The organism is Streptomyces sp. NPDC001714 (assembly GCF_042892755.1).
In the GTDB taxonomy this organism is placed as follows: domain Bacteria; phylum Actinomycetota; class Actinomycetes; order Streptomycetales; family Streptomycetaceae; genus Streptomyces.
Genome location: NZ_JBIAUL010000001.1, coordinates 626446 through 741281 on the forward strand (window position 1 = coordinate 626446; position 114836 = coordinate 741281).

Sequence of the window (114836 nt, forward strand, 5' to 3'; positions counted from 1 at the left end):
GAGCGGGGTGCTGTCGTGTGCCTGGTGCGCCGGGCGGTCAGTCGTGTGCGGCGCCGTGGTGGCTGGTCGCGCGGTTCCCCGCGCCCCTTTGGGGCGCTGCAGTTCAGGGCGATGCCGAGCGGGGTGCTGTCGTGTGCCTGGTGCGCCGGGCGGTCAGTCGTGTGCGGCGCCGTGGTGGCTGGTCGCGCGGTTCCCCGCGCCCCTTTGGGGCGTTGTAGTTCAGGGTGCTGTTGCGTGCCTGGTGCGCCAGGTCTGCTTCTTGGCCTGGTTGCCGCAGGTCTCCATCGAGCACCAGCGGCGGTTGCCCGGACGGGACGTGTCGAGGAACCAGGCGGCGCAGTGCGGTCCCGAGCAGGCCCGGAGCCGGTCGAGGGCGGGCGAGGTCGCCAGCGCGAGCGCGTCGCGCGCGATGTCGGCGAGGACCGCGCCCACCGGGTCCGCGGCGCTCCAGGTCACCGTGCCGTCCGCGGCGAGCACCGGAACCGGGGGAGCCGCGGCGGCGGCCCGGTTCAGCAGCTCCCGCTCCCCGGGCGGGCAGCCGGCCGGGCCGGCGGACGAGCGGGCCGCGGTCAGCAGCGCGTACACCGCCTCCCGTACCGCCCGCGCCTCGTGGAGCACGTCCGGTGCCGGGGCCGGGACGGCTGTGCCGTCGGGATAGGGGCCCAGCTGGGTGACCCAGGCGGCCAGGGCCTCGGGGGTGTCCAGCTCCTCGGTGGCGCCGTCCATGCCGCGCAGCCGGAATGTGCGCATGAAGTCCAGGCAGATCCGGCCCGCGCCGCTGCGGAAGCGGGGGGCCGTGGACGCGGGTGTGTCGGGCATGCGAACCACCCTACTGCGGAACCGGTTTTACTGGTACCGTCGAGGAACCGGTTAAAACGGTTCTCGGCGGAGCCCCCGAACTCCCGGCTCTGCCCCTCTTCCCTGTCTCTGTCCCCTTCCTCGCCAGAGGTGTGTCGTGTCCGCTGGGCCTCCCACCCCCTCGTCGCCGACGCTGAGCCGGCGCCTGATCCTGCTGCTCTCCGTCGCCTGTGGCGTCGCGGTGGCCAACATCTACTTCCCGCAGGCGATCAGCCCGCTCATCGCCGACGACCTGCACGTCTCCCCGGAGTCCGCGGCCGTCGTGGTCACCTGCGCCCAGCTCGGCTACGCGGCCGGCATCTTCCTGCTGGTCCCGCTCGGCGACCGGCTGCGCCACCGCGGCCTGGTCACCACCCTGCTGCTGGTGACCTGCGCGGGGCTGGTGCTCGCGGGCACCGCCACCACCCTGCCCGTCCTCGCCGTCGCCAGCGCGCTGGTCGGTCTGACCACCGTGGTCCCGCAGATCCTCATCCCGATGGCGGCCGGCCTGACCGCGCCCGAGCGCCGCGGCGCGGTCACCGGCACCCTGCTGTCGGGCCTGATCGGCGGCATCCTGCTGGCCCGTACCTTCTCCGGCACCCTGGGCGAGTGGCTGGGCTGGCGGGCCCCCTACCTGGTCGCCGCCGGTCTGGTCCTCGTCCTCACCCTGGCCCTGGCCGCCGCACTGCCCACCACCACACCGAGCACGGACCAGCGCTACCCGGCGCTGCTCGCGGCCCCCGTGCGCCTGCTGCGCACCGAGCCGCTGCTGCGCCGCTCCGCCCTCAACCAGGTGCTGGTGTTCGCCGCCTTCAGCGCCGCGTGGACCGCCCTCGCGCTGTACATCACCGGCCCCGCCTACCACCTGGGCACCCCGGCCGTCGGCGTGCTCGCCCTGGTGGGCGCGGCCAGCATGTTCGCCACCCCGATCGCCGGGCGCCGCACCGACCGGCAGGGCCCCGACGCCGTCAACCTGGTCTGCATGGTGGGCGCCATCGCCGCCGGCGCGCTGCTGCTGACCGGTCACTTCGGCGGTGCCGTCGGCCTGGTCGGCCTGGGCGCCGGCATGCTCCTGCTCGACGTGGCCATGCAGTCCGGCCAGGTCGCCAACCAGGCGCGCATCTTCGCGCTCCGCCCCGAGGCCCGCGCCCGGCTCAACACCGCGTACATGACCTGCGCGTTCCTCGGCGGCAGCGCCGGTTCCTGGCTGGGCGTGCGGGCGTACTCCGCCTTCGGCTGGAACGGCGTCTGCGGCCTGGTCGTGCTCCTGGCCGGCCTCGCCCTCCTCCGGCACGTCCTGCGCGCCCGCCCGGCCACGGCCCCGGCGGCAGAGCAGGTCACCGCCTCCACCTCCGCCCCCGCGGCCCGCTGACGCACCGCCCGCCCGGTCACCCAGCAGTCACCCGGTCACCCAGAACCCACCGCACACACGAAGGAGCTGTCATGGCCGATACCCTCCGCCGGAAAAGCACCACCTGGGGCCTGACCACGCCCCCGGCCGGCACCGCCCAGCGCCGAGAGGCGGTCGCCCGGTGAGCGGGTGGGACTACGTCATCGTCGGGGCCGGCTCCGCCGGCTGCGTGCTCGCCGACCGGCTCAGCGCGGACGGCACCGCCCGGGTGCTCCTCGTCGAGGCCGGCCCGGGGACCGCCGGGACCCGCCCCGAGGTGCAGGTGCCGATCCTCTTCCCGCGCCTGTTCGGCGGCGACCTGGACTGGAACTTCAGCACCGTGCCCCAGGCCGGCCTGGCCGACCGCGCGATACCGATCCCGCGCGGGAAGGCGGTCGGCGGCTCCTCGGTGATCAACGCCCAGTTGTGGACCCGCGGTCACCGCGCGGACTACGACGGCTGGGCGCGGGCGGGCCTGGACGGCTGGGGCCACGACGACCTGCAGCCCTACTTCGACCGCGCCGAGCAGCGGATCAGCCTGTCCGGACTGCGCTATCCGCTGCCCGTGACCCCGGCGTTCGTCGACGCCTGCGCACGCCTCGGGTACACCCCGGCCGCCGAGGTCCAGGAGGGCTACGCCCTGGCCCGCGCGACCCACCGCGACGGCCTGCGGCACAGCTCCGCCGACGCCTATCTGACGCCGGCCCGGGAGCGGTCCAACCTGACCGTCCTCGCGGACACGCTGGTGCGCCGGGTGCTGTTCGAGGGCACGCGGGCCGTCGGGATCGAGGTCGAGGGGGAGTCGGGCACCGAGACCCTGCGCGCCGAACGCGACGTCATCCTGTCGGCCGGCGCCGTCGGCAGCCCGCACCTGCTGCTGCGGTCCGGCGTGGGCCCCGCGGCGGAACTCGCCGGGCACGGCATCCCGGTGGTGCGGGACCTGCCGGGAGTGGGCCGCGACCTGACGGACCATCTGCTCGTGCCGCTGGCCTTCGAGGCACAGGGTTTCTGGTCGCCAGGTTCGGGCACCTCGCCCGAACAGATCGACCAGTACCTGCGCGACCGCCACGGCTCCCTGGACTCGATCATCTCCGAGGCGCTGCTGTTCCTGCGCACCCGGGAGGAGCTGGCCGCCCCCGACATCGAGATCGTCCACCTGGTGGTGCCGCTGGGCGAGCACCAGCGGCCCGCGGCGCACGGCATGGCCCTGGGCGTCATCCTCATGCGCCCGCACAGCCGCGGCACCGTCACCCTGCGCAGCGCCGACCCGCACGACGCCCCGCTGATCGACCCCGGCTACCTGACCGACGAGGCGGGGGAGGACCTGGGGACCCTGGTGGCCGGGGTGCGCGCGGCCCAGGGGATCCTGCGCCAGCCGGACCTCGCGCAGTGGCTGGGCAAGCCGCTCACGGACGGCGCGCTCTCCGAGGACCTCGACGACATCACCGCGTACATCCGCTCCACCGGCGGCAGCATCCACCACCTGGTGAGCACCTGCCGGATGGGCACGGACGAACACGCCGTCGTCGACCCGTCGTTCGCGGTGCGGGGCGTGAACGGGCTGCGGGTGGTGGACGCCGCCGCGATGCCGAGCCTGGTACGGGCCCACACCCACGCCCCCGTCACGATGCTCGCCGAGCGGGCCGCGGACGTACTCCTGGGCGAGCGCTGAGGAAGGGGCCGTCCAGCGACCCCGGCCGGTGATTCCCCCGCCCGGCCGGGGTTCCGCGCGCCCGGTCCGGGGCCGCGCGGGCCGGTGCTGCCGGGGCGGCGCTGACAGCCCGGTGCGGGGCCGTTCCTGGCCTCCGTACAGCCTTCTCATGCATCTCTTATTTGGGCCTTATCGAGCCATCACGGTGCGTCCCTAACGTGCGGTCATGTTCTTCACCTACCTGAGGCGCGAACTGCGCCGCCGCAGAAAGGCGGCTCTCGTCGTCGCCTCCGGCCTCGCGCTGGGCATCGCACTGGTCATCGTGGTCAACTCCGTGTCCAACGGCATGGGGAAGGCACAGGACAAGGTCCTCCAGTCGCTGTACGGCCTGGGTACGGACATGACGGTCACCAAGGCCGCGTCGGCGTCCACGAGCGCCTCCCAGCGACCCCGCTTCAACTTCGACGCGCAGAACAACGGATCGTCGACGACGCAGAGCAGTGACCGCGTCATGGTGCAGGGCTTCACCACCCTCGCCTCCACCACCGTCACCAAGGTCGGCGACCAGAAGGGCGTCGCGACCGCGGTCGGCGGGCTGAACCTCAACGTGGTAAAGATCAGCGGGCAGTTCACGCGGGGTCAGTTCCAGCAGAACCAGGGCTCCGGCGGCAACGGCGGCGGCTTCGGCGGCGGTGGCAACGGCCAGCCGCAGGGTGAGGTCCAGGGCGGCGGTGCCAACTTCGACGTCAACTCGTACACGGTGTACGGCACCGACGTCACCCAGACCGAGGTCGGCCCGCTGACCTCGTCGAAGATCACCAGCGGCCGCACCTTCAAGACCACCGAGACGAACGCCAAGGTGCTGGTCGCCGACTCGGCGTACGCCAAGGAGAAGAAGTACAAGGTCGGTTCGACCGTCACCATCAACAAGGTCAAGTTCACGATCATCGGTATCGCGACGGCCGACAGCGGTGACGCGGCGGCCAACCTGTACATGCCGCTGAAGCAGGCGCAGACGCTCGCCGATGAGAAGAACAAGGTCACCACGATCTACGTCAAGGCGACCGACTCCAAGCAGATCTCCTCGGTCAAGAAGACCATCCAGAGCAACGTCTCGGGTACGACGGTCACCACCTCCGCCGACCTCGCGGACACCGTCTCCGGCTCGCTGTCCACGGCGTCCTCGCTCGCCACCAACGTCGGCAAGTGGCTGTCCATCGCGGTGCTCGTGGCCGCGTTCCTGGTCGCCGGCCTGCTCACCTCCTCGGCGGTCTCCCGCCGCGTCCGTGAGTTCGGCACGCTGAAGGCGCTGGGCTGGAAGTCCGGCCGGGTCACCCGGCAGGTCATCGGCGAGGCCATGGTCAACGGCCTGGTCGGCGGTGCGCTCGGGATCGGGCTCGGTCTGGCCGGCGCGTACGTGGTCACCGCGATCAGCCCGACGCTGGACGCCTCCGTCGGCAGCGGCGGTGGTGGCGGCAACGGTGGTGGCGGCTTCGGCGGCGGTGGGGGCGGCGGCTTCGGCGGCGGTCCCGGCCGGCAGGCCGCGAAGACCCTGGAGGTCGCCCTCACGGCCCCGGTCAGCGTGACGACGATCGCGCTGGCGGTGGGCCTGGCGGTGGCCGGCGGCCTGATCGCGGGCGCGTTCGGCGGCTGGCGCGCGTCGCGACTCCGTCCTGCGGATGCGCTGCGGCGGGTCGAGTAGCTGACGTCGGCTGTGGCTGGGGTGGGGACGCTCACCGGCGCTTGCCGGGCGCCGCTGCGCCCACCCGGGCCGCCCTGCGGCACGACTGCCCGCAGCTATGAAGCTGACGCGACTGCAGCGCCCCTTTAGGGGCGCTGGGGGTACCCCCGGCCGAAGGCTGGGGGAGGAACTGCGCGACCAGCCCCCACCACCCGCGGCCGACAACGCACCGTCCCACCCCGAAAACCCTCCAGGAGCCACCATGTACGAACTCAGAAACGTCACCAAGCTGTACACACGAGGCAAGGACACCGTCCGCGCCCTCGACGGCATCGATCTCACCATCGCCGACGGCGACCGCCTGGTCATCCAGGGCCCCACCGGCGGCGGCAAGTCCACCCTCCTTCAGATGCTGGGGGGACTCGACCGCCCCACCTCCGGCGAAGTCGTTCTCGACGGGACCGACTTGGCCAAGCTCTCCGAAACGAAGCTCACGTCGGTCCGCAGCGCAAGCATCGGCTTCGTCTTCCAGTCGTTCAACCTCATCCCGACGCTCACCGCCCAGGAGAACGTCGAGACCGCCCTCGTCCCGCTCGGCGTCAAGACCAGGGAACGGCGCGAACGCGCCGCCGAGGCACTGACGTCGGTCGGTCTCGGGGAGCGCCTCGGCCACCTGCCCGGCGAGATGTCCGGCGGCCAGCAGCAGCGCGTCGCCATCGCCCGGGCCCTGGTCAAGCAGCCCAAGGTGCTGCTCGCCGACGAGCCCACCGGCAACCTCGACGAGGGCATGCGCGACGAGATCATGGACGTACTGGAGCGCATGTGGAAGGAGCACGGGCTGACCTTCATCATGGTCACCCACGACTCCGCGATCGCGAAGAAGGCCCCGCGCCTCGCCACCATCCGCAAGGGCAAGATCACCGTCAAGGAGAACGCCGGCGCGTAACACCGGCGCGCCGCGCGGAACCGCGCGGTTGTGTAACGGTGTTCACCCCGGCGCGTAACAGTTGTCCCGCACTCTTCTCACCGGTCTCTCAACTATTGAGCCCGCTGATCACCCCCCGGCATACTCCGTATTCCGGGGGGTTGACGTATGTGTGTACGGGACTACCCCCGGCCGGGTGAACGGGGAATTCGCCCGGTACACCGTCTCCTGGGGGAGTCTTGCGCAGACAAGTGAAAAGAGCTGCCGCGGCCACGGTGGCCACGGCAGCGGCCGTCGCGCTCGCCGCGGGCATGACCAGCCCGGCATCGGCGAAGCCGGAATCGCGCGCCGCCTCGGCAGCGGCCGCCTCTTCGCTCACCGCCAAGCACCACGTCACTCTGATCACCGGCGACCGGGTCGCCCTCGACGCCAAGGGCCGGGTCGTCGGCCTGGAGCGGGCCAAGGGGCGCCAGCACATACCCTTCCGCATCAGCAAGGTCGACGGGCACACTCTCGTCGTCCCCGGTGACGCCGTCCAGCTGGTGGCCTCCGGCAAGCTGGACCAACGGCTGTTCGACGTCACCGAGTTGAACAAGGCCGCGACCCGTAGGGCGCAGAAGAACGGCCTCAAGGTCATCGTCGGCTACAGCGGCGCCGCCACCGCCACCAAGGCCGACGTGCGGGACGCGGGCACCCTGCGGCACAGCCTGAAGACGCTGAACGCGGACGCCGTGCAGACCCCGGCCAAGGAAACGCCCGAGCTGTGGGACGCGGTCACCAACGGCGACAAGGCGGCCTCCGGCATCGCGCACGTCTGGCTCGACGGCGTCCGCAGGGCCAGCCTGGACAAGTCCGTGCCGCAGATCGGCGCGCCCGTGGCGTGGAAGGCCGGTTACAACGGCAAGGGCGTCAAGATCGCCGTCCTGGACACCGGTGTCGACACGAGCCACCCGGACCTCAAGGACCAGGTGATCGAGTCCAAGAACTTCAGCGGGGCCGCCGACGCCTCCGACCACTTCGGTCACGGCACGCACGTCGCGTCCATCGCGGCCGGCACCGGCGCCAAGTCGCACGGCAAGTACACGGGTGTCGCGCCCGGCGCGAAGATCCTCAACGGCAAGGTCCTGGACGACACCGGCTCCGGTGACGACTCCGGCATCCTCGCCGGCATGGAGTGGGCGGCGGCCGAGGGCGCCGACGTCGTCAACCTCAGCCTCGGCGGCTACGACACCCCGGGGATCGACCCGCTCGAAGCCGAGGTCAACAAGCTCTCCGAGCAGAAGGGCATCCTGTTCGCGATCGCCGCGGGCAACGAGGGCCCCGAGTCGATCGGTTCGCCGGGCAGCGCCGCCGACGCGCTCACCGTCGGCGCCGTCGACGGCAAGGACAAGCTGGCCGACTTCTCCTCCACCGGCCCCGCCGCCGACGGCTCCATCAAGCCGGACGTCACGGCGCCCGGCGTCGACATCACCGCGGCCGCGGCCAAGGGCAGCGTCATCGACCAGGAGGTCGGCGAGAACCCGCCCGGCTACCTGACCATCTCCGGTACGTCGATGGCGACCCCGCACGTCGCGGGCGCCGCCGCGATCCTCAAGCAGGAGCACCCCGACTGGGGCTTCCAGGAGCTGAAGGCGGCCCTGGCCGGCTCGGCCAAGGGCGGCAAGTACACGCCGTTCGAGCAGGGTGCGGGCCGGATCGCCGTCGACAAGGCCATCAAGCAGACCGTGCTCGCCGACCCGGTGTCGGTGAACTTCGGTGTGCAGCAGTGGCCGCACACCGACGACACCCCGGTCACCAAGCAGCTGACGTACCGCAACCTCGGCACGACCGACGTGACGCTCACGCTGAAGTCGTCCGCCACCGACCCCAAGGGCGCGGCGGCTCCGGCCGGCTTCTTCAAGCTCGGCGCGACCCAGGTGACCGTCCCGGCGGGCGGCAAGGCCTCCGTCGACGTCACCGTCAACACCAAGCTGGGCGGCACCCTCGACGGCGCCTACTCGGCCTACGTGACGGCGACCGGCGGCGGCCAGACCATCCGCACGGCGGCCGCGGTCCAGCGTGAGGTGCAGTCGTACAACGTCACCGTCAAGCACATCGGACGCGACGGCAACCCGACCGGTGTCTACAGCACCGACCTCGTGAACTACTCGGGCCTCGGCGACGGCCGCGACTACGTCGTGCCGGCCGACAACTCCGGGACCGCCACCCTCCGGGTGCCCAAGGGCACGTACCTGCTCGACGCCTGGATCGCCAAGGACTTCACCACCTTCGACGGCGGTCTCGACTGGCTGGTCAACCCGAAGCTGAGCGTCACCAAGGACCTCACGCTCACCATCGACGCCCGCACCACCAAGGCCGCCGACATCACGGTGCCGGACGCGCAGGCCACCCCGCACTCGGCGACCGTCGACTACATGTACGACCCGGCCGGCATCGGGTTCGGGGTCGGCTTCGACACCTTCGACAAGATCCGGCTCGCCCCGCTGGGCGGTGAGGTCAGCGGTCTGACCCAGACCTGGAGCGGCCAGTTCACCAGGGGCGCCGGCGAGGAGTACGACGTCGCCACCAGCGCCCAGGTCAAGAAGGTCCAGGGCGACAAGGTCCGGCACTTCAAGACCGGTGAGCTCGCCACGGTCAGGAACGCTGTCGGTGCCTCCGCGCCGAACAAGACCGGCTCGGTCAGCCCGTGGGGCGTGGTCGGCGAGGACTTCGTAGCGGGCGACGCGGTGGAGCAGAAGCTGCCCACCACCCGCACCTTCCACGTCTCCACCGTGGACCACGCCCAGTGGGCCTTCGACGTCACGCAGTTCTCCGGCCACGACGCCCAGGGCGTGCCGATCGCCGACGCCTTCTACACGCTGGGCGACCCGAAGACCTACAAGGCCGGCCAGACCTACCGCAACACGTTCAACAGGGCCGTCTTCGGCCCGCACCTGAGCCGCGAGTACGGCCTGTTCCGCGACGGCAATCAGATCTTCGGCGTGGTCCCGCTGTTCTCCGACAGCGCCAGGCACGCCGGGTCCTCCGACTTCCTGTCGGTGAACACCACCCTGTACCGCAACGGCACCAAGGTGGGCTCCAACAAGGACCCGCTGTTCGGCGACGGCGTGTTCACGGTGCCGTCCGGTGACGCCGCCTACAAGCTGACCACCTCGGTCGTCCGGTCGGCCAAGGTCGCCGCCGCCTCCACCCGGATCGACGCGAGCTGGACCTTCCGTTCGAAGAAGCCGGGCAGCAACACCCCGCTGGCCCAGCTCCCGGCCTCCACCGTGCACTTCGGTGCCGCCACCGGCGCGGACAGCCGCGTCGCGGCGGGCGAGAAGGCCACCTTCCCGGTCACCGTCGAGGGTGCGGCCGCCGGCCGCAACCTGAAGTCCCTCACGGTCTACGTGTCCTACGACCACGGCCGGAACTGGCGGAAGGTGACGGTCAGCCACGGCAAGATCACCGTCAAGAACCCGGCCAAGGGCAAGGCCGTCTCGTTCCGCGCCACGATCGCCGACAAGAAGGGCAACAAGTCGTCGATCTCGATCTACGACGCGTACTACGGCAAGTGAGCCGTGACCGCTGAGTAGCACCCCAGCGAGCGGCCCGTCGGAAGCGCGGCTTCCGGCGGGCCGTTCTCCATGCCGTCCCTCAGGGCGCGGGGGCGACCCGGGTGGCGTCCGTGCCCCAGCTGGCCAGCAGGCGCAGCGCCTCGGCCGACGCCGAGCCCGGCTCCGCGTGGTAGGTGACCAGGGCCTGGTCCTGGTCGCCCGGCATGCGGAACGACTCGTAGTTCAGGGACAGCTCACCCACCAGCGGGTGGCGCATCCGCTTCACCCCGTACGACTTCTCCTTGACGTCGTGGGTCGCCCACAGCCGGCGGAACTCCTCGCTCTTGACCGAGAGTTCGCCGACCAGCGCGGAGAGCCGGGGGTCGTCCGGGTAGCAGCCCGCGTCCATCCGGAGCTGGCACACGATGTCGATCGCCTTCTGCTCCCACTCGACGAAGAGCTCACGGTAGTCGGGCCGCAGGAACGTCAGCCGGGCCCAGTTGCGCTCCGCCGCCGGCAGCTCCGCCCAGTCACCGAAGAGCGCCGCCGCCAACGGGTTCCACGCCAGGATCTCCGAGCGCCGCCCCACGATGTACGCCGGGACGCCCTCCATCGACGCCAGCAGCTGCCCCAGCGACGCCCGTACCTGCTGCGGCCGCGCCGGCGCCTTCTTCTTGTGCTGCTTGCCCTTGGCGAGGTGGATGAGGTGCGCGTGCTCGGCGTCGGTGAGCCGCAGCGCGCGGGCGATCGAGTCCAGGACCTCCGCCGACACGTTCCGCCCGTTGCCCTGTTCCAGGCGCGTGTAGTACGCCACCGACACCCCGGCCAGCTGCGCCAGTTCCTCGCGCCGCAGCCCCGGCACCCTGCGGTGCCGCCCGAAGTCCGGCAGCCCCACGTCGGAGGGGCGCAGCCGGGCCCGCCGGGTGCGCAGGAACTCGCTGAGCTCGGCACGCCGGTCGAGGGACGGGGAGGCGGGGGTGGCGGCGGGCAGGGGCTGGTCTTCCATACATCCAGTATTCACGGTCGTACGCACCCGAGCCTGATCCCGCCAGTGGTAGGCACGGCAGACGTACGCAGAGGCGGGGGCTGGGTGGCGGACGTAGCGTGGAGGAGCCTGGAAACGTGCCCGGGAGGAAGACAGGCAACCGGGTGCGAAGACACCTCTAGGAGAACCCCCCTCATGACCACTGTTGCTGCTTACGCCGCGCCCGCCGCCAAGGCCCCGCTGGAGCGGACCACGATCGAGCGGCGCGCGGTCGGCGAGCACGACGTCCTCATCGACATCGAGTTCGCCGGTATCTGCCACTCCGACATCCACCAGGCCCGCGAGGGCTGGGGTACGGCGATCTTCCCGATGGTGCCCGGTCACGAGATCGCGGGCGTCGTCTCGGAGGTCGGCCCGGGGGTCACGAAGTACGCGGTGGGGGACCGGGTGGGCGTCGGCTGCATGGTCGACTCCTGCCGTGAGTGCGACAACTGCAGGGCCGGTCTCCAGCAGTACTGCACCGGCGGCGGCCCGACCTGGACGTACAACGCCGTCGGCAAGGACGGGCAGCCCACCTACGGCGGCTACTCGCAGAAGGTCGTCGTCGACGAGAACTACGTCGTCCGCATTCCCGACGGCCTCTCCCTCGACGTGGCGGCCCCCCTCCTGTGCGCCGGCATCACCACGTACTCGCCGCTCAAGCACTGGAACGCCGGTCCCGGCAAGAAGGTCGCGGTCGTCGGCCTCGGCGGTCTGGGCCACATGGGCGTGAAGATCGCCGCCGCCCTGGGCGCGGAGGTCACCGTCCTCTCCCAGTCCCTCCGCAAGAAGGACGACGGCCTGAAGCTGGGCGCCACGCACTACTACGCGACCAGCGACCCGAAGACCTTCCAGGACCTCAAGGGCACCTTCGACATCATCCTCAACACGGTGTCCGCCCCGCTCGACTTCGACTCCTACCTGTCGCTGCTGAAGACCGACGGCGCCATGGTGAACGTCGGCATCCCCGAGGAGCCGGTGCACATCCTGCTCTCCTCCGTCTTCGGCCACCGCCGCAGCCTGAGCAGCTCCGGCATCGGCGGTATCCCGGAGACCCAGGAGATGCTCGACTTCTGCGCCGAGCACAAGCTGGGCGCCGAGATCGAGCTGATCAGCGCCGACCAGATCAACGAGGCGTACGACCGGGTCGTGAACAGCGACGTCCGCTACCGCTTCGTGATCGACACGGCGACGATCTGAGTCACTTCCGACTGCCGAGCAGATACAGCGGACAGGGGCCGCCGACCAGGGAGGTCAGCGCACCCACCGGGATCTCCAGCGGAGGGACCGGGGTGCGCGCCGCCAGGTCGGCGGCCGCCCGTGCGAGCGCGCCCGTCAGTGCCGAGCAGACCAGCGGCAGCTGGGGGGTGCGGGTGAGCCGCCGGGCCGGCTGCGGTTCCGAGGGCGGTGAGACCGAACCCGATCAATTACTAAGGTTAGCCTTACCTTATCTATTGTCGGGAGTACGTTGGACGGGAGGAGGTCCCACGATGACCGTGAACCTGAACCACACCATCGTCGCCGCACACGACAAGCACGCGTCGGCCCGGTTCCTCGCCGACATCCTCGGCCTTCAAGTCAGCCCGGACTACGGCCCGTTCGCCCCGGTCGCGCTGCCCAACGGCGTCACCCTCGACTTCATGGACACCCCGGGGGACATCCCGCCGCAGCACTACGCGTTCCTGGTCTCCGAGGACGACTTCGACGAGATCTTCACCCGCGTCCGGGCGGCGGGCCTGAGCTACTGGGCCGACCCGTCCCACAGCCGCCCCGGCGAGATCAACACCAACGACGGCGGCCGTGGCACCTACTTCGACGACCCCGACGGCCACCGCCTGGAGATTCTCACCCGCCCCTACGGCAGTGGCGGCTGACCCCCCGGGCGCCGGTCAGGCCCGCAGCCCCTTGAGGCCGTCCTGCGCGGCCATGACCAGCTCGATGCCCCGGTTGTCGGCGGCGGGTTCGCGCATCTGGTTCGTCACGTACGCCATCGCCAGCCGCTCGTCGGGGTCGACCCAGACCAGCGCGCCGCCCCAGCCGCCCCAGCCGAGGGCGCTGCCGAAGAGGCCGTAGCCGAGGCCGTACCGGGCCGACATGCCGAGGACGCGGTCCTCGCCGTCGAACTGGAGCTCCCGGGCCCGCTCGCAGCCCTCGGGGGACAGCACCCGCACCCCGCCGACGGTTCCGCCGCAGGCGAGCAGGGACTGGACGAGGGCGACCGAGCGGGCGTTGCCGTAGCCGCCGGCCGCGGGGATCTGCGCGCGGCGCCAGGCGATGCTGTTGCCGTCGCGGACGCGGAGGGCGGTGGCGGTGGTGGGGGTCGCGTCGCGGCCCGGGGCGCTGGCCGTGTAGTCCTCGTCCCTGCCCGGCGGCGGCACGGTCAGCGCCACCCGTGGATCGTGCTCGGGGCCGAGGCCGATGTGGAAGTCCGCGCCGAGCGGCCCGGCCACCTCCGCGGCGAAGAACTCGCCCACGCTCCGCCCGGTGATCCGGCGCAGCACCTCACCCACGAGAAACCCCTGGGTGAGTGAGTGGTACCCGGCCGCGGTCCCCGGCTCCCACTGCGGGGCCTGCCCGGCGAGCCGGGCCGTGGCGGTCGTCCAGTCGTACAGCTCCTCGACCGGCCCCTCCCAGTCGGGCAGTCCGGCGGTGTGCGACAGCAGCTGCCCTACCAGGACGTTCTGCTTGCCGGCCGCGGCGAACTCGGGCCAGTACCGGGCGACCGGCGCGTCCGGATCGAGCTCGCCCCGGTCGATCAGGACGAGCGCGCACAGCGCGGTCATCGTCTTGGTCACGGAGAACACGTTGACGATCGTGTCCCGCTCCCACGCCCGGGTCCGGCCGGCGTCGGCGAACCCGGCCCACACGTCCACCACGGGCTTCCCGTCCACGAAGACGGCCACGGCACCGCCCACGTCGCCGTCGTCGATCAGTCCGGCGAGCGCGGCGGGCACGGCGGTGAACAGCTCGTCGTACGAGCCCTGGATGTCGGCCATGCACGCCATTGAGCCCGTCCGAGCGCGCCCCGGCAACCGAATATCAGCGCATCGGCCGGTGCACCAACCCGACGAACATCGTCCGGTGCAGGGTCTCCACGTGGCGGCGTGCGATGTCGGCCGCCTCGCCGGCGTCACCCGTGCGGAGCGCCGCCACCAGGGCCCGGTGCTCGTCGTTGGACTCGCGCAGGGCGGCCAGCGGGTAGGGCAGGTAGTACGCGTAGAGCCGGCGCAGCACGGCCCCGTAGGTCTGCACGCTCGCGTCGAGGCCGGTGGCGCGGGCCACGGCGAGGTGGAACCGCTCGTCGCAGGAGTGGAACTCCGCCCAGCTCTCCGCCCGGTCCATCGCCGCGACCAGCAGGTCCAGCTCGTCGAGGGCCGCGGCGGACACGGTGCGGGTCGCGAGATGGGCGATCCCGCACTCCAGGACGGTCCGCTCGTCGATCAGACGGTGCACCTCGGCGGTCTGCCCGTGGTACGCCTCGGCCGCGTCGACGACCCCCCGGGTCGGCTGCTCGGCGACGAGCGTGCCACCGTTGCGCCCCCGCCTGCGCTCCAGGACGCCGTCCGCGCACAGGGAGCTGAGCGCGCGGCGCACGGTGATCTCGCCGACCCCGAGCGCCTCGGCTATGGCGTCGGTCTGGGGCAGCCGCTCGCCGGGGGAGAGCAGCCCGAGGTCGACCGCCATGGCGATCCGGGCGCGCACCGTGTCCAGCGCGGTCAGCCGGCGGATCCCGTTCAGCTTGGGCGAGTTGAGGGCGAGGACGGTCCCCTCGGAGTGCGCCTCGGGGTGCGCCGGTGCGGATCCGTTCGGGGTGCCGGTCATGCCCTCAATGTAGCGGTCGGTAAAACTGCTCATAATGAGACCATTGTATAAGAGCTCATATTGAGTTAATTTCCTGGCCATGTCCCGACCCCTCCCCGTAGCGCTGGTCCAGGCCGCTCCCCGCCTGGCCACCGACCCGCTGTCCGGCTTCGCCGAGGACGTCGGGGGAGTGCTGGCGCGCTTCCCGCAGACCCGCCTCGTCGCCTACCCGGAGCTGCACCTGTGCGGCACCGACGGCCCGCCCGGCGAGTCGGAGAGCCGGCTGCAGGCCGCGGCGGAACCGCTCGACGGCCCCCGGGTGCGGCAGCTCGCCGAGCTCGCGGGCGACCTGGGCGTATGGCTGTTCCCGGGCACCGTGGTCGAGCGCGGCCCGGCCGGCGAGCTCTTCAACACCGCCCTCGCCTTCTCCCCGCAGGGACGGCTCGCCGCCCACTACCGCAAGGTCTTCCCGTGGCGGCCCTTCGAGCCCTACGCCTGCGGCGACCGCTTCGTCGTCCTGGACCTCCCGGACACCGGCCGCGTCGGCTTCGCCATCTGCTACGACGCCTGGTTCCCGGAGGTGGCCAGGCACCTGGCCTGGATGGGCGCCGAGGTCATCGTCAACCCGGTCATGACCACCTCGGCCGACCGCGCCCAGGAACTCGTCCTCGCCCGGGCCAACGCCATCGTCAACCAGGTCCACGTCGTCAGCGTCAACACCGCGGGCCCCCTCGGCACCGGGCGCAGCCTGGTGGTCGACCCGGAGGGACGCGTCCGCGTCCAGGCCGCCGACTCCGCGCCGACCGTGCTGACCGACGTCCTCGACCTGGACGACGTGACCCGCGTACGGACCTTCGGCACCGCAGGCCTGAACCGCATGTGGGACCAGTTCACCGAGGCCGACGCCCCCATCGACCTGCCGCTCTACGACGGCCGCCTGGACCCCCGCCGCTGGCGGCCGGCCGGCGACTGACCGCCTTCCTCCCCAGCATCCCGTCCCCTCGCCCCAAGGAACGCCATGTCCGCTCCCGCCGCTCCGCCCACCCTGACCCGCAGCCTGACCCTCAGATCCGTCGTGCTCTTCGGGCTGGCCTACATGGCGCCGATCATCGTGCTGGGCACCTACGGCGTCGTCGCCGAGAGCACCCACGGCTCGGTCCCGACGGCCTATCTGCTGGCCCTCGGCGCCATGCTCTTCACCGCGCACAGCTACGGGAAGATGGCCGCGGCCCACCCTGTCGCCGGGTCCGCCTACACCTACGTGCGGCGCTCCATAGACTCCCGGATCGGCTTCCTCGTCGGCTGGGCCACCCTGCTGGACTACTTCTTCCTGCCCATGGTCATCTGGCTCATCGGCGGGGCCTACCTGCAGGCGGAGTTCCCCTCGGTGCCGTTCTGGGTGTGGATCATCGGGTTCATCACCGTGACCACCGCGCTCAACATCCGGGGCATCAAGACCGCGGAACGGGTGAACGACCTGCTGATGGTCTTCCAGGTCCTGGTCGTGGCGTTCTTCGCGCTGCTGTGTCTGCGGCACGTCCTCCAGCACCAGGGAGCGGCCGCGATCGTCAGCACCACACCGTTCGCGAACCACGCGACCAGCCTCGCGGGCATCTCCGCGGGCGCCGCCATCGCCGCGTACTCCTTCCTCGGGTTCGACGCGGTCACCACGCTGACCGAGGAGACCGTCGAGCCGCAGCGCACCATCCCCCGGGCCATCCTGCTGACCGCGCTGCTCGGCGGCGGCATCTTCGTCGTCGTCGCCTACGCCACCCAGCTGGCCCACCCCGGGTACGCGTTCACCGACTCCAGCTCGGCCGCGTTCGAGATCGCCAAGGCGGTCGGCGGCGACCTGTTCTCCTCCGTGTTCCTGGCCGGCCTGATCGTCGCCCAGTTCGCCTCCGGGATCGCGGCCCAGGCCAGCACGTCACGGCTGCTCTACGCGATGGGCCGCGACTCCGTGCTCCCCCGGAAGGTGTTCGGCAGCATCCACCCCAAGTACCACACCCCCGCCCTGAACATCCTCCTCGCCGGCGCGGTGGGCCTGATCGCGCTGCGCCTGAACGTCGCCACCTCCACCTCCTTCATCAACTTCGGCGCCTTCACCGCCTTCACCTTCGTCAACCTCTCCGTCGTCGCCACCTACGTCCGCGAGCGCCGTGCGGGCCGCCCTCCCGCCGTGTGGTCGTACGTCCTGCTGCCGGCGGTAGGCGCCGTCGTCGACGTGTGGCTGCTGTGCCACCTCGACGACAAGGCCCGCATGCTCGGCCTGATCTGGCTGGCCCTCGGCGTCTGCTATCTCGGCTACCTCACCAGGGGCTTCCGCAAGGCCCCGCCGGAGATGACCTTCGACGAGGACCCGGCCCCGGCGACGGCGGCGGACCAGGCACGGGGCACGGAATCGCCAGGAACCCTCACGCGTTGAGCAGGGTGGACATCGGACGCCGCCGGTGTGCGAGCCGAGGAGCCCGGGCGACCGGGCCGACGAGTATTGGAGGGGCCGCGATGACTGTGCAGACACAGAGGGCCGTGCTGGCAGGCGGATGTTTCTGGGGCATGCAGGACCTGATCCGCAAGCAGCCGGGGGTGACGGCGACCCGGGTCGGCTACACCGGGGGTGACGTGGCGAACGCGACGTACCGCAACCACGGCACGCACGCGGAGGCCATCGAGATCCTCTTCGACCCCGAGAAGACCGACTACCGCACTCTCCTGGAGTTCTTCTTCCAGATCCACGACCCGAGCACCAGGAACCGCCAGGGCAACGACATCGGTCTCAGCTACCGCTCGGCGATCTACTACGTGGACGACGAGCAGAAGCGGATCGCCGAGGACACCATCGCGGACGTGGACGCCTCCGGGCTGTGGCCGGGCAAGGTCGTCACCGAGGTGGAGCCGGTCGGCCCCTTCTGGGAGGCCGAGCCCGAGCACCAGGACTACCTGGAGCGCTACCCGGACGGCTACACCTGCCACTTCCCGCGCCCGGGCTGGAAGCTGCCCGTCCGCGCGGAGGGCTGAGCACGAGACGGCCCGGCACCACGTGGAAGCCCCCTGCCCGGGGTTCCGCGGCCGGGCCGTGTCATGACGCGGACAGCCGGACGAGGTCGTCGACGCGGGGGAGGCGGCCGGCACGATCACCGGCGGATGCGGGCCGCGGTGTCCTGCGCAGTGGTCAGGACTTGCGGCCGGGAGCCGTACCGACCCAGCGGTGGTAGGCGTCCAGGTCGACGTTGCTGCCGCACACGATGGTGACCACGTGCCGGCCGGCGAAGCGGTCACGGTCCTCGAGGATCGCCGCGACGCCGAGCGCGGCCGACGGCTCCACGACGAGGCCGGCGTGGTGGAGCAGCATCCGCATACCGGCGATGATCGACTCCTCCCGGACCAGGACGGCGTCGTCGACGACCAGGAGAAGGTCGTCCAGGACGGCCGGGAGGGGATACCGGCCGGCGACGCCGTCGGCGATGGTGTCGGCCGATTCGGTGGTGACGACGCGCCGCCCGCGCCACGAGTGTGTCATCGCCGGCGCGCCCAGCGGCTGCACGCAGATCACCTCGACCCCGGGCGCCGCGGCCTTCACCACATGACCCACACCGGTGGCCAGCGCCCCGCCGCCGAGAGCGATCAGGACGGTGTCGAACGACCGCGCGGTGTCGACCAGTTCCAGGCCGATGGTCGCCGCGCCCTCGCAGGTCTCGATGTCCAGGCTGTCCTCGACCAGCCGGATGCCGTCGCGGCGCGCGATGGCCGCCGCCCGCTCGCGGGCCATCTCGTGATCGCCGTCCACCAGTTCGAGCCCGGCGCCCAGCGCGCGGATCCGATCGAGCTTGGCCACGGTCGCGAAGCGCGAGGCCACGACGGTCACGTCGAGCCCGCGGCCGCGACCGGACCAGGCGAGGGCCTGACCCAGATTGCCCGCGCTCGCGCACACCACGGCCGGCGACCCGTGCTCGGCGAGCAGGCTCGCGACCACCTCGGTGCCGCGGGCCTTGAAGCTGCGGACCGGGTTCGCCGTTTCGAGCTTGATGCTCACCGCGCACCCGAGGCCGGGCTCCAGCGCCTCGCAGCGGTACAGCGGAGTGTCCAGGAAAACCGGGTCGATCATCCGGCGGGCCGCCCGGATCCGAGCAGTGTCGAGGCGCGTCCCCTGCATGACACCGCAGCGTAGCGCCGCCGGCCCGGCCGGAGATGCCGGGGCGTCACATGTCCCGGCAGGCCCTGGCCTTGAACCGGGCCACGGGGACGACGACTGCGGATTCGTCGCCGTCGTCCGAGACGTTGTCGTACAGGACTTCCCCCGGAGCGAGCCGGTCCCGGTCGGTCAGGGTGAAGGAGACGTTGCTCGCCGACCAGGAGTTGTCCTTGGTCCAGCCGTACAGGGCATAGGTGGTCCTGGCGGTGAGCGGAGTGAGAGCACGGGTCGTTCTCCAGCCGGCGGCAGGAGAATCGAGGGGCCAGGTGACGAGACCGGCCTTGAGGGGGCGGTCGGACGTCCATGAACCGACCGTCACCGTCTTGTCGGTGTCGGCGCTGTCCACGTAGAGGGTCGCGCCGTCGATCTGATGCCCGCAGATCATCATGACGCCGAGCAGATGCCCGTCGCTGGTCACGGAGATACCGGCGACGGCGTCGATGGGGACCGTGCAACCGGAGGTCGCGGCCAGGGCCACCCCGGCCACGAGAGCACCGGCAAGGCGCCGGAACACCGGCCGTGAAGTGGTCGGCCGCATGGCTCCCCCCTGCCCGGAGGTCGCGCGCGGGCCCCCTGTCCCCGGATGGTAGGGGCGAGCGTCGTCGGGTGGCAGCGCCGCCACCCACCCGATGCACGCTCGTTGCCGCCCCGTGGCCGCCCGGCCGCGCCGGCCCGGCACGGTGCCGACCGCCCTACGCCTGAACCCCGGTCACCGCCCGGCGGCGATCTCCTCGCAGCCAGCGGCAAGGCGCTCGAAGGCATCCCGGACCTGTCCGGTTCGCGGCGATTTACCTTGATCGGGTAAGGGGTTGTTGCCAAGCCTTGGGCACTCAACTCCAGCGAGGACGTCGTGCATCAAGAGCTCCCGCTTCCCGGTCCTCGGCGCTCACGTGTCAGGGGATTCGTCCGCGCTGTCGCGGCCGTCGCCCTCGTGACCATGACCGCCGCGACGAGTCCCCTCGCCGCGGACGCCCGGACCGCGGCGGACCCGGCAGCCGTGGGCCGTGAGTGGAACGCCGTCGCCACCGACACGATCAAGACCAACCTCGGCCCACGCCCCCACCCGCACGGCGGACGTGGCCGGCTCCCGGGCCGGCACCCACGTGGCCGCCTGGGCGCTGGACCACTACGTCCGGCCGGTCGCCAGGAACGGCACCCAGCCGTCCTCGCCGCCGGCCCGGCGGTGGCAGCCGCTCCAGGGACGGTCCTCGCGGGCAGCGGGCAGGCCGATCGCCGGTGTCATGCGGGCGGCAGAGGCTGCTCCGTCCAGACCGTCTTGCCGTCGTGGGTGTAGCGCGTGCCCCATCGATCCGTCAGCTGCGCGACCAGGAAGAGCCCGCGTCCGCCCTCGTCCGTGCTGAGCGCCCGCCGGAGGTGCGGCGAAGTGTGGCTGGTGTCGGACACCTCGCAGATCAGGGAGTGCGTACGGATGAGGCGCAGGGTGGCGGGGCCGGCCGCGTACCGGTAGGCGTTGGTGACGAGCTCGCTGGCGACCAGCTCGGTGGTGAAGGTCAGTTCCGGCAGCCCCCATTCGGTCAGCTGCGCCGTGGTCAGCTCCCGGGCACGGGCGGCGGAGGTCGCTTCCAGGGGCAGCTGCCACGAGGCGACGTTCTGCGGTTGCAGCACCCGGGTGCGGGCGATGAGCAGCGCGATGTCGTCGATGGGCCGGTGGCCCTTGGGCAGCAGCGCTTCGACCACGGTGTGGCAGATCTGGTCCAGGGGCTCGGCGACGTGGGTGAGACACGTGTGCAGGTCCTTCAGCGCGGCGTCCACGTCGCCGTTGCGCGCCTCCAGCAGACCGTCGGTGTAGAGCGTGAGCAGGCTGCCCTCGGGGAGGTCGAGTTCGTACGTCTCGAACGGCAGTCCGCCCAGGCCCAGCGGCGGACCCGCGGGCAGATCGAGCACGCGCACCTCGCCGTCCGGGGTGGACACCACCGGCGCCGGGTGGCCGGCGCGGGCCAGGGAGCAGCGCTGGGAGACCGGATCGTAGACCGCGTAGAGACAGCTGGCGCCGAGCGCCTGTTCGATCGTCGACTGGTTGCCTTCGGCGTTCGCCTCCACCTCGGCGGCCAGCAGGCTGACCAGGTCGTCGAGCCGCGCCACCACCTCGTCCGGTTCCAGGTCGAGGCTGGCCAGGGTACGCGCGGCGGCCCGCAGGCGGCCCATCGAGGCCGCGGCGTGGATGCCGTGACCGACCACGTCACCCACGACGAGGGCGACCCGGGCCCCCGACAACGGGATCACGTCGAACCAGTCGCCGCCGATGCCCGGCTCACCGCTGGCGGGGAGGTACCGGCAGGCCACCTCCACGGCCGGCAGGTCGGACGCCACGCTCGGCAGCAGACTGCGCTGAAGGGTCAGAGCGGCGCTCTGCTGCTGGGTGAAGCGGCGCGCGTTGTCGATGCAGACGGCCGCCCGCGAGGAAAGCTCCTGGGCCACCGCGGCGTCGTCGTCCTCGAAAGGCTCCGAATGGCGCGACCGCCACAGGCTCACCACGCCCAGGACGAGGCCGCGCGCGACCAGGGGCACCGCGATCAGCGAATGGACACCGAGACCCGAGGCGATCTCGATCCGCCGCCGGTCCATGGCGTACCACTCGGGGCGCAGGGACAGCAGCCCCTCGAGGACGGGGCGACGCTCGGCCAGGCACCGCGCCTGCGCGGAATCCGGGAGCAGCGGGACCACATCGCCCTCCTGGAACGGGGCGCGGTGTTCCGGCGGCGCGAGCGCGGCCCGGAGCAGCGGACCTACCGCACCGGGCGCGGGTTCGTCACCGAGCGTCACCGGTTCGAGGAGGTCCACCGAGCAGTAGTCGGCCAGGCCGCGGACGGCCACCCCGGCCATCTCCCGGGCGGTCTGTGCCACGTCCAGCGAGGTTCCGATCAGGCCGCTCGCCTCGTTCAGCAGGGCGAGTCTGCGTTGCGCCCGGTGGCGGTCGGTCACGTCCTGGATCGTCTCCGCCACGCCGAGCACCCGGCCCGAGGGGTCTTCCATCCGGAACGCCGAGACGGACACGACCCGCTCCCGGCCGGGGTCGTGCCGTGCCCGGGCGGACTGCTCGGTGAAGATCAACGGCTCGCCGGTCTCCAGGACGTGCCGTACCCGTTCATCGGTCGGGCCCGCGTCCTCGTCGACCATGAACTCGCGGGGGTGGTGGCCCACCGGCGCCTCGGCCGGGACGCCGCTCGCCTTCTCGACCGCGCGGTTGACCCGGATCACCGTCCTGTCCGGGCCGTAGGTGACCAGACCGATCGGGGAGCGGCGGTACAGGCCGTCCAGCAGCGCACGGTCCCGTTGCCAGGCGATGACCTCCGCGGCCGGGGCACCGACCAGCACCCACTCCTGACCGCCCCCCTCGCGGGTGATCGCACGGGCCCGGAAACCCATGTCCACACGGTGTCCGTCACGGTGCCGGACGGGCAGCACACCGAACCAGCCCCCCGCCTTCACGGCGTCCACGACGACGGACCGCACGACCGGCAGGTCACCGGCGTCGACCAGGAGGTCCTGCCAGGCCCCGCCGAGCACTTTTCCGGGCGGGTAGCCCAGCAGTTCCTGTGCGCGTGCGCTCCAGCCGACCACGACGCCTTGCTCGTCGAGCACGGCCGCGGCGGCCCGCCCGAGGGCGAACGGATCCTCAGGACTCTCGCTGAAATGCGTCGACGGCGTCCCCATAGCCACCACCTTGCCTCCGTGCCTTCGATGGTCCTCCCGGTGGTCTCCGTCCGCGACTCTCTCCCGGCCGCCCGGGCCGGACACCCCGGTCCGTCCCCGACGGGCCGCTCGGCTCGGCCCCGTCCCGCCGAGCCCGCGGCAGCCCGCCCGGTTCTCACCGAGGTACTGCTGGCGACTGAGGGTGCCCGCAAGGTTGCCGAGTCCTACGGCGTCCCGTATCCGCTCCGACCGCCGGCAGGCGTGGCATCGCCCCTCTATCGCGCGGCGGTGCCGTCCTCGCCGTCGATCTCGTAGATCCGTCCTCGAAGCCGTTCACCGGCCCGGTCCAGCCCGACGCCCAGGTCGAACCAGTGCCGATCCTTGCGGACCTCGGGCGCGGAGAGGTTCACCGCCGCCCAGGAGAACACCCCGAGGAACGGGGTCGGGACGCCGCGCCTCCTGTTAGCGTCCTGCGGTGATCTCTCTGGGGGAACCCGCGTTCTTCACCCGCCTGCGCGACGCGCGACGGGTGCTCGTCGCCGGTGCGGGCGGCGGTTTCGACGTGTACGCCGGGCTGCCGCTCGCACTCGCGTTGCGGTCGGCGGGCAAGGAGGTGCACCTCGCCAACCTGTCCTTCGCCGACCTGTACGGCCTGGACCTCGACGTGTGGGTGGACCAGGACGTCGCGGCCGTCGGGCCCGACACCCCCCTGCGCGGCGACTACTTCCCCGAACGGACCCTCGCCCGGTGGCTCGCGACGCAGGATCTGCCGTCGACCGTGTACGCGTTCCCGAGCATCGGGGTCGCTCCGCTGCGGGCGGCCTACCGGACGCTGATCACGCATCTCGGCGGTGTCGACGCGGTCGTGCTGGTGGACGGCGGGACCGACATCCTGATGCGCGGCGACGAGCACGGTCTCGGCACCCCGGAGGAGGACATGGCGAGCCTGGCCGCCGTGAGCGGGCTCGACGAGGTCCCGGACCGGCTGGTGGCCTGCCTCGGCTTCGGGGTGGACGCGTATCACGGCGTGAACCACTCGCTCGTACTGGAGAACCTGGCCGCCCTGGACCGGGACGGCGCCTATCTCGGGGCGTTCTCGCTGCTCGGGGCGGCGCGGGAGGGCGCGCTCTATCTCGACGCGGTGGCGCACGCCCAGCGCCACACCGCGAGCCACCCGAGCATCGTGAACGGATCCGTCGCCGCCGCCGTGCGCGGCGACTTCGGCGACGTCCGGTTCACGGACAGGACCAAGGACGGCGAGTTGTTCGTCAACCCGCTGATGGCCCTGTACTTCTGTGTGGACCTGCCCGGACTGGCCCGCCGCAACCTCTACCTCGGTCTGCTGGAACGGACTTCGCTGATGCGGCAGGTGAGCTCCGTGATCGAGGAGTTCCGCACCACACTGCCCCGCCAGCGTCCGCCGCGGGCATTCCCGCACTGAGCCTTCCCCGGCAGACCACAGCGCGGACAGCCGGTCCCTACCGAGGCCGCTGCGCATCCCGCCGCCTCCGCGACGCCGATCGGGCGGGTGCCGCAGGTCCCGGCGAACCTCGGCTGCCATGGGGCCCGTCGGCCGCGGGTTGCCGTGGATCCCACTGCAGGCGAGCGGGCGCACGCTTCAATTGACGCTGCCAGGTGGCTCGATCGGGGTGCACCCCGCGGACATGGCTCGACAGACACGCGTGGCGCAGCGCCCACTCGAAGCCGTCCCGGCTGATCTCGACAGCGAGAACGGTCTCCTGCCCCACCTTGGTATCCCAGCCGCAGCGGTACATCATCCACAGGAACGACGGCTTGATCCATGTCATCCTGTCGTGCTTCCACACGCCGGGGAGACGGCCCTCACGGGCAGTGGGCAGGCCGATCTGTGGTGAGTACGCCTGTTAGGCGGTGATCGTGGGCTCGTCGTAGGCCGCACGGATCACACGTAGCGGTTCTTCGAGGTCAGAGCCGGCTGTACTTGTCGATGTCCTCGGTGAACTCCTCGATCGTGTGCGGGGTGAGAGTCGGCCGGGTGTCACCGATGGCGGTCATGTAGTCCTCGGTGGTGGCCGCTCGCCCCTCGCGATGCGTGACCTCGTACTCGAACGCCGCCTGTGCACCCTTGCGGGCGGCGAATTCGATGTCGGCGGGGGTGAACAGCTCGCTGGCCTCGACCAGTTGGCCGAGATCCACCGAGTCGCCCGAGGCCTTGAGATAGCGGGCCCAGATCGCCGCGCGGGCGGTGGGGTCCGGCGGGCCGATGGGGATGACGTGGTCGAACCGGCCCGGCCGCAGGAACGCCGCGTCGAGGGAGCGCACCGAGTTGGTGGCGCAGGCCAGCAGTCGCGCGTCGTGCTCGCGGAAGACGGGGATGAGCTTGAGCAGTTCGTTGGTCACTCCGTGCCCGGGGTCGACCGCCTTCCCGGAGCGCACGCCGGCGATCTCCTCGACCTCGTCGATGAAGAGCAGCACGGAGTCCAGTTCCGCCAAGTCCGCAAAGGCCTCCCGCAGCGCCACGGCCAGTCCCTCGCTCGTGTCGGCCGCGAGCCGGGAGGGGAAGAGTTCCACGAACGGCCAGCCGAGCCGCGAGGCCACCGCCTTGGCAAAACTGGTCTTCCCGGTGCCGGGCGGGCCGAACAGGATGATCGACTTGGGCGGTACGACACCGTAGCGGTCGGCCAGTGCCGGCTCGGTCAGCGGCAGTACGACACGGCGCTCGACGATCTGCTTCTCCCGCTCCATGCCGGCCATGGCGTCCCAGAGGCCCTCGGGCAGCACGCGGCCGCCCAGCGCGGCGAGGACGTCGGCGTTGGCGGTGCCGGGCGGTTCCAGCTTCTCGTAGTAGGTCAGGTCGGTCCGGGACTGGTAGCCGGAGTTCTCCAGAGCCTTCGTCCCCGCGGCACCGGCCGGCAGCAGGGCACTGACGTGGCGCACGCCCAGTGCCCGCAGGCGCCGTTCCAGCTCGGTGAGGAGCGCGCTGCCGATCCCGCGCTCGCGCCATCGTGAGGCGAGTGCCACCAGCAGGATCCAGCCCCGCTTGTCGTGGGCCTGCGCCACGGCCATGCCCACCAGTTGGCCACCGACCACCGCGACCACCGCCGTCTGACCGGCCTTGGCCGCGGCCATCACCTCGGAGACCGGAAACACCCGGTGTTCGTCGGCCTGGCGGCTCTGGTCCCAGATCTGGATGGCCTGGTCGAGATCGTCGTCGTGATAGTCACGCAGATGCCAAGCGGGCATCGCCATCACCTCACCCGGCGCGGAATTCCCATTGTCCCCTATGGGGTGCTTTATGGCGAATGTGGGTGACGCTCGGCCCGACGGGCGGCTACAGGCCGACGAGACCCGCGCAGCGCCGGCGAGCGCGCGGTCAGAACCAGTGCAGGCAGTGCGGTGCGCGGTCGGAGCGGAGCAGGGAGTCGGCGAGGGCGACCGCGCCCGGGTGGTGGGCCTGGATGTGTCCGGCACGTACGAGCGTGCTCGGGGCGGTGCCGCCGAGGTAGACGGAACCAGGTCGCGCACGCCCAGGGACAGGTCGGGCTGCCGGTCCGTGGGGACGCAGTCGGCCTTGCCGTCCCGGACGGTCAGCAGGTGACGGCCGTGTTCGCCGAGGAACGGATCGTCGACGTCGAGGACGATCTCGCCGTCCGTGAACCAGCCGCGCGCTGTCAGAGCGCGAGGGACGTCCAGCAGCCGCACCCAGAGCCAGTCGGTGTCGCCGCTCACCTCGCCGGCGCGGAAGTCCGCGAACTGCCAGCGCAGCGGGTGCCCGGGCGGGACGTGTTTGAACACGACCTTGGAGACCGGGTCGTGTCCGAGTACGGACCGGGCCAGTGCGGCGAAGACGGCGTCGTCGGTGACGACGGTCTCATCGACGGTCAGGGTGCCGGACTCGACCGAGTAGCTGGCGTACCCGTCCGGAACGCCTTCGGCGTCCCGGTGGACGGCGACGTAGCGCGACGCCGGCGAGATCGGGGGCTGCCCCGCGCGCAAGGCCCACCAGCGGTGCGGCCGGGACAGCGCGCCGGGCTGGGCGTGGCGGTACCGGTCGTAGACCTCTTCCAGAATCTCGCCGCAGCCGGCACGGGGCAGTACCTCGACCGAGCCGTCGTCCGAGCCGGTCGCCGGCGCTTCGGCCGCTGCGCGCGCCCGGGGAACGGCGAGGGCGGCCTGGTGGCGTGGCACCGTCAGCCGCGCCGTGTAGGTCGCCGGTCCGTAGCCGAACCTGCCGTAAGTTGCACGAGACCGCCGTTCATCTCAACTGGTCCACCACGTGATCGGGAATCCGTCGGCCGATCGGCCGGACGGGACAGGGAGACCACGCGGGGCCGCGGCCCACGGTCCGTCCTCGAGCCCGGCGTGATCCCGGTCCGCCTCCACGTCACCGACCCTGTCCAGGCAGCTGGCAGCCGAGAAGTGCTCCGACGTGACCTTGCTGGTCAACAACGCCGACGTCCTGACCGGCGACCCCCTGCCGACCGCGCCCGCCCCGGACGCCGCCCGTGCGGAGTCGGAGGTCAACTACTTCGGCACGTGCGCCATGTGCCGTGCCTTCGCCCGCCGCTCATAGGCAACGCGCCCGGCGCCATCGTCAGCGTGCTGTCCGTCGCGAGCTGGTTCACCAACCCCGCGATGGGCTCCTGCGGCTTCCGGGCGGGCGGTCGTCGATCACCGAGTCGACGATGGCAACGAGCGGACTTTTCAAGGCGACTTTCGGTTGCCAGGCAACCTGCGTCGACTTCTTACCCTTTTCACAGATGGCACACAAGCACCTTCTCCCGTGCCTGCAAGACGTGCACGACTCGTCCCGACCAGACGCAGAAAGAGCACCTATGACCAAGCACCACCCCAACGCCTTACGGCGTTCGGCGATCATCGCCGCTGCCGCCCTCACCGTCGGCGCCGCCGCAACCCTCGCCGCGCCCGGCGCGGGAGCGGCGACACCGGCGGGCACGCCGAAGCTCGAACTGATCGCCGCCACCCCCGCGGTGACCGTCGACCGATGGGAAGGCGAGCCGGGCATCTACCTGGACCTCGGCACCTACATCACGGTGGACGGGGGACCGTTCGAGCTTCGGGTGACGCGCAAGTCCTACAACGACCCTGTCGTCGCGTCGCAGGTGATCCGCTCCGGCGGCCGGACGGTGACCAAGACCCTGCCGAAGGGCCTGGTGAAGGACTTCTCGGGCCTGCCGGGCTTCCTCAAGGTCAGCATCAGCGACGAGTCGGGCGCGAAGAAGCTCGACACCACGCAGTCGTTCTGCCCGAACAACCGGGCGGGCCGGATCCGGCCGGATGCCCCGGCCACCTCGAAGTACCCCGACGGTTGCTCCGACAACGCGTTCGCGCTCGGAGGGGTGTGGGGTGTCGAGAAGGGCTGGGCGGCCGCCACATCCCAGGGCTTCCGTGGGGACAACCCGATCGACCTGCCGGCCGGCGTCTACACCGCGAAGGTGTCGGTGGCGAAGAAGTATCGCGACCTGTTCGGGATACCGGACAAGACGCAGACCATCAAGGTGACGGTCCGCCAGCAGGACTCCGGCGGAGGCCAGGGTCTGACCGGCGCCAAGCACGGGCAGAAGAGCGCGTCGAAGATCGCGAAGCCGGCCGCCAAACGCCCGGTCGGCAAGGCGGCCGTCGCCGCCGACATGCCCAAGCCCGACCTGCGCGCCCTTCCCGCGTACGGCATCGCGATCACCGACGGGGGCGAGGGCGGAGCGGGTGCCGTCGCCGGCAAGGACTACCTCGCCTTCAGCGCCACCGTCTGGAACGGCGGCCCCTCGCCGCTGGTCGTGGACGGGTTCCGCAAGCCCGGCGCGGAGAAGATGGACGCGTACCAGTACTTCTACGACGCCAAGGGCAAGCAGGTCGGGTACACACCCACCGGCACCATGGAGTGGGACCCGCGGGAGGGCCACCAGCACTGGCACTTCAGCGACTTCGCCAGCTACCGGCTGCTCGGCGCGGACAAGAAGGAGATCGTCCGCAGCGGCAAGGAGGCGTTCTGCCTGGCCAACACCGACGCCATCGACTACACGGTGAAGAACGCCAACTGGCACCCGTACAACACCGACCTCGCCACCGCCTGCGGTGAGGAAACCGCCGTCTCGGTGCGCGAGGTGCTCGACGTCGGCAACGGCGACACCTACAGCCAGTACCGGCCCGGTCAGTCCTTCGACGTCTCGGACCTGCCGAACGGCACCTACTACATCCAGGTCATCGCCAACCCCGACAACCGGCTCAAGGAGCAGAGCACGACCAACAACGTCACGTACCGCAAGGTCGTCCTCGGCGGCACGCCGGGCGCCCGCACGGTGACCGTGCCGAAGTACGGCCTCATCGACGCTCCCTGATCACCTGGCGGGCGGGGGCAGACGCCTCCGCCCGCTCCGGCGGGGCGCCGGACGCCGGTCGTACGGCACGACGCGTGTCCGCCGCTCCGCCACGGACCCGTTCTGCCCCGAACCCTTGAGTCCGAGCCCCCGCAGAGCAGGGGCAATCTGTGCGCGCATGATGGAGGCGAACACCTCCTGTGGCGCCCGTCCTTGGTGCGGAACCCCACACCTGGCGTGCCGGACGCGCCACGTTGCGTTGAGTCGCCCTGCCGATGGACTCGGCATGTTGGCGCCACCTAAGAATTTCATGGCGCCGATCATGGAACTCGGTTCGGTCCCCTCATCCTCCGGATGTCCAGCCGTCGTGGACTGAGCTGTGCGTCGCTCCGGCTGTTGCCTCAGAGGCCGGCCGGGTTGCCGGGCAGCCAGGCGCGGTGGGTGTCGCGTAGGCGGTCTCGTTCTTCGGGGCTCGTTGCGATGACGTCTGCGCCGCCGTCGTATGGATGGTGGATTCGGCTGAGTCCGGTGTCGGTGATGATCACTCCGCTGAGTACGTCGTCTGCCACTTCGCGGAGGATGTCGTCGACCGTGCCTGGCCGCCAGGGGCGGCGGTCGGCGTAGAGGTGCGTGTAGCTGTGGAGCTCGGGGTCGGGATCGTCGTCGTACGCGAGTGTCGTCCAACGGGCGCCTTGGGGGTGCACCCGGTGCCGCTCTGGCGGGAGCTCCGGTCCGCCCGGTTCCCAGGACCAGGCCACCGTGATGACGTAGACGTCGGTGCCTGCGAAGAGTTCGTCCAGGACCGTGTTGTACCGGTGGAGGGCGATGGCGTACTCGTTCCCGGTCTCCGGGTAGCGCTTCGAGCCCGGGAGGCTGTGGAAGCGCACCCAACGGTCGCTGTATGCAGTGCGCAGTTCGTGGGCGATGGGAGGCCCCTTGGGGAACCGGTGCTGCCACAGTGCGGACAGACGGATCAGGCCGTCATCCCCGTATATGGGCAAGGAACGCGTCTTCAACGGGATAGGGGTGTTCCTGGGGCAGCAGCCGGGCCGCGGAGGTCAGGTCGCCACCGTTGACGAGGGCGTGGATCTCGTGGGCGAGTGGTGTGACGTCCCGGATGGCGACCGTCCACTCGTCCGCGTAGCGTCGTGCGGCCTCACCGGAAAGGCCGAGTTGCAGAGATCGGTACGCCAGGGGCTGCAGGTGCAGATCCCGCTCGGGATCCCACTGCACGCGAGTGGGCGCCCGCTTCAACTGACGCTGCCAGGTGGCACGGTCGGCATGCACCCCGCGGGCATGGCTCGACAGACACGCGTGGCGCAGCGCCCATTCGAAGCCGTCACGGCTGATCTCGACGGCGAGAACGGTCTCCTGTCCCGCCTTGGTACCCCAGCCGCAGCGGTACATCATCCACAGGAACGACGGCTTGATCCACGTCATCCTGTCGCGCTTCCACACGGCGGGAAAACGGCCCTCGCGTACGGCGGGCAGGCCGATTTCCGGGGCGTACGCCTGATAGACGGTGATCGTGGATGCCGTGTGCAGTGCACGGATCCTGTGTTGCGGTTCGTCCATGACGTACAGGGTGCGGCCCCCCGATCCCTGCCAGCCATTCATTTTCGAACGCGGCCGTTGCCGTGCATGACGCCCTCAGGGCTTGAGAGTTCAGCATGATCTAGCAAGGAACCCCGGCCCCTTTAAGGGCTCGGGAGGAATTGCTTCTCAAGATAGGGGTGACCCGCGCTGGAGCACGGGTCCGCGCTGTTGGCCTCAGCCGGGACGCTTCTGGTTCTCGAACCGCGTCCTGATCAGCTCCAGGTGTTCCCTGAAGCTGAACTCACCAGCGCGACGATCACCGAACACGGCCACCGGCAAGCGGTCAGTCATCCGTGGGAGCCGGAGCGAGCCCCGTCGGGCACGAGGCGCCCCAGTCGGTCCTGAACGGGGTACTCAGCTTGGCCCCGGTTCCGCCCGACCCGCGTCTTCCTGGCGGAGCGGGGCGGTGGCTTGTGTCGGTGGCAGGGACGACGTGGTGGATCCCGTCTGGATTCCGGCCGCGCCCGTGGCCGGGTCAGGCCGGCTGCGGGGTCGGTGGCAGCAGTGCCCTCAGCGGGCCGGTGTCGGGGTGGTCGCCCAGCGCGGCAGCCACCGCGGCGCGGAGCGCGGCCTCCGTGCCCGCCTCGCCGTCGAGGTCGGACGCGGAACCGGGCAGCCGTACCACCGCCGGACGTGACCAGGAGAACTCCCAGTGCAGCAGCGACCGCGCGCTGAACTCGGCCAGCACCATGCTCTGCAGTGCGTCCCGCAGCACCGGCCGTACGGACTCCCGGAACGCCGGATCCTGCGCCGGCACCGGCTGTCCGGACTGTGGCAGCCGCTGCGCCAGCTGCCACAGCTGGCCGTCGTCGATCACCCTGAGCAGCGCGGGCAGCGTCGGCCGGTCCTCGGTGTGGGAGGCGAGCGCCCGGTGCAGCGGGGTGTCCAGCGAGGCCAGCCCCGCGGCCATCGACGAGCTCAGCAACTGCTCCCACTCCCCGGCCCGCTCGAACTGCCGTACCTCGTCGGTCAGCACGGCGTCCTCCAGCGCGGCCAGGGTCCGGGCCGGGTCGGCGAGCAGGGCCAGGGGCGGGCCGCCGTCCTCCGCGCCGCGCCCGTCGGTGGGCAGTTCCTCGATCCGCCGCACCCGGTCGGCGATCGGCGGATGCGAGTCGTACGGCGATCCGGGCTCCGACGGCAGTTCCTTCCGCAGCCCCGCCAGTTCCGCCTCACGCGCCGTCAGCATCCGGCCGAATCCGCCGAAGAACTGCCCGCGCGGCGGCAGTTGGCGGGCCGGCAGGCCGAGTGTCGCGTACGCGTCGAGGTAGAAGTCGTGGGCGGCGGAGAGGACCGGGATCTCACGGAGCGCCGACGCCGTCGCGTCCCGGCCGGCGATCCGCGCGGCGGCCAGGTCGGCGGCGTACTCCTGCGCGCGGGCCGTCGACAGCGTGGCCCGCATGTAGAGCCTCGCGTACGCCGTGTAGAGCGCCGCCATCAGCCGGTACGTGATTCCGGCCCCGGCGGTGTCGATCTCCTTGGCCTGCCTGCCTTTCGCGGTGCGCCTGGCGGCGGCCTTCTCCTGCCGGGCGCGCTCGGCGGCCTCCTTGCTGTCCGCCCGCGCGTGGAAGTGCCCGACGGTCCGCGCGATCTGCACCCGGCCGCGCACGGCGAGCGCCGACAGCCGGGTGTCACCGCCGGTGAAGTGGCCGTACTCATGGGCGAGTACGGCCTTCAGCCGCGCCTCGGTCAACCCGGTCAGCAGCGGCACACCCAGGTAGAGACGGCGTGGTCCGGGGCGGAGGCCGAGCAGCCGGGGTTCCTCGCTGACCGCCGCGTTGACGTCACCGGTGAGCACGACGGCGTCCGGCGCGCGCGTGCCCGTGGCCGCCGCCAGCTCCCGCACCAGCGCCCACAGCCGGGGCTCGTCGGCCTCCGTGACCAGGAGGCCGGGCGGGTCCTCGCCCTTGGGGGTGCGCAGCATGAACATGCCCCTGACGACCGGGATCGCCAGCAGCAGGGAGACGATCACGATCTTCCCGGCGAAGGCGTCGGGCGCCCACTGCACCGCCGCCACGTCGAGGACGGCCGCCACCGCCAGCAGGACGAGGCTCAGCAGATAGAAGCCGCAGAGCAGAACAAGGGCGCGCAGCGCCCGCAGAGTTGCGCCCATCGGGCAGATCCCCCCACAGGACCCCGGGAAACGGGGCCGACTACGACCAACAGAAGACGAACGGGAGTGTGCAGGAGACGCACGGGCGTCTTGCACGGGTGGAGCGGAGCGAGGGGACGCCGGAGTAAGCCGCACCGCAGGTCAGGACGGCAGTGCAAGCGCCCTGGGACGCCGTGCCCCAAGGGGGCGCGGGGCTGCGGCCGATATGCGGCTGCGGCCGCGTGGGCGCGAGCAGCCCTCACCGGCCCGCCCCGGCACGCGGCCGTTTCCTGTCGGCGCCCTCAGCTGTGCAGCGTCGCCGGGCTGCCGCCGTTCGCCTCGTAGCCGGCCACCGCCAGTGCGCGGAAGAGGGCGAACTCGGCGGCCGGGTTCGCGGACAGTGTCCAGGGCAGGGCCCCCACATGCCCGTCGACGCGTATCAGCTCGCCCATGGCCTCAGCCCAGCGCTCCGAGCGGACCAGGAAGAAGACCAGCAGATGACGGACGTGCGCGAGCATCGGGTCGTCCTGGCGGGCCGAGTGCACCGCGTGCAGGGCGCCGTGGACGGCCTTGGTGACGACCTCGCTCTGGTAGAAGCTCGCCACCAGGTTCACCTCGGGCAGGTGCTCGAAGACCGCGAACAGCGGCATCGCGGCCAGCAGCGAGCCCTGCGGGGCGCGGGCGGCGGCGGCCTCGGCGAAGGAGTACGCCAGCTCGCGCGAGCCGTGCCACTTCTCGCACCAGTAGTGCAGCGCCGCGAGGTGCGCCCCCATGTGCGTGGGTGCGCGGTCCAGGATCCGCAGCCACAGCTGCTCGAACTCCGGCTGCGGGTAGTTCAGCCCGCGCGCCACCGACAGCTCGATGATGTACGGCACCGGGTCGCCGGGGGAGAGCAGCGCCGCCTGCCCGCAGGCGTCCCTGGCCTCCTCCATGATGATCCGGAAGTCGTCGGTGCCGGGCGTCGACGTCCGCCACGCCTGCTGCACCAGGAACTCGGCGTGGACGGCCGCCCCGCCGGCGTCCTTGGGCTGCTCGGCCCGCCAGACCCGCAGCCACTGCCCGCCCGGGGTCTCGCTGACCCCGCCCGGCCGCTCCTTGAGCTCCAGCGCCGCCGCGCCGGCGAAGGCCTGCACGCGCTGCCAGCGCAGCTCGCCCGCGATCTCCGTGCCCGCGAGCAGCTGCGAGGCCGCCCGGTAGTCCTGGGTGCGCTGCACGACGCCGAGGACGTCCAGCAGGTCCTGGTCGGGGCCGGGCATGCGGATGTCCAGGTCCTCCTCGCGCACGAAGCCGTAGTCCGCCGGGTCGGCGGCGTCCGGGTGGCTCGGGTGGACCTGCTCGATCACGCCGCGCCGCCGCCGCAGGACGGGGAGCAGCGCGAAGCTCAGCAGGAGCAGCGCCATCAGGGCCCAGAGAATCGCCATGCGTCAAGCGAACCAGACGGCGCCGACAATTGGCCAACCGGTGGCCTGACCTGTGGACAACCGGTGCCCCGGCCTGTGGACGACGCGCGGGGGCCGTAGGAGCACTAGGCTCGTCAACCATGAGCGACAGGCACCACATCAGTCAGCACTTCGAGACGCTCGCCATCCACGCGGGCAACACGGCGGACCCCCTCACCGGTGCGGTCGTACCGCCGATCTACCAGGTCTCGACCTACAAGCAGGACGGCGTCGGCGGACTGCGCGGCGGCTATGAGTACAGCCGTAGCGCCAACCCCACCAGGACCGCCCTCGAGGAGAACCTCGCCGCCCTGGAAGGGGGCCGGCGCGGCCTCGCGTTCGCGTCCGGGCTGGCGGCCGAGGACGCCCTGCTGCGCACGCTGCTCAGCCCCGGCGACCACGTGGTCATCCCGAACGACGCCTACGGCGGCACGTTCCGGCTGTTCGCGAAGGTCGTCTCCCGATGGGGCGTGGAGTGGTCCGTCGCCGACACCAGCGACCCGTCCGCGGTGCGTGCCGCGATCACCCCGAAGACCAAGGCGGTCTGGGTGGAGACCCCCTCCAACCCGCTGCTCGGCATCACCGACATCGCCGCCGTCGCCCAGGTCGCCCACGACGCGGGCGCCCGGCTCGTCGTCGACAACACCTTCGCCACGCCCTACCTCCAGCAGCCGCTCTCGCTCGGCGCGGACGCCGTCGTGCACTCGCTGACGAAGTACATGGGCGGTCACTCGGACGTGGTCGGCGGCGCGCTGATCGTGTCGGACCAGGCCCTCGGCGAGGAGCTGGCCTACCACCAGAACGCGATGGGCGCGGTGGCCGGACCGTTCGACTCGTGGCTGGTGCTGCGCGGCACCAAGACGCTCGCCGTGCGCATGGACCGGCACAGCGAGAACGCCACCAGGATCGCCGACATGCTGAGCCGGCACGCGCGCGTGACGCGTGTCCTGTACCCGGGCCTGCCCGAGCACCCGGGGCACGAGACCGCCGCCAAGCAGATGAAGGCGTTCGGCGGCATGGTGTCCTTCCAGGTCACGGGCGGCGAGGAGGCGGCCGTCGAGGTCTGCAACCGCGCCAAGGTGTTCACGCTCGGCGAGTCCCTGGGCGGCGTCGAGTCCCTGATCGAGCACCCGGGGCGCATGACGCACGCCTCGGCGGCCGGCTCCGCCCTGGAGGTGCCCGCCGACCTGGTGCGGTTGTCCGTGGGCATCGAGAACGTCGACGACCTGCTGGAAGACCTCCAGCAGGCGCTCGGCTGATCGTTTCACCAGTCGACGATGGGCGGAGTCGTCGTGGACGGCGGCTCCACCCACGGATGCACCGTCGCCGCCCACACCGTGAACGCCACGGCCGCCGCGCACAGCAGCAGCCACAGCAGGCGGCGGGCCCTGCGTCGGCGCCGCAGCATCCGGCCGCCCCGGCCCAGCACCTCGCCGTAGAGGTCGGGCGGTACCGGCGGCGGTGCCTGTTCCATGATCCGCCGGGCCGCGGCCTCGCGTTCGACGCGGTTCACGACGGTGCCACCTTCGCCCCCAGCACCGCGGGCGCCGCCTTCCGCGGCGGATGCAGCAGGGTGGCCGTCGCCCGGTCGCAGAGGACGTGCACGCGCTCCGTGGGCAGGCCGAGCAGCGCCGCCGTCTGCTCCTCGGCGACCCCCTCGTACAGGCGCAGCACCAGGATCAGGCGCTCGCGCGGTGTGAGCCCGGCGAGGGCGCTGCGGGGGTGCGGGCGGGTGCGGCTGAGCGGGCCGCCGTACTGGTGCCAGGCGGAGTTCGCGAAGCGCAGGGCAAGGTACTGCCGGGCCCGGTCGTACGGGTCCTCGCCGCGCAGCCGGTCCCAGCACGCGTACGTGTGCGCGAGCGCGAGGGTCAGCAGGCGCCGCGCGCGGGGGTTGGCGTCCGGCGCCTCGGCGGTCAGCAGGGTGGCGGCATGCAACAGCCGTCCTGCCGCGCCCGCGACGAACGCCTCGAACTCCCGGGCCCGGCGGGCGTTCTGCAGCGCCTGCCGATCGCGCACCGTTCCTCCCCGACTGCGGGGGCCCGAACACGGGTACGTCGGGGCCCGGTCTCATATGAGGTCAGGGTCGGGTCCACGGTCAAGAGCCGCGCGTCACGCGCGCGCGGCGGATGCGCGTGACACGCGCGCGTGACGGATGCGGCGGATGCCTGCGGGAAGCCCCGGAGACGCGGGAAGCCCGGGGTGTCCGCGCCCGGCCGGCGGTCAGGAGGCCTGCGGGCTGTCCGGGCCCGGCGGCACGGCCATCCGCGCGGACAGCGCGCTGTTGAAGCGGGTGAGCAGCGCGCAGAACGTCTCGCGCTCCGCCGGCTCCCAGTCGTGCGTCAGCTCCGCCATCAACTGGCGCCGCGACGAACGCACTTCCTCCAGCCGCGACAGCCCGCGCGGGGACAGCTGGAGCACCACGGCCCGGCCGTCCTCGGGGTGCGAGGTGCGCTTGACGAGCCCGGTGTCGACCAGCGGAGCCACCTGCCGGGTGACCGTGGACGAGTCGATCCCCATACTCGCGGCGAGCGCCTTGACCCCCATGGGGCCTTCCTTGTCGAGGCGGTTGAGCAGCAGATACGCGGCGCGGTCCATGGAGTTGCGCACCTGCCCGACGCCGCCGAGCCGGGTCTGTTCGGCACGGCGGGCGAACACCGCCACCTCGTGCTGCAGAGTGTCGAGAAGACCGGTGTCACCGACGGTCGTCATGTCCATCGACATTTCGGGTGTTGTGGGCATGGCCGGGGGCTCGCTTCATGAAAGGAGTGCTGATGTGGGGGACAGAGTACGCGGACAGGGGGCGAGCCGTACCGGCGCTGCGCAAACCGGTCTCGGAGCTTGGTCACACCCGCGCCTTCGGCCTGTGAACTGCGAGACTTGAGTCATGAGCTACAGCACGGCTGACTCCTTGCGCCCCGTCACCCTCGACGACGTGCGCGGCGCCCAGAAGATGCTCACGGGCGTGGCGCGGACGACCGCCATGGAGGGCAGCAGGCATCTGTCCCGGCTGGTCGGCTCACCGGTGCACCTCAAGTGCGAGAACCTCCAGCGGACCGGCTCGTTCAAGCTGCGCGGAGCCTACGTCCGGATCGCCGGATTGCTGCCCGAGGAGCGCGCCGCCGGGGTCGTCGCGGCGAGCGCCGGGAACCACGCTCAGGGTGTGGCGCTGGCCTCGTCGCTGCTCGGCGTGCACTCGACGGTGTTCATGCCCCACGGCGCCCCACTGCCCAAGATCAGCGCCACCGAGGAGTACGGCGCGGAGGTGCGGCTGCACGGCCAGGTGGTCGACGAGACGCTGGCCGCCGCCCAGGAGTACGCGGCCGAAACCGGCGCGGTGTTCATCCACCCCTTCGACCACCCGGACATCATCGCAGGTCAGGGTACGGTCGGGCTGGAGATCCTGGACCAGTGCCCGGAGGTCGGCACGATCGTCGTCGGAATCGGCGGCGGCGGGCTCGCGGCCGGGATCGCGGTCGCGGTGAAGGCGGTCAGGCCGGACGTGCGGATCGTCGGAGTCCAGGCGGCGGGCGCGGCCGCGTATCCGCCCTCGCTGGCGGCCGGGCACCCGGTCACGGTGGCGAACCCGGCGACGATGGCCGACGGCATCAAGGTCGGACGGCCCGGTGACGTGCCGTTCGCGCTCGTCGAGGAACTGGTCGACGAGGTCCGCACGGTCAGCGAGGACCAGCTGTCCGCCGCGCTGCTGCTCTGCCTGGAGCGGGCCAAGATGGTCGTGGAACCGGCCGGGGCCAGCCCGGTCGCGGCGCTGCTGGGCGATCCCGGCGCCTTCGCCGGGCCGGTCGTCGCCGTGCTGTCCGGCGGCAACGTCGACCCGGTGCTGCTGCAGCGGGTGCTGCGGCACGGCATGGCCGCCCAGGGCCGCTACCTGGCCGTACGGCTGCGGCTGACCGACCGGCCGGGCGCGCTCGCCACCCTGCTCGGGGTGCTGTCGGCGGTCGACGCGAACGTCCTCGACGTGAGCCATGTCCGCACCGACCCCCGCCTCGGGCTCACGGAGGCCGAGGTCGAACTCCACCTGGAGACCAAGGGGCCTGCCCACTGCGTCGAGGTCGGCCGGTCCCTGCGTGAGGCCGGTTACACGGTCATCGCCTGAGCACGGCGGGCCTTTCCCGGCGGAAAACGTCCAGGTCAGTGCCTGTTCATTCACTCGTTCGGGAAAATCCGTCGACGAACGCGATACATCGCGTTATGGTGTGTCGCGTGGCCACCGCTGCCCCCGCCCGCAGTCGCGTCGGCGGAAAACCATAGGCGGACCGAGGGCCGCGTACCTAGCCTTCTCACAGCATCCCCGACGACGTGGAGACCCATATGCCAGGCGCCATCTATGCCGAAGGTCTGGTCAAGACCTTCGGCGACGTAAGGGCTTTGGACGGCGTCGACCTCGATGTCCCCGAAGGCACGGTCCTCGGACTGCTCGGGCCGAACGGCGCCGGCAAGACGACGGCCGTCCGCTGCCTGACGACCCTGCTCCGCCCCGACAGCGGCAAGGCGGTCGTCGCGGGCATAGACGTCCTCAGGCAACCGGACGCCGTACGCCGCTCCATCGGCCTGTCCGGTCAGTTCGCGGCGGTCGACGAATACCTCACCGGCCGCGAGAACCTGCAGATGGTCGGCCAGCTCTACCAGATGCGGGCCAAGCAGGCCAAGGCCCGCGCGGTCGAACTGCTGGAGCAGTTCCACCTCACCGACGCCGCCGACCGCCCCACCAAGACCTACTCCGGCGGCATGCGCCGCCGCCTCGACCTCGCCGCCGCCCTCGTCGTCTCCCCGCCCGTGATGTTCATGGACGAGCCGACCACCGGCCTCGATCCGCGCAACCGCCAGCAGTTGTGGGAGGTCATCCAGCAGCTGGTCTCCGGCGGTACGACCCTGCTGCTCACCACTCAGTACCTGGAAGAAGCGGACCACCTCGCCCACGACATCGCGGTCGTCGACCACGGCAAGGTCATCGCCCAGGGCACCTCCGACGAGCTCAAGGCCCGCACCGGCGGCGAGCGCGTCGAGGTCGTGGTGCACGAGCGCGAGCACATCCGGACCGCCACGGAGGTGCTGCGCGGCTTCGGCAAGGGCGACACCACCGTCGAGGAGCACACCCGCAAGCTCACCGTGCCCGTCACCGGCGGCGCCAAGCTGCTCGCCGAGGTCATCCGCGAGCTGGACTCCCGGGGCATCGAGATCGACGACATCGCCCTGCGCCGCCCCACCCTCGACGACGTCTTCCTGTCCCTGACCGGACACGTGGCCGAGGAGAAGCCCGAGGGCAACGGCGAGCAGGGAAACAAGAAGAGCAGCCGCAAGGAGGCCGCGAAGTGAGTGCCGTCAGCGACACCGCGCGGGTGCCGGCCACCGCCGGCAACGCCGTGACCCAGTCGTTCCGCGACTCGATGGTGGTCGCGAAACGCAATCTGATCCGAATGTCCCGGATCCCCGAGATGATTATCTACGGGCTGATCCAGCCGATCATGTTCGTGGTGCTGTTCACCTACGTCTTCGGCGGTTCCATGCAGATCGGCGGCAGCACCAGCGCCGTCGACTACAAGAACTTCCTGATGGCCGGCATCTTCGCGCAGACCGTCACCTTCGCGACGGCCAGCTCCGGAGCCGGTATCGCCGACGACATGCACAAGGGACTCATCGACCGCTTCCGCTCCCTGCCCATGGCGCGCGGCGCGGTGCTGACCGGGCGCACGCTCGCCGACCTGGTGCAGACGGCCCTGACCCTGGTGGTCCTGGCCGTGGTCGCCCTGATCGTCGGCTGGCGCGTCGGAACCAACGGCGACACCAACGCCGGCAAGGTCCTCGCCGCCTTCGGCCTGCTGCTCCTGCTCGGCTACGCGTTCACCTGGATCGGCGCCCTGATCGGCATGTCCGTCCGCACCCCCGAGGCGGCCACCTCCAGCGGACTGATCTGGCTGTTCCCGGTCACCTTCATCTCGAACGCGTTCGTGGACACCGCCCACATGACCCCGTGGCTGCGGCACATCGCCGAGTGGAACCCGTTCAGTGCCACCGTGCAGGCCTGCCGGGTGCTCTTCGGCAACCCCGGCCAGTCCCTGTCACAGGCCTGGCCGATGCAGCACCCGGTGTCGGCGTCGCTGATCTACTCGGCCCTGATCATCGCGATATTCCGGACGCTCGCGGTCCGCAAATATCGTCGGGCGGCCGGCTGAGGGGGAGTCAGTTCGGCGCTGCCCACTGGGGCCCGCGGCAGAGAAGGTGTAAAGCCCGGGCGTGAGGGCGAGGGGGTGGTGGTCAGGCTCGTCAACGCACTTGCGCAGCAGGGGAGTTGACGTGCTGCCCTCCGGTCGGGAGTCGTCCGCCGGAGGGGCTGTGGCAGCGCCGGTGCGGTGACGGGCGGCTGGGCGCGCGGCGCTCCCCGATTCGGGCCGTTCGAATGCCGCAATCACCCGGCGCCGTGCCGACGCCGGAATCTCCGCGGAATGTTTCAGCGTCAACCTTTCGGTACGGATGGAGAGTTCCCCTCTGTTGCGGTTTGCCGCAGAAGCGACAGAGGAGGAAAATAGGGGAAAGCAGCCACATTTTCCCCAGTTGATTTACCTGACTCCCCAGCAGGAGGACCCGTGGTCCAGCTGGCTCGCATCGCTCTGGAGGACGGCGGCTCCATCCTGGTCGAAGCCCCTGTCGTAGGGGACGGACCGGTGAAGGCAGGCCGGATCGGCGATGTCGTGCACGATCTGCCGGAGAGTCTGCAGGGAGCCCTGAGTTCGGTCGGCCGGGCAGCGCGCACCGCACGCGACGAGCTGCGCAAGGCGGCTCCCGACGAGATCACGCTCGAATTCGGTGTCGATCTCGCGGTGGAGGCCGGGGCCGTGATCAGCAAGAGCAGCGCCAACAGCCATCTGAAGGTCACCATGACCTGGAAGAGTGCTCCCGGCCATTCCTCCGGGAGTGAGTAGGCCCCCTTGTCGGGATTGCTTGTCGGGATTGCGGAACGCCGACGCCGCCGGAGTCGGCCCTGGGCGACAGGTGGCGCTGAGCTTCCTCCAGGCGGACGGTGCCCGTCGGGTCGAGGGCCTTGTCACGGCGCCCCAGCCCGCCCTTCTGATTCAGAACATCTGCCGCGCCGTCGACCGTGACCTGTCCCCGCAGGAGCGCTCGCAGTACCTCCCGGATCACGCGTCCGGGCGCGTATGCCCCGTCAGCCACCAGGCGGCTGCGGCGCGTGCCGCAGGGAACGACAAGGCCCCCGGCGTCCCGCGGACGCCGGGGGCAGGTGGCTGTTCGGGTCAGCCCGAGTAGGGCTCGGCCTTCAGGATCCTCACCGAGGCCTTCTTGCCGTTCGGCAGCTCGTACTCCGCGTCCTCGCCGACCTTGTGGCCGATCACGCCGGTGCCGAGAGGGGACTGCGGGGAATAGGTCTCGACGTCGGCGCTGGCGTACTCGCGCGAGGCGAGGAGGAACGTCATGGTGTCGTCCTCGTCACCGTCGAAGGCGATGGTCACCACCATGCCGGGCGCGACGGCGCCGTCCGTGGACGCCGGGGCCTCGCCGACCTTGGCGTTCTCCAGAAGCTGGGTCAGCTGGCGCACACGGAGCTCCTGCTTGCCCTGCTCCTCCTTGGCCGCGTGGTACCCGCCGTTCTCGCGCAGGTCGCCCTCCTCGCGCGCGGCCGCGATCTTGGCGGCGATCTCCGTGCGCGCAGGACCAGACAGGTACTCCAGCTCGGCCCTGAGCTGGTTGTACGCCTCCTGGGTCAGCCAGGTGACGTTCTCGCTGGTCTGGGTCACAGGTGCTCCTCGTCGGTACTGGGAATACAAAGCATCGCCCTACCCGGAAGCATGTTCCTTCATGGAAGGGCGAAACCACGAGCCTAACAATTCAACGGCGGAAGGGGGAGGACATAAGCCATCAGAATTACGTCAGCGCAGGTCAGCGCCTACGTATTCCGGGTGATGTCAGTCGGCGTGGCAGCCGAGCAGCTCCGCCGTGGTGCCCCGGGCGGTCGTACGGAGCGTGACCACTCTGTCGATCTCGGTCGCGGAACCCGTGAAATGGAAGTCCGCCCGGCCCACCTCGGAGCCGTCCGCCGCCTGGGAGCGCAGCGTGCAGTAGCCGGAGGCGCCGGATTCCTTGTGGACCTCCAGGTGCACCTCGACCGCATGGGCCGAGGCCGCGAAGGTGACGACCTGGGCGCTGATCTTGCTCTGTACGACATAGTGGTAGGCCCAGTAGCCGACCAGGACGAGCAGCAGCGCGCCCAGGACCGCCCCGGCGACCTTGAGCTTGCGGTCGGCGCGCTCGTCCGAGGAGCTGCCGTAACGGCCCTCGGGCAGCCGCGTACTCGCGGTACTCATGATCGTCCTCCTGGCAGGAACCACCCCGGACCCGTTCAGGAACCGGACCCCGGAATTATTCGCCCCCCGATTCGGTCACTATAGAAGCCGCCGATCGCACCCCAAGACACCGGGGCGCCGACTTACCAAGGATTGAGTCTTGACTGACCAGCTGCGACTGATGGCCGTCCACGCCCACCCCGACGACGAGTCGAGCAAGGGCGCGGCCACCATGGCGAAGTACGTGTCCGAGGGGGTGGACGTGCTGGTCGTGACCTGCACGGGTGGGGAGCGCGGCTCCATCCTCAATCCCAAGCTGCAGGGCGACAAGTACATCGAGGAGCACATCCACGAGGTACGCAAGAAGGAGATGGACGAGGCCCGCGAGATCCTCGGCGTCAAGCAGGAGTGGCTCGGCTTCGTCGACTCCGGTCTGCCCGAGGGCGACCCGCTGCCGCCGCTGCCCGAGGGCTGCTTCGCCCTGGAGGACGTCGACAAGGCGGCCGGCGAGCTGGTGCGCAGCATCCGCGCGTTCCGCCCGCAGGTGATCACCACCTACGACGAGAACGGCGGCTACCCGCACCCCGACCACATCATGACCCACAAGATCTCGATGGTGGCCTTCGAGGGCGCGGCCGACGCCGAGAAGTACCCCGAGGCCGAGTTCGGGCCGGTCTTCCAGCCGCAGAAGCTCTACTACAACCAGGGCTTCAACCGCCCGCGCACCGAGGCGCTGCACAACGCCATGCTGGAACGCGGCCTGGAGTCGCCCTACGGGGACTGGCTGAAGCGGTGGAACGAGTTCGAGCGCACCGAGCGCACCCTGACCACGCACATCCCGTGCGCGGACTTCTTCGAGATCCGCGACAAGGCGCTGATCGCGCACGCCACGCAGATCGACCCGGACGGCGGCTGGTTCAAGGTGCCGCTGGACCTCCAGAAGGAGGTCTGGCCGACCGAGGAGTACGAGCTGGCGAAGTCGCTCGTCGACACCTCCCTCCCCGAGGACGACCTCTTTGCGGGCATCCGCGACAATGCCTGACATGAGCGCAAGCCTGGCACTGACGCACCTCGTCCCCCTCGCCAAGGAGGTCGACGAGAACAAGGTCACCCCCGGAGTCCTCGGCTTCATCGTCTTCGCGGTGATGGCCCTGGCGGTCTGGGGCCTGATGAAGTCCATGAACAAGCACATGCAGAAGGTCGACTTCAAGGAGTCCGCCCAGCCGGGGGCGGACTCCAAGGCACCGGCGGCCGATCCCAAGAGCTGACCGGCGTCACGTCCCGGCCGGCACCGGCACGCCCATCACCTCGCGGGCGTGCCGGCTGGGCACCATGCCCAGACGCCAGGCCTGCCACCCCGACTCCAGCTGTATCCCGCGTTCCAGGAGCAGGCCGTACGTCGTGACGTACTCGGCCAGCTTCTCGTCGCGCAGCGGGTGCGCGGTGCGGGCGAGCTGGGCCAGGTCCTCCTGGGCGACGGCGGTGCCCACCTCCACGCCGCCGGGCGCGGCGTAGGGGAGCAGCGTGCAGCGCAGGAAGCGGGCCCAGTCCTCGCCGCGCCGGTCGCCGTACGACGCGAACAGGGTGACCGCCTCGTCGCACAGGGCGACGGCCTGCTGGGTGCGGGTGTTGCCGGCGTCGACGACGGCCAGCTCCAGACAGGTCCAGGCCTCGCCGTGGACCACGCCGATGCGCTGGAAGTCGGCGCGGGCGTCGACGAGGAGCTGGCGGGCGAAACCCGAGTTGCGCAGCGAGCCGGTCTGGGCCGCCCGCTGGTCGCGGGTGACCCGGGCCGAGTGGTGGCGGGCGCAGGCCAGGCCGTAGACGTCCCGCATCCGGGAGAACATGGTCCGCGAGCGCTCCAGCTCGCGGACCGCCTGGTCGAGGGTGCCGGTCTCCTCCAGGGCCAGGCCCAGGTAGTACACCGTCCAGGCCTCGCCGCGCGCGTCCTCGTTCTCCCGGTGCCGGGCCGCCGCCGCGCGCAGTCCGTCGACCGCCGGGGACGCGTCGCCGTCCACCAGCCGGGCCCGCGCCAGCTGGGTCAGCGCCCAGGCCTCGCCCCGGGCGTCCCGGGTACGGCCGTAGCGGTCCAGCGCGGCCCGCAGCTCCCGCTCCGCCCGCGGTACGTCGCCCATGCGCAGCGCCAGCTGACCGAGCTGGAAGTGCGCCCAGGCCTCGCCGTGCACCGAGCCGCCCTCCCGGTGCAGGACGAGCGAGCGGGTGAGCAGGTCGAGGGCCTCCGGCAGCCGGGCCCGGTCGCGCTGTACCGCCGCCAGGGCGTGCATCGTCCACGCCCGGTCGGTGGCCAGCTCGGGGGCGGCCTGGAGGTCGAGGGCCTCCTGGAGCTTGGCCGCGGCCTCGGTGAGGTGGCCCTGGTGGTGCAGGGTGATCCCCAGCGAACACAGCGCGCGGGCCGCTCCGGCGTCGTGGTGCGCCTCCAGGTAGAGGTCGACGACCGAGGTGAGGGTGGCGCGGGCCTTGTCCAGTTCGCCCAGCTGACGGGCCGCGATGCCGGTACGCCACTGCACCGAGCGCACAAGGAGACCCTGGTCGACCGACTGCGCCAGCTCGCTGATCTCACCGAGCCGGTAGAGGTCGCCGCGCAGCAGGCAGTAGTCGCACAGCGCACCCAGCAGGTTCTGTACGGCGGCCTGGTCGACGCCCTCCGCGTGCCGCAGCGCCACCGTGATGAAGCTCGACTCGTCGTCCAGCCAGCGCAGCGCCTCGTCGAGCGAGGTGAAGCCGTGCGGGCTGAACCGGTCCGAGCGCGTCGACATGTTGCCGTCGACCAGCCGCAGCACCGAGTCGGCCAGCTCCGCGTAGTTCACGATCAGCCGCTCCTGCGCCGCCGTGCGGTCGGCCGGGGTCTCCTCGTCCAGCAGACGGGCCTGGGCGAACGAGCGGACCAGGTCGTGCAGGCGGTAGCGGCTGCCCCGGACATGGTCGACCAGGCCGGCCCGGGTGAGCGCGACCAGGTGCCGGGTCGCCTCGGCCTCGTCGGCGCCCAGCAGGGCGGCCGCGGCCGCCGCGCCCATCGAGGCCCGGCCCGCCAGCGCCAGCCTCCTCAGCAGCCGCCGCCCGGTCTCCGGCTGGTCGGTGTACCGCAGCCACAGCACCCGCTCCACCGGCCCGACCGGACCGTACGCGCCCAGGTCCGTGGCCAGTTGGAGCGGTGAACGCGAGCCCAGCGACGAACCCGCCACTCGCAGCGCCAGCGGCAGCCCGCCGCACAACTCCCGGATCCGGTCCGCGGACTGCGCGTCGTACGGCCCCGACGCGTCCTCGGCCGCCGCGTCCAGCAGTTCCTCCGCCCCGGCCGCGTCCAGCGCCGTGACCGGCAGCTGGTGCACCCAGGCCGGCAGGTCGGCGGGCAGGTCGAGCTGGTCCCGGGCGGTGACCAGGACCAGGCTGTCTGAACGCTCCGGCACCAGGGTGCGCACCTGCTCCGGATCCGAGGCGTCGTCCAGCACGATCGTCACCGGGAGACCCGTGAGGTGCTGGTGGTACAGCTCGCTCAGCCGCTTGACCTGCTGGTCGGCGGAGGAACGCTCACGGAACAGCAGCTGCTCGCGCGGCGCTCCCAGCCGGTTGAGCAGATGCAGCAGGGCGTCCCGGGTGGGCAGCGGCGGCTCCTCCCGGCTGTCCCCGCGCAGGTCCACCACGACCGCGCCCCGGAAGAGGTCCTTCAGTTCGTGGGTGGCCCGGACCGCGAGGGCGGTCCGGCCGGAGCCGGGCTCCCCGTGCAGGACCACGACCGTCGGCCGGGTCTCCGTGGCCGCCCGGGCCGCCTGCGCCCACTGCCGGATCCGCGCCAGCTCCTGCTGCCGGCCGGCGAACGGGCGGTCCGCGTCGGGGAGCTGACCGAACGACTGCTGCAGCACCGTACGCCTGCGGGCCGCCGCGCTCTTGTCCGCGCCGCGCAGCCCCGGCCCCTGCTTCTTCGGCCCCGTGGAGGCGCTGAGCACCCGTTGCTGATCGAGGAAGGGCCGGATGCCCCGGACCTCCAGCGCGGTCAGCCACTGCAGCCGCAGCTGCTCGGGGCCGCCGGGCTGACCGGCCGCGCCGGCGTGGTGATGAGCGGCGGGCAGATGGGAACCGGCGACCTTGACGACCGTGGCCGCCGCCCCGATCACCCCGACGGCCACGCCCGCGCCGAGCGCCGTGGCCGCCCCGGTGCCCAGGGAGAGGTCGGCGACGGTGGCGGCGACCGCCGCGACGGCCGCGACCAGCAGGGGTGTTCCGGAGCCCTCCTTGGCGTAGCGCCGGCCGAAGCTCGGCCGGCCCGCCTCCGTCTCGTCGAGGGCGTGGGTGTACGCCGTGTACTCCTCGGCGGCGGTCCGCTCCAACTCCCCGAGCTCGCCGCGTGCGCGGGTCAGCAGCACCTGCCCGTCGACGCGGCCGCCCGAGCGGCGGACCTCCTCCTCCACGGCCCGCACCAGCAGCCGATCGGCTTCCGCCCGGTGGGCGTCCCGCATGTTCCGTCCCCCTCCAGCGGCAACTCCTTTGTCCACAAGTGTCCTTGCGAAGGGTCGCGATGGCGAGGGGGCGACGATCAGACGGCCGGTGAGGGTTCGGTGGTGGTCCCCTGGCACGGAGGTCTTCGAGACGGCAGGCGGACAGCAGCGGGGCTTCGGCTCTGCCGACCGGTGACACAACCCTCATGCGGCGAGGGAATGCCCGGCGCGGAATTCGGCGGGTGCCGATCGCCGAGAACGCGGGCCGGCCGAAGCTTCGACGAGCTCCCCACTTACCGCGCGACCGAAGCCGGCACCTGGAACGAGGACGGTGACGTATGACACAGAGGGCGCCCGGACCAGGGCGGCAGGTCAAGGTCGCGCGGGCATAGCGGGATCCGGATCGAGGAAACTACCGGGCGGTCGGCCCGGGCTGGGCGGGCAGCCGGCCCCACCCCTTGGAGAGGGCCAGGTACACGCAGGCCGCTGCCAGCCCCGCCTCCGCCACCGCGCTCGCCAGTGCCTCCAGCAGCTCGGTGCCCACCGCCGACGTCGTTATGTCGAACCACGCGTCCAGGACCGCGACCGACGCCGTCGCCGACGCCGTGAGCCGGGCGCGGGCGTCGCCCCGCAGACCCAGAACCGCCGTCGCCGCGCACCCCGCCGCCATCAGGACGTCCAGCCCGATCCAGGCCACCGCCCAGTTGTGCACCTCGGTCTTGGTGGGCAGCGTCAGCGCCAGCACCACCATCCACGGCACGAGCAGCACGGCGGACGATCCGAGAAGGATCAGTGCCCACCGCTTCAGCCGCCTCATCCGCTTCGTCCTTCGAGTCTGCGTCGCCGTCAACCCGTCCAACACCTGATCCCCCTCGCCTTGTTCCGGATACGTGGCTGTGGAACCTGTGCATCGCACGGGTCCTCCGCCATTGCCGGGCCATGGCTTCACGCTAGATCGCAGAGAAAATTCTGCAAAGAAAATTCGGCAGACGTCGGGGAAGGGTCGGGGAGGCTCAGGGTTGTCTCAGGGGCGCCGGGTTACGGTGGCCGCATGACCGACGGCACGCCCCGGACGGCCGGACCACCCGAGCCCGCCGCACCCGCCGAGAAGCCCGCCGCCCCGCGCGAGAAGCCCGCCGCGCACGGTGAGATGCCCGCCGTACCCCCCGAGCCGACCAGCCTCGAACGCACCGCCCTCTACAAGTCCCTCGGCAACCCCCTGCGCCGCCGGATCCTCGACTACCTCGGCCGGCACGGCGAGGCCAACTCCACCGTGCTCGCCCGCGAACTCGGCGAGAGCTCCGGCACCACCAGCTACCACCTGCGCAAACTCGCCGAGCAGAAGCTCATCGAGGAGATCCCCGAGAAGTCGGGCGGCCGGGAACGCTGGTGGCGGAGCCTGCCCTTCAGTCACACCACCCCCGACCCGGCCACGATGACGACGGAGGAGTACGCCGCGGCCGAGCACCTCGCCCTCCTGAAGATCGAGGTCGACACCAGGCTCTTCCGCCGCGCCCACCAGGAGTACCGGGGCCCGCAGGGCTGGGCCCAGGTCCAGCGCACCGGCACCTGGATGACGAAGACCGACCTCCACGACTTCGTCCGCGCCTACCGGGAACTCCTCGACCGCTACAGCCACCCCGACGACGCCGTCCCCGAGGGGGCGCGCCGGGTGAACCTGCGCTTCTACGCGGCACCGGACGCCGGGGACGAGTAGGAGGGGAAGAGCAGGGCGGGCAGGGCCCGGCCGGTGACGTGTCGGGTTCACGGTGACCCGGAGACCGCTCGATCGTTCTTGTGACTGTCGAGCTGGATGTCGCATGGGGGGCCAGTGAACGACCTTGTCGTGATGCAGAGGGCCGGGCTGATCCCGGTTGCGTCGTACGCGCGTACGTCCGAGGACTTCCGGCAGCGGGACGGGCATGGAGTACGCCACCAGTTGCGGATCAATGAGCGGACCGCACAGCAGCAGGGATGCCGAGTCGTCGCCACCTACGCCGACAACGGTCGTGGTGCCACCCGGCCCGGAGTGACCAGGCCCGGATTCGACCGCCTGATCGAGGACCTGACGCGTGGGTGCACAGCCGACGGCCAGGAGATCCGCGGGGTGGTCTGTGTGGCGGACGACCGGTTGTATCGCCGTCCGGAGGACTTGTTCCGGTTCTACTCGGCGCTCACCGCGCGAGAAGGGCGCGCCTACCTCGACCCACGGGGCATCGGTGATCCGTACACGCAGGAAGGACTCCTGCAGGCCGTGCGGTCTCTGGAAGCCGCTGTCATGGAAACGCAGGTCAGAAGCCAGACGATTGCGAACTGGCACTGGGCCCGAGCTGTGGAGGGGGGTGCCTCACAGCGGACCGCGGCCATTCGGTTGGCAGGAGGACAGGATCACACTGCAGCCATGTGGGGCGGAGCGGCCCGTACACATGTCGTTCGTGCGGGAGGTGCAGTATCAGCGGGCCTCTGGCGGACGAAGCCCTGGAGCGGCTGGTGTTGTCCGAGGCGCCGGTGCACGCCTCGCCTGCGGACTCCGTGCGTCGACGCTGGACGGGCGGCGAAATGGATCTGGATGAGAAACGCGGAACCATCCGGTCCGTTCTGGACTGCTGCGTCGTCCGTCCGGGCGTGAAGGGGAATCCATCCTGGGATCATTCCCGGGTGCAGCCGGTCTGGCGTCGCCCGGCTCAGGTGGAGGAGACGGCGGCGGTCGGCTGAGAGACGGCCCGACGCGGGGCGAGCGGGAATCCGTGGGGGGAGTCCGTGGGGGAGGATGGGGGTATGCCGAACCGACTGGCTCACGAGACGTCCCCCTATCTCCTTCAGCACGCCGACAACCCCGTCGACTGGTGGCCATGGTCGGAGGAGGCCTTCCAGGAGGCACGGCGGCGAGGGGTTCCGGTGCTGCTCAGCGTCGGCTATTCGAGTTGCCACTGGTGTCACGTTCTCGCACACGAAAGCTTCGAGGACGAGGTGACGGCAGCCTTTATGAACGAGCACTTCGTGAGCATCAAGGTCGACCGCGAGGAGCGGCCGGATGTCGACGCCGTCTACATGGAGGCCGTGCAGGCCGCCACCGGGCAGGGTGGCTGGCCCATGACCGTGTTTCTGACCCCGGACGCGGAGCCCTTCTACTTCGGGACCTACTTCCCGCCCGCCCCCCGCCACGGCATGCCCTCCTTCCGGCAGGTGCTGGAGGGGGTCCGGGCCGCTTGGGCCGACCGGCGGGACGAGGTCGCCGAGGTGGCCGGGAAGATCGTCCGGGACCTCGCCCAGCGGGAGCTCGGGCACCAGGGCGGTCGGCCGCCCGGTGAGCAGGAGCTGGCGCAGGCGCTGCTCGGGCTCACCCGCGAGTACGACCCGCAGCGCGGAGGATTCGGCGGCGCCCCCAAGTTCCCGCCGTCCATGGTGATCGAGTTCCTGCTGCGGCACCACGCCCGCACCGGTTCCGAGGGTGCGCTGCAGATGGCCGTGGACACCTGTGAGCGGATGGCCCGGGGCGGCCTCTACGACCAGCTCGGCGGCGGCTTCGCCCGTTACTCCGTCGACCGCGACTGGGTCGTGCCGCACTTCGAGAAGATGCTGTACGACAACGCCCTGCTGTGCCGGGTGTACGCCCACCTGTGGCGGGCCACCGGGTCCGAGCTGGCCCGCCGGGTCGCCCTGGAGACCGCCGACTTCATGGTCCGCGAACTGCGCACCGGCGAGGGCGGGTTCGCCTCCGCGCTGGACGCCGACAGCGACGACGGGAGCGGGCGGCACGTCGAGGGCGCGTACTACGTGTGGACGCCCGCCCAGCTCCGCGAGGTCCTGGGCGAGGACGACGCGGACCTGGCCGCCCGGTACTTCGGGGTCACCGAGGAGGGCACCTTCGAGGAGGGGCAGTCCGTGCTGCAACTCCCGCAGCAGGACGGTGTGTTCGACGCCGGGCGGGTCGAGTCCGTCAAGCGGCGTCTGCTGGCCGCACGGGCCGAACGCCCTGCCCCGGGCCGGGACGACAAGGTCGTCGCCGCCTGGAACGGCCTCGCCGTCGCCGCGCTCGCCGAGGCCGGCGCCTACTTCGACCGCCCCGACCTGGTCGAGGCCGCCGTCGGCGCCGCCGATCTCCTCGTACGGCTTCACCTCGACGACCACGCGCGGCTCGCCCGCACCAGCCGGGACGGCAGGGTGGGTGCCAACGCGGGCGTGCTGGAGGACTACGGCGATGTCGCCGAGGGCTTCCTCGCGCTCGCGTCCGTGACCGGCGAGGGCGTCTGGCTGGAGTTCGCGGGACTCCTCCTCGACCACGTCCTGGCCCGCTTCACCGACCAGGAGAGCCCGGAGACCGGCGCCCTCTACGACACCGCGGCCGACGCCGAGCGGTTGATCCGCCGGCCGCAGGACCCGACCGACAACGCCACACCCTCCGGCTGGACCGCGGCCGCCGGTGCCCTGCTCGGTTACGCGGCGCACACCGGCGCCGAACCTCATCGCACGGCAGCGGAAAGGGCGTTGGGCATCGTCGGGACGCTCGGACCGCGCGTGCCGCGCTTCGTCGGGTGGGGGCTCGCCGTCGCCGAGGCGCTGCTGGACGGTCCGCGCGAGGTCGCGGTCGTCGGACCGGACACGGCGGACGACCGGACAACCGCCCTGCACCGTACGGCACTTCTGGGCACCGCGCCCGGCGCGGTCGTGGCCGTGGGGACTCCGGAGAGCGACGAGTTCCCGCTGCTCGCGGGGCGGCCGCTGGTCGGCGGGGAGGCGGCGGCGTACGTGTGCCGCAACTTCACGTGTGACGCGCCGACCACCGACCCGGAGCGGCTGCGGGCGGCACTGGGGGGCTGAGGTCCGCCGAAGGCGCTGGGTGCGTTGTCGGCGGTGGGCGCGTGGGGGCTGGTCGGGCAGTTCCTCCCCCAGCCTTCGGCCGGAGGTACCCCCAGCGCCCCTTACGGGGCGCATGGGTCGCGCTGTCCGGCCGGTGGGTCGAAACATGCCATTTATCAGCCGAGTTCACGCTCTTCACATCATCCTCATAGTATCCACCTCGTGCCGTGACGGATGTGACCCGCCGTCACGGTTGGGGCGGGGCGGGCGTGAAGACTCTGTAAGTGAAGTTCGTGTCTTGTGTGATCGCCGTTCACTCAAGCGCCCCTAGCATCGCTGGAGCAGTGCCCGGTTCTGACGCATTTCGGGCCGTGGCAGTCATGTCATGTGGGGGGAGAGCGCAACTTTGTCCGAGTTCTTCGACCAGGTCTGGTCGTGGATCGTCGAGGCTGTGGGGGAAACTTCGTGGCGAGAGCTGATGCCGCTGGGGCTTGCCGGACTGTTCGTCTGGGCGCTCTGGCTGTACCGGGCGGTGCTCTCGCGGTTTGCCAAGCCGGTCGTCAACAACTTCCGTACCAGCGTCTCCGTGGTGGTCCCGGCCTACCGGGAAGACCCGGAGATCCTGCTGGAGTGCCTGGAGACCTGGCTCGCCCAGGATCCGGCCGAGATCATCATCGTTCCTGACGTCGAGGACCACGAGGTCCTGCACCGGCTGTCGCTGGTGGAGGACCCCCGGGTCCGGGTGCTCGCCTTCGAGCACAGAGGGAAACGTTCCGCCCTGGGGGTCGGCATACGGGCCGCCACGAGTGAACTCCTCGTCCTGGTGGACTCCGACACCCGCTGGGAGCCGGGGCTCCTGGACGCCGTGCAGATGCCGTTCGCCGACCCCGAGGTCGGCGGGGTGGGCACCCAGCAGAACGTCTTCCAGCGCACGACCAGCGTCTGGCGACGTATCGCGGACTGGCTCGTCAACCTCCGCTACTACGACTACGTTCCCGCCATGGGCCGGGCCGGTGCCGTGGCCTGTCTGTCCGGCCGTACCGCCGCCTACCGCCGCGAGGCGGTCCTGCCGGTGCTGGAGAACCTGGAGAACGAGTTCTTCCTCGGCCGCCGCTGCGTGGCGGGCGACGACGGCCGGCTGACCTGGCTGGTGCTCGCCTCGGGCTACAAGACCGTGCACCAGTCCTCCGCGCGGGCGATCTCCATGTTCCCGTCGTCCTTCCGGGCGTTCGTGAAGCAGCGCGTCCGGTGGAGCCGCAACTCCTACCGGTGCTACCTGACCGCGCTGTACAAGGGCTGGCTGTGGCGGGTCCCGCTGGTCACCAAGATCACCGTGCTGCAGATCCTGCTGACCCCGGTGACCATGGGCATGGCCCTCGGCTATCTGCTGCTGAGCCGGCTGGACTTCAGCCCGCGCGGCGTCGTCCTCACCCTGATCTGGCTGCTGCTGGGCCGAGCCGTCCGCGGCTACTCGCACCTGCGCAGGCACCCGCAGGAGATCTTCCTGCTGCCGCTGACGGCCCTCGTGGTCATCATGATCTCGCTGCCGATCAAGCTGTACGCCTTCGTCACCATGAACAAGCAGGGCTGGCTCACCCGCACCAGCACCAGCATCGGGGGCGAGGGCCAGAGCGCGGCCACGCTCTCCGGTTCCGCCGGCGGCGGCCAGAGCCACTCCGCCCTCCAGCCCGAGGTGATCTGACGCCATGGCCACCCCCCTCATGACGGATCTCATGACCAGGAGAAGACCCGGTCCCGGCAACCGGCTGCGCCGGGCCGGTGCCAGGACGGCGGCCCTGCTGGGCGCCTTCGCGGTGGCGGCGACGCTGCTGCTCGGCGCCTCGGCCACGGCCCACGCCGACGGGGACGGCGACAAGAAGCAGAAACTGGCGGCCGAGGACGCGGAGACCCAGGCCGCGCTGGTCGCCGACGAGGACCACCGCCTCAACCAGGTACGGGCGTTCACCTCGGTGGCGCCCCTGCAGAGCACCAAGTGGACCGTGCCGTACCGGCTGGACACCGACAACGGGTACACCCTGGTCCTCACCGATCGCAGCAACGCCTACACCATCGCCGACCTGCTGAAACTCGCCCCGCAGACCTTCCTGCGGCGCAAGGACGGCTCGTATCTGCTGACCGAGAACATCTACCTGAACGTCGGCGCCAAGCTGAAGCTGTCCAACCCCGGCGGCCTCACTCTCCGGATGGCCAGCAACCGCACCGGCTTCGTCTCCATCGTCTCCTTCGGCGGCGAACTCAGCCTCCAGGGCACCGCCCAGGCGCCGCTGACCGTCACCAGCTGGGACCCGCAGGCCAACAAGGCCGACAGCGACGTCCGGGACGGCCGCGCCTACATCCGCACCATCGGCGGCCAGTTCGAGATGACGCACGCCAAACTCGCGAACCTCGGGTTCTGGAGCGGCCGCACCGGCGGCCTCAGCCTCACCGGCACCGACCGGCCGAACACCGGCTCGCTGGAGGACACCGGCCAGGTGCACGGCAAGACCGCGCGCGAACGGGCCGACCAGCAGGGCGACCAGGACAAGCGGGACTCCACCAGCGGTGACGTCACGGCCATGCCGTCGGGTGAACTGACCACTCCCGACGCCCGGTTCTCCACCGGCGGTCTCTCCTACGTCTCCGGATCGATCACGCACTCGACCATCACCGGCAACGCCTTCGGGATCTTCATCTCCAGCGCGACCGGGATCGAGATCAGCGACACGACCGTGGAGAACAGCCTGGAGGACGGGGTGGTCATGCACCGCTTCGTCTCCAGCTCGCTCGTGCAGCGCACGGTCGCCAAGGACAACGGCGGCGACGGCTTCATCCTCTCCCGGGCCACCCAGCAGGTGCGGGTCAGCGGCTGCACCGCCGAGGGCAACGGCGGCAACGGCTACACGCTCAGCGGCAGGCCGCTCGCCGAGGGGCCCTCCGCCTCCGGGCAGGCCGTCGACAGCTACGGCTCCAACTCGGTCGCCAACAGCGTGGCCAAGGACAACGGCCGCTACGGCGTCGAGGTGCTGGGCGGTTTCGACGTCGGCGTGCAGAACAACCGCATCGAGGGCGGTGACATGGGCATCGTGGCCCGCCTGGCGGCGGACAAGGTGTCCATCACCGGCAACCGCCTGACCGGCCAGAACCGGCAGGGCATCTCGGTGCGCGACGGGGTCACCGACGCCACGGTCACCGGCAACATCATCGACGGGCCGGAGACCGGCGTGTACGTCCGCGACTCGGCCGCCGAGATACGCGGAAACACGGTCCAGGACGCCACCAACCACGGGGTCAGCCTGGTCGGCGGCGTGGACGGCACCACGGTCTCCTTCAACGTGATCGGCGGGGTCGGCCCCAGCGCGCTGGACTCCAGCCGTTCGCACGGCGGTGCCGACATCAAGGAGAACCAGACCTTCGCCTGGTACGACACCAGCTCCTTCTGGGTCAAGGTCAAGCACTACGCCAGCCCGATGACCCTGCTGTGGACGGGCATCCTGCTCCTCATCCTGTTCTCGGCCGCCATGGGCCGGCGCAGGCGGCGGGCGGGCGGGCGGGGCGCGGGCATCGTGCACCCGTACTCCGACAAGGCGCCGCTGCCCACCCCGCCGCCGGACGAGATCGCCGTGGCGGGCCGCCGACGGGAGCCGGTGATGAGCGAATGAGCGACGACATCCCAGCCGCGCCGCCCGATGACGGCGGTCCGGGCGACAACGGTCCGGGCGGGGGCGCCGCGGCGGGCGAGTCCGCCGCGGAGCGGGCGCGCCGGATCTGGCTCGCCGGCGGTCCGCCGCTCTGGGTGGCCTCGGCCGCCCTGGTGATCTCGGTGCTGGCGCTGATCGTGGCGGGGGTCTCGGCAGGCGACGACCGGACCGTCGTGTACGGCGCCGGCCCCACCGCCGGTCCCACCATCCCGGTCGCCGAACCCACGGACGACGGGGACGGCACCGGCGACCCCGGTGCCACGGCCTCCGATCCGGCGCCGAGCGACACGGCGGCCACCGACGGTGCGGCCACGCCCACCGCGACCGGCTCGGCCGCGGCCGTGGCCTCCGGGCCGGTGAAGTGCCCGGCCGCCACCGTCACCGTCAGCGACGCCAAGTCCCTGAAGGACGCGCTGGACCAGGCCCAGCCCGGTGACGTCATCAAGATGGCGGACGGGGTCTACTCGGACCGCTTCACCGCCGCCAACCCGGGTACGGCGGACCGGCCGATCTTCCTGTGCGGCGGCCCCGGCGCGGTGATCGACGCCGGGGACGTCGACGGCGGCTACGCCGTCCACCTCGACGGCGCCAGCCACTGGCGGCTGATCGGCTTCACCGTGCGCAACGGCCAGAAGGGGGTCATGGCCGACAAGGTCCAGGGCACCGTCATCCAGGGCCTGACCGTCGAGAACATCGGCGACGAGGGCATCCACCTGCGCGACTTCAGCTCCGGCAACGTGGTCGAGGACAACACGGTCCGCGCCACGGGCAAGCGCAAGGAGCAGTTCGGCGAGGGCATCTACGTCGGGTCCGCGGAGTCCAACTGGTGCACCGTCACCGACTGCAAGCCCGACAAGAGCGACGACAACGTGATCCGCGGCAACCACGTCAGCGACACCACCGCGGAGTCCGTCGACATCAAGGAGGGCACCACCGGGGGCTCCCTCGTCGGCAACACCTTCGACGGCGCCGACCTCAGCGGGGGCCACAACGACTCCTGGGTCGACGTCAAGGGCAACGACTGGCTGATCAAGGGCAACGTCGGCAGCCACTCCCGTGCGGACGGCTTCCAGACCCACCAGATCCTCGACGGCTGGGGCACCGGAAACGTGTTCCAGGCCAACACCGCGCAGGTGGACGGCCCCGGCTACGGCTTCCACCTCACGCCCGTCGAGAACAACAAGATCACCTGCGACAACAAGGTCACCGACGCGGCGAAGGGCCTCGCCAACGTCGCCTGCTCCTCCTGACGCCGAGGGGCCCGGTCCGCACCCGGGCCCCGCGCGGTCGCAGTTCCCTCACCTTCACGCACTTGTCCCTCGCGCGTCTTCGGCATGCGCACTTTCCGCTCGGGAATCCCTCGGAGGCATCATGGACACTCTTCCCGCCGCCACCCACGGCACCGACGGCACCGTAGGCGCCGACGCTCCCCGCCTGACCGTCATAGGCACCGGCTACCTGGGCGCCACGCACGCCGTGTGCATGGCGGCGCTCGGCTACGAGGTGCTCGGCGTCGACGTGGACCCCGGCAAGATCGAGCTGCTGAGAGCCGGGCAGGTACCGTTCTTCGAGCCAGGACTGCCCGAACTCCTGGTCAAGGCCCAGGAATCCGGGCGGCTGCACTTCACGACCAGCCTCGCGGAGGCCGCGGAGTTCGGCGACATCCACTTCGTCTGCGTGGGCACCCCGCAGCAGCCCGGCTCCTACGCCGCGGACCTGCGCTACGTGGAGGGCGCGGTGACCGAGCTGGCCCGGCACCTGCACCGCCGGGCCCTGGTGGTCGGGAAGTCGACGGTGCCGGTGGGCACCGCGGCCCGGCTGGCGGAGCTGGTCCGCACCACCGCCCCGGCCGGGGACGCCGTGGAGCTGGCCTGGAACCCGGAGTTCCTGCGGGAGGGCTTCGCCGTGGAGGACACCCTGCACCCCGACCGGCTGGTGTTCGGCACCGAGTCCGCGTGGGCGGAGCAGCAACTGCGCGCCGCGTTCGCCCCCGTCATCGCCCAGGGCACCCCGGTGGTGGTCGCCGACCTGCCGACCGCCGAACTGGTCAAGGTCGCCGCCAACTCCTTCCTCGCCACGAAGATCTCGTACATCAACGCCATGGCGGAGGTCTGCGAGGCCACCGGTGCCGACGTGCACCGGCTGGCGGAGGCGCTGGCCTACGACGACCGGATCGGCGGCCGGTTCCTGAGGCCGGGTCTCGGCTTCGGCGGCGGCTGCCTGCCCAAGGACATCAGGGCGTTCATCCACCGCGCCGAGGAACTGGACGTCGCCCAGGCGGTCGCCTTCCTGCGCGAGGTGGACGCGATCAACCAGCGCCGCCGGGCCCGGACCGTGGACCTGGTCCGCGAGCTGGTCGGCGGCGAGCTCGCCGGCACGAAGGTGGCCGCGCTCGGGGCGGCCTTCAAGCCCAACTCCGACGACATCCGGGACGCCCCGGCGCTGGACGTCGCCGCCACCCTGCACCGGGCCGGCGCCCAGGTGACGGTCTACGACCCGGTGGCGATGGACAACGCCCGCCGCGCCCACCCCGAGCTGACGTACGGGACCGACGCACTGCAGGCGGCCACCGGCGCCGACGTCGTGGTCCTGCTCACCGAGTGGACGCAGTTCCGGGAGATCGACCCGGAGGCCATGGGCGCCGTGGTGAACCGGCGCCGGGTCGTGGACGGCCGGCACGCCCTCGACCCCGCGCAGTGGCGCGCGGCCGGCTGGGAGTACCGGGCACTGGGCCGCAACTGACCCCGGAGCGCCGGTTCAGGGTCAGGCGAACTCGGCGAGGGCGCGCGCCACGATGGCCTCCAGCTGCTGGTGGTGCGCGCCCTTCCAGTACGCGCGGCCGCACTCCGCGCACCGCGCGAAGACGTCGTACGACTTCTGGGTCCCGCCCTTCAGCTGGTCCGCCACCTCGTCCTTCGTCGCCTCCTTCAGCAGGCCGTTGCAGGCCGTGCAGCGGGTCCAGGGGCGCAGGTCGGGAGCGAACCGGTCGAGGACGTCGTGGAGTTGGTCGTCGGGCCCGGTGCTGTAGACGTAGCCGCCCGCCCAGAGTTCGCGGCGGCGCAGCAGGCCCCGGTCGCGGCTCAGCAGCACGCGCTTCTCGGCCGCCGAGCGGGCGGCGAGCGCGGGGTCGCCGATGTCCGTCGACTCGTACGCCGCGTCCACGCCCAGCAGGCGGAGACGGCGGGCCAGGGTGCCGAGGTGGACGTCGAGGAGGAAGCGGAGCGGAGCGCCCGGGACGCGCTGGGGGCGGGTGACCGGGCGTACGGTCACCCGCTCGCCGTGTGCCGGGACGTGGGCCACCGGGACCTCCCGGCCGTCCACCACCAGGGCGCCCACCTCGGTCAGGGGGACGCCCAGGGACTCGATGACGTGGCCGAGGGTCGAGACGCCGTCGACGGTGAGGGGATGGACGCCGACGCGGCGGGCGTGCGGGACGAACAGGGCCAGCTCGGGGGCGACTTCGACCTGGATCTCGGAAGCGTTCACCTGGTCAGGATGGCACGGGTGACGGCCGTGGCCTCAGTGGTTTTCCCGGGGCAGACCGTGCTCGATGACGTCCAGGGCGCGGTCGACGAGGGCCTCGAAGTCGCCCTGGTGCTCGTTCTCGGCCCAGTACATCGAGACCTCCATCAGCCCGCCGACGATGGACATCGCGTAGACCCGGACCTCCAGGCTGTCCGGGTCACGGCCGGTGCGCTCCCCGATGGCCTGGCAGAGCAAGCGTCCGGTGGACGACATGCTCTCCATCATCCGGGAGCGCACCGAGGGGACCTCGACCATCAGCCGGGTGCGCAGCCGGGAGACCGCCGGATCGTCCTTGACGCCCAGCCGGATGGCCCGGTGCATCACATGGCGGAGGGACGTCGGCCACGGCTCCTCGGCGGGTCGTGACCGGAGCTCTTCCATGATCAACAGGTCGTACTCGTCCGTGAGGACGATGTCCTCCTTGGTCGGGAAGTACCGGAAGACCGTCGACGGCGACACCTCGGCCCGCTCGGCGATCTGCTCGATCGTCGTGGCGTCCCAGCCCTGCTCCTCGACCAGCGCGTACGTGGCCACGCGGATGGCCTCGCGGGTCTTGATCTTCTTCCGTTCGCGGAGGCCGGGCCGGGGGGAGGTGTGCGGTGCCGTCATGCCGGTCATTGTCCGGCATCGGCGGTGGCGGGGGCCACGGCCGGGGACTCGTCCCCCGCGGTACGGCGCTCGGCGGGGGTGCTGGGCAGGAACGCGGCGGCCAGCAGGGCGGTGGCGAGCGCGGCGATCCCGCACACCAGCAGGACCAGGCCCATGCCGTGGACGTACGAGGCGTTCGCGGAGGCGGCCAGGTGGGCGGAGCCCGTCCTGTCGGCGACCAGGTGGGCGGCGACCACCGACTCGCCGGCGGTGTGGCCGAGCGGGGCGGGCAGCCCGGTCACGTCCAGGCGGTCCCGGAAGGTACCGGCCAGCAGGCTGCCGAGCAGGGCGATACCGATCGCGCCGCCGACCTGGCGCATCGTCATCAGCAGCCCGGAGCCGCTGCCGGCCCGGTCCGCGGGCAGGGCGCCGAGGGCGCCGTCCATGGCGGGGACCACCGAGAAGCCGAAGCCGAGGCCGGCGACGGACAGCCACAGCGCGGTGAAGCCGTAGCCGTCGCTCACCGACGTACGGCTGCCGAGCAGGGCGGCGAAGGCGAGGACGACCAGGCCCGCGGTGACCACGGCGCGGGCGCCGAAGCGGTCGACGACCGGCTGGGCGGCCCGCGCGGCGACGATGAGGCCGCCCATCATGGGCAGCAGCCGCAGGCCGGTGCCGAAGGCGTCGTTTCCGAGGACCGCCTGGAGGTAGGGCGGCAGCACGAACATCAGGCCGGACAGCACGAACATCACCAGGGTCGCGGCGAGGGTGTTGAGCAGGAACCCTCGGTGGGTGAGGAGGCCCATGTCGAGCATCGGGCGCTCGGCCCGGCGTTCGCGCAGCACCAGGGCGGTGACGAGGACGACGGCGACCGCGAACAGAGCCAGCACTGGGGGTCCCCCCACGCCTTTCGGGCTGTGGGGGAGGGTCGCCCAGCCGCGGTCGGGGGCCTCGATGATCGCGTAGACCAGGGCGCCCAGGCCGATCGCGGTGAGCGCGGTGGAGAGGGCGTCGACCTTGGGGGAGGCGGGGTCGCTGGTCTCGGGGAGCAGGAAGACGCAGGCGGCGATGCCGATGGCGGCCATCGGGACGTTGATCAGGAAGACCGAGCCCCACCAGAAGTGGTTGAGCAGGAAACCGCCGATGATCGGGCCGAGCGGCAGACCGAGCGCCGAGGCGGCCGAGACGATGCCGACGGCGCGGGTGCGCTCGGCGGGCCCGAAGAGCGAGGGCAGCACGGACATCGCGAGCGGCATGACCAGCGCCGCGCCGATGCCCATGGCCGCGCGGGCGGCGATCACCCAGTTCACGTCGCCGGCCAGGGAACCCATCACCGAACCGGCCAGGAAGATCAGCAGGCCGACGACGAGCATCCGGCGACGCCCGAAGCGGTCGCCGAGGAGTCCGGCGGGGAGCATCAGCGACGCGAAGACGATGACGTACGCGTCCGCCATCCACTGCTGTTGGCTGGTGGTGGCGCCGAGCTCCCCGGCCATCGTCGGGAGCGCCACGTTGAGGATCGTCGTGTCGAAGCCGAGCACCAGCATGCTCGCGACCAGGGCACCCAGGGCCCACCACCGGCGGGGGTTCTGGTGCGTCTCTTCGAGGTGAGTGACAGTAGCCATGAAATGAGAGTAGCTCTCAAAATCTAGTAGCTGTCAATGGCGAGTGAGTGTCGCAATATCGCGGAGGGCATGAAAAAAGTGGCCACGGCTCGGAAGCCGTGGCCACTCGCGGGAGCGGCGGTGGGGCTATGCGTGCTGGTAGGCCACCAGCGAGATGCCGACGTAGTGCACGACGAACGCGGCCAGCGTGAGGGAGTGGAACACCTCGTGGAACCCGAAGTAGCGCGGTGACGGGTTCGGGCGCTTGATGCCGTAGATCACGCCGCCCGCGCTGTAGAGCAGGCCGCCGACGATCACCAGGACCAGGACCGCGATGCCGCCGGTGCGCATGAAGTCGGGCAGGAAGAAGACCGCCGCCCAGCCCATCGCTATGTAGCAGGGCGTGTACAGCCAGCGCGGTGCGCCGACCCAGAAGACCCGGAAGACGATGCCCGCGGCCGCCGCGCCCCAGATGCCCCACAGCAGCCACTGCCCCTTCGCCCCGGGCAGCAGCAGCATGGTCAGGGGCGTGTAGGTGCCCGCGATGATCAGGAAGATGTTGGCGTGGTCGAGTCTGCGCAGGATGCCGTCCATGCGCGGGCTCCAGTTGCCCCGGTGGTAGAGCGCGCTCACGCCGAACAGCAGGCACGCCGTCAGCACGTAGATGCCGCAGGCGATCCGGCCGCGCGGGGAGTCGGCGAGGGCGGTGAGGACGAGGCCCGCGACCAGTACGGCCGGGAACATGCCCAGATGCAGCCAGCCGCGCAGCTTGGGCTTGACCTGTTGCGACAGGGAGGAGAGCGCGGCGGGACCGCGGCCGGCGGCCGGCGAGTCCGTGGGCGCGTCGGGAACGGGCGCAGTCATGAGGGGCATCGTACCTACGGAACCGTAAGTTACGGATCAGTCTCGCTCGATGACCGCCGGAGAGTGGCCATCGTCTCACGGAGCCTCGGTTGCGCTCACATTCATGAGCAAAAAGACCTTGAGGCGAACTCAATATGGACGCAAAGAAACGCAGGTGGGCGCAGAAACCGTGGCCTTCCTCACGTCGCTCATCTGTGACTCCCTCTGGACAGATGGGTGATCGAGTCGGAGGATCAAATGAGTGCGGTCGGCACCGGATGAGCGGCTACGAAGCATCCGGGTCGCAGCCCCCACGGGGCAGCAAGGCCTGAAACAGGGCCACAAGATCAAAAACCCCTCATTTAGGAGCAATCGTGGCGCGCGACATCGCGGCTCCCACCGTCATCCCCACCAAACATCAGGAACTGGTCTCGTGGGTCAACGAGATCGCCGAACTGACGCAGCCGGACAGCGTGGTCTGGTGTGACGGATCCGAGGCCGAGTACGAGCGACTGTGCGAGGAGCTCGTGGCGAAGGGCACCTTCAAGAAGCTCGACCCGATCAAGCGCCCCCACTCCTACTACGCGGCCTCCGACCCGACCGACGTCGCCCGGGTCGAGGACCGCACGTTCATCTGCTCCGAGCGGGAGCAGGACGCCGGCCCGACCAACCACTGGAAGGCCCCCGCCGAGATGCGGGAGATCTTCTCGGGCGAGAAGGGCCTGTTCCGTGGCTCGATGAAAGGCCGGACGATGTACGTCGTCCCGTTCTGCATGGGCCCCCTCGGCTCGCCGCTGTCCGCCCTCGGCGTGGAGATCACGGACTCGGCGTACGTCGCCGTCTCGATGCGCACGATGACGCGCATGGGCCAGGCCGTCCTCGACGAACTCGGCGACGACGGCTTCTTCGTCAAGGCCGTCCACACCCTCGGCGCCCCGCTGGCGGAGGGCGAGGCCGACGTCCCCTGGCCGTGCAACCAGACCAAGTACATCTCGCACTTCCCCGAGTCGCGCGAGATCTGGTCCTACGGCTCCGGCTACGGCGGCAACGCCCTGCTCGGCAAGAAGTGCTACGCCCTGCGCATCGCGTCCGTCATGGCGCGCGACGAGGGCTGGCTCGCCGAGCACATGCTGATCCTCAAGCTCACGCCCCCGCAGGGTGAGTCGAAGTACGTCGCCGCGGCCTTCCCGAGCGCCTGCGGCAAGACGAACCTCGCCATGCTGGAGCCCACCGTCTCCGGCTGGACCGTGGAGACGATCGGCGACGACATCGCCTGGATGCGGTTCGGCGCGGACGGCCGCCTCTACGCGATCAACCCCGAGGCCGGCTTCTTCGGCGTCGCGCCCGGCACCGGTGAGCACACCAACGCCAACGCGATGAAGACGCTGTGGGGCAACGCCGTCTTCACCAACGTGGCGCTGACCGACGACGACGACATCTGGTGGGAGGGCATGACGGAGGAGACTCCGGCCCACCTCACGGACTGGAAGGGCAACGACTGGACGCCGGGCTCCGAGACCCCGGCCGCCCACCCCAACGCCCGCTTCACCGTGCCCGCCGCGCAGTGCCCGATCATCGCGCCGGAGTGGGAGGACCCGAAGGGCGTGCCGATCTCGGCGATCCTCTTCGGCGGCCGCCGGGCCACCGCCGTCCCGCTGGTGACCGAGTCCTTCGACTGGAACCACGGCGTCTTCCTGGGGGCCAACGTGGCCTCCGAGAAGACCGCCGCCGCCGAGGGCAAGGTCGGCGAGCTGCGCCGCGACCCGTTCGCGATGCTGCCGTTCTGCGGCTACAACATGGGCGACTACATGGCCCACTGGATCGACGTGGCCAAGGACAAGGACCAGTCCAAGCTGCCGAAGATCTACTACGTCAACTGGTTCCGCAAGAACGACGAGGGCAAGTTCGTCTGGCCCGGCTTCGGCGAGAACTCCCGCGTCCTGAAGTGGATCGTGGAGCGGCTGGACGGCAAGGCCGAGGGCGTGGAGACGCCGATCGGTGTGCTGCCGACGCGTGACGCCCTCGACACCGACGGGCTCGACCTCGCGGACAGCGACCTCGACTTCCTGCTGACCGTCGACAAGGAGGTCTGGCGGGAGGAGGCGGCGCTCGTCCCCGACCACCTCAACACCTTCGGTGAGCACACGCCGAAGGAGCTGTGGGCCGAGTACCGGGCGCTGGTGGAGCGACTGGGATAAGTCCCCTCGGAAAGACTCCGCGGCCGGTCCTGGGGGAGTGCCCTGACCAGCGATCGTCACGACCGGCCGCGGTGTGAACCGGCGAGGCCGCGCACAACGGTGTGCGCGGTCATGGGCCTGCCGTCACTTCCGTCCGCCCCGACGGGACCGGTGACGGCAGGCCTTCGCCTGTGTGGGCGGCGTCCCGGTCGCCCGCCGGACTGATTTCCTGCGCCCGGTGAGCGCAAGGCGCCTCGTGCCGCACCCACTTGTGGACCGGCACCGGAACGCTGTCGGCCATGTTCACACCTCATGTTCGATCGTTCACACCTGGTGTTCGGTCGCTCACGATCCGCGCCGGAACCGTGGCGGCCACCCTCCTGGCGCTCCTCCTCGCCCTGCCCGGCACCGCGGTGGCCGCCCCCGGCGACCTGGACACCGGCTTCGGCGGCGACGGCACGGTCCTCACCGACTTCGGAGGCACCGACTCCGCCGCCGACGTGGCGGTGCAGCCCGACGGCAGGATCGTCTCCGTCGGCACCACCTTCGACAGCTCCGGCTCGGAGGGCGACTTCGCGCTGACCCGGCACAACGCCGACGGCTCTTTGGACCCCACCTTCGGCGGCGACGGCAGGGTGACCACCGCCGTCAACAACCTGCCGTCGAACGAGGGCCTCCAGCGCAGCGAGGCGCACGCCGTGGCCCTGCAGCCCGACGACGGCAACATCGTGGTGGCGGGCAGCAGTTGGCGAGGGCCGGAGAACTGCTGCTGGTTCACGCTGGTCCGGTACAGGGCGGCCGACGGCTCGCTGGACACGAGTTTCGGCAACGGTGACGGCCGGGTGTTCACCGACTTCGGCGTCCCCGAGGAGGCCACGGACGTCGTGGCGCTGCCCGGCGGCAAGATCGTCGCCGCGGGCTATGTCGGCGGCCAGGCCGCGGTGGCCCGCTACAACGCCGACGGCTCCCTGGACACCACCTTCGGTGGCGACGGCAAGGTGACCACCGCTCTCGGCGGGTCCCTCCAGGAGGGCGGCGACGTGCGTGCCCTGGCCGTGCAGCCCGACGGCAAGATCGTGGTCGCGGGCGAGGTCGGGACGACCAGGTTCGACTTCGTGCTCGTCCGCTACAACACCGACGGCAGCCTCGACACCGGGTTCGGCACCGGCGGCATCCAGCGCACCGACTTCGGTGACTACGACTCCGCGGAGGCGCTCGCGATCCAGCCCGACGGCAAGATCGTCGCGGCCGGTTCGAGCGGCGGCCGGGTCGCGCTGGCCCGCTACACCCCGGGCGGCTCCCCGGACCCGAGCTTCGACGGCGACGGCATGGTCGTCACCCCCGGCGGCGGCGCCGAGGACATGAAGCTGCAGAGCGACGGGCGGCTCGTCGTCGCCGGCACCGGGCCGGGCGGCTTCGACGTCCTGCGGTACAACACCGACGGCGGCCTGGACAGCGGCTTCGGCAACGGCGGCCGGGTGGCCACGAGCTTCGGCGGCAGCGACGCCGCCCACGGCGTGGCCGTCCAGTCCGACGGCAGGATCGTCGCTGCCGGCCAGGGCGGACCGGACACCGACTTCGCCCTGGCCCGCTACCTGGGCGGCGGCGGCAGCACACCCCCGCCCCCGCCACCGCCGAGCGCGGACCTCTCCGTCACCGAGACCGGCCCGTCCACCGTCACCATCGGCGACCGGGCCACGTACACCGTCCGCGTGACCAACGCGACCACCTCCACCGCGTCCGCCACCGGCGTCACCCTGACCGACACCCTCTCCGGAGCCGGCGTGACGCTGATCTCGGCCGCGCCCTCCCAGGGCGGCTGTACCACCACCGCCACCGGCGCCACCTGCACCCTCAACACCCTGGCCCCCGGCGCGAGCGCCACGGTCACGGTCGTCGCCGAACCCCGCACGACCGGCACGCTCACGAACACGGCCGCGGTCACCGCCGCCCAGAGCGACCCGGCGACGGGCAACAACACCGCCACGGCGACCGGCACCGTCAACAACTCCCGGGGCTGCACGATCATCGGCACCAGCGGGGCCGACACCCTCAACGGCACGATCGGCAACGACGTGATCTGCGGCCTGGGCGGCAACGACACCCTCAACGGGAACGGCGGCTCCGACACCGTCTACGGCGACTACGGCAACGACACCATCGACGGCGGCGCCGGCAACGACACGCTGTACGGCGGCCCGGGCAACGACACCGTGAACGGGTCCGCCGGCAACGACCGGGTGATCACCACCGACGGTGTGTCCGGCAACGACACGGCCAACGGCGGCCTCGGCACCGACACCTGCACCACCGACCCGGGGGACGGCCGCATCAGCTGCCCCTGAGCACCTGCTCCGGCCCCCGCGCACCGTGGGGGGCCGGGGCTGGGCGTCGTTCGTCTGCGGCGCCGTCGTGGCTGGTCGCGCAGTTCCTCCCCCAGCCTTCGGCCGGGGGTACCCCCAGCGCCCTTCGGGGCGCTGCCCACCGGACCCGCTAGTTGTTCCGGTCCTCCAGATACCGCGTGTGCGTCTCCTGGCGCCTTGCCTCCGTGTCCCGCAGCCCGGCCGCCAACTGCTCGGCCTCCTCCTTGAGAAGGCCGAGCTGGTGCTCCAGATGCCGTTCCGGCGGCTCCTGTCCGGGCGTCAGACGCGTCCACCACCGCGTCCGTACGAAGCTGTCGACCGCCTCCGGGATGTCCTGCCGTACCGTCCGCGACAGGACGTGGACGCCCTCCGGGTCCTGGGCCAGCAGTTCGGCCGGCCGGCCCGGGTCCAGCAACGCGGTCAGCAGGTCGGTCAGTTCGGCGAGCCGTACTTCCGTCGAGGCGGGCAGGCCGACCTCCGCCAGATAGGTCTCCAGTCTGCGGAAGTCGGCCCGCACCTCCTCCAGCTGGGCGGAGGGCGTCGGGAAGTCCGGCAGCGGCGGGCGTTCCGGCGGGGCGATCAGCGCGCCCGCGCCGTACAGGCCGGCCACCACCACCGGCCAGTACGTGCCCGCCACCCCCGTGAAGGTCAGGACCAGGCCGACGAGACCGGCCCCGCTGCCCGTGAGGTTCTTGCGGGATTCGAGGTAGCCGAGGAGCTTATTGGTAGCCACGGATCTCCTCGAAGGCGCCGTCCAGGGAGTCCTGCCGGCCGTCGAAGAGACGGCCGCCGGTCAGGGTCGCGATGTGCTGGAGTTCGGCACGCGAGGAGTCGCCGAAGAGGATGGGGAAGACGGGGATCTGCTGCCGGTCGGGGGAGAGCTTGTTGTAGAAGTCGTCGAAGTCACCGACCTTGGCGCCCGTGGTGTTCTCGCCGTCGGTCATCAGCACGATCGACGTGAAGGTCTCCTGGGAGGGGTTCAGCTGCGCGTACGCCTTCTCCAGGGAGGTGTAGACGGCCGTGTTGCCGTCGGCGTGCAGGGCGTCGGTGTCCTTGCGGATCGCGGCGAGGTCGGCCTTGTCGTCGACCACGTGGGTGCTGATGCTCTTCACGTCCGAGCCGAACGGCATCAGGGTGACCTCCTCGCGGTTGCGGAAGCCGCCGGTGAGGCCGGTCAGGGCCGCCTTCAGGCGGGTGAGGCGGTCGCCCTTCATCGACCCCGAGGTGTCCAGGACGTAGACCGTGCGGGAGGGCCGGCGCAGGTCGTTCTCGTACGCCGAGATGAGCCCGTCCGCCACCGACTTGTCGCCGGGGAAGGGGAGTTCGCGACGGCGGCCGGTGTCCAGGCCGGCGGCCGGGGCGACGGAGGCCACGACCGGGCGGCGGTGCGTGGTGTCCGTGATGAGCTTCTGCACGGCTGCCGTACGCAGGTCCTCAGTCACCCTGCGGACGTCCTCGCGGGTGGCGGAGGAGGTCGAGGCCAGCGAGGAGAACGGGTAGTCGGCGGTGACCACGCCGTCCTTCGGGCGGATCACGGTGAGACCGGGGATGCTCTGGAGCACGGACTCGTAGTTGAGCAGGGCGTCCACGTTGCCGCGCCGCCGGTAGGCCGAGGCCAGCCAGCCGGAGGAGCCCGAGGTGAGGGTCTGGCCCCTGAAGAACTTCTTCAGCCGGGGAGTCGCCTTGGCGATGTCGTCGTCCGTGAGCGCCGACTGGGCGCCGGAGAGCGCGGAGGCCACGGAGACCAGCGTGGCGAAGCCGGAGTTGGAGCGGGCGGGGTCGGTCATGCCGTACGTCAGCTGGCCGGCTTCCACTGCCTGCTCGACCTGGGACCAGGTGACGTCGGCCGGGTTCCAGCCCAGCGACCGTACGGTGGCCGTCCTCACGCCGATCGCGACCGGGCTGGACATGATCGAGGTCTCGGAGACGACCTTCTTCGCCGCCTCCGGGCGCAGCCGCAGATAGTCGTCGGAGGACAGCCACAGCGCGTCGTACCTGCCGTCCGTCTTCCCCTTCGCCAGCAGGTCGATGGCGTCCAGGGTGCCCATGTAGGTGGGGCGGACGGTGACCCCGGTGTCCTTGCGGACGCGGTCGAACACGGCCGTCATGTCGCTGAGTTCGGAGGAGGCGAGGACCCGCAGGGTGCCGGGCTTGGGGGCCGTGGAGTCGTCGCCGTGGTCCTCGGAGGTGCAGCCGGTCAGGACGACGGCCGCCGTCGCGAGGAGGGCGAGGAGCGGGCGTCTGCTCATGCGAGGCCGCCCTCCAGCGCGCCCTTCGCACGACTGCGCTCCAGGTAGGCGCTCGCCTGGTGGAGTTCGTCCGTGAGGGACTGCACGGTGGTCGCCATCGCCTCGGTCGCCTGCACCTTGTAGGTGTCGATGGCGTCGAGGGTCCGGTAGATCTGCTGGAACGCGGCGCGCAGCGTCTCGGCGCCCACGGCCGGGTCGGCGGCGATGCGCTGGATCTCCCCGCTCTGGGTCGCGAGCATCTCGGCGTTGCCCCGGATCAGGTCCTCGGTCGTCCCGCGCAACGCGTTGACCTGCTCGATCACCTTCCTCTGGTGGTCGAGCGCGGAGGCCAGCATCACCGAGATCCGCAGCGCGGAGACGGTGGTGGTGGCGGCGCGCTCGACGCCCTTGATCAGCTCGTCGTTGTTGCGTCGTACGACGTCCATCGCGAGGTAGCCCTGCGCGGACACCGCGAGCTGGGTGAGCAGGTCCTGGTGCTTCTGCCGGACCGGGAAGAGCACGTCCGCCCGTACGGCGTCGGCCTCCTGGGGGTCCGGGATGCGGGCGAGATGCTGCTCGACGGCGGTGTCCAGGGCCTGGGTGAGGACGACGTACTCCTGGAGCTTGCCCATGGTCTCCCAGAGCCGCACCCGCTCCGTCTGCAACGCCGCGTTGTCCCGCCGCAGTTCGTCCTGTCCGCCGCGCAGCGACCCCACGATCCTGTTCAACGTGCCCTGCGCGGAGGCGTACTTGGCGACGTGGTCGCGGAGCTTGTTGCCGCCGGGCAGCCGGGAGAGGAACTTGCGGCCCTTGCTCGCGGGCAGGTCGCGCGGGTCCAGGTCCTCGACGACCCGGCGGAGTTCGACCAGTGAGCCGGCCACCTTGGCCTGGGCGTCACCGCCCTTGTCGGGCAGGCTGCGGACGGCCCGCTCCAGCATGCGGTTGGACTGCGAGGCGGCGGTGCGCATCTCGCCGGCGCCGAGGCCGGTGATCTCGCCGACCTTGCTCGCGAACTCCGGTGACCGGGCGTCCAGGGCGGTGAGGTCCCGGACGTAGTCGGAGGCCTTGCGCGCCATGTCCGTACGGACGCCGTCGTCGACCGGCACCAGCCCGCCCGCCTTCTCCCGCGGCACGGGCGCGACCGCCTCCGGCGGGGTCAGCGTGAAGACGTCGTCGCCGCTGAGTGTGGGCGTGGGCTCACCGCCGCTCGGCACCATCTTGTCGAAGTTGCTCACAGGATCCCCCCGGTCAGCCGCGCGCCCGGCGGGCCATCTCGTGCAGCACCGCGGAGGTGGGCACGGGCGCCTGCCGGACGCCGGTCAGTGTCTGGTTGAGGTAGGCGGCGTGGTCGGCGGTGTCCTTGACGAACTCGGCGGAGTCGCCCTGGGGCCGGAAGCCGTGCTTGACGGCGAGTCTGCGCAGGGCCGGGTCGGTGCTCAGCAGTTCGCCGAGCTGCCGGCCGGCGTCGTCGAGCGGCACGATCGTGTGGTCGCTGTTGACCGTGGTGTCCGGGTAGAGCACCACGAGGTCGTCGGCGCCGGGCTGTTCCGCGAGCAGCGACACCACCTGCGACTCGTACAGCCACACCAGCGGGTTGCCGGCGCCGCTGATGAAGTCCCTGAACACCGAGTCGCTGCTCGGCTGCTGGGCCCCCTGCACGCTGACCAGCTTGTGCAGCAGCGGTGCGGTCTTCGCGACGTCGCCGTCACTCGCCACCACCCGGCCGCCGTTGGCGACGTAGGAGGCGGCGGCGAGGTAGAGCGCGCCGGAGTTGGAGGTCTCCGGATCGGTGCTGGTGATGAACAGCGTCCCGGTCAGCTCCCCGTGCGCCTCGGCCCCCTTGAGCTGCTGCCAGGTCCGGTCGTGCCGGGCGGCGTCCAGGTAGGCGGCCATCTTCAGGGTGCCCTTGCCCTTGCCGTCGAGCACGGCGAGCCCGTTGGCGGCCAGCACCTCGGCCGCGCTGCGGTGGGCGACGACGACGAGGGGCGAGTAGAAGGGGCGGGGGAGGGGCTGGCGGGCGTGGTACTTCCCGGCCAGCGTGTCGGCGGGCGCCGAACTGGACGGGAAGGCGAAGTCGTACCCCTTCAGGTCCAGATCCTCCATGGCCCAGGATCCGGACGCCTCCGTCTTCACGGTGTAGCCCTTGGCGGCGAGGGCCTTCACCACATCGGGATCGGCGAAGAAGTCCGACTTCTCCGAACCGATCACACCACGCACGGTCTTCGTTGCCGTGCCCTTGTCATCCCCGTGCCGGCCTGCGACGACGGCAGCCACCACGCCACCGATCAGCAGCACCGCGAGGACGATTCCCGCGATACGTCTCACGCCGGGGAGCGTGCTCGCGGAACCCCACGTTCCTGGGCGACCCGGGTGAACGGGGGGTGAATCGGACGTCCCGGAATACTACGAGGGGCCGAAAACCGCTCAGGGGTCCGGAGAGCGGCGGAGAAGAAGGGTGGCTGTGGAGGTGAGCGAGGTCTGCGGGCGCGGGGGTGACCGATGCCGAGGAATCGATCCGCCGCGAGGGCGCTCGGCCCCGCGGTGCTGTTCGGCGGTGCCGGGCTTCGGGCGGAGTGGCACCGCCGGACTGTGCCGTGGTGGCTGATCGCCGTCGCGGCGGAGAAGAAGGGTGGCTGCGGAGGGCGGGTGGCTTCGTGGGGGTAGCCGTGTGTGGCAACCCGGTCCGCGCGTCGCTGCGGGAGCGCGCGGACCGGGGCCGTCGGGGGTGGGTCAGCCGGCTGTGGTGAGTTCCGTGGCCGCCGCGTGGGCGTCCATGCGTTCCGCCGCGAGGATCGCCGCCGCGGTGTCCGCGCGGGACGCCGCGACCACCAGGGCGCGGCCGGCGAACGCGTGCGCGCGCTCGTGCAGCGCGGCCGCCTCCGACGCCGCCGTCACCGACGCGCGGACCGGCGTACGTCCGTCCCGCAGCCGGGCCACCTGCTCGGCCAGCCGGGTCGCGGCGGCGTCGAGGTCGGTGGACGGCGTGAGTGCGCGCAGCTCGTCGGTGACGGCCAGCAGCGCCGCGAGGTGTCCTGCGAGCTGGATGTCCAGCTCCTCCTCGCGCGTCCGGTGGGGGAAGTCGGAAGGGGTGCCGGCCATCGTGCTGTGGACCGACTTGGTGCGGATCGGTTCGTACATGGGAGATGGCCTCCTGTGCTCTGACAGGAAACCATCCTAGCTTAGATTTCGTCTAAAGTTGACCGGGCTCACGGACGGTGGTGCGGCGGCTGTCTAGGGCTGGCCGTACCCGTCCAGGAACCGGCCGATCCGGGTGATCGCGTCCCGCAGATCCCCGACCGTCGGCAGGGTCACCACCCGGAAGTGGTCCGGCTCCGGCCAGTTGAAGCCGGTGCCCTGGACGACCATGATCTTCTCCTGCCGCAGCAGGTCCAGGACCATCTGACGGTCGTCCTTGATCTTGAAGACCTGGGGGTCGAGGCGCGGGAAGAGGTACAGCGCGCCCTTGGGGCGGACGCAGCTCACGCCGGGGATCTGGGTGAGCAGATCGTAGGCGAGGTCCACCTGCTCCTTGAGGCGGCCACCCGGCAGGACGAGGTCGTTGATCGTCTGGCGGCCGCTGAGCGCGGCCACGACCCCGTGCTGACCGGGCATGTTCGCGCACAGCCGCATGTTCGCGAGGATCGTCAGGCCCTCGATGTAGGAGTCGGCGTGCGCCCGGGGCCCGGAGACGGACATCCAGCCGACCCGGTAGCCGGCCACCCGGTACGCCTTGGACATGCCGTTGAAGGTGAGCGTCAGCAGATCCGGGGCCACGGCCGAGGTCGGCGTGTGCGTGGCGCCGTCGTAGAGGATCTTGTCGTAGATCTCGTCCGAGCAGACGAGCAGGTTGTGGCGGCGGGCGATGTCGGTCAGCCCGCGCAGCATCGCCTCGTCGTACACCGCGCCCGTCGGGTTGTTCGGGTTGATGATCACGATCGCCTTGGTGCGGTCGGTGACCTTGCGCTCGACGTCGGCGAGGTCGGGCATCCAGTCCGACTGCTCGTCGCAGCGGTAGTGCACGGCCGTACCGCCGGAGAGGGAGACGGCCGCGGTCCAGAGCGGATAGTCCGGGGCGGGTACGAGGACCTCGTCCCCGTCGTCCAGGAGCGCCTGCATCGCCATCACGATCAGCTCGGAGACGCCGTTGCCGATGAAGACGTGCTCGACGTCGGTCTCGATGCCGATGGTCTGGTTGTGCATGACGACCGCGCGCCGGGCGGCCAGCAGCCCCTTCGCGTCGCCGTAGCCGTGTGCCGTGGAGACGTTGCGGAGGATGTCCTCCAGGATCTCCGGCGGGCACTCGAAGCCGAAGGCGGCCGGGTTGCCGGTGTTCAGCTTGAGGATGCGGTGCCCCGCCGCCTCGAGCCGCATCGCCTCCTCGAGAACCGGGCCCCGGATCTCGTAACAGACATTGGCGAGCTTGGTCGACTGGATCACCTGCATGTCGGTGAGCTTACGGGGCGGTAACGCCGGTCGGCCCGTGTTTTCCACCACGTGAGACACGTGTGGGGGACGACCGGTGCCGGGGCGGGGCTCGGTGATTTGGCCTGTTATCGCCGGTAGCTGTCTCAAAGGCCCCTCCCCTCCCTACAATCCGCGTCCATGCCGAGACCAACCGAGGACGAGACCGGGACGCCCAGCGTCTACCGACCCGAGGGCGGACCGGCCCCGGCCTACGAGGAGTACCGGGACCCGGCGACCGCGCACGGCTGGCTCAACGCGTACGACGAGACGCGCGAGCTGCCGAGGGTCGCGCCCGCCGTGCCGGGACCGGGCCGGGCGGAGCGGCGGCGGGCGGCGCACGGGGCGGGCGGCCGGCGCGGCAGGTACGTGGTGGCCGCGGCGGGAGCGGTGGGCGCCGCGTCCGTGCTGGCGCTGATCGTCGGCCTTCCGTTCTCCTCGTCGCCGGCCGACGGTACCCAGGGCGGACCGGAGGGTGCGAAGCACGCGGCCGACGAGTCGTCGGCCGCGGCGGCGCCCGAGCGGAGTCCGCGCGCCGCGTCCGCCACCACCTCGCCGAAGTCCGCCGTACCGGTCGCGCCGGCCGCGACGTCGCCGTCGGCCCGGCCCGGCGGGTCGGCGAGCGCCGCACCCGGCGCCTCGCCGAGCGCCACCGCGACCCGCGGGACGAGCGCGGCACCGTCGCCGACCGCCACCACCGCCACTTCTCCGACGGCGACTGCCACGGACGGTCGGCACGGCTGGGGACACGGCAGGGGCGGCGGCAGATCCCGGTAGGGAACGCACCCCGGGCCGGGCGGTGCCTGTGCCCAAGTCGCCCAGTGAATGGGTAGGTTGGCCCCTCCGGCGGAAGGGGCCGTATGGAATTCTCGCTGCTCAACGACGAACCCGTGAGCGGGCCGGAGGGGGATCTGCTCGGCGCCGGACGGGCTGCCCGGCAGCTGGCGAAGCTTCTGCACGACTCCCGGTCGGCCACCCCGCTGACGCTCGCCGTGGACGCCGGCTGGGGCATGGGCAAGAGCAGCCTGATGCGGCTGGTCGAGGCGGAACTGAGGCAGAAGGACGTCGAGACCGTCTGGTACAACGCCTGGACCTCCACCGGCGCCGACGCTCTCGAAGGGCTCATCAAGACCGTCCTGATGCGGCTCGACGAGCGGGTGCTGCGGCGGGCCGTGTCCCGGCTCTCCGGGAGGAGGCCGTGGCTCACGGCACTGCGGGCGACGCTGACCGTGGCCGGCGCGTCGGTCGGGCTGGCGGCGCTGGTCGACCGGTTCTGGCAGGAGCTGTCGGTGGACGCCAAGTCCCGCAACGACCTGCGGGGCGAACTGCGCAGGCTCGCCACCGACTGGGTGGAGCAGACGGACGACCGGCCCAGCCGCATGCTGGTCGTCTTCGTCGACGACCTCGACCGCTGCTCGGAGGACACGGTCCTCGCGGTGTGCGAGGCGGCGAAGGTCTACCTGGACGTCCCCGGCCTCGCCTTCGTCATCGGCTGCGACCGCTCCGCGCTCGGGCCGTCGGGTCTGCTGCGGGAGCTGGGGCCGGCCGGATCCGCGTTCATGGAGAAGATCTTCCAGACCAGCTACCGGCTGCCGGTGGCGGCAGGTGAGCAGCTGGAGGCGTACGTCCGGCGGTGCGCCGAGCGCTCGGGGCTGCGCGAGCTCCTGGACGACGGCCTGGTACGGCTGATCGCCGCCCGTTCGGCCCGCAATCCGCGCCGGATCAAGCGGCTCATCAACGGCTTCGGCCTCGAGTGCGCGCTCAACCCGGTGTGGGCGAGGTTCGCGCCGGAGGCCGTCGTCCGGACGCTTCTGCTGCAGCACCTGTACGGCGACTTCTACCGCCTGCTCGTCTCCGGGGACGGCACGTACGCGCACGCGGCCCGGGAGTTTCTGGAGTACCGCACGGCCCGGCGGGTGCTGAGCCGGTGGACCGAGGCCGACGAGGAGGCGTGGGGTACGACGGTGGCGTCGGTGACCGGGCACGGGATCGTGGCGCCGGAGGCCGGGGACCCGGACACCTGGGAGGCCGTGCTGGCGCGCCTGGAGGAGGAGCTGCCCACGGCGTTTCCGGAGCTGGCGCGGGACCAGGGCTTCGTGCACCTGGTCGAGGAGTGGATGCGGCTGCCGCAGGCGGACGCGCTGGTCAGGCGTCTGCAGGAGGGCGGCGCGGCGCCTGTCGCCGGACGCGCGGAGGAGGACCTGCCGGCCGGTCAGGAGGAGTACCGGGGCGTCAGCGTCCTGTGGGTGGACGACTATCCGGAACAGAACGCGATGTACGTACGCCACCTCCGGGCGCACGGAGCGGATGTCCTGGTGGCCCAGAGCGGCCCGACCGCCGAGCGGATCCTCGCCACCCACCCGGTGGACCTGCTGATATCCGATCTCACGCGCGGTACGGAACGGGAGGCGGGGTTCGCCGAGCTGGCGGCCTGGCGGAGCCGGGGCCTCTTCGACGGCCCCGTCGTGTTCTTCGTCGGACGGGTCACTCCCGCCCGCGAGCAGCGCAGCCGTGAACTCGGCGCGCGCATCACGTCCGGCTCCTCGGTTCTCTTCGAGCACATCGACGCCGCCTGCGCGGAAATCCGCCAACGCCGTTCCTGAAACGACTCCTTGCCCACACGGGCCGTTGTGTTGAGAATGTGCATGACAAAAAAGCGGGTGGCCGGAAGATCTCCGGTCACCTCGTCGTATAGAGGGGACCCCCACATGAACAAGCCTCTCGTCGCCGCGCTCGCCTCCCTGGCCATCACCGGGATCGGCGTGGCTCCGGCGGTCGCCGCGCCGCAGACGGCCAAGGCCGCCGCGGTGACCGTCAACTTCGCGGGCACCGTCTCGCTCAGCAACTGCTCCGGCTCCGTCATCCGCTTCCCGAACTCCGCGGACAGCGACCCGGCGCTGGTCCTCACCAACGGCCACTGCCTGGAGACCGGCTTCCCGGACCCCGGCGAGGTCATCACCGGCCAGTCCTCCAGCCGTACCTTCGGCCTCCTGAACTCCTCCGGCACCAGGGTCGCCACGCTCCGCGCCAACCAGGTCGTCTACTCGACGATGACCGACACGGACATCACGATCTACCGCACCACCACGACGTACGCGGCGATCAAGAGCTCCTACGGCATCAGCCCGCTCACCGTCAGCGCCACCCACCCCGTCACCGGCACCGCCATCAAGGTCGTCTCGGGCTACTGGAAGACGATCTACAGCTGCAACATCGACGGGTTCGTGTACCGGCTCAAGGAGGGCGACTGGACCTGGAAGGACTCGGTCCGCTACACCTCCGCGTGCAACACGATCGGGGGGACCTCGGGCTCGCCGGTGATCGACACCAGCACGGGCCAGGTCGTCGCCGTCAACAACACGGGCAACGAGGACGGGGAGCGGTGCACCGTCGACAACCCGTGCGAGGTGGACCAGAACGGGAACGTGACGGTTCGGCAGGGGATCAACTACGCCGAGGAGACGTACATCATTCCGGCGTGCTTCACGACGGGGAACGTGCTGAACCTGAGTGCGAGTGGTTGCACCCTGCCCAAGCCGTAGGGGGTGGCGGGGGTCGGTTTTCGGGTGCGGGTGGGTGGGGGCTGGTCGCGCAGTTCCTCCCCCAGCCTTCGGCCGGGGGTACCCCCAGCGCCCCTAAAGGGGCGCGTTACGCACCGACCTCCCTACCAGTACGTCCGTCCTGTTGCCGTCCTCGATCACGAACTGGCCGTCGATCAGCACGTGCGGGATGCCGGTCGGGAGGCGGCGCGGGTCTGCGAACGTCGAGCCCGCCGCGACCGTCCGCGGGTCGAAGAGGACGACGTCGGCCCGGTAGCCCTCGCGTACGAGTCCGCGGTCCGGCAGGCGCAGCCGGGCCGCGGGGCGGGCGGTGAGGTGGGCGACGCACTCCTCCAGGGAGAGGACGCCCAACTCCCGTACGTAGTGGCCGAGGTAGTGCGGGAAGGTGCCGTAGGCGCGGGGGTGGGGTTTCGTGCCCTGGAGGATGCCGTCCGAGCCGCCCGTGTGGACGGCGTGCCGCATGATCGTCCGGACGTTCTCCTCGTGGCCCACGTGCTGGAGGATGGTGGTGCCCAGGCGGTCGGTGACGAGGAGGCGGCGGGCCGTCGTCCAGGGGGACTCCCCGCGGGCGTCCGCCGACTCCTGGACCGTACGGCCGACGAAGTCCCTGAGGGCCGGGTCGCCCACGCCCGAGATCTCGATCGTGTCCCACTCGATGGGCACGCCGTGGCAGCCGTCGGAGCCGACGGCCTCCAGGTGGTGGCGGATGCGTTCGGACGTCCCGTCGTCCGCCAGACGGGCGAGGGCCGCCGCCGGACCGCCCTCGTTCGCCCAGCTCGGCAGCATCGCCGCGAGCGTCGTGCTGCCGGGGGTGTAGGGGTAGGTGTCGAGGGTGATGTCGGCGCCGGCGGCGAGGGCCTCGTCGAGGAGGGCCAGGAGTTCCGGGGCCCGGTCCTTGTTCACGCCGAAGTTCATGGTGGCGTGGGCCAGGTGGAGGGGGCAGCCGGCCTCCCGGGCCAGGGCCACCATCTCCGCGTACGCCTCCAGCGCGCCCGCGCCGTACGAGCGGTGGTGCGGGCAGTAGTAGCCGCCGTACTCCGCCACCACCCGGCACAGCTCGGTCAGTTCGGCGTCCGGCGCGTACATGCCGGGGGTGTAGGTGAGGCCGGAGGAGAGGCCGACCGCGCCCTGGGCCATGCCCTCGGCCACCAGCCGGCGCATGTGGTCCAGCTCGGCCGCGGTCGCCGCGCGGTCCTCCCAGCCGACCGCGAGCGCGCGGACCGTGCCCTGGGGGATGAGATAGGCCGCGTTGACGGCGATGCCGCGGTCCAGGCGGTCCAGGTACTCGCCCACCGACCGCCAGTCGAAGTCGATGTCGTCGCCGGAGCCGTTCCAGCCGGCGATCGCGCTGCGGACCTCCGCCAGCGTGCGGTCGTCGACCGGGGCGTACGAGAGGCCGTCCTGGCCCAGCACTTCCAGGGTCACCCCCTGCGCGGCCTTGGCGCTGTGGTCGGGGTCGCGCAGCAGGGCGAGGTCGCTGTGGGCGTGCATGTCGATGAAGCCGGGGGAGAGGACCAGGCCCTCCGCGTCCAGCTCGCGCACCGCGCGCGGGCGCTGGCAGCCCGCCGCCGCGGCCTCCTTGACGATCGACACGATCCGGCCGCCGTCGATCACCACATCGGCGCGGTACGAGGGTTCCCCGCTGCCGTCGACGACGTCGGCGTCCCGGATGACGAGCTGCTCCACGGCCCCTCCTAGAAGAACGTACGGATGTAGTCGACGACCGTCCCGTCCGCCTCGGCGACCGGGATCAGCTGCCACTTGTCGAACGACGTGCACGGGTGGGAGAGGCCGAGGCCCACCCAGTCCCCGACCTCCAGGTCCGCCTCGGGACCGGTGCGCAGCCAGGCGTGCTGGTCGGACAGGCCGGTGACCTCGACGCCGGTCGCCGGGCGCTCGGTACCCGCCCGGCGGATCACCTGGGCGACGGGAAGGTCGAGGTCGTAGGCCGCGTCCCGCTTGCCCGCGTTGGCGAAGGCCTGCGCGGGGGAGGGGCGGGAGACGATCTGCGCCCAGAGCCGGAAGGCGGGCTCCAGGGCGCCCTCCTCGGGGACGCGGTTGAACGGGGTGACCTCCCGGTAGCGGCCGTCGTCGTGCGAGACGTACGCACCCGAGCGGAGCAACTTCAGTACGGGGAGCGAGAGTTCGGGAATCCCGGCGAAGACGTCCGCGACCGCGTCGAACCAGGCGCTGCCGCCCGCGCTCACCACGATCTCCGTCAGGCCCGCGAACCGGCCCGCCTTGTCGAACTCGACCGCGAGGGCGACAAGCCGGCGCAGATAGGCGCGCACCCGGTCCGGATCGGCCTGCGGGACCTCCCCCTCGTACCCGGCCACCCCGACCAGCCGCAGCGTCTCCGTCCCGGCCACCGCGTCCGCGACCGCCGCGCATTCCGCCTCGGTACGGACGCCGGTCCGGGCGCCCTCCCCGGCGGCGAGTTCGACCACGACGTCGACGGGGCGGCCGGACCCGCGCAGCGCCGCGTCCATCAGTGCGACGCCGCGCACGGAGTCGACGTAACAGACGAACCGGAAGTCGGCGTCGCGCTCCAGTTCGGCGGCGATCCAGCGGAGTGCCGGGGCGTCCACGAGTTCGTTCGCGAGGAAGACCCGGCGGGTGCCGAAGGCCCGCGCCACCCGCACCTGGTGCGGCACGGCGAGGGTGATGCCCCACGCCCCGCGCCCGGTCTGCCGGTGGAAGAGCTGCGGGGCCATGGAGGTCTTGCCGTGCGGGGCGAAGGCCAGGCCGTGCCGTTCGGTGTACGTCTCCATCAGCGCGAGGTTGTGTTCCAGGCGCTCGGCGGACAGGGCCAGTACGGGGGTCGCGAAGCCGTCCGAGAACAGGTTGCGGCGCTGGGCGGCCAGTTCGCCGACGGTGAGCCCTTCGGCGTCCGGCGGGAGGCCCTTGAAGCGGTGGTCGACGCGTTCCTCCGCGAGCCGGGCGAGCGCTTCGGTGCCGGTGTCGAGGGACACGGAGCCTCCCTGATCAGTTCGGTTGCACGGTGTGCAACGTTCATTGCGTATATCGCTTGTCGCTGTCTAACATCCACGCCAACGCCGGGTCAATGAATGGAGCCCGTAGCGCCCCTTCCCCGACGACGAGGAGCCACGACCATCGTGAAGGCCATCGGCGCCGTTGACGCCGTGGACGTCGTCGCGCTCGGCGAGTCCATGGTCACGTTTCTGCCCACCCGGCCGGGGCGCCTCGCGGACGTGCCGTCCTTCGACCGTGCGATCGGCGGTGCCGAGTCGAACGTGGCCTGCGTGCTGGCCGCCGCCGGGCACGCCGTGCGCTGGGTCAGCCGGGTCGGCACGGACGGGTTCGGCGACCACCTGCTGGAGACCGTCGCCGCGTACGGCGTGGACGTCTCGTCCGTCGGCCGCGATCCGGCGCGGCCGACGGGGGTCTACTTCCGCACGGCCGGTGACCGGGCGACCGACGCGCACGAGGTCGCGTACTACCGGGCGGGGTCGGCGGCGTCCGCGATGTCGGCACGGACGGTGGACCTGGCGGCGGTGCGCGCCGGGCGGATCCTGCACCTGTCGGGGATCACGGCCGCCTTGTCGGAGGGCTGCCTGGGGCTGCTGCGGGAGCTGACGGCTTCCGCCGGGGAGCGGCCGCCGGTGGTGTCGTTCGACGTGAACTACCGAGCGGGGCTGTGGACCGAGTCCGACGGCGCGGAGGTGCTGCTGGAGCTGGCGCGCCGGGCCGACATCGTTTTTGTGGGGGAGGACGAGGCGGAGCTGGCGTGGGGGGTGGCGGGAGGGCCGTCTGCGGTCCGGGAGTTGCTGCCCGAGCCTGAGGTGCTGGTGGTGAAGCAGGGAGCAGCGGGGGCGACGGCTTTCGTGTCGGCCGCGGCCCGGTGGGGGCCGGTCGCGCAGTTCCCCGCGCCCCTCAAGGGGCGCTACAGCCGGCCCCCCTCCCCAGCCGCGGGCAGTCGCGCCGCTGGGGCGATGGGGGTCCCCCCGCTCGAGCGAAGCCGAGAGTGGGGGAGGGTGGGCGCTGGGGGTCCCCCCTCTGGGGGAGGCACCCTGCCGGCGCCGGTAAGCGTCCCCACCCCCCGGCCCCAGCTCACCGGCACCTTCGAACCCGCCCCCGCCGTCGACGTCGTGGCGACCGTCGGCGCCGGGGACGCCTTCGCCGCCGGTTTCCTCTCCGGCATCCTGCGCGGCCTGCCGGTCAGGCAGACGCTCAGGCTCGGCCACCTCTTCGCCGCCGCCGCCCTCACCACCCCCGCCGACCTCGCCCCGCCGCCCGACCGCGACACCACCGACCGCCTGACCGCCCTCGACACCACCGGGTGGGAGAGACTTCGACTCGGCCCCGGCTGGACGCAAGCCGACGCGGCCGAAGAGGAGGTACGCACCCCATGAGCCAGACCGTCGACCGAGCGCTCAGCATCCTGCCCCTGCTCGCCGAGGGCCCCGCCGACCTGGGCCAGGTCGCCGACCGCCTCGGCGTGCACAAGTCGACCGCACTGCGGCTGCTGCGCACCCTCCATGAACACGGCCTCGTCTACCGCCAGTCCGATCAGCGCTACCGCCTCGGCGCCCGCCTCTTCGCCCTCGCCCAGGAGGCGATGGAGAACCTCGACGTCCGCGAGATCGCCCACCCCCACCTGGCCCGCCTCAACGCGGCGTGCGGACACACCGTGCACCTCGCCGTGTTCGAGGAGGGCGAGGTCCTCTACATCGACAAGGTGGAGAGCCGCTACCCGGTGCGGATGTACTCGCGGATCGGCAAACCCGTCGCCATCACCGTCGCCGCCGTCGCCAAGCTGCTCCTCGCCGACCTGCCCGAGCCCGAGCGGCGGGCCCTCGCCGACAAGCTCGACTACCCCATGTACACGGCCCGTTCGACGCCCAACGCGGAGGCGTTCCTCAGGGAACTGGCCAAGGTGCGCGAACAGGGCTGGGCCACCGACCTCGGCGGCCACGAGGAGTCCATCAACTGCGTGGCCGCACCGATCCGCGGCGCCGACGGGCGCGTCGTCGCCGCGATGTCGGTCTCCGCGCCCAACGTCGTCGTCACCGCCGACGAACTCCTCACCCTGCTCCCGCAGGTGCGCCGTACGGCGGACGCGATCAGCGGCGAGTACTCAGGCAGAACACCCATCATGGAAGCCGGCACCAGATGACCGAGAAGATCGCGCTCACCCCCACGACCCACACCACCCCGCCCGCGAAGTTCTCGCACGGCGTCCGCAAGGGCAACATCCTCCAGGTCGCCGGTCAGGTCGGCTTCCTGCCCGCCGAGGAGGGCAGGCCCCCCACCCCGGCCGGCCCCACCCTGCGCGAGCAGACCCTCCAGACCCTCGCCAACGTCAAGGCGATCCTCGAAGAGGGCGGCGCCTCCTGGGACGACGTCATGATGATCCGCGTCTACCTGACGGACGTGGACCACTTCGCCGAGATGAACGGCATCTACAACACCTACTTCGAGGAGCAGGCGCTCACCGCCCCGCCCGCCGCCCGCACGACCGTGTACGTCGGTCTGCCCGCCGGCCTCCTCATCGAGATCGACGCCCTCGCCGTCCTCGGCTGAGGCCGCCACCCCCAACTCCCGCACACCGTACGTCTGTCACGGTGCGGCGCCCGCCCGGGTGCCGTACCGCGATGCCCCCTGCCCGAAAGCCTCATGAACTTACCCAGAGGACCCCCACATGTCCCTACCGCTCGCCGCCTCCGCCACCCCCACGACCCCACCCCACACCGGAGGCCTGCTCCTCCTCCTCGACGGCACCGCCGGCCTCCTCACCGTCGCCGCCATCGGCATCGCCCTGCTCCTCTTCCTCATCATCAAGGCGCGGCTCCAGCCCTTCGTGGCCCTCCTCGCCGTCTCCATAGCCGTCGGCCTGCTGGCCGGTCTCTCGGTCACGGAACTCTTCGGCACCGTCCAGCGCTCGGACGCCGTCTCCACCGTCGAGTCCGGCATGGGCGGCATCCTCGGCCACGTCGCCATCATCATCGGCCTCGGCACCATGCTCGGCGCGGTCCTCGAAGTCAGCGGCGGCGCCGAGGTCTTGGCCGGGCGCCTGCTCGGCCTCTTCGGCGAGAAGCGGGCCCCGCTCGCGATGGGCCTCACCGGCCTGATCTTCGGCATCCCCGTCTTCTTCGACGTCGGCATCTTCGTCCTGGCCCCCCTCGTCTACGCGGCGGCCAAACTCCCCCAAGACTCCGACAAGCTCCGTCCCGGGGGGACCCCCACCGGCAAGTCGATCCTCCTCTACTGCCTTCCCCTCCTCGCCGGCCTCTCCATGACGCACGCCTTCCTGCCGCCGCACCCCGGCCCGGTGGCCGCCGCCGCGCTGCTGCACGTCCAGCTCGGCTGGGTCATCCTCATGGGCGTCGTCTGCGGCATCCCGGCGGTGCTGGCCGCATGGGTCTACTCGGCGTGGATCGGCAGGCGGATCTTCGTCGCCGTACCGCAGGACATGGTCGAGGCGGCCGAGGAGGCCAAGCAGGCGGTGGTGGCGGAGCAGCGGGCGGCCGGAGTGGAGCCCCAGGAGAAGCCGGTCCCGCTCGCGACGGTCCTCGCCATCATCGGTACCCCCCTCGTCCTCATCCTCGCCGCGACCTTCTCCTCCATCGCCCTGGACCCCTCCACCGGCCGCTCGGTTCTCGAGTTCTTCGGGACGCCCATGGTCGCCCTCACCATCGCCCTGGTCCTCGCCTACTACCTGCTCGGCATCCGGCGCGGCTGGTCCCGCAAGTCCCTGGAGACCGTGTCGACCGCGTCCCTCAAGCCGGTCGGCAACATCCTGCTGGTGGTCGGCGCGGGCGGGATCTTCGGCGCCGTGCTGAAGGCGAGCGGCGTCGCCCAGGCCCTCTCCGACACCTTCAACGGTGTGGGCCTTCCGGTGATCGTCCTGTCGTACCTGATCTCGGTGGTCCTGCGGGTCGCCCAGGGCTCGGCGACGGTGGCGATCGTGACGACGGCCGGCATCGTCGCCCCGCTCCTCACCGAGGGCCACCACTCGCAGGCCTTCGTCGCCCTCGTCATCATGTCCATCTCGGCCGGCTCCATCTTCGCCTCGCACGTCAACGACGGCGGATTCTGGATGGTCGCCAAGTACTTCGGCATCAGCGAGCGCGACACCCTGAAGTCCTGGACCGTGCTGGAGACGGTGCTGTCGGTGGTGGGGTTCGCGGTGGCGGGTGTGCTCAGCGTCTTCGTGTAGGCGTCTGATAACGAAGTCCGGGGCTGGCTGTGTCCGGCACAGGTTCTTGGACCATACTGCCCGCTGTGGAGCAGCGCATAGGAGCCAACAGCCAGCCCCTGGAGGGCGCCGGATTCGACCCGGCCTTCATCCCCGGGCTCACCTCACCCGCGTCCGCCGAGCCGGCCGACGAGAAGGCGGAGGACGCCCGGCCGGAGGAGGCCGAGGACGCCGTGGAGGCAGAGGCGGCGGAACCCGTGGCGGCGGCGGAACCCGCGGCCGCGGCGGAGGCCACGGCGGACGAGGACGCCGCGACCGCCGACGAGGCCGCGGACGACGAGGAGACCGCCGAGGGCCCGGCCTTCGAGGCCGCCGACCGGCGTGCCCGGATAGTCGCCGACCACCAGGGCGTGCGCCTCAGCCTCGACGAGGAGAAGTGCGAGTTCCGCTGGGACGAGATCGGTGCGATCGAGACCGAGGCGCCGCGCTTCGGCAAGCGGTTCACGATCACCGTCCACACCCCGGAACGCCGCTGGTACCCCATCGAGATCGAGGCGACGTCCCGCTCCCGCTTCAAGGAGTGGGAGGAGCAGCTGGACGAGGTCCTCGACGCGTACTTCGACGACGGTACGGAAGACGAGGACGCCCCGGAGAGGGACGCGGAGGCGGAGGTCGAGACGGACGCCGAGGTCGAGGCGGAGGCAGAGGACAAGGCCGCCGACGGCGCCGTGAGCGCGGCCGAGAACAAGGCCAAGGTCAAGGCCGAGAACAAGGTCAAGGCCGAGAACAAGGTCAAGGCCGAGGACAAGGCACTCGGCCAGGAGTAGTCCCCTCCGTACCCGATCGAACCGCTCCGGCCCCGGCGGCTGCCCCACGGCCGGAGCGGCTCCGGCCGGCTAGCCGCAGTACTGCGCTTCCTTCCCGATCGACCGGTACATACAGTCCGCGTTCTCCAGCAGTTGGAACACCGCGTCCCGGTTCCGGGAGGTCTCCCGCTCGATCACCTCGTCGGGCGGGTAGAAGCCGCCCCCGGAGCTGGACGTCGGATTCATCTCGGCGGCGTCGTCCGCGGTCATCCCGGTCGCCGTGTCCGCCGTCGTGTACCCGTACGGCCACAGCACCAGCTCGCTGTACGTTTGACATCCTCCCCCTCTTAAAAGAGGGGGATTCCAACCCAGGTGGGTTGAGGTTCACGGGCGTTCGAACGGTTGGTGGCCGTTGTCACCCCTCCGGCACCGGCTGATTGCCGGGGGCGGGGGATCCCGCCCTGTCCTGCCGCGACGTTGATGCTTGCGTTCTCATCCGCGTTGCACGTGAAGCCGCAGGACACGCAGACGAAGTCGGCTTGGCTCTTGCGCGACTTCTTCTCGATCCACCCGCAGGCACTGCACCGCAGACTCGTGTAGGGCGCGGGAACGTCCTCGACCCGGCCCGGAGCCTTCTGCTCCGTGCGTCGCCTCAGCAGGCCCCAGCCCTGGGCGAGGATGCCCCGGTTCAGCCCGGCCTTCTGCGCCACGTTCCTGCCGGGCTGCTCCGCGGTTCCCTTCGCGGAGCGGGTCATGTTCTTGATGTTCAGCTTCTCGAACCGCACCAGGTCGTAGGCGCGGGCGAGCATGGTGCTGGTCTTCTCGCACCAGTCCTTTCGCCGGTTCACCTCACGGGCCTTGAGTCCGGCGACCTTCGCGTACGCGGCGGCCTTGCGAGCACTGCCCTTCGGAGCCCGGGCCGCGCGGCGCTCGTGCTTGCGGATCTGTGCCCGCTCCTTGACCGTGAGCTGAGGGCAGTTCAGCTTCCGCCCGTCCGACAGGGCCGCCGTGATCCTCACACCCCGGTCAATACCGATGACCCCACCCGTACCAGGCGCGGGAGTCGGCTCGGGGTCGACCGCGAACGCGATGTGCCACCGACCGTTGCGGTAGGTCACCCGGAACGTCTTCGCAGCGGGAAGCCGCGCACCCTTGCCCCTGGCACTGAGACGGAAACGGACCCAGCCACAGCCGGGCACCCTGACCTGCGCCCACCGCCGGTTGAGCCTCTGCACGACCACTAACCGGCCCATCACCTGTTTACCGGTCTTCTGGTTCAGCTTCGGGCCGCCGTCCGGCTGGTACTCCGGTACGCGGCCGGTACCGATGACGCGGAAGCCCTCGTGCTGGTACTTCCTGCGCCAGGTCGGCTCACCGAAGCCGGAGGTGAAGCGGGCGTTCTTGGCCGTGGCGAAGTCTTTCAGGGCCTGCTGTTGCACATCAGCGTTCCCGGCGGCCAGCCACTCATTGTCACGCCGGGCCTCGGTGAGCTGGCGGCACTGCTCCGCAAAACCGGGCGCGGACCTGCGGTCCGGCTTCCAGTAGGCGTGCTGCTCGACGGCCAGATTCCAGACGTACCGGGCGTGCGCGCAGTGCAGGAGCATCTGCTCCGTCTGCTCGCTCGTCGGATACATCCGGAAACGTGCCATGCTGCGAACCTAGTCACCACGTTCCCCGACCGCGCATACCATCGATCAAATGCACCCGAATGAGTGACTGTGCCCGACTGCCGTCCGGCCGACCATCAGCCACCCGGTCCGCGCCATCTAATGGCATGAGCAGGTCAAGTGAGTAAAATTGGCCGCGCAGATCGGCCCCGCAGACGGGCCGCGCAGTGTACGCCCGCCCCCGCCCGCACAAGCGACCCCCGCCGAAGTACACCCGCCCGCGTGACCCCTGTGTGCGTTTCCCCGGTCAGTCGGGGGACCGTGGACGGACGGCCAACAGGAGGGCTGGCTGATCATGGGCGGATCGGCGCCGCGCGAGGGCTGCCAGCTGCCGGTCGAGACGACCAGCTTCGTCGACCGGAGAGACGAACAGGCCGCGGGCCGCGAGCTGTTGGCCAAGGCCCGGCTCGTCACGTTCACCGGCCCCGGCGGGGTCGGCAAGACCCGGCTCGCCGCCCATGTCGCGGCCCGCGTCGAACGCGCCTTCCCCGACGGAGTCCGCTACGTGGCCCTCGCCGGCCTGCACGACCCGGCACTCGTCCCGCTGGCCGCCGCCGACGCCCTCGGCCTGCACGACCACTCCGACCGGCCGCCCCTGGACACACTGGTGGAGCGGCTCCGCGACCGCCGCCTGCTCCTCGTCGTCGACAACTGCGAGCACCTGCTCGGCGCCTGTGCCGGCCTCGCCGCGGCCCTGCTGCGTGGCACCACCGGTGTCCGCATCCTCGCCACCAGCCGGCACCGCCTCGGCCTCACCGAGGAACACCTCATGGAGGTAAGGCCGTTGCCGGTCCCCGACCCGGACGGCGACCTGTCCGCAGCCGAGTCCCACGCGGCCCTCGCCCTGTTCGCCGACCGCGCCGCCGCCGTGCTTCCCGGCTTCCGGCTCACCCCCGCCAACCGCGCCGCCGTGGCCCGCCTGTGCCGCCGCCTCGACGGGCTCCCGCTCGCCATCGAACTCGCCGCCGTCCGGATGCGCGTCCTCGGCCTCGACCAGCTCCTCGCCCGCCTCGACGACCGTTACCGCCTCCTCACCGCCGGCAGCCCGGCGGCCCTGCCCCGCCACCGGACGCTCCGCGCGGCCGTCGACTGGAGCCACGAACTCTGCACGGCGCGCGAGCAGTCGGCGTGGGCCCGGCTGTCGGTGCTGGCCGGCGGCTTCGACCTGGAGACGGCCGAGGCGGTGTGCCACGAACCCGCGGCCGCCGACCAGGCATCCGACCCCGCCGCTCAGGAAGCAAAGGAAGCAAAGGAAGCAAAGGAAGCACAGGAAGCTCAGGAACCGGAGCCGCTCGACGTCCTCGAAGCCGTCGCCGGGCTCGTCGACAAGTCCGTCCTCGTCCGGGAGGAGACGCCGGACGGCGGCGGAGCCCGCTACCGCCTCCTCGACACCCTCCGCCACTACGGCCTCGACCGGCTCCGGGAGCGGCCCGGGGCGGAGGCCGCCGCCCGGCGCCGGCACCGGGACCACGTCCAGCTGCACGCCGACGCCTGCGAAGCCGCCTGGTTCGGGCCCCGCCAGCGGGAGATCGTCGCCCGGCTCCGCGCCGACCAGGACAACCTCCGCGCCGCCCTCGACTTCAGCCTCACCACCCCCGGCGAGGCCGGCGCCGGGCTGCGGCTCGCGGGCACCCTCTGGTTCTACTGGCATGCCTGCGGCGCCCCGCGCGAGGGCCGCTACTGGCTCGACCGCGCCCTCGACGCCAACCCCGCGCCGACCGCCGGACGCGCCCGCGCCCTCTGGGTCTCCGCCCTGCTCGCCGGCAGCCCCGAGGACCTCACCCGGGGCCTGCGCCGCGCCCGCGAGGCCCGTGCCCTCGCCGACCGGCTCGGCGACCCGGCGGAGGCCGCGCACGCCGACTACGTCATCGGCGTGGTCCAGCTCTTCGCCGACGACCTGGGCGCCGCCCGTGCCCACTACGAGGCCACCGTCGCCCGCGGTCCCGTGCCCGGCCAGCACCTCAGCCTGCACGGCCTGGACCTGGTCGAACTGGCCTGCGCGTACGCCTTCCTGGGGCATGCCGACCGGGCCGTCGCCGTCTGCCGGCGGGCCCTCGCCCTGTGCGAGGCGCACGGTGAGGACTGGGTCCGCTCCTACGTCCTGCGCATCCTCGCCCTCGCCCACGCGGTCCGCGCCGACTGGCGCCGCGCCGAGCCCCACGCCCGCGAGGCGCTGCGCCGCAAACGCGACGTCCACGACGTCATCGGCATCGGGCTCACCCTCGACCTGCTGGCGAGGATCGCCGACGGCCTCGGCGCCGCCGAGCGCACCGCCGTCCTGCTCGGCGGCGCCGACCGCGTCTGGTCCGACATCGACCACGACCGCTGGGGCTCCGCCGCCCTCAACTCGGCCCGCCGCGACTGCGAGACCCACGCCAGGGCGGCCCTGGGGCCGGGGGCGTACGAGCGGGCGTACGGCCGGGGCGGGGCGTCCGGCCTGGCCGAGGTCGTGGCGTACGCCCTCGACGAGCAGCCGCAACCGCCTTCGCGGCAGCCCGAGTTGCGGACGGCACCCGTCCGGCTCACCCGTCGTGAGACCGAGGTCGCCGAGCTCGTCGCCGAGGGGCTCGGCAACCAGCAGATCACCGACCGCCTGGTCATCGCCCGCCGTACCGCCGAGGGCCATGTGGAACGCATCCTCGGCAAGCTCGGCTTCAGCAACCGCAGCCAGATCGCCGCCTGGGTGACCGCCCGGCGCTGACGCACAGGAGACCCGATGAGTACCAGTACGGGCGCGCGCCCCGCCGCGGCCCACGGGCAGTTCGACCACCGGATGGGCGTGTTCGGCTCCGACGACGCGTTCGTCGCCACCGCCCTGCCCTTCCTCGCCGAGGGCCTCGCCGCCCCCGGCGAGCCGCCGCCCGTCGCCATCGCCGCTCCCGGCCTGCTGGCCGCCCTGCGCGACGCGCTCGGCACCGACGCCCGGGACGTGGGCTTCATCGATCACACCGACTGGTACACGGGTACCGCGGCCAACGCCGTGGCCCAGGGCGCCGGTTACCTCGCGGCGAACGCCGGGCCGGGCGGCCGGGTCCACCTCCTCATGGAGCCCGACTGGGCGGGGCGCGCGGGCCGCTCGGCGCGGGAGAGCACCGAGTGGATCCGCTACGAGTCCCTCGCCAACCTCCTGTTCGCCCCCTTCGCCACCACCGCCCTGTGCGTGTACGACACCCGGACGGCGGGGCCGGCCGTCGTCGACGCGGCCCGCCGCGCCCACCCGGGCACCGGGGTGTACGAGCAGCCGCCGGTCCTGGTACGCGAACTGGACGCCGTACCGCTGCCCCCGCCGCCGCAGACGGCGGCCCGGCTGCCCGCGCCGGAGGCCGTCGGTGCCTGGGCCGCCGGGTGCGGGCTCCCGGCCGTGGACGCCGGGCTGTTCGGCCGTGCCGTCGTGGCGGCGGCGGCCGCGCACGGGCCGGTGGTCGAGATCCTCGCCTGGGGAGAGGCCCCGGCCTGCGTGTGCGAGCTGCGGCTGTGCCGGGCGGTGGCGGACCCGCTGGCCGGGTTCGTGCCGCCGCCCGGCCCGGAACCGGAGCCTGGGCAGGGGCTGTGGTTCACGCGTCAGGTGTGCGCGTACGTCGATGTCCGGGACGGGGAGCCGGGGGCGGGGGCGAGGATCCGCGTCCAGTACGCGTGAGCGAGATGCCGTACGCGCGTACCCCCGTGGCAGCGCATACGCGGGTACGGGATCAGGTATTCCTCCCCGTGTGCGGGGAGACGGGCCCGGGCACGCTGGAGAGCATGCTGCAGCCCGACGGGAGCCGGTTCCCGGATCCCGACCCTCTGTACGCCGCCTACCCGCAGCCGCCGACCCGGGCCGGTCACCTGAGCCTCGAGTACGATCCCCGGCCCACGGCGGCCGGCGAGGCGCGCGCGGCGGTACGGCGGCAGCTGGAGGAATGGGGGCTCGCGGACCAGGACGAGGTGGCGTACGTGTGCGAGCTCCTGGTCGGCGAGCTGGCCGCGAACGCCCTGTGCCACGCGGCGACCCGGTTCCGGCTCACCCTGGCGGCCTCGCACGGGGTGCTGCGCTGCGAGGTCGCCGACGGGGACCGCCGCCCGCCGCGGCTGCTGGAGGCGGACCTCGCGGAGGGCGGCAGAGGGATGTACCTGGTGGATGCGCTTGCCCGGCGCTGGGGCTGCCACCAGGACGGGCCGGGCAAGACCGTGTGGTTCGAGCTCGGTACCTGCGGGTGCGACGGCTGCGGTCGGCGACAGCCGTAGCACCCCACAGCCCGGACTCCGGCGGCCTGCCCAGCCGCCGGACTCCACTCACCCGCTGTTACGGCAGTGCGTGCACGTGGGCGCCCACCGAGGACGACCACGCGTTCCCGGCCGCCGCGTCCCAGTTCGTCGACCAGGTCATCGCGCCCCGCAGGCCGGGGTACGCCGTCGACGGCTTGAAGGAGCCGCAGTTGGTGAGCTTGGTCAGGCAGTCGAGGGCGTTGTTGACCACGGTCGGCGAGACGTAGCCGCTGCCCGCCGCGCTGGTCGACGCCGGCAGGCCGAGGCCCACCTGGGACGGCGACAGACCGCCCTGGAGCTGGATGCAGGCGAGCGCGGTCAGGAAGTCCACCGAGCCCTGGCTGTACACCTTGCCGTCGCAGCCCAGCATCGAACCGCTGTTGTAGTACTGCATGTTGACGACCGTGAGGATGTCCTTGATGTTCAGGGCCGTCTGGAAGTACCCGTTGGACGTCGACTGCATGTCGATCGTCTGCGGGGCCATCGTGATGATCAGCGACGAACCCGCCTTCGACGACAGCGAGCGCAGCGCCTGGCTCATGTAGGTGGCGTTGATGCCGTTCTCCAGGTCGATGTCGACGCCGTCGAAGCCGTACGTCTGCATCAGCGAATAGACGGAGTTGGCGAAGTTCGTCGCGGACGCCGAGTCGCTCACCGAGATCGTGCCGTTCTGGCCGCCGATCGAGATGATGACCTTCTTGCCGGCCGCCTGCTTGGCCTTGATGTCGGCCTTGAACTGGTCGACCGTGTACCCGCCGAGCCCGGAGGAGTCGAGGGTGAAGCTCACCGCGCCCGGTGTGCTGGTCGCGTCCGCGAAGGCGACGGCGATGATGTCGTAGGAGGACGGCACGTCCGAGATCTTCTGCACGGTCGCGCCGTTGTTGAAGTTCTGCCAGTAGCCGGTCACCGCGTGCTTGGGCAGCGAGCCGCCGCCGTTGCCGCCGGACGCGGTCGTCGTCGCCGTCACCGCCGACGACTTCGCCGACTCGCCCGCCGAGTTGGTCGCGGTGACCTGGAAGGAGTACGACGTGGAGGCCGCGAGCCCGGTGATCGTGGCCGAGGCGCCGGTGACCGCCGAGACCTTGGTGCCGTTCTGGTAGACGTTGTAGCCGGTCGCGCCGGACACCGCGCTCCAGGACAGCGACGCGGAGGACGACGTCGTACCGGAGACCGCGAGGCCGGCCGGGGTCGCGGGGACGGTCGGGGCCGGGTCGGAGCCGCCCCCGCCGTCGGGGCCGTAGACCGAGACGTCGTCGGCGTAGTAGGCGGGCTGGCCGTACCAGCCGTGCGTCCAGACCGTCACCGAGGTGGTCGAGGCGCCGGTGGTGAAGGTCGTCGACAACTGCGTCCAGGACGTGTTCGGGGTCCAGGTCGACACGTCCGTGGTGCCGGTGCCGGTCACCCCGAGGTAGGTGTAGGAGCCCTGCACCCACGCGCTCAGCGTGTAGGTCGAGTTGGCCTTGACCGCCACCGTCTGGCTGCACTGGGCGTAGTCCTGCCCGGCCGGGGTCGCCTTCAGCGCGGCGGCGCCGGAGTGCACGGGGGAGGAGACCGTCGTCCCGCTGCCCGCGGAACAGGTCCAGTTGGACAGGCCCGACTCGAAGCCGGGGTTCTTCGCGTTGTTGACGTCGGCGGCGGAGGCCGGCGCGGAGGCCAGGCCCGCCATCGCGAGTGCCGTGGCGAGCGTGGCCACGGCCGACCAGGTGCGGATGCGTCGCTGTCCGGCATGCCGGGACACGAGCCGGGGGATGAGTCTGGGCATGACAATCAAGGTGGTCCAGACCAATTCACGTGTCAATAGGTCCAGACCAAATTCAAAGGTCCGTGGAAGTCTCCGCGGGGCTGAACAAGCCCCGGTCATATGCTCAACCTGTCCCGATTTGACGTCACTTGTGCGGTCACGGATCCCAGACAGCTACACAAACGCTGTTCTCCGGTCACAGGCGCGTGGTTACAGTGCTGAGGAAGTCACGCAATGAAGTCGTCCCGGCTCATTGGAGTTACACCGGTGGGCCGCCGGGTGTGAAGAGCGGGGAGCTGCGCGTGCCAACTGCCATTGCCGTGACCAGTGCCGACATGGCGCTGCCGGTCCAGGACGAGCGGACCATGCCGGCGGTCGTGCTCCGGGACCTCGACCAGCGGCCGCTCGAGCACGCCCTCGCCGAGTTCATGGCCCTCATCGAGCAGTACGGACATGTGGTCGTCGTCTATTCGGACGCCGTACCGGAGGCCGTCGTCCGGCGTCTGCACACCCTCCGCTCCCTCCTGGAGAGCGACCGGATCGCGCTGTTCCGCCCCGACCTGCCGCCGCTCGGCATCGCCGTCCTGGCCCGGCAGCTGCGGCAGCTGGCCTCCTGCGACCTCAGCCCCGGCGTGCTCGCGTCGGCCGGCCGGCTGCTCACCCACTACATCCACTCGGGCGCCGTCCTCGGCTCCGTCGCCAAGCTCGACCGCGTCCCGGTCGGCCTCAAGGCGCACGCCAAGTCCTGGATGCCCGGCACCCAGTTCGGGGTGGTCGCCCACCCCGAGCCGCAACTGGTCCGGATCGCCCCGGAGGCCGTGCTGAACGGCCCCGAGTTCAGCACCTGGATGCTGGTCGCCAAGGGGCAGCTGCAGTCCGACTGGATCGGCGGCCTCGCCAAGGCCTGGGGCGCGCACGGGCTGCGCGAGACCCCGCTGCCCGCCGAGTCGTCCGTGTGGTGGGGCACCGGCCGGATGATCGAGTTCACCAGCTACCTCGCCGACCTCTCGGTCCTCTACCAGCTGGTCACCTCGGTACGGCAGACCAGCTGCCACTGGTGCGGCATCGACGTCATCGGCGACCGCTGCGTCTTCTGCTCCGCCACCCCGCCCGACTACGACCCGCCGGCGCCCCGCGCGCTGGAACAGCGGACGCCCGCCTGACGCCCCGGGGCCACCCCGCACCACCCACCGCTCGGCTCCCTCACTTCCCCCACTTCCCCGATGAGGTCGCACGGTCCATGAACTCCCGTCAGCGCCGCGGCGTGATACTCCTGATCCTGTCGGTGATCTGCGCACTCGCCGCCTTCGCCGGCGTGCTCTCGGTCATCGACAACGCGAAGTCCGAGGTCGGTCCCAAGGTCACCGCGTACGAACTCCGGTCCGACGTCAAGCCGTACACCACGCTGAGCGCGAGCCAGTTCAAGAAGATCTCGTTGCCCGAGCGGTGGCTGTCCGCCAACGCGGTCACCAGCCTCAGCCAGATCCAGGGCAAGATCGCGGTCACCACGCTGAAGAAGGGCTCGCTGCTCCAGAGCGACATGATCGTCGACCAGCCCGAGCTGAAGCCGGGCGAGCAGGAGGTCGCCATCATGATCGACGCGGCCACCGGGGTGGCAGGCAAGATCACCCCGGGCTCGCGGGTCAACGTCTACGCCACCTTCGAGGGCAAGCAGCAGGCCGATCCCGACCAGTCGAAGATCATCGTGACCAACGCCCGGGTCCTGGACGTCGGGGCCCAGCTCAGCTACGTGGACCCGGACAACAGGAACCAGCAGCCCAGCGACGCCGTCCCCATCACCTTCGCGCTGTCCACGCTCGACGCCCAGCGCCTCACCTACGCGGAGTCCTTCGCCCAGCGGGTCCGGCTCGCCCTGGTCGCGCCCGGTACGACGACCACCGTGCCGGACAAGGACCGCACCTACGAACTCGCGACGGACAAGTGAGAGGCGCCTTCCATGCCCATCAGGATCCTCCCCGCCGTCGGTGACGCGGACGCCGTCCGCTCCCTGGTCTCCCTGCTCAGCCAGCTCCCGGACGCCGAACCGCTGGCCCCCGTCGTCGACTCCACGCAGCTCGTCGACACCCTCGCCCGGTCCGCCGCCGAGTCCGTCGACGAACTCCCCGAGGTCGTCGTCGTCCACGAACGCATCGGCCCCGTCCCGGCCCTCGAACTGATCCGCGAGGTCGCCCTGCGCTTCCCCGCCGTGGGCGTCGTCCTGGTCACCACCGACACCAGCCCCGGCCTGTTCGCCGCCGCGATGGACTCCGGCGCCCGCGGCCTGGTCGGCCTTCCGCTGAGCTACGAGGAGCTGGCCGGCCGCGTCCAGGCCGTCGCCCAGTGGTCCACGGGCGTACGACGCCATCTCGGCCACGGCGCCGACGTGTTCGCCGGTGTCGGCGGCACCGTCGTCACGGTCAGCGGCGCGAAGGGCGGCACCGGCGCGACCCTCGTCGCGGTCCAGATCGCCCTCGCCGCGCAGGCCTCAGGACACTCCACCGCCCTGGTCGACCTCGACCTCCAGACCGGGGACGTCGCCTCCTACCTGGACGTCCAGTTCCGCCGCTCGGTCGCCGACCTCGCCGCGGTGGGCGACATCTCCCCGCGGGTCATGGCCGAGGCCGTCTTCCGCCACGACTCCGGACTGGCGCTGCTGCTGGCGCCGGCCGAGGGCGAACGCGGCGAGGAGGTCACCGACCGCGCCGCCCGCCAGATCCTCAGCGCCCTGCGCTCCCGCTACGAGGTGGTGATCGTCGACTGCGGCGCGCAGCTCGGCGGGGCGGGCGCGGCGGCCGTGGAGACCGCCGACCTGGCCCTGCTGGTCACCACGCCGGACGTGGTCGCCGTTCGGGCGGCGAAGCGGACGGTGCGGATGTGGGACCGGCTGCAGATCCGCAAGGCCGAGGAGACGACGGTGGTGGTCAACCGGTACACGCGCGGTACGGAGATCCAGCCGGCGCTGATCGGCCGCATCACCGGGACGGCCATGGCGGGGACACCGATTCCCGCCAATTTCAAGGAGCTTCAGGGCGCGGTGGACGCGGGCCGGATGCACGAGCTGGACTCACGGAGCACGGTGAAGCAGGCGCTGTGGGGGCTGGCCGGGGAGCTGGGCCTGGTGCGGACGGGGGAGGGGCCACCGCCGCCACGCCGGTCCGGGACACGGGCACGGGGCGGGGAGCGGGCGGCGGTGGGGTTCCGGCGGCGGAAGGAGCTGCCGTGAGACGCGGTCGGTCGGGTCCGGGGCCGTCGGGTCGTCGGTCGGGTGCGGCGCCGTCGTGGCTGGTCGCGCAGTTCCCCGCGCCCCTAAAAGCCGGGCGCCACCGTGAGCGCCCCTTCAGGGGCGCGGGGAACTGCGCGAGCAACCCCCACCGGGCCGCACCCGACCGACGACCCGGCGCCCCCTTCGTCCGCGACCGCGGACAGGTCTCCGTCGAACTCCTCGGCATGACCCCGGTCATCATCCTCACCCTGGTGCTCATGTGGCAGGCCGTCCTCGTGGGGTACGCCTTCACCCTCGCGGGGAACGCTGCCGACGAGGGCGTACGGGCGGGCACGGCCGTCCCCCGGGGGGAACGCTTCGGCGTCTGTCAGCGCGCCGCGCTGGAGGACCTCTCCGGCGCCTGGCGGGAGGGAGCCACGGTGGACCAGTGCGGCGGCACCGGCACGGTGACCGCGGACGTCTCCCTGCGCGTCCCGGTCCTGTTCCCCGGCTCCATCGACTTCCCCGTCACCGTGCACGGCCACGCCGGCACCGTGGAGGAGGTGAAGCGCTGAGATGCACCCCCGCCTTCCCGGCCGGCACCCCCGCGACCGCGGCCAGGTCGCCATCGAGTACCTCGGCTTCCTCCCGATCCTCCTCGTCGTCGGACTGGCCGGCATCCAGCTCGGCGCCGTCGCCTACGCCGCCGAGCAGGCCGGTACGGCGGCGCGGGCGGGGGCACGCGCCGCCTCGCTGCAGGAGGACGTCGGCGCGGCCTGCTCGTCCGCGGTCAGCGGCGGGATCGACGTGAGCTGCGCGTCCTCCGGCGGCGGCGACTCCGTCACCGTCACCGCCACGGTCCACATCCCGAAGATCGTCTGGGACCTCGGCAACGCCACCAAGTCCGCCACGATGCCCGTCGACCACTGAACGAGGAGCACGGCAACCATGAGCCTGCGGGCACGCATCAACTCCCCCGAGGAGCACGGCAGCCGGGGGGAGGACGGCCACCTGGTCTCCTCCTACCGGGCCAAGCTCCTGGAGGAGATCGACCTCGCGGAGATGAGCGCGCTGGCCGCCGCCGAGCGCCGGGCCCGTCTCGAACGCGTCCTCGGCCACATCATCAGCCGCGAGGGCCCGGTCCTGTCGACCGTCGAACGCTCCCAGCTGATCCGCCGGGTCGTCGACGAGGCCCTCGGCCTCGGCATCCTGGAGCCGCTCCTCGAAGACGCGTCGATCACGGAAATCATGGTGAACGGCCCGGACGCGATCTTCGTCGAACGCGGCGGCCGCGTCGAGCAGTTGCCGCTCCGCTTCGTCTCGGCGGACCAGCTGATGCAGACCATCGAACGCATCGTCTCCACCGTCAACCGCCGCGTCGACGAGTCGAACCCGATGGTCGACGCCCGCCTCCCCTCCGGCGAACGCGTCAACGTCATCATCCCGCCGCTCTCCCTGACCGGCCCCACCCTCACCATCCGCCGCTTCCCGCGCTCCTTCACCCTCCAGGAGCTGATCGGCTTCGGCTCGCTCGACGAGCACATGGTGTTCCTGCTCGCGGGCCTGGTGCAGGCGAAGTTCAACATCATCGTCTCCGGCGCCACCGGCACCGGGAAGACCACCCTGCTCAACGCCCTGTCCGGCCTGATCCCGGCCCACGAACGCATCATCACCATCGAGGACTCCGCCGAACTCCAGCTCCAGCAGACCCACGTGGTCCGGCTGGAGTCCCGCCCGGCGAACGTCGAGGGCAAGGGCCAGGTCACCATCCGCGACCTGGTCCGCAACTCGCTGCGGATGCGCCCCGACCGGATCGTGGTCGGTGAGGTCCGCGGCGGCGAGTCCCTGGACATGCTGCAGGCCATGTCCACGGGCCACGACGGCTCCCTGGCCACCGTCCACGCGAACAGCGCCGAGGACGCGCTGACCCGGCTCCAGACCCTGGCCTCCATGTCCGACGTCGAGGTCCCCTTCGTCGCCCTGCACGACCAGATCAACAGCGCGGTCGAGGTCATCGTCCAGCTGACCCGGTTCGCCGACGGCGCCCGCCGGATCACCGAGATCGCGGTGCTCGACAGCCACGGCAGCGAGCCGTACCGGCTGGCGACCGTTGCCCGCTTCGACGCCCAGCCCATGACCCACGACGGCCATGTCCACGGCGCCTTCCAGTACTTCCCGCTGCCGCGCCGTACCGCCGACCGCCTCTACATGGCGAGCCAGCCGATCCCGCAGGCCTTCGGCGTGGCCCAGCACCTCGACCAGCTCACCACCCGAGAAGCCCGGTAGGCGGCCCATGTCCCTCCACGACCTTGTCTTCCTCACCACCGGCATCACCCTGCTGGCCTGCCTCCTGGCCGTGGTGGGCCTGCACACCTACGCCTCCGGCCGGGCCCAGCGCGCCGCCCTGGTGGACCGCCTCTCCTACACCGGCCAGGCCCCGCTCACCGGCCGCCGGCGCCGCTTCCGCAACCTGGACCGCCGCCTGCGCGGCACGTCGGTCGGCCGCCGCCTGGAACTCCGTCTGGCGGCGACGGGCCTGGACGTCACCCCCGGCGAGTTCTTCGTCTACATGCTCGCCGCCGTAGCATCCCTCTGGCTCATCGGCCAGGCCGCCCTGGCCCCCTTCTTCGGACCGATCGCCGGCCTGCTCGGCGTCTTCGCAGCCGTCCAGTTCCTCAACTGGCAGCGGCAGAAACGCATCGAGCGGTTCATCGGCCAACTCCCCGAACTGGCCCGCATCCTGGCCAACGCCACCCACGCCGGCCTCGCCCTGCGCACCGCGATCGGCATGGCGGCGGAGGAGCTGGAGGCCCCGGCGGGCGAGGAACTCGGCAAGGTTGCCGACCAGTTGGCGATCGGCCACTCCATGGAGGACGCGCTCGGTGAGCTCGCCGAGCGGCTTCCGTCCCGTGAGCTGGTCGTCCTCGTCACCACGCTCGTCCTCTCCAACCGGGCGGGCGGCCAGGTGGTCTCCGCCCTGCGCAACCTGACCGAGACGCTGGAGGAGCGCAAGGAGACCCGCCGGGAGATCCGCACCCAGCTCGCCCAGGTGACGATGACCTCCTACGCCGTCCCGGTCCTCGGCGTCGGCGCCCTGTTCCTGATGAACGGGGTCAAGGACGGCACCCTGGCCCGCATGACGGGGACCGGGCTCGGCCAGGCGGCCGTGCTCATCGCCTTCGGGCTGTACGTCATCGGGTTCGTCCTCATCCGCCGCCTCAGCCGCATCGACGTATAGGGAAGAGGTGGTATGTCACATGGCACTCCTCCTGGCCCTGCTCATGGCCCTCGCCGTCTACGGCGTCTTCGCGGGCGTCCGCATGTACCGCGCGGACGCGAAGCTCCCCTCCGACCTGGCGATCGCCCTGGAGGTGGGCGCCACCCGCACCGGCGCCGCCAACTCCCTCATCGACCGCATGGGCATGCGGTACGCGCCCGCGGTGCTGCGCCTCATGGGCCCGCGCCAGGTGGCCAAGTACCGCCGCAGGATCGACCTGGCGGGCAACCCCGGTGGCCTGACCATCGACCGCTACGCGGCCCGCCGCGCGGTCTACGGCGCCCTGGGCGGCACCGGCTTCCTGGTTTTCCTCCTGCGCGGCCAGTGGCTGGTCGCCGTCCTGCTCCTCCTCTTCGGCGCGTTCTGGACGGAGGTCGGCATCTGGTCGGCGATCCGCATCCGCAAGGACGTCATCGAACGCACCCTGCCGGACTTCCTCGACGTCCTCGCGGTGGTGGTCGGCGCCGGCCTCGGCTTCCGGCAGGCCCTGGACCGGGTGGCCACGCACTACGAGGGCCCCTGGGCCGACGAACTCCGCATCACCCTGCGCCAGATGGACCTCGGCATGAGCCGCCGCCAGGCCTTCGCGGAACTCCGCCGCCGCAACGACTCCGAACAGGTGGCGATGTTCGTGACGGCGCTCCAGCAGGGCGAGGAGCTGGGCGCGCCGATCGTCGACACCCTGGTCGCCCTGGCCAAGGACATGCGCCGCACCGACGCCCAGAACGCCCGCCGCAAGGCGGCCCGGGCGGTACCGAGGGCCACCCTCATGATCACCACGTTCATGGTCCCGGCGACGATGCTGCTGCTGGCCGCGGGCCTGCTGCTCGGCTCGGGGGTCGACTTCGGGTCGGTCACGGGGAAGTAGGGGAGCAGGCGGAGGTGACGAGCGTGGCGACCAGCGAGGACGCGGACGGGAACGGGGAGAGGAGCACGCCCCGCGCCACCGGAGTGGACGGGATCCGCATCTCCGGCGTGGACGGCGTGGACGGCGCGGACGGCGCGGGGGCCGCGAAGGTCGAGATCCGCGCCCTCCAGGCGATGTGCCGCCAGGTCTTCGGCCTCCGCCTGGCGATGATCGCCGTGGCGACCCCCGCGGCCCTCCTCAACGCCAGCCCCGGCCTGGGCGTCCGCCTGGTCGGCTCGGCCGTGGTCGTCACGTTCATGATCTCGTACGTCCTCTTCCGGGACTGGCAGCGCTTCGGCCCCCTCCTCCTGCGCCACCCCACCCTCCTGGCCGCCGACACCCTGTTCGGCTCCCTCCTCCTGATCTCGGCGGGCCCCGACACCACCCTCGCGTACGTCAGCGTCTGCACCCCGCTGCTCGCCGGCCTCCTCTACAGCTGGCGGGGAGCGGCGGTCTTCGCGTCCCTCCAGTCGCTGATCCTCCTGGTGGCGCAGGAGACGCTGAAGCGCCACGGTGTACTGGCCGAGTCCCTCCTCCTCCCCGGCCTCTGCGTCATCACCGGCGCGATGGGCTCGACCCTGCGCAACCTGATGCTCCGCTTCGGCGCCGCCACCGAGGCCCTGACCGAGACCCGGACCCGCCTGGCCGCGACCGAGGCGGCGAGCGCGGAACGCGCCCGGCTGGCCCGCGAGATGCACGACTCGGTGGCCAAGACCCTGTACGGCGTGGCGCTGGTCGCCGACGGCCTCGCGGCGTCGGCGGCCGTGTCCCCGGACCGCCTGGACCCGGCGCTGATCAGACAGCAGGCGGAACTGCTGGCGCGGGCGGCCCGCCGGGCGGCGGCGGAGTCCCGCGAACTCCTGACCGACCTGCGCGGCGGCCCGGAGGCCGACGTACTCTCCCAACTCGCGTCGCTGACCACCGGCTTCACCGCCCGCACGGCCCTCCCCACGAGATACGACGGCCCCGCCACCCCCGTCCCGCTCCCGCCCCCCACCGCCCGCCAGCTGCTGGGCATAGCTGCGGAGGCCCTGGAGAACGCGCACCGCCACGCGCACGCGACGAAAGTCGACGTACGGGCGGCCACCACCCCCACCCACCTGGTGGTGACGATCCACGACGACGGCCGGGGCCTCCCTGCGGACACGTCTCTCGAAGACCTGCGCCGCACCGGCCATTTCGGCCTGCTCGGCATGACGGAACGGGCGGCGTCGGTGGGCGCCCGCATCCAACTGACCACCGACAAGGGCACGGAGGTCCGAGTGGAGGTGCCACTGCCATGACCGGCGACACGACGGAACGGCCAACGACCCTGCGCGTCCTGGTGGCCGACGACAACCCGGTGATCCGCGCGGGCCTGACGGCCGTCCTCTCCGCGGCGGACGACCTCACGGTGGTCGCGGAGGCCGAGGACGGCCGCGCGGCCTACGAGGCGGCCCTGCACCACCGCCCCGACGTCATCCTCCTGGACGTCCGCATGCCCGGCGTGGACGGCATCGCGGCCCTGCCCCACCTGGTCCGCGTGGCCCCGGTCATGATGCTGACGTACAGCGACGGGACGGACCTCGTGCAGGAGGCGGTCCGGCTGGGCGCCGGGGGCTACCTGGTCCACGGCGAGTTCACGACACAGCAGCTGACCCAGGCGGTACGGGACGTGGGCCGGGGCCGCCCGCACTTCACGCCGACGGCGACGAACGCGTTGCTGGCGCATGTCAGAGGCCACGCAAATGCACACACGAAACCGGAACTGAGAGCTCTACCTAAGAAATTCATCCCCACAGAGCTTTCGCAACTGCAATCCGCTGTGGGACAGTCATCCCAGTCCCGGTTTCAACTGAGCGGCAGGGAGGCGGAGATCATGGACCTCATCGCGTCCGGTATGAGCAACCAGCAGATCGCCGCCGTCTGCTTCATCAGCGAGAAGACGGTCAAGAACCACATCAACCGCATCTTCGCCAAACTCCACACCACCACCCGCGCTCAGGCGACGGCCAAGTGGCTGGGGGTGGCCTGAGGTGAACCGGGTGAACTGGGTCCGGATTTGGGTCCCCGGACCCTCCGCCACCGGGTATGTTCCGCCCTACGCTGCCAGGATCGGAACCGAACCCGGAGGGGAGCACCATGAGCGACCTGATGCTGAGGATGCTTGTCGCAATGCAGCGCCGTGCCGACGACCGGGGTCAGACCGCGGTCGAGTACCTGGGAATCATCGCGGTGGTGGTGGCGATCGTGCTGGCGGTCACGGGTACCAGCATCGGCAGCCACATCCTGGAGAAGATCCTGGCGCAGATCGACAAAATCGTGTGATGCGTGTTCGCCGTTACGGCGATTCAGGGCAGGCCTTCCCCATCTACATCACGGTAGTGGGAGGCCTGCTCTTTCTCGCGTTCGCGTACCTCGCGGTCGGCCAGGCCGCGGTGAACCGGAACGGTGCCCAGACGGCAGCCGACGCGGCGGCGCTCGCCGCGGCCCTGAACACGCGTGACGAGCTTGCGGACCAGTGGGTGCAGGACGTACTCGACCCGACCAAGTGGCAGGACATCTTCGACGGCAAGGTGGACGTCGCGGACTCCTGCTGGCGTGCCGCCCAGCTGGCGTCCCAGAACGACGCGACGGCGCAATGCACGTCCCAACCGCCGCTGAGTTACAAGGTCGATGCGACGACGAACAAGACCGTGGGCGACTCCGTCGTTCCCGGCACCGAGAACATGAAGTCGACGGCACACGCCACGGCCGTGATAGAGCCGCTCTGCACATTCACGCTCACCGGTGATGCCGGTGTCCTGCCCGAACTCACCTGCAGGGACCGGAATTGGGAGCTGGACCCCGGCGATCTCACCGATCTCCCGGGACCCGAGGACCTCTTCGACGTCCACCTGGCCGACTGACAAGCGAATCGACGAGTGAAGAAGGAAGCGGAGCGATGAGCATTCGGTTCACTGCGAAGGCTCGCAGGGGGATGGTCGCACTGGCCGTCACGGCCGGTCTGGCTCTCGGTGCGGCCGGGTGCGGAGGCGGCGGTGGCGGCGGGGGCGACAAGAAGCCGGGTGCGTCGTCATCTGCCTCCCCGAGTGGTGGGTCCCAGCCGAGTGCGCAGGAGGGGCAGTCCGCGGCTCCCCTCGCCGAACTCAACGGCCCTTCCGGCCTGATCCTTCAAGTAACCTCGGCCATCCGGGACTCGGGCGGCTTCCTCACCGTCAACGCGAACCTGAAGAACGACGGCTCCCAGTCGGTCGTGGTCCCCGTGGCCCTGCGGGGTGACGAGACGGAGATCGTCCAGCACGGTACGTCGTTCGGTGGCGCCACCCTCGTGGACTCCAAGGGGAAGAAGCGGTACTACGTTCTGCGAGACACGGACGGCCGCCCGCTCACCACGACCGATCTGTCCTCGATCGACGCCGGCCAGACCATCCCCGTCTTCATGCAGTTCCCCGCCCCGCCGGCCGACACCACCGAGGTGACCCTCCAGCTCCCCACGTTCTCCAGCGGCACCATCAAGATCTCCGGGTGAGGACGAAGTGACCACTCCACGCCTCCCCCTGACCCTGGGCGCCGCGACGCTCCTTCTCGTCACGAATCTCTACGGCGCGACGACCGCCCGTGCCGACGGCGGCGACCCGAGCGTCCCCCCGGGTACCGAGCCCTCCGCCACCGCCCCCGTGAAGATCGACCCGACGGACCCCGACCTCAAACTCCCCGAGGGCGCCACCCTCGCCGATCCCAAGGTCCTGGACATCAAGTCGGTCGTCGAGGACCAGAGCGGTGACGAGCGCCGTACGGACACCAACACGGACGTGACGTTCGCCCTTCAGGCCGAGGTGCTGTTCAGCAAGGACAGCGCGAAGCTGAGCGCGGCGGCGAAGGCACGGATCGCGGCGATCGCGGACGAGATCAGGAAGCAGAACCCGACCCAGGTCCGCGTCTTCGGCTTCACGGACAACCTGGGCACCTCGGCTCACGGAGACGTCCTCTCCCGCCAGCGCGCCAACGCCGTACAGGGCGTCCTGGACCAGGACCTGAACGACCCGAACATCACCTTCGACGTCCGCGGCTACGGCGAGCAGTACCCGATCGCGGACAACTCGACGGAGGAGGGAAGGAAGAAGAACCGCCGGGTGGAGGTCACGTTCCCGCGCACGGAGAGCTGAGTACAGTCGCCCTCGTTAGGCGTATACGTGACGTATACTTTTGCCATGCCCGACGTCATGATCCGTGTGCCCGCAGAAGTCCGTGACCAACTCGCCGCCGTGGCGGAGGCGCGCGGGACCAGTCTTCGTGCGCTCATGCAGGAGATAGCGGCTCAGACTCTGACCCCTGAGCAGATCCAGGAACGGGCCGAGCGCACTCGTGCCCTCCTTGCCGAGCGGTTCGGGCACTACGTGACCGACGAGGAGTCCGCGGAGATGCGGCGCAAGATGCGGGAGGCCAACGCCAGGCACCGGGCCGCACTGGCGGACGCGGAGCAATCCCGTTGAACCTCGCCGAGCACTACGTCCTCGACAGTGCCACGTTGCTGGCGATGGGCGGCAACAAGCAGGTCTCCGGACTCATCCACGCGGCGGCGGCAAGTGATGACGTGCGCCTGTGGGTGCCGGTCCTGTGTCTCCTGGAGGCCGAGCGGGAACGCTCGGGGATCGTCGCTCACGCCGGGGTCCTGTTGGACGTCCTCCGTTTCGTCGACGACGACTTTGCGACAGCGGCGACGGTTGCCGAGTTGTGCCGAGTCGACGTCGGCTTCGGCGTTGCGGCTGCCGTACATGTCGCGCGGCCGAACCCCATGCTCCCCGACGGGGCGCTGGTGGCGACGGTCGCGCCAGAGGCCTACGCGGGTCTCGGAGTCGGGGTCATGGATCTGAACCGCTGACGGAGGACCGACGTCGTGGTGACAGTTCCCGGAGCGCGGGTGGGCAGGCCCTACACCCCCTCGACCGTCACCCGCACGCCTGTCCTCACCCCCCACTCGGCCATGGCCCCCGCCTCCGCCTCCAGCACATGCCGGGAACGGAGACGAGGCCGGCCGAGGCGGCCCGGCGGCATGGTCCGCACGGCGATGACGTTCAGCCGGCGATCCAGATAGGCGACGTCGATCGCGATCCGCATCCGGAAGGTGTGGATCCCGTTGGCGGGCGACAGCAGGATCGCGCCGTCAAGCCCATCACGCCCCAGCAACCCTCTGGTACGGGCGCGATAGGACGTGGCGATCTCCAGCGGCACGGCGGCCACCCGCCCCCCGTCCCCGTGCACGACCAACGTCCCCCGGCCGTCTCGCCAGCGTGCCATCCCCGCCGCCTCCGCCCGCCCTGCTCGCTGCCGCATGACATGAACGAACGTACAGGCACGGCTTCGTTCGAGATCCTGTGGTCACCCTCCCGGGTTCTGTGCTTCCGTCGTCCGGCACTTCACAAGTGGAACCGTTACAGTTCCTTACTGGTCTCTTACTCGTGCCACTGGCAGGGGCCGGAGCGAGGGCCCGGAAGTGGAAGCAGAAGAAGCGGAAGAGGGGGCAGCGCGTGGCCGACCGGCTGGTCGTTGACGGTGACGAGCTCGCACACTTCATGAAGTTGCTGAAGAAGTCGAGCAGTTCGCTGAACGGGCTGCGCAAGGCGCTGAGCGATGCCACGGTCAGCGGACTCGGTACGGACGACCTGGACAGCGCGTGCCAGTACTTCCAGGAGGAGTGGAAGTACGGCACTGAACAGATCGGTGAGCAGACCGACGACCTCGCCGAGATCATCGGGAAGAGCAGGGACAGCTACAACGAGGTGGACAAGGCGCTGGAAGAAGCCTTGAAGAAGGCCAGGTCGGGCAAGGGGGAAGGGGCGACGTGACCTACACCCCCGGCACGGAGCGGCCCGCTGGCATTCTCGACGCGCAGACCCGCGAGGACTACGACAAACCGCAGGGCCTGAAGTCACGCTCGGGCGTTTCGAATGCGGACTATCCGGCCCTGGGTTTCAATCCCGCCCCCGGCAGCACTGACACCGTCCACGACCTCTACGTCAAGCTCACCAACTGTGCCAAGGTCCTGGAAGAGTCCCATGGCCTGGTCACCAAGTTGATGGACGGTAGCTACTGGCAGGGCGACGCCGCCGTCGCCTTCCGGGAGGAACTCGACGGCGGGCCGTTGCCGCTCAACCTGAAGAACGCCGCGCACTCCATCCGCAAGGCCGCCCGCCAACTCGACCGCTGGGAAGGCGAACTGGAGGAATTCCAGCGCCGGGCGAAGAAACTCGAGAGCGACGCCAAGGACGCGCGGGATGCGCTGGCCGCGGCGAAGAGCCGGGCGGGTAGGGCGAAGCACGACTCCGATCTGCAGAAGAAGGGTTCGCAGCACGAGGCGGCCCAGAAGACGCTCACCCACGCGAACACGGCGGTGGAGACGGCCCAGGCCGACCTTGACGCGATCATCAGCAGGGCGAAGAAGCTCGCTGAGGAGCACGAGGAGAAGGCCCGTTACCGGGCGGGCAAGATCACCGACGCCACACAGAAACTGGCCCCGAACGAGCCGGGCCTCTTCGGCGAAGCCCTCGACTGGATCACCGACAACCTGCCGGACATCCTGAGCTGGACTGCCGCGGCCCTCGGGATCATCGCCCTGTTCGTGGTCACGGGTGGCACGGCAGCGGCGGTACTGCTCCTGGCCGCGGCGGCACTGAGCGCCGGCGCGGTCGCGACCCGGCTGGCGGATCCCGCCGTGCGTGCCTCTTTGTGGGACGGCTTTCGCCATGGAGAGTTTGACGCCGACTTCTGGAGCAACGCGATCGGCGTGGCTGCGGACGGCCTGGGCATGCTTCCCGGACTCGGTGCCGCGGCCAAGGGCGCCCCGGTGCTGTTCAGATCGGTGGGCGAAGCCGGCGAGGTCCTCACCGTGGGCCAGCGGTTCGCCGCAGCCGGAGGCAGGACCATGGAATCAGCCAAAGCCTTCGCCGAACTGAAGAACCCGTTCACGGAATGGGTGGTGGCAAAGGCGCCACGCCTGACCGGGACGGTTGAGGCCGCAGAGAGGGCCGCCCCGTGGGCCGGCCTCACTACAGCTTCCTACGGCCTGTCCGCGAGCTTGAGCGACTCATTGGACAACGACACCGCGGCGAACGTAGGCACCGGCGTTGACGGCTTCTTCCTGGGGCCGATCGACACCGCCGAGACTGTCGATCTGGTCCGCCGGGTTTTCGGCCATCTGTGAGAACCGCCTGAGGCCGAACCGTCCATCCTCCCTCTCCCCACGAGAAAGCAACCCCTCATGCATCCCACCGATCACCCCACAGCCTGGGACCACGTCCCCACACGCGCCGCGTGGAGACGGCACATGGCCATGAACGTGGCCGGGCTCATCGGATGGCCTGCCGGATGGGTGGCGCTCATCGGCATCTCCACGTACACACCGAACTGGGTGGTCTGGATCTTCATGCCGTACTTCCTCTACGGCTTCTACCGGATCTTCGTCCAGCTCACCTACTTCCCCGCGGCCCTGGGCATCCGACGCGTCCTGCGCGCGTATCCCTGGCAGATCCTCGAAAAGGTGCCGAGTGGACTCGGCAGGTACCCGGGTGCCCGCGACGACGGAATCTGGTTCGAGTTCCGCAATCCGTCCGCACCGGAAGAGAAGATCCCGCTGGTGTTTCTCAAGCACCACCGCTCGCACTGGTGGCTGCGCCGACTGGACGGCCCCCGTACGAAGCCCGAGCGCAGGGCGCAGATCGAACCGCTTTGGTTCGCGGGCGACCCGCGCTTCCTCGGGGTGGTCGCCGCGCCCGGCCGGGGCGGCCAGGTACCGAAGCGGTTGCATCTCCTCTACCAGCGGCCGGTCTTCGACCGCAGGTGTGCCCCGGAGGGCTGGGGTGCCGACCCGGTGGCCGTCGAGCATGCCGGCCGTGCTGGTGCCCGGTACCTCCCGGAGCCGTCACAGTTCCCCGCGCAGGGATGAGAAGCGCCCCATCATGACCACCACACCCGTTTCGAACGTCATCGTCCACCCCAGTGCCGGAGAACCGGGCGACGGCGTCTGGTTCGCCGTACCCGCTGGATTCACCGCTGTTCCCCTCGCCGCCCTCGTCACGCCGACAGGCTCTCCCGAGGCGGAGCGACTCCGCGAGGCGCTGGCTCCGATCCTCGACGCGGCCCCTGACGAGTTGTCCAGGCAGGAATTCGTCATGACCCTGACCGCCGTCCAACGCATGCTGCACAGCGTGTACACGAGCGGGACAGCTCACTGCGCGGTCGGCCTCCATCGGGACGACACCGAGGACACGGAGGAGTTGGACGGAAGCGCGCTGCTCTCCCTTTTCACCATCTCCTGGGTGGACACCGCCTGGGCCCCACGAGCAGTCACCGCTGCCCGAGTTCTGGTGACGGCGGCAGGCCACACCGACATCGACTTCACGGAAGTACCCTGCGGCCCGGCCGCGTTCAGCGAGACGCTTCGTACGGCGGCAGCCGAGTCGGGTCTTCCCCAGCAACCCCTGCTGCAACTCCACGGCTACCTCCCGCACCCCCACGGCACCGCTCTCGCTCTCCTCACCCTGAGCACCACTGCCGTACGTCGGCGCAAGCAATACCGCGCGATCCTCCGCCAGATCGCGCACACCGTCACTTTCGAGGATCCCTTCGCGACTGCCGCAGGGAGTGAGCGTCGGTGAGCGCCCCCTCCCCGGCGCTTCCCTGGGCCTCGCAGCCCGCCGTAAAGCATCCGCCCACCCGCCGCGCGATCCACCGCCGGCTGATCCGGCAGGCGGTGCTTCTCCTCGTCGTATGGCCCGGCTTCTTCCTGGCGATCGCGCTGGCCGCGGCCACCGACGCAGAACAGTTCATACCGATCCTGGTCAGAGGCGTCTTCGTCACGCCGGTCCTGCTGCCCCTGAACATCTGGGGTGCGGTCACGGCCCTGCGCATGCATCGCAGGCTGAGCGTGCACCCCTGGAGGCTGGTGAAGTGTGAGGTCGTCGTTCCCGGCACGCACGGGTGGCGGCCCAGGGAGTACGACCCCACCAAGGGACGTGAGGCGAGGGTCCCCGCGATCCTCCGTATCGGGCAGGACGTCCTGACGTCCACCCCCTTCAAACGCCACGTGAGCATGCGGCTCACCCGCCTCTGGTGCGCAGGCCCTCCCGGCCCGGGCGCGGTGGTCTCCGAACCGGGCGGGGCCAGGCCCTTCCGGCTGGCCCTTCGCAAGGACCTCACCGCATCCGTCGCTCGGGCCGAGGCCACTTCTCCGTAACCTCGACTGATCAGGGTGGTTGCAAGCGGCGACGGCGCGCAATTTCGGTTGTGACGGTCGCCCGCCCCGGGTAATACCTCCCCCATGACAACACTCGGCGCAGTCTTCCGTCCCCAGCTTCCCCCCGAGCGGCTGCGGGACGTGGTTCGTGTTGCTGAGGGGGTGGGGCTTGAGGAGTTGTGGTTGTGGGAGGACTGTTTCCGGGAGGGTGGGATCTCCGCGGCCGCGGCCGCTCTCGCCTGGTCGGAGCGGGTGCGGGTCGGGGTCGGGCTGTTGCCCGTGCCGTTGCGGAACGTCGCCGTCACCGCGATGGAGGTCGCCACGCTGCACCGGATGTTCCCGGGGCGCGCGATCGTCGGCGTCGGGCACGGCGTGCAGGACTGGATGGGCCAGGTCGGTGCCCGCGCCGAGTCCCCGCTGACCCTGTTGCGCGAGCATCTCGACGCCCTGCGTGCGCTGCTGCGCGGGGAGCGGCTGACCGTCGGCGGGCGGTACGTCCGGCTCGACGACGTCGCCCTCGACTGGCCGCCGGCCGACCCGGTGGAGGTCCTCGCCGGCGCCGAAGGCCCCCGTACCCTCCGCCTGTCCGGTGCCGCCGCCGACGGGACCGTTCTCACCGCCGCGACCTCACCCGACCGCGTCCGCCGGGCCCTGCGGCTCATCGAGGAGGGGCGGCTGGCCGCGGGACGCGGCGCGGACGAGCCGCACAAGGTCGTCGTGTACCTGCTCACCGCCACCGGGCCCGACGCCCCCGCCCGGCTCCGTGCCGAACTCGTCGCGGAGGGGCTGGAGTCCGTCCCCGACCTCGGTGTCGCCGGTGACGCGGGCGCCGTCGCCAAGGCCGTGCAGCGGCTCGTGGAGGCCGGCGCCGACACCGTGATCCTCCAGCCGACGGCGGACGAGCACGATCCCGAGGGCTTCGTGCGGTTCACCGCGGAGGAGGTCCGGCCGCTGGTGCCGTAGAGGCGGTCCGAGAGAAGGCCGCCCGCCGTTGTCAGTGGCGGGTGCCATGCTCGCCGTCATGACGACCAGCGACGTTCGGCTGCGGCCCGTCCGGGACGACGACCTCGAGTTCTTCCTGGCCTACGAGCACGACCCGGAGGCCGTCCGGCGGTCGGGGTTCACGCCGCGGCCGCGGGAGGCCTTCCTCCGGCACTGGAGAGAGCGGGTGCTCGGGAATCCGAGCGGCCTGGTGCGGACCGTCGTCGCGGACGGGGAGGTCGCGGGGAACATCGTGGCCTGGTGGGACGGCGAGCGCCGGTTCACCGGGTACTGGCTCGGACGGGCGTACTGGGGGAGAGGCGTCGGCAGCCGTGCCCTCGCCCTCTTCCTCCGGGAGGAGACCGTACGGCCCCTGTTCGCCGACACGTCCGTCGAGAACACCGCCTCTGTACGGCTGCTGGAGAAGAGCGGCTTCGTGCCGTACGAGGACCCGGAGCAGCCCGTGGACGAGGGGTTCGTGCTGCTGGTCCTGCGCGGCCATGCCACGGGGGCACCGTGATGCCCTCGCGGCGTGGTGCGTCCTACGACTCCGTCACGCCGTTTCCGTGGCGGCCGGATGGTCGCCCGTCGCCCCGTCGATCAGTTCCCGCACGATGTCCATGTGCCCGGCGTGCCGTGCCGTCTCCTCGATCATGTGGACGAGGACCCAGCGGAGCGAGACCGAGTGGTCCCGCCACTCCGGCCGGCCCAGTGCGTCCAGCGGGCGCCCGGTGATCACCGCGTCGGCCGCGGCGCGCGCACGGCCGTAGAAGTCGACGATCTGCTGGGTGGTCTCACCGGGGCCGACGGACAGGTCGTCGTCGGTGTAGGGGTCGAACCACAGGGGCTCGGTCTCCCCGCCGAAGGACGAGACGAACCAGCCGTACTCCACCGACGCCAGATGTTTCACCAGCCCCAGCAGGTTCGTGCCCGACGGCGTCATCGGGCGCCGCAGTTGTTCGTCGTCCAGGCCCCGCACTTTCCACAGGACCGCGTCCCGGTGCCGGTCCAGGCTCGCGTGCAGGATGTCCTTCTCGTCGGCCGTGTACGTGTCGTCGGTCGTCATGGCCGGTGAAAATAGCAGCGGGCACCGACAATCCGCTGCGATGCTGCGGGCCATGGCAGAGCAGCGGACGCACCGCACTTTCGAGGACCTCGTCGCCGAGGGCGCCGCCGTGCCGACCGAGGGGTGGGACTTCTCCTGGTTCGAGGGGCGGGCCACCGAGGCCCGTCCGTCCTGGGGGTACGCCCGTGCGGCCGGCGGGCGACTGGCCCGTGCCACGGCGGCGCTCGACATCCAGACCGGCGGCGGCGAGGTGTTCGACTTCGCCCTCGGTACGGCGGCCCCGGACCGGCCCGGGCTGCTCGCCGCCACCGAGGGCTGGCCGCCGAACGTCCCTAAGGCGAGCGCGCTGCTCGGCGCGCGCGGCGTGGTGGTCGTCGCCTCGCCCGAGGACGCCCCGCTGCCGTTCGCCGACGAGACCTTCGACCTGGTCCTCAGCAGGCACCCGGTGCGCGCTCACTGGGCCGAGATCGCGCGCGTGCTGCGGCCGGGCGGCGCGTACTTCGCGCAGCACGTCGGGCCCGCCAGCGTCTTCGAACTCGTCGAGTTCTTCCTCGGCCCGCAGCCGGAGGCCGTCCGTGGCGGCCGCCGTCCCGACCGCGAGCGCGCCGCGGCGGAGGCGGCCGGGCTGGAGGTGGTCGGTCTGCGGGCGGAGCGGCTGCGGATGGAGTTCCACGACATCGCGGCCGTCGTGCACTTCCTGCGGAAGGTCGTGTGGATGGTCCCGGGCTTCACGGTCGAGGCGTACGAGCCCCAACTCCGCGCCCTGCACCGGCGGATCGAGTCGGAGGGGCCCTTCGTCGCGCACAGCTCCCGGCACTTGTTCGACGCCCGTAGACCGGTGGCCCGGCCCTGATGCACCGGCCTTGCAATGCCAGGCGGCGAAGAATGGCCAAGAACCGCCGTCCGAGCTGCCGGACGACTGCCCGTCCGTGCGGCAAGTCAAATGATCAAGGTGGGTCATGCCGGGACGCGATCGGTCAATACGGTCAACTCGTTCACTAGTTCGCTGAGCTGCGCATAAGTGAACGAGGAGCCCTTTCGTTCATCTCTGATTTTCACAGCGTTCCCGCATCGTTACCACTTTCGCTTCGTATCACCCGATCGGCTCACGTAAGTTCAGACCAAGGCAATTCGCGTGAGCAAAGCTGCGCGGGCGGTACCGCGCAGTGGAGGGGGCTGCGCGGTGCCGTATCGCCCCGCGCGCTCCCGTCAAGTCGCCGTTCGCACCCGGGGTAGCCCGTCGGAGGGACGGGCGAACAACTCGCCGAGGCATCCCCAAGACGGCTCAAACCCTCTTGATCTCCCCGTAAGTGGCTACTTTTCCTGGGATTCCGATGTGAATCGGCCATGCGGGACTCTCGAATCCAGCGTTTCAGGCCCACCGGGGCGTCGCCGGACGACTCCGGAGAGTAGTTGATGCGCGCTGATGCGCGCAGCATCACTTACGAAGGGTTATGGTGGAAGCCCCCCCTCGGGCCGGTCCGTCTCCCCCCCACGGACCGGCCCGTTTTTTGTCCGCAGTTCTCACCCTGTTTTCAAGCGCCCCCGAGGCAGGGTCCCGAAGGGGCGCGGCGAACTCCGCGACCAGCCACAACTGGCCCGCGGTCGCCCGACCGCCCGAGCCCCCGCCCCCGTGGGGCGCCCTCCCCGCCGAACTCCCCCCAACTCCCAGCGGGGTAGGCTTCGGCCCGCGGACTCCCGCATCCCCAAGCATGCGGACCCCGCGGACTCAACGCGGACCCCCGCATCCGATCCACGAGGGGCGGACTTCAAGTGAACCTGCGCGACAAGCTGCGCGGCCTGCTCGTCAGGCTCTACGCACGCCGGGTGGAAGGCCACCTGGACCACGCTCAGGTGCCCAAGCACATCGGCGTCATCATGGACGGCAACCGGCGCTGGGCGAAGGCCGCGGGATCCAGCACGGTGCACGGTCACCGCGCCGGCGCGGAGAAGATCGAGGAGTTCCTCGGCTGGTGCTCCGAGACCGACGTCGAGGTCGTCACCCTCTGGCTGCTGTCGACCGACAACTTCGACCGGGCCAAGGAGGAGCTGGTCCCCCTCCTCGGCATCATCGAGGACGTCGTCCGCACCCTCGCCGCCGACGGCCGCTGGCGTGTCCACCACGTCGGCACCCCCGACCTGCTGCCCGCCCCGATGCAGACCGCGCTGAAGGAGGCCGAGGAGGCCACCGCGCACGTCGACGGGATACTGGTGAACGTCGCCATCGGCTACGGCGGCCGTCAGGAGATCGCCGACGCCGTCCGCTCGATGATCCTGGACGCCCACGACAAGGGTGTCGCGATGGAGGACCTCGCCGACTCCGTCGACGTCGACATGATCGGCCGGCACCTTTACACCGGTGCCCAGCCCGACCCGGACCTGGTGATCCGCACCAGCGGCGAGCAGCGGCTGTCCGGATTCATGCTCTGGCAGACCGCCCACTCCGAGTACTACTTCTGCGAGGTCTTCTGGCCCGCGTTCCGCAAGGTCGACTTCCTGCGTGCCATGCGCGACTACGCGGCCCGGCACCGCCGCTACGGCGGGTGACGTCTTCGTGACGGCGGACGTCAACGCGGCATACGACCCCCGCCACCACTGCCACGCTGGATAACCCGGTCGTCACGGTGGATGACCTCACCCCACCCATGAGGCGTAAATCACCCATATTGGGGCGCGTGTAACGCGGAGTTCACCTGCGTGTCGTTGCGGACCGTGGCATGGCGGCGCATGTTCGAGGGCATAAGCCAAGCAGGTCGATGCCCGAACCACGGGCATCGGTTCTCAGCGGGCGGCTCGGGGCCGTCCGCCCGGGAGGCCCTTTGCACCAGCCCGACCGTGCGGTCACGGCACGGAAGAAGCAGCGGGGGGCCGGTTTTCGGCCCGTGCAGGGCGGCCGTCAACCGGTCCAGCTCGCCTTCGTCGCTCCCCGACCTCATCCGAGGGGGTACGTCCTTCCGTGGTGACCAGCACAACGCGCCGCAAGTCCGACCGGCGCACCTATGTTCTCGACACCAGCGTCCTGCTGGCCGACCCGAACGCCATGGCCCGCTTCGAGGAGCACGAGGTAGTGCTCCCGATCGTCGTGGTCACGGAACTGGAGGCCAAGCGGCACCATCCCGAACTCGGTTACTTCGCCCGGCAGGCGCTGCGCCTGCTCGACGACTACCGGGTCCGGCACGGCCGCCTCGATGCCCCCATCCCGATCGGGGACCTCGGCGGCACCATCCGTGTCGAGCTCAATCACTCGGACCCCAGCGTGCTGCCGAGCGGCTACCGCCTGGGGGACAACGACTCCCGCATCCTCGCGGTGGCCCGCAACCTGCAGGCCGAGGGGTACGACGTCACCGTCGTCTCGAAGGACCTGCCCCTCAGGATCAAGGCGTCGTCGGTCGGTCTCCTCGCCGAGGAGTACCGCGCCGAACTCGCCATCACGGACGCCTCCGGCTGGACCGGAATGTCCGAACTGACCCTGCCCGGCGAACAGGTGGACATCCTCTTCGAGGAAGGGCACGTCTACGTCCCGGAGGCCTCCGACCTCCCCGTGCACACCGGTCTGACCATCCAGTCCGAGCGCGGCAAGGCGCTCGGCCGGGTGACGGCCGAGGGCAACATCCGCCTGGTGCGCGGCGACCGGGAGGCGTTCGGCATCAAGGGCCGCAGCGCCGAGCAGCGCATCGCGCTCGATCTGCTGCTCGACCCGGACGTCGGGATCGTGTCGATGGGCGGCCGGGCCGGCACCGGCAAGAGCGCGCTGGCGCTGTGCGCGGGCCTGGAGGCGGTCCTGGAGCGCCGCCAGCACCAGAAGGTGATGGTCTTCCGCCCGCTG

The 114836-nt window shown here is 71.2% G+C and carries 102 protein-coding genes and 4 pseudogenes (1 of these 106 running past the window's edge); 66 read left to right on the forward strand and 40 right to left on the reverse strand.

The window, feature by feature from the left end:
- Positions 1–219: 219 nt before the first annotated feature.
- Positions 220–819 (reverse strand): CGNR zinc finger domain-containing protein, encoded by a 600-nt coding sequence (locus tag ACFY0P_RS02955; protein WP_388906582.1) that lies wholly within the window; start codon positions 817–819, stop codon positions 220–222.
- A 136-nt stretch (positions 820–955) separates the two neighbouring features.
- Here ACFY0P_RS02955 and ACFY0P_RS02960 point away from each other — a divergent pair, with 136 nt between their 5' ends.
- From ACFY0P_RS02960 to ACFY0P_RS02980, 5 genes are all read left to right on the forward strand, one after another.
- Positions 956–2209, forward strand: coding sequence for an MFS transporter (locus tag ACFY0P_RS02960; RefSeq protein ID WP_388906584.1), 1254 nt, complete (start codon positions 956–958; stop codon positions 2207–2209).
- Between the two features lie 160 nt (positions 2210–2369).
- Positions 2370–3899: a GMC family oxidoreductase gene (locus ACFY0P_RS02965; protein WP_388906586.1), complete on the forward strand. Its 1530-nt coding sequence runs from the start codon at positions 2370–2372 to the stop codon at positions 3897–3899.
- Between the two features lie 205 nt (positions 3900–4104).
- Positions 4105–5580: an ABC transporter permease gene (locus ACFY0P_RS02970; RefSeq protein ID WP_388906589.1), complete on the forward strand. Its 1476-nt coding sequence runs from the start codon at positions 4105–4107 to the stop codon at positions 5578–5580.
- Positions 5581–5821: 241 nt separating this feature from the next.
- Entirely contained in the window at positions 5822–6505 is a 684-nt protein-coding gene (locus ACFY0P_RS02975; RefSeq protein WP_388906591.1) for an ABC transporter ATP-binding protein, read from the forward strand.
- A 230-nt stretch (positions 6506–6735) separates the two neighbouring features.
- On the forward strand, positions 6736–10041 hold the full coding sequence (locus ACFY0P_RS02980; protein ID WP_388906594.1) for a S8 family serine peptidase: 3306 nt from the start codon (positions 6736–6738) through the stop codon (positions 10039–10041).
- A gap of 79 nt (positions 10042–10120) precedes the next feature.
- Here the strand turns inward: ACFY0P_RS02980 and ACFY0P_RS02985 are convergent, their stop codons facing one another.
- Positions 10121–11026 carry a helix-turn-helix domain-containing protein gene (locus tag ACFY0P_RS02985; protein WP_388906597.1) on the reverse strand — a complete coding sequence of 302 codons (906 nt, stop codon included), beginning with the start codon at positions 11024–11026 and terminating at the stop codon, positions 10121–10123.
- A gap of 174 nt (positions 11027–11200) precedes the next feature.
- On the opposite strand from ACFY0P_RS02985, the gene ACFY0P_RS02990 reads away from it, so the two are divergent.
- Positions 11201–12244 carry an NAD(P)-dependent alcohol dehydrogenase gene (locus ACFY0P_RS02990; protein ID WP_388906599.1) on the forward strand — a complete coding sequence of 348 codons (1044 nt, stop codon included), beginning with the start codon at positions 11201–11203 and terminating at the stop codon, positions 12242–12244.
- 1 nt (position 12245) lies between these two features.
- Here the strand turns inward: ACFY0P_RS02990 and ACFY0P_RS02995 are convergent.
- Positions 12246–12428, reverse strand: a pseudogene (locus ACFY0P_RS02995) (iron chelate uptake ABC transporter family permease subunit); the annotation flags it as partial.
- A 106-nt stretch (positions 12429–12534) separates the two neighbouring features.
- On the opposite strand from ACFY0P_RS02995, the gene ACFY0P_RS03000 reads away from it, so the two are divergent.
- On the forward strand, positions 12535–12918 hold the full coding sequence (locus ACFY0P_RS03000) for a VOC family protein (RefSeq protein ID WP_388906602.1): 384 nt from the start codon (positions 12535–12537) through the stop codon (positions 12916–12918).
- Between the two features lie 15 nt (positions 12919–12933).
- On the opposite strand, the gene ACFY0P_RS03005 is transcribed toward ACFY0P_RS03000, so the two are convergent.
- Both ACFY0P_RS03005 and ACFY0P_RS03010 read right to left on the reverse strand, forming a co-directional pair.
- Entirely contained in the window at positions 12934–14040 is a 1107-nt protein-coding gene (locus tag ACFY0P_RS03005) for a serine hydrolase domain-containing protein (RefSeq protein ID WP_388906605.1), read from the reverse strand.
- Positions 14041–14083: 43 nt separating this feature from the next.
- Positions 14084–14866 carry a FadR/GntR family transcriptional regulator gene (locus tag ACFY0P_RS03010; protein WP_388906607.1) on the reverse strand — a complete coding sequence of 261 codons (783 nt, stop codon included), beginning with the start codon at positions 14864–14866 and terminating at the stop codon, positions 14084–14086.
- 79 nt (positions 14867–14945) lie between these two features.
- On the opposite strand from ACFY0P_RS03010, the gene ACFY0P_RS03015 reads away from it, so the two are divergent.
- The 3 genes from ACFY0P_RS03015 to msrA all read left to right on the forward strand — a co-directional run bounded on the left by ACFY0P_RS03015 (position 14946) and on the right by msrA (position 17863).
- Positions 14946–15818: a carbon-nitrogen hydrolase family protein gene (locus ACFY0P_RS03015; RefSeq protein ID WP_388906609.1), complete on the forward strand. Its 873-nt coding sequence runs from the start codon at positions 14946–14948 to the stop codon at positions 15816–15818.
- A gap of 45 nt (positions 15819–15863) precedes the next feature.
- Positions 15864–17270: an APC family permease gene (locus tag ACFY0P_RS03020; protein ID WP_388906613.1), complete on the forward strand. Its 1407-nt coding sequence runs from the start codon at positions 15864–15866 to the stop codon at positions 17268–17270.
- A gap of 80 nt (positions 17271–17350) precedes the next feature.
- Positions 17351–17863, forward strand: a complete 513-nt coding sequence (gene msrA / locus ACFY0P_RS03025) for a peptide-methionine (S)-S-oxide reductase MsrA (protein ID WP_388906615.1) — start codon at positions 17351–17353, stop codon at positions 17861–17863.
- A gap of 154 nt (positions 17864–18017) precedes the next feature.
- Here msrA and ACFY0P_RS03030 read toward each other — a convergent pair whose 3' ends face one another.
- The 4 genes from ACFY0P_RS03030 to ACFY0P_RS03045 form a co-directional block, all read right to left on the reverse strand.
- Positions 18018–18998: a threonine/serine dehydratase gene (locus tag ACFY0P_RS03030; RefSeq protein WP_388906618.1), complete on the reverse strand. Its 981-nt coding sequence runs from the start codon at positions 18996–18998 to the stop codon at positions 18018–18020.
- 46 nt (positions 18999–19044) lie between these two features.
- Positions 19045–19575 (reverse strand): hypothetical protein, encoded by a 531-nt coding sequence (locus ACFY0P_RS03035; protein WP_388906620.1) that lies wholly within the window; start codon positions 19573–19575, stop codon positions 19045–19047.
- A gap of 701 nt (positions 19576–20276) precedes the next feature.
- Positions 20277–22712: a SpoIIE family protein phosphatase gene (locus tag ACFY0P_RS03040; protein ID WP_388906622.1), complete on the reverse strand. Its 2436-nt coding sequence runs from the start codon at positions 22710–22712 to the stop codon at positions 20277–20279.
- Between the two features lie 254 nt (positions 22713–22966).
- On the reverse strand, positions 22967–23101 hold the full coding sequence (locus ACFY0P_RS03045; RefSeq protein WP_388906625.1) for a hypothetical protein: 135 nt from the start codon (positions 23099–23101) through the stop codon (positions 22967–22969).
- 65 nt (positions 23102–23166) lie between these two features.
- On the opposite strand from ACFY0P_RS03045, the gene ACFY0P_RS03050 reads away from it, so the two are divergent.
- A complete protein-coding gene (locus ACFY0P_RS03050) occupies positions 23167–24132 on the forward strand; it encodes a DUF1152 domain-containing protein (RefSeq protein ID WP_388906627.1) in 966 nt (321 codons plus the stop codon).
- Positions 24133–24271: 139 nt separating this feature from the next.
- Here the strand turns inward: ACFY0P_RS03050 and ACFY0P_RS03055 are convergent.
- The 3 genes and pseudogenes from ACFY0P_RS03055 to ACFY0P_RS03065 form a co-directional block, all read right to left on the reverse strand.
- Positions 24272–24616: pseudogene (locus tag ACFY0P_RS03055) on the reverse strand (DUF4291 family protein); the annotation flags it as partial.
- Positions 24617–24635: 19 nt separating this feature from the next.
- Positions 24636–25919, reverse strand: coding sequence for an ATP-binding protein (locus tag ACFY0P_RS03060; RefSeq protein WP_388906629.1), 1284 nt, complete (start codon positions 25917–25919; stop codon positions 24636–24638).
- Between the two features lie 124 nt (positions 25920–26043).
- Positions 26044–26906: pseudogene (locus ACFY0P_RS03065) on the reverse strand (sterol carrier protein domain-containing protein); the annotation flags it as partial.
- Positions 26907–27099: 193 nt separating this feature from the next.
- Here ACFY0P_RS03065 and ACFY0P_RS03070 point away from each other — a divergent pair.
- Together ACFY0P_RS03070 and ACFY0P_RS03075 are read left to right on the forward strand one after the other, a co-directional pair.
- Positions 27100–27243 carry a hypothetical protein gene (locus tag ACFY0P_RS03070; protein WP_388906631.1) on the forward strand — a complete coding sequence of 48 codons (144 nt, stop codon included), beginning with the start codon at positions 27100–27102 and terminating at the stop codon, positions 27241–27243.
- Between the two features lie 262 nt (positions 27244–27505).
- Positions 27506–29026 (forward strand): lysyl oxidase family protein, encoded by a 1521-nt coding sequence (locus ACFY0P_RS03075; RefSeq protein WP_388906633.1) that lies wholly within the window; start codon positions 27506–27508, stop codon positions 29024–29026.
- A gap of 380 nt (positions 29027–29406) precedes the next feature.
- On the opposite strand, the gene ACFY0P_RS03080 is transcribed toward ACFY0P_RS03075, so the two are convergent.
- The 4 genes from ACFY0P_RS03080 to ACFY0P_RS03095 all read right to left on the reverse strand — a co-directional run bounded on the left by ACFY0P_RS03080 (position 29407) and on the right by ACFY0P_RS03095 (position 34111).
- Positions 29407–30006: a hypothetical protein gene (locus tag ACFY0P_RS03080; RefSeq protein ID WP_388906635.1), complete on the reverse strand. Its 600-nt coding sequence runs from the start codon at positions 30004–30006 to the stop codon at positions 29407–29409.
- On the reverse strand, positions 29987–30580 hold the full coding sequence (locus tag ACFY0P_RS03085; RefSeq protein ID WP_388906639.1) for a DUF4291 domain-containing protein: 594 nt from the start codon (positions 30578–30580) through the stop codon (positions 29987–29989). The genes ACFY0P_RS03080 and ACFY0P_RS03085 overlap by 20 nt, the downstream gene beginning before the upstream one ends.
- A gap of 496 nt (positions 30581–31076) precedes the next feature.
- Positions 31077–32711, reverse strand: coding sequence for a M48 family metalloprotease (locus ACFY0P_RS03090; protein ID WP_388906641.1), 1635 nt, complete (start codon positions 32709–32711; stop codon positions 31077–31079).
- A 281-nt stretch (positions 32712–32992) separates the two neighbouring features.
- A complete protein-coding gene (locus tag ACFY0P_RS03095; RefSeq protein ID WP_388906643.1) occupies positions 32993–34111 on the reverse strand; it encodes a hypothetical protein in 1119 nt (372 codons plus the stop codon).
- Between the two features lie 119 nt (positions 34112–34230).
- On the opposite strand from ACFY0P_RS03095, the gene ACFY0P_RS03100 reads away from it, so the two are divergent.
- The gene (locus ACFY0P_RS03100) at positions 34231–35388 is read left to right on the forward strand and encodes a cystathionine gamma-synthase (RefSeq protein ID WP_388906645.1); all 1158 of its coding nucleotides are present in this window, start codon (positions 34231–34233) and stop codon (positions 35386–35388) included.
- Positions 35389–35393: 5 nt separating this feature from the next.
- Here the strand turns inward: ACFY0P_RS03100 and ACFY0P_RS03105 are convergent, their stop codons facing one another.
- The 3 genes from ACFY0P_RS03105 to ACFY0P_RS03115 form a co-directional block, all read right to left on the reverse strand.
- Positions 35394–35642: a hypothetical protein gene (locus ACFY0P_RS03105; RefSeq protein WP_388906647.1), complete on the reverse strand. Its 249-nt coding sequence runs from the start codon at positions 35640–35642 to the stop codon at positions 35394–35396.
- On the reverse strand, positions 35639–36145 hold the full coding sequence (locus ACFY0P_RS03110; RefSeq protein WP_388906649.1) for a sigma factor-like helix-turn-helix DNA-binding protein: 507 nt from the start codon (positions 36143–36145) through the stop codon (positions 35639–35641). Before ACFY0P_RS03110 ends, ACFY0P_RS03105 begins: the two co-directional genes overlap by 4 nt.
- A gap of 204 nt (positions 36146–36349) precedes the next feature.
- Positions 36350–36850 (reverse strand): MarR family winged helix-turn-helix transcriptional regulator, encoded by a 501-nt coding sequence (locus ACFY0P_RS03115; protein ID WP_388907294.1) that lies wholly within the window; start codon positions 36848–36850, stop codon positions 36350–36352.
- A gap of 163 nt (positions 36851–37013) precedes the next feature.
- Between ACFY0P_RS03115 and ilvA the strand changes: the two genes are divergently transcribed.
- From ilvA to ACFY0P_RS03135, 4 genes are all read left to right on the forward strand, one after another.
- A complete protein-coding gene (gene ilvA / locus ACFY0P_RS03120) occupies positions 37014–38243 on the forward strand; it encodes a threonine ammonia-lyase (protein WP_388906651.1) in 1230 nt (409 codons plus the stop codon).
- A 215-nt stretch (positions 38244–38458) separates the two neighbouring features.
- A complete protein-coding gene (locus ACFY0P_RS03125; RefSeq protein ID WP_388906653.1) occupies positions 38459–39463 on the forward strand; it encodes an ATP-binding cassette domain-containing protein in 1005 nt (334 codons plus the stop codon).
- A complete protein-coding gene (locus tag ACFY0P_RS03130) occupies positions 39460–40320 on the forward strand; it encodes an ABC transporter permease (RefSeq protein ID WP_388906655.1) in 861 nt (286 codons plus the stop codon). The genes ACFY0P_RS03125 and ACFY0P_RS03130 overlap by 4 nt, the downstream gene beginning before the upstream one ends.
- Positions 40321–40731: 411 nt before the next feature.
- Positions 40732–41067 carry a CU044_2847 family protein gene (locus ACFY0P_RS03135; protein WP_388906657.1) on the forward strand — a complete coding sequence of 112 codons (336 nt, stop codon included), beginning with the start codon at positions 40732–40734 and terminating at the stop codon, positions 41065–41067.
- Between the two features lie 330 nt (positions 41068–41397).
- Here the strand turns inward: ACFY0P_RS03135 and greA are convergent, their stop codons facing one another.
- Positions 41398–41898: a transcription elongation factor GreA gene (gene greA, locus ACFY0P_RS03140; protein ID WP_388906660.1), complete on the reverse strand. Its 501-nt coding sequence runs from the start codon at positions 41896–41898 to the stop codon at positions 41398–41400.
- Positions 41899–42066: 168 nt separating this feature from the next.
- Positions 42067–42465 (reverse strand): DUF4307 domain-containing protein, encoded by a 399-nt coding sequence (locus ACFY0P_RS03145; RefSeq protein ID WP_388906662.1) that lies wholly within the window; start codon positions 42463–42465, stop codon positions 42067–42069.
- 139 nt (positions 42466–42604) lie between these two features.
- Here ACFY0P_RS03145 and mca point away from each other — a divergent pair, with 139 nt between their 5' ends.
- Entirely contained in the window at positions 42605–43486 is an 882-nt protein-coding gene (mca, locus tag ACFY0P_RS03150; RefSeq protein WP_388906665.1) for a mycothiol conjugate amidase Mca, read from the forward strand.
- Entirely contained in the window at positions 43479–43712 is a 234-nt protein-coding gene (locus ACFY0P_RS03155) for a hypothetical protein (protein WP_388906667.1), read from the forward strand. Before mca ends, ACFY0P_RS03155 begins: the two co-directional genes overlap by 8 nt.
- A 6-nt stretch (positions 43713–43718) precedes the next feature.
- Here ACFY0P_RS03155 and ACFY0P_RS03160 read toward each other — a convergent pair whose 3' ends face one another.
- Both ACFY0P_RS03160 and ACFY0P_RS03165 read right to left on the reverse strand, forming a co-directional pair.
- Positions 43719–46919 carry a tetratricopeptide repeat protein gene (locus tag ACFY0P_RS03160; RefSeq protein WP_388906670.1) on the reverse strand — a complete coding sequence of 1067 codons (3201 nt, stop codon included), beginning with the start codon at positions 46917–46919 and terminating at the stop codon, positions 43719–43721.
- 391 nt (positions 46920–47310) lie between these two features.
- Positions 47311–47715 (reverse strand): hypothetical protein, encoded by a 405-nt coding sequence (locus tag ACFY0P_RS03165; protein WP_388906673.1) that lies wholly within the window; start codon positions 47713–47715, stop codon positions 47311–47313.
- Between the two features lie 234 nt (positions 47716–47949).
- On the opposite strand from ACFY0P_RS03165, the gene ACFY0P_RS03170 reads away from it, so the two are divergent.
- From ACFY0P_RS03170 to ACFY0P_RS03200, 7 genes are all read left to right on the forward strand, one after another.
- A complete protein-coding gene (locus ACFY0P_RS03170; RefSeq protein ID WP_388906675.1) occupies positions 47950–48615 on the forward strand; it encodes an ArsR/SmtB family transcription factor in 666 nt (221 codons plus the stop codon).
- A 132-nt stretch (positions 48616–48747) separates the two neighbouring features.
- Positions 48748–49527, forward strand: a complete 780-nt coding sequence (locus ACFY0P_RS03175) for a recombinase family protein (protein ID WP_388907296.1) — start codon at positions 48748–48750, stop codon at positions 49525–49527.
- A gap of 149 nt (positions 49528–49676) precedes the next feature.
- Positions 49677–51719 (forward strand): thioredoxin domain-containing protein, encoded by a 2043-nt coding sequence (locus ACFY0P_RS03180; RefSeq protein WP_388906677.1) that lies wholly within the window; start codon positions 49677–49679, stop codon positions 51717–51719.
- A gap of 385 nt (positions 51720–52104) precedes the next feature.
- On the forward strand, positions 52105–53400 hold the full coding sequence (locus ACFY0P_RS03185) for a glycosyltransferase family 2 protein (RefSeq protein WP_388906680.1): 1296 nt from the start codon (positions 52105–52107) through the stop codon (positions 53398–53400).
- A 4-nt stretch (positions 53401–53404) separates the two neighbouring features.
- Entirely contained in the window at positions 53405–55357 is a 1953-nt protein-coding gene (locus ACFY0P_RS03190; protein WP_388906682.1) for a right-handed parallel beta-helix repeat-containing protein, read from the forward strand.
- The gene (locus ACFY0P_RS03195; RefSeq protein WP_388906683.1) at positions 55354–56646 is read left to right on the forward strand and encodes a right-handed parallel beta-helix repeat-containing protein; all 1293 of its coding nucleotides are present in this window, start codon (positions 55354–55356) and stop codon (positions 56644–56646) included. Before ACFY0P_RS03190 ends, ACFY0P_RS03195 begins: the two co-directional genes overlap by 4 nt.
- 121 nt (positions 56647–56767) lie before the next feature.
- Positions 56768–58138, forward strand: coding sequence for a UDP-glucose dehydrogenase family protein (locus ACFY0P_RS03200; RefSeq protein ID WP_388906685.1), 1371 nt, complete (start codon positions 56768–56770; stop codon positions 58136–58138).
- A 21-nt stretch (positions 58139–58159) separates the two neighbouring features.
- On the opposite strand, the gene ACFY0P_RS03205 is transcribed toward ACFY0P_RS03200, so the two are convergent.
- The 4 genes from ACFY0P_RS03205 to ACFY0P_RS03220 all read right to left on the reverse strand — a co-directional run bounded on the left by ACFY0P_RS03205 (position 58160) and on the right by ACFY0P_RS03220 (position 61977).
- On the reverse strand, positions 58160–58882 hold the full coding sequence (locus ACFY0P_RS03205) for a Mut7-C RNAse domain-containing protein (RefSeq protein WP_388906687.1): 723 nt from the start codon (positions 58880–58882) through the stop codon (positions 58160–58162).
- 33 nt (positions 58883–58915) lie between these two features.
- A complete protein-coding gene (locus ACFY0P_RS03210) occupies positions 58916–59539 on the reverse strand; it encodes a TetR/AcrR family transcriptional regulator (protein ID WP_388906689.1) in 624 nt (207 codons plus the stop codon).
- Complete coding sequence (locus tag ACFY0P_RS03215) at positions 59536–61134, reverse strand: MFS transporter (RefSeq protein ID WP_388906692.1); 1599 nt, start codon at positions 61132–61134, stop codon at positions 59536–59538. Before ACFY0P_RS03215 ends, ACFY0P_RS03210 begins: the two co-directional genes overlap by 4 nt.
- Before the next feature lie 126 nt (positions 61135–61260).
- Complete coding sequence (locus ACFY0P_RS03220; RefSeq protein WP_388906695.1) at positions 61261–61977, reverse strand: hemolysin III family protein; 717 nt, start codon at positions 61975–61977, stop codon at positions 61261–61263.
- Between the two features lie 353 nt (positions 61978–62330).
- Between ACFY0P_RS03220 and ACFY0P_RS03225 the strand changes: the two genes are divergently transcribed.
- Both ACFY0P_RS03225 and ACFY0P_RS03230 read left to right on the forward strand, forming a co-directional pair.
- The gene (locus tag ACFY0P_RS03225; protein WP_388906698.1) at positions 62331–64154 is read left to right on the forward strand and encodes a phosphoenolpyruvate carboxykinase (GTP); all 1824 of its coding nucleotides are present in this window, start codon (positions 62331–62333) and stop codon (positions 64152–64154) included.
- Positions 64155–64498: 344 nt separating this feature from the next.
- The gene (locus tag ACFY0P_RS03230; RefSeq protein WP_388906700.1) at positions 64499–66478 is read left to right on the forward strand and encodes a calcium-binding protein; all 1980 of its coding nucleotides are present in this window, start codon (positions 64499–64501) and stop codon (positions 66476–66478) included.
- A 148-nt stretch (positions 66479–66626) separates the two neighbouring features.
- On the opposite strand, the gene ACFY0P_RS03235 is transcribed toward ACFY0P_RS03230, so the two are convergent.
- The 6 genes from ACFY0P_RS03235 to ACFY0P_RS03260 form a co-directional block, all read right to left on the reverse strand.
- Complete coding sequence (locus ACFY0P_RS03235; protein ID WP_388906703.1) at positions 66627–67229, reverse strand: hypothetical protein; 603 nt, start codon at positions 67227–67229, stop codon at positions 66627–66629.
- The gene (locus ACFY0P_RS03240; RefSeq protein ID WP_388906706.1) at positions 67216–68745 is read right to left on the reverse strand and encodes a substrate-binding domain-containing protein; all 1530 of its coding nucleotides are present in this window, start codon (positions 68743–68745) and stop codon (positions 67216–67218) included. Before ACFY0P_RS03240 ends, ACFY0P_RS03235 begins: the two co-directional genes overlap by 14 nt.
- Complete coding sequence (locus ACFY0P_RS03245) at positions 68742–69941, reverse strand: toxic anion resistance protein (RefSeq protein WP_388907299.1); 1200 nt, start codon at positions 69939–69941, stop codon at positions 68742–68744. Before ACFY0P_RS03245 ends, ACFY0P_RS03240 begins: the two co-directional genes overlap by 4 nt.
- Positions 69942–69972: 31 nt before the next feature.
- Complete coding sequence (locus ACFY0P_RS03250; protein ID WP_388906708.1) at positions 69973–71049, reverse strand: hypothetical protein; 1077 nt, start codon at positions 71047–71049, stop codon at positions 69973–69975.
- Positions 71050–71454: 405 nt separating this feature from the next.
- On the reverse strand, positions 71455–71862 hold the full coding sequence (locus ACFY0P_RS03255; RefSeq protein ID WP_388906710.1) for a hypothetical protein: 408 nt from the start codon (positions 71860–71862) through the stop codon (positions 71455–71457).
- 93 nt (positions 71863–71955) lie between these two features.
- A complete protein-coding gene (locus tag ACFY0P_RS03260) occupies positions 71956–73167 on the reverse strand; it encodes a pyridoxal phosphate-dependent aminotransferase (protein ID WP_388906712.1) in 1212 nt (403 codons plus the stop codon).
- A gap of 159 nt (positions 73168–73326) precedes the next feature.
- Between ACFY0P_RS03260 and ACFY0P_RS03265 the strand changes: the two genes are divergently transcribed.
- The 3 genes from ACFY0P_RS03265 (at position 73327) to ACFY0P_RS03275 (ending at position 76727) form a co-directional block, all read left to right on the forward strand.
- On the forward strand, positions 73327–73962 hold the full coding sequence (locus ACFY0P_RS03265; RefSeq protein ID WP_388906714.1) for a hypothetical protein: 636 nt from the start codon (positions 73327–73329) through the stop codon (positions 73960–73962).
- An 83-nt stretch (positions 73963–74045) separates the two neighbouring features.
- Positions 74046–75788 (forward strand): P-loop NTPase fold protein, encoded by a 1743-nt coding sequence (locus ACFY0P_RS03270; protein ID WP_388906716.1) that lies wholly within the window; start codon positions 74046–74048, stop codon positions 75786–75788.
- A gap of 105 nt (positions 75789–75893) precedes the next feature.
- Positions 75894–76727, forward strand: coding sequence for a trypsin-like peptidase domain-containing protein (locus ACFY0P_RS03275; protein ID WP_388906719.1), 834 nt, complete (start codon positions 75894–75896; stop codon positions 76725–76727).
- Positions 76728–76820: 93 nt separating this feature from the next.
- Here ACFY0P_RS03275 and ACFY0P_RS03280 read toward each other — a convergent pair whose 3' ends face one another.
- Both ACFY0P_RS03280 and ACFY0P_RS03285 read right to left on the reverse strand, forming a co-directional pair.
- Complete coding sequence (locus ACFY0P_RS03280) at positions 76821–78431, reverse strand: amidohydrolase family protein (protein WP_388906721.1); 1611 nt, start codon at positions 78429–78431, stop codon at positions 76821–76823.
- 8 nt (positions 78432–78439) lie between these two features.
- The gene (locus ACFY0P_RS03285; RefSeq protein ID WP_388906724.1) at positions 78440–79717 is read right to left on the reverse strand and encodes an amino acid deaminase; all 1278 of its coding nucleotides are present in this window, start codon (positions 79715–79717) and stop codon (positions 78440–78442) included.
- A gap of 198 nt (positions 79718–79915) precedes the next feature.
- Between ACFY0P_RS03285 and ACFY0P_RS03290 the strand changes: the two genes are divergently transcribed.
- From ACFY0P_RS03290 to ACFY0P_RS03310, 5 genes are all read left to right on the forward strand, one after another.
- A complete protein-coding gene (locus ACFY0P_RS03290; protein ID WP_388907303.1) occupies positions 79916–81118 on the forward strand; it encodes a sugar kinase in 1203 nt (400 codons plus the stop codon).
- Complete coding sequence (locus tag ACFY0P_RS03295) at positions 81115–81882, forward strand: IclR family transcriptional regulator (RefSeq protein WP_388906726.1); 768 nt, start codon at positions 81115–81117, stop codon at positions 81880–81882. Before ACFY0P_RS03290 ends, ACFY0P_RS03295 begins: the two co-directional genes overlap by 4 nt.
- Complete coding sequence (locus ACFY0P_RS03300) at positions 81879–82289, forward strand: RidA family protein (protein WP_388906728.1); 411 nt, start codon at positions 81879–81881, stop codon at positions 82287–82289. Before ACFY0P_RS03295 ends, ACFY0P_RS03300 begins: the two co-directional genes overlap by 4 nt.
- 118 nt (positions 82290–82407) lie before the next feature.
- A complete protein-coding gene (locus tag ACFY0P_RS03305) occupies positions 82408–83925 on the forward strand; it encodes a GntP family permease (RefSeq protein ID WP_388906730.1) in 1518 nt (505 codons plus the stop codon).
- A 65-nt stretch (positions 83926–83990) separates the two neighbouring features.
- On the forward strand, positions 83991–84731 hold the full coding sequence (locus ACFY0P_RS03310; protein WP_388906733.1) for a hypothetical protein: 741 nt from the start codon (positions 83991–83993) through the stop codon (positions 84729–84731).
- A gap of 69 nt (positions 84732–84800) precedes the next feature.
- On the opposite strand, the pseudogene ACFY0P_RS03315 reads toward ACFY0P_RS03310, so the two are convergent.
- A pseudogene (locus ACFY0P_RS03315) lies at positions 84801–85040 on the reverse strand (zinc carboxypeptidase); the annotation flags it as partial.
- Between the two features lie 17 nt (positions 85041–85057).
- A complete protein-coding gene (locus ACFY0P_RS03320; protein WP_388906735.1) occupies positions 85058–86359 on the reverse strand; it encodes an RNA-guided endonuclease InsQ/TnpB family protein in 1302 nt (433 codons plus the stop codon).
- Between the two features lie 313 nt (positions 86360–86672).
- Here ACFY0P_RS03320 and ACFY0P_RS03325 point away from each other — a divergent pair, with 313 nt between their 5' ends.
- The 3 genes from ACFY0P_RS03325 to ACFY0P_RS03335 all read left to right on the forward strand — a co-directional run bounded on the left by ACFY0P_RS03325 (position 86673) and on the right by ACFY0P_RS03335 (position 90601).
- The gene (locus ACFY0P_RS03325; protein ID WP_388906738.1) at positions 86673–89078 is read left to right on the forward strand and encodes an ATP-binding protein; all 2406 of its coding nucleotides are present in this window, start codon (positions 86673–86675) and stop codon (positions 89076–89078) included.
- 15 nt (positions 89079–89093) lie between these two features.
- Positions 89094–90014, forward strand: coding sequence for an anti-sigma factor RsbA family regulatory protein (locus ACFY0P_RS03330; protein WP_388906741.1), 921 nt, complete (start codon positions 89094–89096; stop codon positions 90012–90014).
- A gap of 104 nt (positions 90015–90118) precedes the next feature.
- On the forward strand, positions 90119–90601 hold the full coding sequence (locus ACFY0P_RS03335; protein ID WP_388906743.1) for an ATP-binding protein: 483 nt from the start codon (positions 90119–90121) through the stop codon (positions 90599–90601).
- A gap of 58 nt (positions 90602–90659) precedes the next feature.
- Here ACFY0P_RS03335 and ACFY0P_RS03340 read toward each other — a convergent pair whose 3' ends face one another.
- Positions 90660–92384: a chitinase gene (locus ACFY0P_RS03340; protein WP_388906745.1), complete on the reverse strand. Its 1725-nt coding sequence runs from the start codon at positions 92382–92384 to the stop codon at positions 90660–90662.
- A 281-nt stretch (positions 92385–92665) separates the two neighbouring features.
- Here ACFY0P_RS03340 and ACFY0P_RS03345 point away from each other — a divergent pair, with 281 nt between their 5' ends.
- From ACFY0P_RS03345 to ACFY0P_RS03420, 16 genes are all read left to right on the forward strand, one after another.
- Positions 92666–93526 carry a hypothetical protein gene (locus tag ACFY0P_RS03345; protein ID WP_388906747.1) on the forward strand — a complete coding sequence of 287 codons (861 nt, stop codon included), beginning with the start codon at positions 92666–92668 and terminating at the stop codon, positions 93524–93526.
- Between the two features lie 77 nt (positions 93527–93603).
- Entirely contained in the window at positions 93604–94308 is a 705-nt protein-coding gene (gene cpaB, locus ACFY0P_RS03350; protein WP_388906749.1) for a Flp pilus assembly protein CpaB, read from the forward strand.
- A gap of 12 nt (positions 94309–94320) precedes the next feature.
- Positions 94321–95586 (forward strand): CpaE family protein, encoded by a 1266-nt coding sequence (locus ACFY0P_RS03355; RefSeq protein WP_388906751.1) that lies wholly within the window; start codon positions 94321–94323, stop codon positions 95584–95586.
- Positions 95587–95810: 224 nt separating this feature from the next.
- On the forward strand, positions 95811–96140 hold the full coding sequence (locus tag ACFY0P_RS03360; protein ID WP_388906753.1) for a pilus assembly protein: 330 nt from the start codon (positions 95811–95813) through the stop codon (positions 96138–96140).
- A gap of 1 nt (position 96141) precedes the next feature.
- The gene (locus ACFY0P_RS03365; RefSeq protein WP_388906756.1) at positions 96142–96495 is read left to right on the forward strand and encodes a TadE/TadG family type IV pilus assembly protein; all 354 of its coding nucleotides are present in this window, start codon (positions 96142–96144) and stop codon (positions 96493–96495) included.
- Between the two features lie 18 nt (positions 96496–96513).
- Positions 96514–97851, forward strand: coding sequence for a CpaF family protein (locus tag ACFY0P_RS03370; protein ID WP_388906758.1), 1338 nt, complete (start codon positions 96514–96516; stop codon positions 97849–97851).
- A 7-nt stretch (positions 97852–97858) separates the two neighbouring features.
- Positions 97859–98803 carry a type II secretion system F family protein gene (locus tag ACFY0P_RS03375; RefSeq protein ID WP_388906760.1) on the forward strand — a complete coding sequence of 315 codons (945 nt, stop codon included), beginning with the start codon at positions 97859–97861 and terminating at the stop codon, positions 98801–98803.
- A 19-nt stretch (positions 98804–98822) separates the two neighbouring features.
- Positions 98823–99710, forward strand: a complete 888-nt coding sequence (locus ACFY0P_RS03380; RefSeq protein WP_388906762.1) for a DUF5936 domain-containing protein — start codon at positions 98823–98825, stop codon at positions 99708–99710.
- Between the two features lie 23 nt (positions 99711–99733).
- Positions 99734–101032: a sensor histidine kinase gene (locus ACFY0P_RS03385; protein ID WP_388906764.1), complete on the forward strand. Its 1299-nt coding sequence runs from the start codon at positions 99734–99736 to the stop codon at positions 101030–101032.
- The gene (locus tag ACFY0P_RS03390) at positions 101029–101763 is read left to right on the forward strand and encodes a response regulator (RefSeq protein WP_388906766.1); all 735 of its coding nucleotides are present in this window, start codon (positions 101029–101031) and stop codon (positions 101761–101763) included. Before ACFY0P_RS03385 ends, ACFY0P_RS03390 begins: the two co-directional genes overlap by 4 nt.
- Before the next feature lie 107 nt (positions 101764–101870).
- Positions 101871–102056, forward strand: coding sequence for a hypothetical protein (locus ACFY0P_RS03395; RefSeq protein ID WP_089099096.1), 186 nt, complete (start codon positions 101871–101873; stop codon positions 102054–102056).
- A complete protein-coding gene (locus tag ACFY0P_RS03400; protein ID WP_388906769.1) occupies positions 102056–102637 on the forward strand; it encodes a pilus assembly protein TadG-related protein in 582 nt (193 codons plus the stop codon). The genes ACFY0P_RS03395 and ACFY0P_RS03400 overlap by 1 nt, the downstream gene beginning before the upstream one ends.
- Positions 102638–102672: 35 nt before the next feature.
- Positions 102673–103260 carry a hypothetical protein gene (locus ACFY0P_RS03405; RefSeq protein WP_388906771.1) on the forward strand — a complete coding sequence of 196 codons (588 nt, stop codon included), beginning with the start codon at positions 102673–102675 and terminating at the stop codon, positions 103258–103260.
- Positions 103261–103267: 7 nt separating this feature from the next.
- Positions 103268–103897, forward strand: a complete 630-nt coding sequence (locus ACFY0P_RS03410) for an OmpA family protein (RefSeq protein WP_388906773.1) — start codon at positions 103268–103270, stop codon at positions 103895–103897.
- Positions 103898–103942: 45 nt separating this feature from the next.
- Positions 103943–104224 carry an Arc family DNA-binding protein gene (locus ACFY0P_RS03415; protein WP_388906775.1) on the forward strand — a complete coding sequence of 94 codons (282 nt, stop codon included), beginning with the start codon at positions 103943–103945 and terminating at the stop codon, positions 104222–104224.
- Positions 104221–104613 (forward strand): hypothetical protein, encoded by a 393-nt coding sequence (locus ACFY0P_RS03420; protein ID WP_388906778.1) that lies wholly within the window; start codon positions 104221–104223, stop codon positions 104611–104613. The genes ACFY0P_RS03415 and ACFY0P_RS03420 overlap by 4 nt, the downstream gene beginning before the upstream one ends.
- Before the next feature lie 50 nt (positions 104614–104663).
- Here the strand turns inward: ACFY0P_RS03420 and ACFY0P_RS03425 are convergent, their stop codons facing one another.
- Positions 104664–105029, reverse strand: a complete 366-nt coding sequence (locus ACFY0P_RS03425; RefSeq protein ID WP_388906781.1) for a DUF192 domain-containing protein — start codon at positions 105027–105029, stop codon at positions 104664–104666.
- A 230-nt stretch (positions 105030–105259) separates the two neighbouring features.
- On the opposite strand from ACFY0P_RS03425, the gene ACFY0P_RS03430 reads away from it, so the two are divergent.
- The 7 genes from ACFY0P_RS03430 (at position 105260) to ACFY0P_RS03460 (ending at position 110464) form a co-directional block, all read left to right on the forward strand.
- Positions 105260–105577 carry a hypothetical protein gene (locus ACFY0P_RS03430; RefSeq protein ID WP_388906783.1) on the forward strand — a complete coding sequence of 106 codons (318 nt, stop codon included), beginning with the start codon at positions 105260–105262 and terminating at the stop codon, positions 105575–105577.
- Entirely contained in the window at positions 105574–106932 is a 1359-nt protein-coding gene (locus ACFY0P_RS03435) for a hypothetical protein (protein ID WP_388906786.1), read from the forward strand. Before ACFY0P_RS03430 ends, ACFY0P_RS03435 begins: the two co-directional genes overlap by 4 nt.
- Positions 106933–107055: 123 nt before the next feature.
- Positions 107056–107673: a hypothetical protein gene (locus ACFY0P_RS03440; RefSeq protein ID WP_388906789.1), complete on the forward strand. Its 618-nt coding sequence runs from the start codon at positions 107056–107058 to the stop codon at positions 107671–107673.
- Positions 107674–107686: 13 nt separating this feature from the next.
- Positions 107687–108385, forward strand: coding sequence for a hypothetical protein (locus ACFY0P_RS03445; RefSeq protein WP_388906791.1), 699 nt, complete (start codon positions 107687–107689; stop codon positions 108383–108385).
- Entirely contained in the window at positions 108382–108963 is a 582-nt protein-coding gene (locus ACFY0P_RS03450; RefSeq protein WP_388906793.1) for a hypothetical protein, read from the forward strand. The genes ACFY0P_RS03445 and ACFY0P_RS03450 overlap by 4 nt, the downstream gene beginning before the upstream one ends.
- A gap of 84 nt (positions 108964–109047) precedes the next feature.
- On the forward strand, positions 109048–109926 hold the full coding sequence (locus ACFY0P_RS03455; RefSeq protein WP_388906796.1) for an LLM class flavin-dependent oxidoreductase: 879 nt from the start codon (positions 109048–109050) through the stop codon (positions 109924–109926).
- 58 nt (positions 109927–109984) lie between these two features.
- Positions 109985–110464 (forward strand): GNAT family N-acetyltransferase, encoded by a 480-nt coding sequence (locus ACFY0P_RS03460; protein ID WP_388906798.1) that lies wholly within the window; start codon positions 109985–109987, stop codon positions 110462–110464.
- A 33-nt stretch (positions 110465–110497) separates the two neighbouring features.
- Here ACFY0P_RS03460 and ACFY0P_RS03465 read toward each other — a convergent pair whose 3' ends face one another.
- Positions 110498–111010, reverse strand: a complete 513-nt coding sequence (locus ACFY0P_RS03465) for a DinB family protein (RefSeq protein ID WP_388906800.1) — start codon at positions 111008–111010, stop codon at positions 110498–110500.
- A gap of 52 nt (positions 111011–111062) precedes the next feature.
- On the opposite strand from ACFY0P_RS03465, the gene ACFY0P_RS03470 reads away from it, so the two are divergent.
- The 3 genes from ACFY0P_RS03470 to ACFY0P_RS03480 form a co-directional block, all read left to right on the forward strand.
- Positions 111063–111863 carry a class I SAM-dependent methyltransferase gene (locus tag ACFY0P_RS03470; protein ID WP_388906803.1) on the forward strand — a complete coding sequence of 267 codons (801 nt, stop codon included), beginning with the start codon at positions 111063–111065 and terminating at the stop codon, positions 111861–111863.
- A gap of 920 nt (positions 111864–112783) precedes the next feature.
- Entirely contained in the window at positions 112784–113557 is a 774-nt protein-coding gene (locus tag ACFY0P_RS03475; protein ID WP_352354477.1) for an isoprenyl transferase, read from the forward strand.
- A 409-nt stretch (positions 113558–113966) separates the two neighbouring features.
- Positions 113967–114836, forward strand: partial view of a PhoH family protein gene (locus ACFY0P_RS03480; RefSeq protein ID WP_388906806.1) — the 5' portion only. 456 nt of this gene lie beyond the right edge of the window; the window shows 870 of its 1326 coding nt (coding positions 1–870); its start codon is at positions 113967–113969; its stop codon lies off the right edge, out of view.

Bases quoted from the DNA above. Each gene is read 5' to 3' on its own strand.
- ACFY0P_RS02955 (WP_388906582.1), bottom strand. From the start codon at position 819: ATGCCCGACACACCCGCGTCCACGGCCCCCCGCTTCCGCAGCGGCGCG.
- ACFY0P_RS02970 (WP_388906589.1), top strand. From the start codon at position 4,105: ATGTTCTTCACCTACCTGAGGCGCGAACTGCGCCGCCGCAGAAAGGCG.
- ACFY0P_RS02975 (WP_388906591.1), top strand. From the start codon at position 5,822: ATGTACGAACTCAGAAACGTCACCAAGCTGTACACACGAGGCAAGGAC.
- ACFY0P_RS02985 (WP_388906597.1), bottom strand. From the start codon at position 11,026: ATGGAAGACCAGCCCCTGCCCGCCGCCACCCCCGCCTCCCCGTCCCTC.
- ACFY0P_RS02990 (WP_388906599.1), top strand. From the start codon at position 11,201: ATGACCACTGTTGCTGCTTACGCCGCGCCCGCCGCCAAGGCCCCGCTG.
- ACFY0P_RS03000 (WP_388906602.1), top strand. From the start codon at position 12,535: ATGACCGTGAACCTGAACCACACCATCGTCGCCGCACACGACAAGCAC.
- ACFY0P_RS03005 (WP_388906605.1), bottom strand. From the start codon at position 14,040: ATGGCCGACATCCAGGGCTCGTACGACGAGCTGTTCACCGCCGTGCCC.
- ACFY0P_RS03010 (WP_388906607.1), bottom strand. From the start codon at position 14,866: ATGACCGGCACCCCGAACGGATCCGCACCGGCGCACCCCGAGGCGCAC.
- ACFY0P_RS03015 (WP_388906609.1), top strand. From the start codon at position 14,946: ATGTCCCGACCCCTCCCCGTAGCGCTGGTCCAGGCCGCTCCCCGCCTG.
- ACFY0P_RS03020 (WP_388906613.1), top strand. From the start codon at position 15,864: ATGTCCGCTCCCGCCGCTCCGCCCACCCTGACCCGCAGCCTGACCCTC.
- msrA (WP_388906615.1), top strand. From the start codon at position 17,351: ATGACTGTGCAGACACAGAGGGCCGTGCTGGCAGGCGGATGTTTCTGG.
- ACFY0P_RS03030 (WP_388906618.1), bottom strand. From the start codon at position 18,998: ATGCAGGGGACGCGCCTCGACACTGCTCGGATCCGGGCGGCCCGCCGG.
- ACFY0P_RS03035 (WP_388906620.1), bottom strand. From the start codon at position 19,575: ATGCGGCCGACCACTTCACGGCCGGTGTTCCGGCGCCTTGCCGGTGCT.
- ACFY0P_RS03040 (WP_388906622.1), bottom strand. From the start codon at position 22,712: ATGGGGACGCCGTCGACGCATTTCAGCGAGAGTCCTGAGGATCCGTTC.
- ACFY0P_RS03060 (WP_388906629.1), bottom strand. From the start codon at position 25,919: ATGGCGATGCCCGCTTGGCATCTGCGTGACTATCACGACGACGATCTC.
- ACFY0P_RS03075 (WP_388906633.1), top strand. From the start codon at position 27,506: ATGACCAAGCACCACCCCAACGCCTTACGGCGTTCGGCGATCATCGCC.
- ACFY0P_RS03085 (WP_388906639.1), bottom strand. From the start codon at position 30,580: ATGGACGAACCGCAACACAGGATCCGTGCACTGCACACGGCATCCACG.
- ACFY0P_RS03090 (WP_388906641.1), bottom strand. From the start codon at position 32,711: ATGGGCGCAACTCTGCGGGCGCTGCGCGCCCTTGTTCTGCTCTGCGGC.
- ACFY0P_RS03095 (WP_388906643.1), bottom strand. From the start codon at position 34,111: ATGGCGATTCTCTGGGCCCTGATGGCGCTGCTCCTGCTGAGCTTCGCG.
- ACFY0P_RS03100 (WP_388906645.1), top strand. From the start codon at position 34,231: ATGAGCGACAGGCACCACATCAGTCAGCACTTCGAGACGCTCGCCATC.
- ACFY0P_RS03115 (WP_388907294.1), bottom strand. From the start codon at position 36,850: ATGTCGATGGACATGACGACCGTCGGTGACACCGGTCTTCTCGACACT.
- ilvA (WP_388906651.1), top strand. From the start codon at position 37,014: ATGAGCTACAGCACGGCTGACTCCTTGCGCCCCGTCACCCTCGACGAC.
- ACFY0P_RS03125 (WP_388906653.1), top strand. From the start codon at position 38,459: ATGCCAGGCGCCATCTATGCCGAAGGTCTGGTCAAGACCTTCGGCGAC.
- ACFY0P_RS03145 (WP_388906662.1), bottom strand. From the start codon at position 42,465: ATGAGTACCGCGAGTACGCGGCTGCCCGAGGGCCGTTACGGCAGCTCC.
- ACFY0P_RS03155 (WP_388906667.1), top strand. From the start codon at position 43,479: ATGCCTGACATGAGCGCAAGCCTGGCACTGACGCACCTCGTCCCCCTC.
- ACFY0P_RS03160 (WP_388906670.1), bottom strand. From the start codon at position 46,919: ATGCGGGACGCCCACCGGGCGGAAGCCGATCGGCTGCTGGTGCGGGCC.
- ACFY0P_RS03165 (WP_388906673.1), bottom strand. From the start codon at position 47,715: ATGAGGCGGCTGAAGCGGTGGGCACTGATCCTTCTCGGATCGTCCGCC.
- ACFY0P_RS03170 (WP_388906675.1), top strand. From the start codon at position 47,950: ATGACCGACGGCACGCCCCGGACGGCCGGACCACCCGAGCCCGCCGCA.
- ACFY0P_RS03175 (WP_388907296.1), top strand. From the start codon at position 48,748: ATGCAGAGGGCCGGGCTGATCCCGGTTGCGTCGTACGCGCGTACGTCC.
- ACFY0P_RS03180 (WP_388906677.1), top strand. From the start codon at position 49,677: ATGCCGAACCGACTGGCTCACGAGACGTCCCCCTATCTCCTTCAGCAC.
- ACFY0P_RS03190 (WP_388906682.1), top strand. From the start codon at position 53,405: ATGGCCACCCCCCTCATGACGGATCTCATGACCAGGAGAAGACCCGGT.
- ACFY0P_RS03195 (WP_388906683.1), top strand. From the start codon at position 55,354: ATGAGCGACGACATCCCAGCCGCGCCGCCCGATGACGGCGGTCCGGGC.
- ACFY0P_RS03200 (WP_388906685.1), top strand. From the start codon at position 56,768: ATGGACACTCTTCCCGCCGCCACCCACGGCACCGACGGCACCGTAGGC.
- ACFY0P_RS03210 (WP_388906689.1), bottom strand. From the start codon at position 59,539: ATGACCGGCATGACGGCACCGCACACCTCCCCCCGGCCCGGCCTCCGC.
- ACFY0P_RS03215 (WP_388906692.1), bottom strand. From the start codon at position 61,134: ATGGCTACTGTCACTCACCTCGAAGAGACGCACCAGAACCCCCGCCGG.
- ACFY0P_RS03220 (WP_388906695.1), bottom strand. From the start codon at position 61,977: ATGACTGCGCCCGTTCCCGACGCGCCCACGGACTCGCCGGCCGCCGGC.
- ACFY0P_RS03240 (WP_388906706.1), bottom strand. From the start codon at position 68,745: ATGAGCAGACGCCCGCTCCTCGCCCTCCTCGCGACGGCGGCCGTCGTC.
- ACFY0P_RS03245 (WP_388907299.1), bottom strand. From the start codon at position 69,941: ATGGTGCCGAGCGGCGGTGAGCCCACGCCCACACTCAGCGGCGACGAC.
- ACFY0P_RS03255 (WP_388906710.1), bottom strand. From the start codon at position 71,862: ATGTACGAACCGATCCGCACCAAGTCGGTCCACAGCACGATGGCCGGC.
- ACFY0P_RS03260 (WP_388906712.1), bottom strand. From the start codon at position 73,167: ATGCAGGTGATCCAGTCGACCAAGCTCGCCAATGTCTGTTACGAGATC.
- ACFY0P_RS03265 (WP_388906714.1), top strand. From the start codon at position 73,327: ATGCCGAGACCAACCGAGGACGAGACCGGGACGCCCAGCGTCTACCGA.
- ACFY0P_RS03270 (WP_388906716.1), top strand. From the start codon at position 74,046: ATGGAATTCTCGCTGCTCAACGACGAACCCGTGAGCGGGCCGGAGGGG.
- ACFY0P_RS03275 (WP_388906719.1), top strand. From the start codon at position 75,894: ATGAACAAGCCTCTCGTCGCCGCGCTCGCCTCCCTGGCCATCACCGGG.
- ACFY0P_RS03290 (WP_388907303.1), top strand. From the start codon at position 79,916: ATGGTCACGTTTCTGCCCACCCGGCCGGGGCGCCTCGCGGACGTGCCG.
- ACFY0P_RS03295 (WP_388906726.1), top strand. From the start codon at position 81,115: ATGAGCCAGACCGTCGACCGAGCGCTCAGCATCCTGCCCCTGCTCGCC.
- ACFY0P_RS03300 (WP_388906728.1), top strand. From the start codon at position 81,879: ATGACCGAGAAGATCGCGCTCACCCCCACGACCCACACCACCCCGCCC.
- ACFY0P_RS03305 (WP_388906730.1), top strand. From the start codon at position 82,408: ATGTCCCTACCGCTCGCCGCCTCCGCCACCCCCACGACCCCACCCCAC.
- ACFY0P_RS03320 (WP_388906735.1), bottom strand. From the start codon at position 86,359: ATGGCACGTTTCCGGATGTATCCGACGAGCGAGCAGACGGAGCAGATG.
- ACFY0P_RS03325 (WP_388906738.1), top strand. From the start codon at position 86,673: ATGGGCGGATCGGCGCCGCGCGAGGGCTGCCAGCTGCCGGTCGAGACG.
- ACFY0P_RS03330 (WP_388906741.1), top strand. From the start codon at position 89,094: ATGAGTACCAGTACGGGCGCGCGCCCCGCCGCGGCCCACGGGCAGTTC.
- ACFY0P_RS03335 (WP_388906743.1), top strand. From the start codon at position 90,119: ATGCTGCAGCCCGACGGGAGCCGGTTCCCGGATCCCGACCCTCTGTAC.
- ACFY0P_RS03340 (WP_388906745.1), bottom strand. From the start codon at position 92,384: ATGCCCAGACTCATCCCCCGGCTCGTGTCCCGGCATGCCGGACAGCGA.
- cpaB (WP_388906749.1), top strand. From the start codon at position 93,604: ATGAACTCCCGTCAGCGCCGCGGCGTGATACTCCTGATCCTGTCGGTG.
- ACFY0P_RS03355 (WP_388906751.1), top strand. From the start codon at position 94,321: ATGCCCATCAGGATCCTCCCCGCCGTCGGTGACGCGGACGCCGTCCGC.
- ACFY0P_RS03360 (WP_388906753.1), top strand. From the start codon at position 95,811: ATGACCCCGGTCATCATCCTCACCCTGGTGCTCATGTGGCAGGCCGTC.
- ACFY0P_RS03365 (WP_388906756.1), top strand. From the start codon at position 96,142: ATGCACCCCCGCCTTCCCGGCCGGCACCCCCGCGACCGCGGCCAGGTC.
- ACFY0P_RS03370 (WP_388906758.1), top strand. From the start codon at position 96,514: ATGAGCCTGCGGGCACGCATCAACTCCCCCGAGGAGCACGGCAGCCGG.
- ACFY0P_RS03375 (WP_388906760.1), top strand. From the start codon at position 97,859: ATGTCCCTCCACGACCTTGTCTTCCTCACCACCGGCATCACCCTGCTG.
- ACFY0P_RS03380 (WP_388906762.1), top strand. From the start codon at position 98,823: ATGGCACTCCTCCTGGCCCTGCTCATGGCCCTCGCCGTCTACGGCGTC.
- ACFY0P_RS03390 (WP_388906766.1), top strand. From the start codon at position 101,029: ATGACCGGCGACACGACGGAACGGCCAACGACCCTGCGCGTCCTGGTG.
- ACFY0P_RS03395 (WP_089099096.1), top strand. From the start codon at position 101,871: ATGAGCGACCTGATGCTGAGGATGCTTGTCGCAATGCAGCGCCGTGCC.
- ACFY0P_RS03400 (WP_388906769.1), top strand. From the start codon at position 102,056: ATGCGTGTTCGCCGTTACGGCGATTCAGGGCAGGCCTTCCCCATCTAC.
- ACFY0P_RS03405 (WP_388906771.1), top strand. From the start codon at position 102,673: ATGAGCATTCGGTTCACTGCGAAGGCTCGCAGGGGGATGGTCGCACTG.
- ACFY0P_RS03415 (WP_388906775.1), top strand. From the start codon at position 103,943: ATGCCCGACGTCATGATCCGTGTGCCCGCAGAAGTCCGTGACCAACTC.
- ACFY0P_RS03425 (WP_388906781.1), bottom strand. From the start codon at position 105,029: ATGGCACGCTGGCGAGACGGCCGGGGGACGTTGGTCGTGCACGGGGAC.
- ACFY0P_RS03440 (WP_388906789.1), top strand. From the start codon at position 107,056: ATGGCCATGAACGTGGCCGGGCTCATCGGATGGCCTGCCGGATGGGTG.
- ACFY0P_RS03445 (WP_388906791.1), top strand. From the start codon at position 107,687: ATGACCACCACACCCGTTTCGAACGTCATCGTCCACCCCAGTGCCGGA.
- ACFY0P_RS03455 (WP_388906796.1), top strand. From the start codon at position 109,048: ATGACAACACTCGGCGCAGTCTTCCGTCCCCAGCTTCCCCCCGAGCGG.
- ACFY0P_RS03460 (WP_388906798.1), top strand. From the start codon at position 109,985: ATGACGACCAGCGACGTTCGGCTGCGGCCCGTCCGGGACGACGACCTC.
- ACFY0P_RS03465 (WP_388906800.1), bottom strand. From the start codon at position 111,010: ATGACGACCGACGACACGTACACGGCCGACGAGAAGGACATCCTGCAC.
- ACFY0P_RS03470 (WP_388906803.1), top strand. From the start codon at position 111,063: ATGGCAGAGCAGCGGACGCACCGCACTTTCGAGGACCTCGTCGCCGAG.